The sequence below is a fragment of the Pseudomonas sp. GYB4201 genome, from assembly GCF_056312595.1.
In genome coordinates, this window is the sequence record NZ_JBWGIG010000024.1 from 1 (window position 1) to 102,215 (window position 102,215).

General features: G+C 65.4%; 99 protein-coding genes. 63 read left to right on the forward strand and 36 right to left on the reverse strand.

Annotated features, from left to right (window positions below):
* Positions 1–198 precede the first annotated feature (198 nt).
* From AC0Z2B_RS21180 to AC0Z2B_RS21200, 5 genes are all read left to right on the forward strand, one after another.
* Positions 199–636, forward strand: a complete 438-nt coding sequence (locus AC0Z2B_RS21180; protein WP_416423213.1) for a DoxX family protein — start codon at positions 199–201, stop codon at positions 634–636.
* 150 nt (positions 637–786) lie between these two features.
* A complete protein-coding gene (locus AC0Z2B_RS21185) occupies positions 787–1,590 on the forward strand; it encodes an alpha/beta fold hydrolase (RefSeq protein ID WP_476299210.1) in 804 nt (267 codons plus the stop codon).
* The gene (locus AC0Z2B_RS21190) at positions 1,587–2,441 is read left to right on the forward strand and encodes an alpha/beta hydrolase (RefSeq protein ID WP_476299212.1); all 855 of its coding nucleotides are present in this window, start codon (positions 1,587–1,589) and stop codon (positions 2,439–2,441) included. Before AC0Z2B_RS21185 ends, AC0Z2B_RS21190 begins: the two co-directional genes overlap by 4 nt.
* 103 nt (positions 2,442–2,544) lie before the next feature.
* Complete coding sequence (locus AC0Z2B_RS21195) at positions 2,545–3,336, forward strand: DUF4892 domain-containing protein (protein ID WP_476299214.1); 792 nt, start codon at positions 2,545–2,547, stop codon at positions 3,334–3,336.
* A 15-nt stretch (positions 3,337–3,351) separates the two neighbouring features.
* A complete protein-coding gene (locus tag AC0Z2B_RS21200; RefSeq protein WP_476299216.1) occupies positions 3,352–4,407 on the forward strand; it encodes an AI-2E family transporter in 1,056 nt (351 codons plus the stop codon).
* 35 nt (positions 4,408–4,442) lie between these two features.
* On the opposite strand, the gene xopAW is transcribed toward AC0Z2B_RS21200, so the two are convergent.
* The 3 genes from xopAW to AC0Z2B_RS21215 all read right to left on the reverse strand — a co-directional run bounded on the left by xopAW (position 4,443) and on the right by AC0Z2B_RS21215 (position 7,448).
* Positions 4,443–5,363 carry a XopAW family type III secretion system calcium-binding effector gene (gene xopAW / locus AC0Z2B_RS21205; RefSeq protein ID WP_476299218.1) on the reverse strand — a complete coding sequence of 307 codons (921 nt, stop codon included), beginning with the start codon at positions 5,361–5,363 and terminating at the stop codon, positions 4,443–4,445.
* A gap of 241 nt (positions 5,364–5,604) precedes the next feature.
* The gene (locus AC0Z2B_RS21210) at positions 5,605–6,684 is read right to left on the reverse strand and encodes a sensor histidine kinase (protein ID WP_416423219.1); all 1,080 of its coding nucleotides are present in this window, start codon (positions 6,682–6,684) and stop codon (positions 5,605–5,607) included.
* Positions 6,684–7,448, reverse strand: coding sequence for a response regulator (locus AC0Z2B_RS21215; protein WP_008371971.1), 765 nt, complete (start codon positions 7,446–7,448; stop codon positions 6,684–6,686). Before AC0Z2B_RS21215 ends, AC0Z2B_RS21210 begins: the two co-directional genes overlap by 1 nt.
* Before the next feature lie 345 nt (positions 7,449–7,793).
* Here AC0Z2B_RS21215 and kdpF point away from each other — a divergent pair, with 345 nt between their 5' ends.
* The 6 genes from kdpF (at position 7,794) to AC0Z2B_RS21245 (ending at position 15,797) form a co-directional block, all read left to right on the forward strand.
* Complete coding sequence (kdpF, locus tag AC0Z2B_RS21220; protein ID WP_416423220.1) at positions 7,794–7,883, forward strand: K(+)-transporting ATPase subunit F; 90 nt, start codon at positions 7,794–7,796, stop codon at positions 7,881–7,883.
* An 8-nt stretch (positions 7,884–7,891) separates the two neighbouring features.
* Positions 7,892–9,586 carry a potassium-transporting ATPase subunit KdpA gene (gene kdpA / locus AC0Z2B_RS21225; protein WP_476299220.1) on the forward strand — a complete coding sequence of 565 codons (1,695 nt, stop codon included), beginning with the start codon at positions 7,892–7,894 and terminating at the stop codon, positions 9,584–9,586.
* A 17-nt stretch (positions 9,587–9,603) separates the two neighbouring features.
* Positions 9,604–11,664, forward strand: a complete 2,061-nt coding sequence (kdpB, locus tag AC0Z2B_RS21230) for a potassium-transporting ATPase subunit KdpB (RefSeq protein ID WP_476299309.1) — start codon at positions 9,604–9,606, stop codon at positions 11,662–11,664.
* 10 nt (positions 11,665–11,674) lie between these two features.
* A complete protein-coding gene (gene kdpC / locus AC0Z2B_RS21235) occupies positions 11,675–12,232 on the forward strand; it encodes a potassium-transporting ATPase subunit KdpC (RefSeq protein ID WP_476299222.1) in 558 nt (185 codons plus the stop codon).
* 218 nt (positions 12,233–12,450) lie between these two features.
* Positions 12,451–15,102, forward strand: coding sequence for a DUF4118 domain-containing protein (locus AC0Z2B_RS21240; protein ID WP_476299224.1), 2,652 nt, complete (start codon positions 12,451–12,453; stop codon positions 15,100–15,102).
* Positions 15,103–15,104: 2 nt separating this feature from the next.
* Positions 15,105–15,797 (forward strand): response regulator, encoded by a 693-nt coding sequence (locus AC0Z2B_RS21245; RefSeq protein ID WP_416423224.1) that lies wholly within the window; start codon positions 15,105–15,107, stop codon positions 15,795–15,797.
* A 102-nt stretch (positions 15,798–15,899) separates the two neighbouring features.
* Here AC0Z2B_RS21245 and AC0Z2B_RS21250 read toward each other — a convergent pair whose 3' ends face one another.
* The gene (locus tag AC0Z2B_RS21250) at positions 15,900–17,273 is read right to left on the reverse strand and encodes an MATE family efflux transporter (protein ID WP_476299311.1); all 1,374 of its coding nucleotides are present in this window, start codon (positions 17,271–17,273) and stop codon (positions 15,900–15,902) included.
* Positions 17,274–17,430: 157 nt separating this feature from the next.
* Here AC0Z2B_RS21250 and pdxB point away from each other — a divergent pair, with 157 nt between their 5' ends.
* Positions 17,431–18,576 carry a 4-phosphoerythronate dehydrogenase PdxB gene (pdxB, locus tag AC0Z2B_RS21255; RefSeq protein WP_476299226.1) on the forward strand — a complete coding sequence of 382 codons (1,146 nt, stop codon included), beginning with the start codon at positions 17,431–17,433 and terminating at the stop codon, positions 18,574–18,576.
* A 78-nt stretch (positions 18,577–18,654) separates the two neighbouring features.
* Here pdxB and AC0Z2B_RS21260 read toward each other — a convergent pair whose 3' ends face one another.
* A complete protein-coding gene (locus AC0Z2B_RS21260) occupies positions 18,655–18,840 on the reverse strand; it encodes a PA1571 family protein (RefSeq protein WP_416423226.1) in 186 nt (61 codons plus the stop codon).
* Between the two features lie 258 nt (positions 18,841–19,098).
* On the opposite strand from AC0Z2B_RS21260, the gene AC0Z2B_RS21265 reads away from it, so the two are divergent.
* Positions 19,099–20,877 carry an ABC transporter transmembrane domain-containing protein gene (locus tag AC0Z2B_RS21265; RefSeq protein ID WP_476299228.1) on the forward strand — a complete coding sequence of 593 codons (1,779 nt, stop codon included), beginning with the start codon at positions 19,099–19,101 and terminating at the stop codon, positions 20,875–20,877.
* A gap of 45 nt (positions 20,878–20,922) precedes the next feature.
* Here the strand turns inward: AC0Z2B_RS21265 and ppnP are convergent, their stop codons facing one another.
* Both ppnP and AC0Z2B_RS21275 read right to left on the reverse strand, forming a co-directional pair.
* A complete protein-coding gene (ppnP, locus tag AC0Z2B_RS21270) occupies positions 20,923–21,204 on the reverse strand; it encodes a pyrimidine/purine nucleoside phosphorylase (protein WP_416423228.1) in 282 nt (93 codons plus the stop codon).
* A gap of 78 nt (positions 21,205–21,282) precedes the next feature.
* The gene (locus AC0Z2B_RS21275; RefSeq protein ID WP_416423229.1) at positions 21,283–21,825 is read right to left on the reverse strand and encodes a 3'-5' exonuclease; all 543 of its coding nucleotides are present in this window, start codon (positions 21,823–21,825) and stop codon (positions 21,283–21,285) included.
* 135 nt (positions 21,826–21,960) lie between these two features.
* On the opposite strand from AC0Z2B_RS21275, the gene AC0Z2B_RS21280 reads away from it, so the two are divergent.
* From AC0Z2B_RS21280 to AC0Z2B_RS21290, 3 genes are all read left to right on the forward strand, one after another.
* A complete protein-coding gene (locus tag AC0Z2B_RS21280) occupies positions 21,961–22,584 on the forward strand; it encodes a TetR/AcrR family transcriptional regulator (RefSeq protein ID WP_476299230.1) in 624 nt (207 codons plus the stop codon).
* A gap of 105 nt (positions 22,585–22,689) precedes the next feature.
* On the forward strand, positions 22,690–23,487 hold the full coding sequence (locus AC0Z2B_RS21285; RefSeq protein WP_476299232.1) for a substrate-binding periplasmic protein: 798 nt from the start codon (positions 22,690–22,692) through the stop codon (positions 23,485–23,487).
* Between the two features lie 74 nt (positions 23,488–23,561).
* The gene (locus AC0Z2B_RS21290; RefSeq protein ID WP_476299234.1) at positions 23,562–24,545 is read left to right on the forward strand and encodes a GNAT family N-acetyltransferase; all 984 of its coding nucleotides are present in this window, start codon (positions 23,562–23,564) and stop codon (positions 24,543–24,545) included.
* Between the two features lie 36 nt (positions 24,546–24,581).
* Here the strand turns inward: AC0Z2B_RS21290 and AC0Z2B_RS21295 are convergent, their stop codons facing one another.
* Together AC0Z2B_RS21295 and AC0Z2B_RS21300 are read right to left on the reverse strand one after the other, a co-directional pair.
* Complete coding sequence (locus tag AC0Z2B_RS21295; RefSeq protein ID WP_416423233.1) at positions 24,582–25,118, reverse strand: RNA polymerase factor sigma-70; 537 nt, start codon at positions 25,116–25,118, stop codon at positions 24,582–24,584.
* Between the two features lie 101 nt (positions 25,119–25,219).
* The gene (locus tag AC0Z2B_RS21300) at positions 25,220–26,053 is read right to left on the reverse strand and encodes a TlpA family protein disulfide reductase (protein ID WP_476299236.1); all 834 of its coding nucleotides are present in this window, start codon (positions 26,051–26,053) and stop codon (positions 25,220–25,222) included.
* Positions 26,054–26,203: 150 nt separating this feature from the next.
* Between AC0Z2B_RS21300 and AC0Z2B_RS21305 the strand changes: the two genes are divergently transcribed.
* From AC0Z2B_RS21305 to AC0Z2B_RS21325, 5 genes are all read left to right on the forward strand, one after another.
* Entirely contained in the window at positions 26,204–26,866 is a 663-nt protein-coding gene (locus AC0Z2B_RS21305; protein WP_416423235.1) for a response regulator, read from the forward strand.
* Positions 26,863–28,182, forward strand: a complete 1,320-nt coding sequence (locus AC0Z2B_RS21310) for an ATP-binding protein (protein WP_476299238.1) — start codon at positions 26,863–26,865, stop codon at positions 28,180–28,182. The genes AC0Z2B_RS21305 and AC0Z2B_RS21310 overlap by 4 nt, the downstream gene beginning before the upstream one ends.
* Positions 28,183–28,252: 70 nt before the next feature.
* Positions 28,253–28,783 carry a GNAT family N-acetyltransferase gene (locus tag AC0Z2B_RS21315; RefSeq protein WP_476299240.1) on the forward strand — a complete coding sequence of 177 codons (531 nt, stop codon included), beginning with the start codon at positions 28,253–28,255 and terminating at the stop codon, positions 28,781–28,783.
* A 73-nt stretch (positions 28,784–28,856) separates the two neighbouring features.
* Positions 28,857–29,357, forward strand: a complete 501-nt coding sequence (locus AC0Z2B_RS21320) for a sigma-70 family RNA polymerase sigma factor (RefSeq protein ID WP_476299242.1) — start codon at positions 28,857–28,859, stop codon at positions 29,355–29,357.
* A 170-nt stretch (positions 29,358–29,527) separates the two neighbouring features.
* The gene (locus tag AC0Z2B_RS21325) at positions 29,528–30,001 is read left to right on the forward strand and encodes a histidine kinase (RefSeq protein WP_416423238.1); all 474 of its coding nucleotides are present in this window, start codon (positions 29,528–29,530) and stop codon (positions 29,999–30,001) included.
* Here AC0Z2B_RS21325 and AC0Z2B_RS21330 read toward each other — a convergent pair.
* Entirely contained in the window at positions 29,998–30,543 is a 546-nt protein-coding gene (locus AC0Z2B_RS21330) for a PaaI family thioesterase (RefSeq protein WP_476299244.1), read from the reverse strand. The genes AC0Z2B_RS21325 and AC0Z2B_RS21330 overlap by 4 nt on opposite strands.
* 222 nt (positions 30,544–30,765) lie before the next feature.
* Here AC0Z2B_RS21330 and AC0Z2B_RS21335 point away from each other — a divergent pair, with 222 nt between their 5' ends.
* Complete coding sequence (locus tag AC0Z2B_RS21335) at positions 30,766–32,079, forward strand: MFS transporter (RefSeq protein ID WP_416423240.1); 1,314 nt, start codon at positions 30,766–30,768, stop codon at positions 32,077–32,079.
* Between the two features lie 15 nt (positions 32,080–32,094).
* On the opposite strand, the gene AC0Z2B_RS21340 is transcribed toward AC0Z2B_RS21335, so the two are convergent.
* Together AC0Z2B_RS21340 and AC0Z2B_RS21345 are read right to left on the reverse strand one after the other, a co-directional pair.
* Positions 32,095–32,379 (reverse strand): HigA family addiction module antitoxin, encoded by a 285-nt coding sequence (locus AC0Z2B_RS21340; protein ID WP_416423241.1) that lies wholly within the window; start codon positions 32,377–32,379, stop codon positions 32,095–32,097.
* A gap of 17 nt (positions 32,380–32,396) precedes the next feature.
* Positions 32,397–32,675, reverse strand: a complete 279-nt coding sequence (locus tag AC0Z2B_RS21345; RefSeq protein ID WP_476299246.1) for a type II toxin-antitoxin system RelE/ParE family toxin — start codon at positions 32,673–32,675, stop codon at positions 32,397–32,399.
* 189 nt (positions 32,676–32,864) lie between these two features.
* Here AC0Z2B_RS21345 and AC0Z2B_RS21350 point away from each other — a divergent pair, with 189 nt between their 5' ends.
* The 5 genes from AC0Z2B_RS21350 to AC0Z2B_RS21370 all read left to right on the forward strand — a co-directional run bounded on the left by AC0Z2B_RS21350 (position 32,865) and on the right by AC0Z2B_RS21370 (position 37,977).
* Positions 32,865–33,863: a 2-dehydro-3-deoxygalactonokinase gene (locus AC0Z2B_RS21350; protein WP_476299248.1), complete on the forward strand. Its 999-nt coding sequence runs from the start codon at positions 32,865–32,867 to the stop codon at positions 33,861–33,863.
* 1 nt (position 33,864) lies between these two features.
* Positions 33,865–34,485 carry a 2-dehydro-3-deoxy-6-phosphogalactonate aldolase gene (locus AC0Z2B_RS21355; protein WP_476299250.1) on the forward strand — a complete coding sequence of 207 codons (621 nt, stop codon included), beginning with the start codon at positions 33,865–33,867 and terminating at the stop codon, positions 34,483–34,485.
* A 40-nt stretch (positions 34,486–34,525) separates the two neighbouring features.
* A complete protein-coding gene (gene dgoD, locus AC0Z2B_RS21360; protein ID WP_416423245.1) occupies positions 34,526–35,674 on the forward strand; it encodes a galactonate dehydratase in 1,149 nt (382 codons plus the stop codon).
* A 127-nt stretch (positions 35,675–35,801) separates the two neighbouring features.
* Positions 35,802–37,112: an MFS transporter gene (locus AC0Z2B_RS21365; protein WP_476299252.1), complete on the forward strand. Its 1,311-nt coding sequence runs from the start codon at positions 35,802–35,804 to the stop codon at positions 37,110–37,112.
* Positions 37,113–37,176: 64 nt separating this feature from the next.
* Positions 37,177–37,977, forward strand: coding sequence for an IclR family transcriptional regulator (locus AC0Z2B_RS21370; protein WP_476299254.1), 801 nt, complete (start codon positions 37,177–37,179; stop codon positions 37,975–37,977).
* Positions 37,978–37,998: 21 nt separating this feature from the next.
* Here the strand turns inward: AC0Z2B_RS21370 and AC0Z2B_RS21375 are convergent, their stop codons facing one another.
* From AC0Z2B_RS21375 to AC0Z2B_RS21385, 3 genes are all read right to left on the reverse strand, one after another.
* Entirely contained in the window at positions 37,999–38,727 is a 729-nt protein-coding gene (locus AC0Z2B_RS21375) for a hypothetical protein (protein ID WP_476299256.1), read from the reverse strand.
* A 52-nt stretch (positions 38,728–38,779) separates the two neighbouring features.
* Positions 38,780–38,977, reverse strand: coding sequence for a hypothetical protein (locus AC0Z2B_RS21380; protein WP_476299257.1), 198 nt, complete (start codon positions 38,975–38,977; stop codon positions 38,780–38,782).
* 302 nt (positions 38,978–39,279) lie between these two features.
* On the reverse strand, positions 39,280–39,717 hold the full coding sequence (locus AC0Z2B_RS21385; RefSeq protein ID WP_416423250.1) for an Lrp/AsnC family transcriptional regulator: 438 nt from the start codon (positions 39,715–39,717) through the stop codon (positions 39,280–39,282).
* Positions 39,718–39,849: 132 nt separating this feature from the next.
* Between AC0Z2B_RS21385 and AC0Z2B_RS21390 the strand changes: the two genes are divergently transcribed.
* The gene (locus AC0Z2B_RS21390) at positions 39,850–40,740 is read left to right on the forward strand and encodes a DMT family transporter (protein WP_476299259.1); all 891 of its coding nucleotides are present in this window, start codon (positions 39,850–39,852) and stop codon (positions 40,738–40,740) included.
* 7 nt (positions 40,741–40,747) lie between these two features.
* Here the strand turns inward: AC0Z2B_RS21390 and AC0Z2B_RS21395 are convergent, their stop codons facing one another.
* From AC0Z2B_RS21395 to argC, 5 genes are all read right to left on the reverse strand, one after another.
* Positions 40,748–41,938 (reverse strand): Wadjet anti-phage system protein JetD domain-containing protein, encoded by a 1,191-nt coding sequence (locus AC0Z2B_RS21395; protein ID WP_476299261.1) that lies wholly within the window; start codon positions 41,936–41,938, stop codon positions 40,748–40,750.
* On the reverse strand, positions 41,935–45,315 hold the full coding sequence (locus AC0Z2B_RS21400) for an ATP-binding protein (RefSeq protein WP_476299263.1): 3,381 nt from the start codon (positions 45,313–45,315) through the stop codon (positions 41,935–41,937). The genes AC0Z2B_RS21395 and AC0Z2B_RS21400 overlap by 4 nt, the downstream gene beginning before the upstream one ends.
* Positions 45,308–46,051: a DUF4194 domain-containing protein gene (locus AC0Z2B_RS21405; RefSeq protein WP_476299265.1), complete on the reverse strand. Its 744-nt coding sequence runs from the start codon at positions 46,049–46,051 to the stop codon at positions 45,308–45,310. The genes AC0Z2B_RS21400 and AC0Z2B_RS21405 overlap by 8 nt, the downstream gene beginning before the upstream one ends.
* Positions 46,048–47,502 carry a DUF3375 domain-containing protein gene (locus AC0Z2B_RS21410; protein WP_476299267.1) on the reverse strand — a complete coding sequence of 485 codons (1,455 nt, stop codon included), beginning with the start codon at positions 47,500–47,502 and terminating at the stop codon, positions 46,048–46,050. The genes AC0Z2B_RS21405 and AC0Z2B_RS21410 overlap by 4 nt, the downstream gene beginning before the upstream one ends.
* 228 nt (positions 47,503–47,730) lie before the next feature.
* The gene (gene argC / locus AC0Z2B_RS21415; RefSeq protein ID WP_476299269.1) at positions 47,731–48,651 is read right to left on the reverse strand and encodes an N-acetyl-gamma-glutamyl-phosphate reductase; all 921 of its coding nucleotides are present in this window, start codon (positions 48,649–48,651) and stop codon (positions 47,731–47,733) included.
* A 109-nt stretch (positions 48,652–48,760) separates the two neighbouring features.
* Between argC and AC0Z2B_RS21420 the strand changes: the two genes are divergently transcribed.
* Positions 48,761–49,645, forward strand: coding sequence for a LysR family transcriptional regulator (locus AC0Z2B_RS21420; protein ID WP_476299271.1), 885 nt, complete (start codon positions 48,761–48,763; stop codon positions 49,643–49,645).
* Positions 49,646–49,657: 12 nt separating this feature from the next.
* On the opposite strand, the gene AC0Z2B_RS21425 is transcribed toward AC0Z2B_RS21420, so the two are convergent.
* Both AC0Z2B_RS21425 and AC0Z2B_RS21430 read right to left on the reverse strand, forming a co-directional pair.
* Complete coding sequence (locus tag AC0Z2B_RS21425; protein ID WP_416423258.1) at positions 49,658–49,882, reverse strand: hypothetical protein; 225 nt, start codon at positions 49,880–49,882, stop codon at positions 49,658–49,660.
* A 267-nt stretch (positions 49,883–50,149) separates the two neighbouring features.
* Positions 50,150–51,814 (reverse strand): electron transfer flavoprotein-ubiquinone oxidoreductase, encoded by a 1,665-nt coding sequence (locus AC0Z2B_RS21430; protein WP_476299273.1) that lies wholly within the window; start codon positions 51,812–51,814, stop codon positions 50,150–50,152.
* 526 nt (positions 51,815–52,340) lie between these two features.
* Between AC0Z2B_RS21430 and AC0Z2B_RS21435 the strand changes: the two genes are divergently transcribed.
* The 9 genes from AC0Z2B_RS21435 to AC0Z2B_RS21475 all read left to right on the forward strand — a co-directional run bounded on the left by AC0Z2B_RS21435 (position 52,341) and on the right by AC0Z2B_RS21475 (position 59,381).
* Positions 52,341–53,090, forward strand: a complete 750-nt coding sequence (locus AC0Z2B_RS21435; protein ID WP_416423260.1) for an electron transfer flavoprotein subunit beta/FixA family protein — start codon at positions 52,341–52,343, stop codon at positions 53,088–53,090.
* Positions 53,091–54,020 (forward strand): electron transfer flavoprotein subunit alpha/FixB family protein, encoded by a 930-nt coding sequence (locus tag AC0Z2B_RS21440; protein ID WP_416423261.1) that lies wholly within the window; start codon positions 53,091–53,093, stop codon positions 54,018–54,020.
* Between the two features lie 76 nt (positions 54,021–54,096).
* Complete coding sequence (locus tag AC0Z2B_RS21445; protein ID WP_476299275.1) at positions 54,097–54,930, forward strand: substrate-binding periplasmic protein; 834 nt, start codon at positions 54,097–54,099, stop codon at positions 54,928–54,930.
* A 9-nt stretch (positions 54,931–54,939) separates the two neighbouring features.
* Complete coding sequence (locus AC0Z2B_RS21450; protein ID WP_416423263.1) at positions 54,940–55,293, forward strand: DUF4398 domain-containing protein; 354 nt, start codon at positions 54,940–54,942, stop codon at positions 55,291–55,293.
* A complete protein-coding gene (locus AC0Z2B_RS21455) occupies positions 55,290–56,108 on the forward strand; it encodes an OmpA family protein (RefSeq protein WP_476299277.1) in 819 nt (272 codons plus the stop codon). Before AC0Z2B_RS21450 ends, AC0Z2B_RS21455 begins: the two co-directional genes overlap by 4 nt.
* 199 nt (positions 56,109–56,307) lie before the next feature.
* On the forward strand, positions 56,308–57,753 hold the full coding sequence (locus AC0Z2B_RS21460; RefSeq protein ID WP_473005928.1) for an aminotransferase class I/II-fold pyridoxal phosphate-dependent enzyme: 1,446 nt from the start codon (positions 56,308–56,310) through the stop codon (positions 57,751–57,753).
* A 141-nt stretch (positions 57,754–57,894) separates the two neighbouring features.
* Positions 57,895–58,347, forward strand: coding sequence for a translation initiation factor 2 (locus AC0Z2B_RS21465; protein ID WP_476299279.1), 453 nt, complete (start codon positions 57,895–57,897; stop codon positions 58,345–58,347).
* 123 nt (positions 58,348–58,470) lie between these two features.
* Positions 58,471–58,728 (forward strand): YkgJ family cysteine cluster protein, encoded by a 258-nt coding sequence (locus tag AC0Z2B_RS21470; protein WP_416423267.1) that lies wholly within the window; start codon positions 58,471–58,473, stop codon positions 58,726–58,728.
* Positions 58,729–58,775: 47 nt separating this feature from the next.
* Positions 58,776–59,381, forward strand: coding sequence for an START domain-containing protein (locus AC0Z2B_RS21475; protein ID WP_476299281.1), 606 nt, complete (start codon positions 58,776–58,778; stop codon positions 59,379–59,381).
* A 775-nt stretch (positions 59,382–60,156) separates the two neighbouring features.
* Here the strand turns inward: AC0Z2B_RS21475 and gltA are convergent.
* Positions 60,157–61,446, reverse strand: a complete 1,290-nt coding sequence (gltA, locus tag AC0Z2B_RS21480) for a citrate synthase (protein WP_416423270.1) — start codon at positions 61,444–61,446, stop codon at positions 60,157–60,159.
* A gap of 363 nt (positions 61,447–61,809) precedes the next feature.
* Here gltA and sdhC point away from each other — a divergent pair, with 363 nt between their 5' ends.
* The 11 genes from sdhC to AC0Z2B_RS21535 all read left to right on the forward strand — a co-directional run bounded on the left by sdhC (position 61,810) and on the right by AC0Z2B_RS21535 (position 75,811).
* Positions 61,810–62,184, forward strand: a complete 375-nt coding sequence (gene sdhC, locus AC0Z2B_RS21485; RefSeq protein WP_008372071.1) for a succinate dehydrogenase, cytochrome b556 subunit — start codon at positions 61,810–61,812, stop codon at positions 62,182–62,184.
* The gene (gene sdhD / locus AC0Z2B_RS21490) at positions 62,178–62,546 is read left to right on the forward strand and encodes a succinate dehydrogenase, hydrophobic membrane anchor protein (RefSeq protein WP_416423271.1); all 369 of its coding nucleotides are present in this window, start codon (positions 62,178–62,180) and stop codon (positions 62,544–62,546) included. The genes sdhC and sdhD overlap by 7 nt, the downstream gene beginning before the upstream one ends.
* Positions 62,547–62,549: 3 nt before the next feature.
* Positions 62,550–64,322 carry a succinate dehydrogenase flavoprotein subunit gene (sdhA, locus tag AC0Z2B_RS21495; RefSeq protein WP_416423272.1) on the forward strand — a complete coding sequence of 591 codons (1,773 nt, stop codon included), beginning with the start codon at positions 62,550–62,552 and terminating at the stop codon, positions 64,320–64,322.
* 11 nt (positions 64,323–64,333) lie between these two features.
* Complete coding sequence (locus AC0Z2B_RS21500) at positions 64,334–65,038, forward strand: succinate dehydrogenase iron-sulfur subunit (protein WP_416423273.1); 705 nt, start codon at positions 64,334–64,336, stop codon at positions 65,036–65,038.
* 255 nt (positions 65,039–65,293) lie between these two features.
* Positions 65,294–68,125 (forward strand): 2-oxoglutarate dehydrogenase E1 component, encoded by a 2,832-nt coding sequence (locus AC0Z2B_RS21505; protein ID WP_473005930.1) that lies wholly within the window; start codon positions 65,294–65,296, stop codon positions 68,123–68,125.
* A 42-nt stretch (positions 68,126–68,167) separates the two neighbouring features.
* Complete coding sequence (gene odhB / locus AC0Z2B_RS21510) at positions 68,168–69,391, forward strand: 2-oxoglutarate dehydrogenase complex dihydrolipoyllysine-residue succinyltransferase (RefSeq protein WP_473005932.1); 1,224 nt, start codon at positions 68,168–68,170, stop codon at positions 69,389–69,391.
* A 102-nt stretch (positions 69,392–69,493) separates the two neighbouring features.
* Complete coding sequence (lpdA, locus tag AC0Z2B_RS21515; protein WP_416423276.1) at positions 69,494–70,930, forward strand: dihydrolipoyl dehydrogenase; 1,437 nt, start codon at positions 69,494–69,496, stop codon at positions 70,928–70,930.
* A gap of 202 nt (positions 70,931–71,132) precedes the next feature.
* Complete coding sequence (gene sucC, locus AC0Z2B_RS21520; RefSeq protein WP_416427566.1) at positions 71,133–72,299, forward strand: ADP-forming succinate--CoA ligase subunit beta; 1,167 nt, start codon at positions 71,133–71,135, stop codon at positions 72,297–72,299.
* Complete coding sequence (sucD, locus tag AC0Z2B_RS21525) at positions 72,299–73,186, forward strand: succinate--CoA ligase subunit alpha (protein ID WP_158155878.1); 888 nt, start codon at positions 72,299–72,301, stop codon at positions 73,184–73,186. The genes sucC and sucD overlap by 1 nt, the downstream gene beginning before the upstream one ends.
* A gap of 322 nt (positions 73,187–73,508) precedes the next feature.
* Positions 73,509–74,822, forward strand: a complete 1,314-nt coding sequence (brnQ, locus tag AC0Z2B_RS21530) for a branched-chain amino acid transport system II carrier protein (RefSeq protein ID WP_476299285.1) — start codon at positions 73,509–73,511, stop codon at positions 74,820–74,822.
* Between the two features lie 575 nt (positions 74,823–75,397).
* A complete protein-coding gene (locus AC0Z2B_RS21535) occupies positions 75,398–75,811 on the forward strand; it encodes an MAPEG family protein (RefSeq protein WP_476299287.1) in 414 nt (137 codons plus the stop codon).
* A gap of 67 nt (positions 75,812–75,878) precedes the next feature.
* Here the strand turns inward: AC0Z2B_RS21535 and AC0Z2B_RS21540 are convergent, their stop codons facing one another.
* Positions 75,879–76,172 carry a hypothetical protein gene (locus AC0Z2B_RS21540; protein ID WP_008372097.1) on the reverse strand — a complete coding sequence of 98 codons (294 nt, stop codon included), beginning with the start codon at positions 76,170–76,172 and terminating at the stop codon, positions 75,879–75,881.
* Between the two features lie 155 nt (positions 76,173–76,327).
* Here AC0Z2B_RS21540 and AC0Z2B_RS21545 point away from each other — a divergent pair, with 155 nt between their 5' ends.
* The 4 genes from AC0Z2B_RS21545 to AC0Z2B_RS21560 all read left to right on the forward strand — a co-directional run bounded on the left by AC0Z2B_RS21545 (position 76,328) and on the right by AC0Z2B_RS21560 (position 80,053).
* Entirely contained in the window at positions 76,328–76,801 is a 474-nt protein-coding gene (locus AC0Z2B_RS21545) for a PaaI family thioesterase (protein WP_476299289.1), read from the forward strand.
* Complete coding sequence (locus AC0Z2B_RS21550) at positions 76,798–77,253, forward strand: hotdog domain-containing protein (RefSeq protein WP_473005938.1); 456 nt, start codon at positions 76,798–76,800, stop codon at positions 77,251–77,253. Before AC0Z2B_RS21545 ends, AC0Z2B_RS21550 begins: the two co-directional genes overlap by 4 nt.
* 90 nt (positions 77,254–77,343) lie before the next feature.
* Positions 77,344–79,248: a molecular chaperone HtpG gene (gene htpG / locus AC0Z2B_RS21555; protein WP_416423281.1), complete on the forward strand. Its 1,905-nt coding sequence runs from the start codon at positions 77,344–77,346 to the stop codon at positions 79,246–79,248.
* Between the two features lie 73 nt (positions 79,249–79,321).
* The gene (locus AC0Z2B_RS21560; RefSeq protein WP_416423282.1) at positions 79,322–80,053 is read left to right on the forward strand and encodes a dienelactone hydrolase family protein; all 732 of its coding nucleotides are present in this window, start codon (positions 79,322–79,324) and stop codon (positions 80,051–80,053) included.
* A 51-nt stretch (positions 80,054–80,104) separates the two neighbouring features.
* Here AC0Z2B_RS21560 and AC0Z2B_RS21565 read toward each other — a convergent pair whose 3' ends face one another.
* From AC0Z2B_RS21565 to AC0Z2B_RS21585, 5 genes are all read right to left on the reverse strand, one after another.
* Entirely contained in the window at positions 80,105–80,968 is an 864-nt protein-coding gene (locus tag AC0Z2B_RS21565; protein WP_476299291.1) for a pirin family protein, read from the reverse strand.
* 11 nt (positions 80,969–80,979) lie between these two features.
* Positions 80,980–81,396: an OsmC family protein gene (locus AC0Z2B_RS21570; protein WP_473005940.1), complete on the reverse strand. Its 417-nt coding sequence runs from the start codon at positions 81,394–81,396 to the stop codon at positions 80,980–80,982.
* 193 nt (positions 81,397–81,589) lie between these two features.
* A complete protein-coding gene (gene fabB / locus AC0Z2B_RS21575; RefSeq protein ID WP_416423285.1) occupies positions 81,590–82,810 on the reverse strand; it encodes a beta-ketoacyl-ACP synthase I in 1,221 nt (406 codons plus the stop codon).
* An 11-nt stretch (positions 82,811–82,821) separates the two neighbouring features.
* On the reverse strand, positions 82,822–83,337 hold the full coding sequence (gene fabA, locus AC0Z2B_RS21580) for a 3-hydroxyacyl-[acyl-carrier-protein] dehydratase FabA (protein WP_416423286.1): 516 nt from the start codon (positions 83,335–83,337) through the stop codon (positions 82,822–82,824).
* Between the two features lie 248 nt (positions 83,338–83,585).
* Positions 83,586–85,484, reverse strand: a complete 1,899-nt coding sequence (locus AC0Z2B_RS21585; protein ID WP_476299293.1) for a response regulator — start codon at positions 85,482–85,484, stop codon at positions 83,586–83,588.
* Between the two features lie 206 nt (positions 85,485–85,690).
* Between AC0Z2B_RS21585 and AC0Z2B_RS21590 the strand changes: the two genes are divergently transcribed.
* The 5 genes from AC0Z2B_RS21590 to AC0Z2B_RS21610 all read left to right on the forward strand — a co-directional run bounded on the left by AC0Z2B_RS21590 (position 85,691) and on the right by AC0Z2B_RS21610 (position 88,632).
* Entirely contained in the window at positions 85,691–86,716 is a 1,026-nt protein-coding gene (locus tag AC0Z2B_RS21590; RefSeq protein WP_416423288.1) for an NAD(P)H-dependent glycerol-3-phosphate dehydrogenase, read from the forward strand.
* Between the two features lie 18 nt (positions 86,717–86,734).
* Positions 86,735–87,082, forward strand: coding sequence for a DUF4389 domain-containing protein (locus tag AC0Z2B_RS21595; protein ID WP_416423289.1), 348 nt, complete (start codon positions 86,735–86,737; stop codon positions 87,080–87,082).
* Positions 87,079–87,534 carry a phosphohistidine phosphatase SixA gene (gene sixA / locus AC0Z2B_RS21600; RefSeq protein WP_476299295.1) on the forward strand — a complete coding sequence of 152 codons (456 nt, stop codon included), beginning with the start codon at positions 87,079–87,081 and terminating at the stop codon, positions 87,532–87,534. The genes AC0Z2B_RS21595 and sixA overlap by 4 nt, the downstream gene beginning before the upstream one ends.
* A gap of 153 nt (positions 87,535–87,687) precedes the next feature.
* Entirely contained in the window at positions 87,688–88,131 is a 444-nt protein-coding gene (locus AC0Z2B_RS21605) for a hotdog fold thioesterase (protein WP_416423291.1), read from the forward strand.
* Positions 88,132–88,323: 192 nt separating this feature from the next.
* Positions 88,324–88,632: a hypothetical protein gene (locus tag AC0Z2B_RS21610; RefSeq protein ID WP_476299297.1), complete on the forward strand. Its 309-nt coding sequence runs from the start codon at positions 88,324–88,326 to the stop codon at positions 88,630–88,632.
* A gap of 46 nt (positions 88,633–88,678) precedes the next feature.
* On the opposite strand, the gene greB is transcribed toward AC0Z2B_RS21610, so the two are convergent.
* Positions 88,679–89,176, reverse strand: coding sequence for a transcription elongation factor GreB (greB, locus tag AC0Z2B_RS21615; RefSeq protein ID WP_416423294.1), 498 nt, complete (start codon positions 89,174–89,176; stop codon positions 88,679–88,681).
* A 134-nt stretch (positions 89,177–89,310) separates the two neighbouring features.
* Between greB and AC0Z2B_RS21620 the strand changes: the two genes are divergently transcribed.
* Entirely contained in the window at positions 89,311–91,062 is a 1,752-nt protein-coding gene (locus AC0Z2B_RS21620) for an FAD-dependent oxidoreductase (protein WP_476299299.1), read from the forward strand.
* 282 nt (positions 91,063–91,344) lie between these two features.
* Positions 91,345–91,890, forward strand: a complete 546-nt coding sequence (locus tag AC0Z2B_RS21625) for a transposase (protein ID WP_476299313.1) — start codon at positions 91,345–91,347, stop codon at positions 91,888–91,890.
* A gap of 222 nt (positions 91,891–92,112) precedes the next feature.
* Here the strand turns inward: AC0Z2B_RS21625 and AC0Z2B_RS21630 are convergent, their stop codons facing one another.
* The 6 genes from AC0Z2B_RS21630 to AC0Z2B_RS21655 form a co-directional block, all read right to left on the reverse strand.
* Complete coding sequence (locus AC0Z2B_RS21630; protein ID WP_476299301.1) at positions 92,113–92,925, reverse strand: sugar phosphate isomerase/epimerase family protein; 813 nt, start codon at positions 92,923–92,925, stop codon at positions 92,113–92,115.
* Between the two features lie 55 nt (positions 92,926–92,980).
* The gene (locus tag AC0Z2B_RS21635; RefSeq protein ID WP_476299302.1) at positions 92,981–94,324 is read right to left on the reverse strand and encodes an MFS transporter; all 1,344 of its coding nucleotides are present in this window, start codon (positions 94,322–94,324) and stop codon (positions 92,981–92,983) included.
* Positions 94,325–94,427: 103 nt separating this feature from the next.
* On the reverse strand, positions 94,428–95,222 hold the full coding sequence (locus tag AC0Z2B_RS21640; protein WP_416423299.1) for an IclR family transcriptional regulator: 795 nt from the start codon (positions 95,220–95,222) through the stop codon (positions 94,428–94,430).
* A gap of 63 nt (positions 95,223–95,285) precedes the next feature.
* Complete coding sequence (locus tag AC0Z2B_RS21645; protein WP_476299304.1) at positions 95,286–96,329, reverse strand: Gfo/Idh/MocA family protein; 1,044 nt, start codon at positions 96,327–96,329, stop codon at positions 95,286–95,288.
* Positions 96,330–96,417: 88 nt separating this feature from the next.
* Positions 96,418–98,922: an ABC transporter permease gene (locus AC0Z2B_RS21650; protein ID WP_476299306.1), complete on the reverse strand. Its 2,505-nt coding sequence runs from the start codon at positions 98,920–98,922 to the stop codon at positions 96,418–96,420.
* Positions 98,923–98,926: 4 nt separating this feature from the next.
* A complete protein-coding gene (locus AC0Z2B_RS21655) occupies positions 98,927–99,610 on the reverse strand; it encodes an ATP-binding cassette domain-containing protein (protein ID WP_473005954.1) in 684 nt (227 codons plus the stop codon).
* Positions 99,611–99,620: 10 nt separating this feature from the next.
* On the opposite strand from AC0Z2B_RS21655, the gene AC0Z2B_RS21660 reads away from it, so the two are divergent.
* From AC0Z2B_RS21660 to AC0Z2B_RS21670, 3 genes are all read left to right on the forward strand, one after another.
* A complete protein-coding gene (locus tag AC0Z2B_RS21660) occupies positions 99,621–100,226 on the forward strand; it encodes an arylesterase (protein ID WP_416423303.1) in 606 nt (201 codons plus the stop codon).
* Positions 100,227–100,283: 57 nt separating this feature from the next.
* Positions 100,284–100,571 carry a hypothetical protein gene (locus AC0Z2B_RS21665; RefSeq protein WP_416423304.1) on the forward strand — a complete coding sequence of 96 codons (288 nt, stop codon included), beginning with the start codon at positions 100,284–100,286 and terminating at the stop codon, positions 100,569–100,571.
* Between the two features lie 99 nt (positions 100,572–100,670).
* The gene (locus AC0Z2B_RS21670; protein ID WP_416423305.1) at positions 100,671–101,681 is read left to right on the forward strand and encodes a L,D-transpeptidase family protein; all 1,011 of its coding nucleotides are present in this window, start codon (positions 100,671–100,673) and stop codon (positions 101,679–101,681) included.
* Positions 101,682–102,215 lie beyond the last annotated feature (534 nt).

A 102,215-nucleotide genomic window follows, 5' to 3' on the forward strand; every position in this document is an offset into this window, starting at 1 on the left:
AGGCTGCGCTGGCCCTTACCCACGCTGGAGATCTTCAGTGAGGTAGAGGGCCAGCGCAGCCTGCGGCAGCGGCTACGCGATTTTAATAGCATCGAATTATTCGATTTGTATAGGCGATTATTTGCGATTTTCTTATTCGATAGATCGATTAATATGGTCCCCATCAACTCCTACACCACTTTCGCAAGGGAATACGCCATGAACGCTTCGATCAAACGCCTCTTCACCACCAACGCCGGCCTGGGCTTCACCGTGCTGCGCATCCTGGTCGGGATCATCTTCGTCGCCCACGGAGGCCAGAAACTCTTCGGCCTGTTCGGCGGCTACGGCCTGGAAGGCACTGGCCAGTGGATGGAAAGCATCGGCATCCACCCTGGCTACTGGATGGCCCTGCTGGCCGGTAGCGGCGAGTTCTTCGGCGGCCTGGCCCTGGTCCTCGGCCTGCTGGTGCGCCCGGCGTCGCTGGTGCTGATCGTGACCCTGGTAGTGGCCATCCTCAGCGTGCACATCCACAACGGTCTGTTCATGGCCAACAACGGCTACGAATTCGCCCTGGCCCTGCTGGCCGGCACCATCGCCACCCTGGTGGAAGGCGCAGGCAAACTGTCCTTCGACCGCCTGATCAGCCGCGCCTGATGCCGGTAGCCGCTGCCGCAAGGCAGCGGCTACACGCCATACCCGTCAATCAATGGCCTGAATACCCTCGTTATTGACCATTCCCCGCATTGCCCCCGCCGCCCAGCTTGCGGACAATCCTCCCCAGGATTCGCCCACGAGCCACCCCCCATGCCGCAGACCATCTTCTTCGCCCACGCCAACGGTTTTCCTTCGGGTACCTACGGCAAGCTGTTCGCCCATCTGGCCCCCGACTTCAGCGTCGCGCACCTGCCGCAGCATGCCCATGACCCGCGCTTCCCGGTCACCGACAACTGGCCGGCGCTGATCGCCGAGCTGGTGCACCACCTGCGCCAGCAGCCGGGGCCGGTGTGGGGCGTGGGGCATTCGTTCGGTGGCCTCCTGCACCTGTATGCCGCGCTGCAATACCCTGAGCTGTACCGCGGCGTGGTAATGCTCGACTCGCCGGCCTTGACCCTGGCCGACCAGTGGGTGATTCGCGCGGCCAAGCGCTTCGGCTTCATCGACCGCCTGACCCCGGCCGGGCGCACCCTGGGCCGCCGCGAGACGTTTGCGGACCTTGAGGCGGCGCGGGCGTATTTTTCCCGCAAGTCGCTGTTCCGTGATTTCGACCCCGAGTGCTTCGAGGCGTACCTGCAGCATGGCTTGCGCGCCGACGCCGACGGCCTGCGCCTGCGTTTCGACCCTGCCACCGAAATCGACATCTACCGCAGCGTGCCCCACGTGCGCCCGGCGAGCACCCGGCGCCTGCGCGTGCCGCTGGCGCTGGTCCACGGCGCCGACAGCCGCGTGGTGCTCAACCACCACGCGCGCATGGTGCGCGGGCTGGCCCAGGGCGAAACCCACCGGGTGGCCGGCGGGCACATGTTCCCGTTGGAGCACCCGCTGGCGACCGCCGACCTGCTCAAGGGCATTGTCGGCCGCTGGCAGCAAGGTCAGGCGGCGTGCGCATGAGCAGTGGCGTGGAGGAAATTCGCCTGAGCCTGCCGCACATCGAATTGGCGGCGCACGTCTTTGGCCCGGCCGACGGCCGCCCGGTGATCGCCCTGCACGGCTGGCTGGACAACGCCAACAGCTTCGCGCGCCTGGCGCCCCGGCTCGAAGGCCTGCGCATACTGGCCCTGGACATGGCCGGGCACGGCCTGTCCCAGCACCGCCCGGCCGGCGCCGGCTATTCGCTGTACGACTACGCCCACGACGTGCTGCAGGTGGCCGAACAGCTGGGCTGGCAGCGTTTTTCGCTGCTGGGCCATTCCCTGGGGGCGATTGTCTCGGTGGTGCTGGCCGGGGCGCTGCCCGAACGCGTGGAGCGGCTGGCGTTGATCGATGCGGTGCTGCCCCCGGGCTCGCCGGGGCCTGGCACCGCCGAGCGCTTCGGCCAGGCCTTGCTCGAGCAGGTGGCCCTGCCGGGCAAGCGCAAGTCGGTGTACCCGGACTTCGACCGCGGCGTGGAAGTGCGCATGAAAGGCATGGTGGCGGTGAGCCGCGAGGCCGCCGAGCTGCTGGCCCAGCGCGGCCTGATGCCGGTGCCCGGCGGCTACAGCTGGCGCAGCGACAGCCGCCTGACCCTGCCCACGCCGCTGCGCATGAGCGAAGAGCAGGGCTGGTCGTTCGTGCAGCGCATCGCCTGCCCGGCGCACCTGGTGGTGGCCGAGGAGGGCATGCTGGCCAAGCACGCGGGGCTGCTGGCGCGGCTACCCTTCAGTCACGAGCGCCTGCCCGGCGGCCATCACCTGCACCTGAACGACGAGGCCGGCGCTGCTCTTGTAGCAAGCTGTTTCAATCGCTTCTTCGCCATGCCTTGACTTGCGGTGGCCAAGTGCCGAGGCTTGGCGTGCTTAATGGGAAGCCGAGCATCGACAGGGAGACCTCCATGAACCACCGCCATACCGCCGCGGCAGCCCCGCGATGAGGGCATGCCTGTTCGCCTTCACCCTTGCCGCTGCCGTGAGTGCCACCGCCGCGGACCTGGCCAACGTGCCGCCGCCCGCCGACGCCCAGGTGGTGGACCAGAAGCCCGCCGCCGAGGCCGAGCGCACCTACCCGCTGGGTTCGGTGCGCAAGATCAGCAACCAGCTGCGCATGGACGCCCAGGTCAGCGCCCGTGGCCAGGTCAGCTCGGTGACCTACGAACTGGCCAGCGGCGCACTGGCCACCGACGCCCTCAACGCCGCGCGCCAGGGCCTGCAGGACCAGGGCAGCCAGGTGCTGTTCTGGTGCGAGGCGCGCGACTGCGGTGAGTCCAGCCTGTGGGCCAACGAGATCTTCGCCAACGCCAAGCTGGTGGGCGCCGACGAGCAGCAAAGCGTGATCCTGCTGCGCCACGCCGACTCCGGCCAGGACACCCTGGTAGCGCTCTACGCCATCAACCGCGGCGGCCGTCGTGCCTACCTGCACGTGGAGCAGTTCGTTGCCGCCAGCCCGCTGGGCACGCTGCTGCCGACCCCGGCCACGCTGCTGCGCGAACTGCGCGGCACCGGCCGCCTGGACTACCCTGACCTGGGCGTGACGCCGCCCCCGCCGGCCTGGGTGGCGCTGCTGGCGCGCAGCCTTAACCAGGACAGCACCTTGCGCGTGACCCTGGCCGGGCCCGCCGCCGAACCCTGGCGCCAGGCGCTGGTGGCCCAGGGCGTGCGCGCCGCGCGCCTGGAACTGGGCGACCCGGCGAAAAGCGGCCTGCACATCGACCTGATTCGCTGAGGAGTAGCGCCTGCCATGACGCTCAACAACGACCGCCTGCTGGTGCAGATCATCCTGCTGGTGCTGCTGGGCGCCTGCCTGTGGGTGATGGCGCCGTTCATCTCGGCGCTGCTGTGGGGCGCCATCCTCGCCTACGCCAGCTGGCCGCTGATGCGCCTGCTGACGCGCTGGTTGGGTGGCCGCGAGACCCTGGCGGCCAGCATCCTCACCCTGGGCTGGATTCTGCTGGTGATACTGCCGCTGGTGTGGCTGGGCTTCAACCTGGCCGACCACATCCGCGACGCCATCACCTTCGTGCGTGACGTGCAGGTGGACGGCCTGCCGGCGGCGCCGGACTGGCTGCAGGCCCTGCCGCTGGTGGGCCCGCGCCTGGCCACCTGGTGGGACACCCTCGACCAGCAGGGCGCCGCGCTGATGCTCAGCGTCAAGCCGTACCTGGGCCAGGTGGGCAACTGGCTGCTGGCGCGCAGCGCGCAGATCGGCGGCGGCATCCTGGAGCTGACCCTGAGCCTGGTGTTCGTGTTCTTCTTCTATCGTGACGGGCCGCGGCTGGCGGCGTTCGTGCTGCGCCTGCTGGAACGCCTGGTGGGCGAGCGCGCCGAATATTACCTGGAACTGGTGGCCGGCACCGTGCAGCGGGTGGTCAACGGCGTGATCGGCACGGCGGCGGCGCAGGCGGTGCTGGCGCTGATCGGCTTCCTGATCGCGGGTATTCCCGGGGCGCTGGTGCTGGGCATCGTGACGTTCCTGCTCAGCCTGATCCCCATGGGGCCGCCGCTGGCATGGATACCGGCGACGGCCTGGCTGGCGTGGAAGGGCGAGTACGGCATGGCGGTGTTTCTGGGGGTGTGGGGCACGTTCATCATCAGTGGCGTGGACAACGTACTCAAGCCCTACCTGATCAGCCGCGGCGGCGACCTGCCGCTGGTGATCGTGTTGCTGGGGGTGTTTGGCGGCCTGCTGGCGTTCGGTTTCATCGGCCTGTTCATCGGCCCGACGCTGCTCGCCATCGGCTACAGCCTGCTGCTGGACTGGACCCGCAGCGGCCACGGCGCCGCGCACAAGCCCTGAGACGGGCAGCCCGAAGGCTGCCCGCGGCGTAAAGGTCAGGCGGCTGTGGTCAGCTGACTGCCCACGGTTTGTTGCGCGTCGGTGGCGTACTGCTTGGTCAGGGCGGCGATCATCTTGTTCAGCGCCGCCGCGGTATCGCTGCTGGCGGTGTCCGAACTGCTGCTGCCACTGCTGCTCTGGTCACCCGAGGATTGCAGGGCGGCGGCCAGTTCCGAGGCGCTGACGGTGCCGTCCTTGTTGGTGTCCAGGTCGCTGAACACTTCGCTGGCCAGGCTGCTGGACGACGAGGTGGAGCTGCTGGACGAACTGCTGGACGACGAACTGGTGGCGCTCAAGGCGCTGCTCAGTTCGGTCTCGGTGATGCTGCCATCGTCGTTGCTGTCCAGCGCGCTGAACAGGTCATCGCTGGAGACGCTGGCCGGTGGCGGCGGAGGTGGGGGCTGCATGGCCGCGGCCAGTTCGTCCTTGCTCACGGTGCCATCGCCGTTGCTGTCCAGCGCCGAGAACAGCTGGCTGCTGTCGTCGGTGGTGTCGCCGGCGGCGGTCAGGGCCGAGCTCAGCTCGTCGCTGCTGATGGAACCGCTGCCGTCGCTGTCGATGGCGCTCATCAGGTCGTCGACCGCGTCAGTGTTCGGCGCGCTGTCCTGGGTGGGCGGTGCCGGTGGCTGCAGGGCCGCCATCTCGTCCAGGGTCAGGCCATCGTCCGAGTCGCTGTCCAGGCTGCTGAAATTCTTGCTCAGCGTGACCAGGATACCGCCGTCGTTGCTGGTGCCACTGCTCGAACTGTTGGAAATCGCCGTGTTCAGCTCGTCGCTGCTGACCTCGCCGTTGCCGTCGGTGTCGAGGCTGGCGAACAGCTCTTCCTGGAACTTCTTCAGTTGCGCGCTGGCGCTGGTGCTGCTGGTACTTGTGTAGTTGGAATAGCTACTGCTGCTTACGCCGCTTATGGATGACATTGGGTGTGCTCCCCTGTTGTATGCCGGTTACAAACCGCCGGCGTGTAAAGAATCTATCGGGGGAATGTCGAGAGTGTGTGGGGTTTGTAAGGGGCGGGACATGGGGGTGGGGGTTTATAGCGAAAGCGTAGATTGGCCACCTGGCATAATCGCCAACCCCCGTAGCAGCGGCCCCAAGGCCGCGTCACAAGCACCACATATCGTATTGGGCCGGACGCAGCCTGCGGCAGCTGCTACGGAGTTAGCGGGGGAGGCGAATGACGGCTGTGAGGCCGCCGCCGGGTGTTTCTTCCAGGCTCAACTGGCCGCCCAGGCGCTGGCACGCCTCGCGGGCGATGGTCATGCCCAAACCGACGCCGCCGGAGTTGCGGTTGCGCGAGCCTTCCAGGCGGAAGAACGGCTCGAACACCGCTTCGCGCTTGTCGGCGCTGATGCCGGGGCCGTGGTCAATGACGCGGATGGTCACGGCGTCGCGGGTGTCGTCGATGTCCACCAGGGTGGCGCCGCCGTAGCGCAGGGCGTTGTCCATCAGGTTGCTGATGCACGAGCGCAGGGCCATGGGCTGCACCTGCAGCGGCGCACAGGTGCCCCGTGCCTGCACGGCGGCGCCATGGTCCTGGGCGTTCTCCACCAGCGACTCCACCAGCGCCTGCAGGTCATACCATTGCAGCGCCTCGCTGGTGCGCTGCTCGTGCAGGTAGGTCAGGGTGGCGTCGAGCATGCCGATCATGTCGTCCAGGTCCTGGCGCATCTGGCCCTGCAGCTTCTCGTTGTCGATCTGCTCCAGGCGCAGCTTGAGCCGCGACAGCGGCGTGCGCAGGTCATGGGACACGGCGCCGAGCATGCGCGCCCGTTGCTGCACCTGCTCGCGGATGCGTTGCTGCATGCGGTTGAAGGTGTGCGCCACCTGGCGAGCTTCCAGCGGGCCGGTCTCTTCCAGGGGCGGGGCGTCGAGGTTTTCACTCAGCCGCTCGGCCGCTTCGCTGAAGCGGCGGATGGGTCGCGACAGGGCCTTGGCGCCGAACCAGGCGGCCACCACCAGGGTGATCAGCTGGAACAGCAGCGGCACGACAGGCCCGCCGAACAGCGGCGGTGGTGGCCGGTGCTCTTCCTCGCGCAGCTCCTTGGCGCCGAAATCGGCCAGCGCTTCGGGCGAAGGATTGGGGCCCAGCTCCGCGCGCAACTCACGCAGGTGCTCGCGGTGGGGCGGTGGCGGGAAGCCGTACTGCTGGAACCAGAGGAAGGCCAGCAGGTGGGCGAAGATGATGGCAATCAGTGACACGCCGAACAGGCGGGCGAACAGCGTATCAGGGCTGCGCATCAACCAATGTCTCTCGCATCGAAGAGGTAGCCTTCACCGCGCACGGTCTTGATCAGCTGGGGTGCCTTGGGGTCGTCGCCCAGCTTCTGGCGCAGGCGCGATACCAGCAGGTCGATGCTGCGGTCGAACGCTTCGATGGAGCGGCCGCGGGCGGCGTCCAGCAGTTGTTCGCGGCTGAGCACGCGGCGTGGACGCTCCAGGAACACCCACAGCAGGCGGAATTCGGCGTTGGACAGCGGCACCACCAGGCCATCGGAGGAGATCAGCTGGCGCAGCACGCTGTTCAGGCGCCAGTTGTCGAAGCGCACGTTGGCACGCTGCTCGGTGCGGTCGTCGCGCACGCGGCGCAGGATGGTCTGGATGCGGGCTACCAGTTCACGTGGCTCGAACGGCTTGGCCATGTAGTCGTCGGCGCCCAGTTCCAGGCCGATGATGCGGTCGGTCGGCTCGCAGCGGGCGGTCAGCATCAGGATCGGGATGTCGGATTCGGCGCGCAGCCAGCGGCACAGCGACAGGCCGTCTTCGCCCGGCAGCATCAGGTCCAGCACCACCACGTCGAAGTTTTCTTCCAGCAGCGCCTGGCGCATGCCTTCCCCGTCGCTGACGCCCAGGGCCAGGATGCCGAAGCGGGCCAGGTAGTCGATCAGCAGTTCGCGAATCGGCACGTCGTCATCCACGATCAGGGCACGGGTGTTCCAGCGTTTGTCATCGTCGCCGACGAGGTTCTTGCTGGCATCGCTGAGAGGGAGCGGGGTGTTCTGCATGCTTGCGTTCATCTGCCTGGTATTGCTGCCAGCCGCGACGACGGGGCCGCGTCAGTTACCCGGAGGGTAAGCGTTCGCCCGGCGGGCTGGTAGTCATGTTCGGATTGGGAGCGGCCAGCGAGGGTCACTCGCAGGCGTGTCGCTGGAATGTCCTGTATGTATCAAGCTCGATACATTTGGCTGCATTTTTCCCGTTTCGTTCCGGCAATCGCTCTACATCGGCATTCTTTACGAAAACTTTATGCCGGTCTTTCCCCTTCAGTCTCGTTCCTTTACGGCCTGGTTTCCGACAATACCGACCAATGGCCCTGCAAGGGGCTGGCGATTCCAACGAGGAGAAAGGCCATGAACGTGCTGGATGGGGTGGCACTGCTGCTGGCAGCAGGGCTGTTTGTGTATCTGACGGTGGCGCTGTTGCGCGCCGACCGGCACTAGGAGCGACCATGCACAGCTATGACTATGGGCTGCTCCTGGCCTTCCTGGCCCTGGTGCTGGTCCCGGCGCCCTTCCTGGGCCGCTTTTACTACAACGTCATGGAAGGCCGGCGCACCTGGCTCACGCCTATCCTTGGCCCGGTGGAGCGCGGCTGCTACCGCCTGGCCGGGGTGGACCCGGCGCAAGAGCAAAGCTGGCAGCGCTACACCCTGGCCATGCTGGCCTTCAACCTGGCCGGGTTCGTGCTGTTGATGGGCGTGCTGCTGTTCCAGCAGTACCTGCCCGCCAACCCGCAGCACCTGCCTGGCATGGAATGGTCGCTGGCCTTCAACACTGCGGTCAGTTTCGTCACCAACACCAACTGGCAATCCTACAGCGGCGAGGCGTCCCTGAGCTACTTCAGCCAGATGGTCGGCCTCACCGTGCAGAACTTCGTCAGCGCCGCCACGGGCCTGGCGGTGCTGGTGGCGCTGTGCCGCGGCATTGGCCGGCGCTCGGCGAAAACCCTCGGCAACTTCTGGGCCGACATGACCCGCGCCACCCTCTATGGCCTGCTGCCGCTGTGCCTGGTGCTGGCGCTGATCCTGGTGTGGCAGGGCGTGCCGCAGACCTTCATGCACTACGTCAGCGCCGTGACCGTGCAGGGCGCCGACCAGGTCATCCCCCTGGGCCCGGCGGCCAGCCAGATCGCCATCAAGCAGCTGGGCACCAACGGCGGCGGCTTCTTCGGCGTCAACTCGGCCCACCCGTTCGAGAACCCCACGGCCCTGAGCAACCTGCTGGAGGTGGTGTCGATCATCCTGATTCCGGTGGCGCTGGTGTTTACCTTCGGCCACTACGTGAAGGACATGCGTCAGAGCCGGGCGATCATCGCCTGCATGTTCGCGTTGTTCCTGATCGGTGGCGGCGTGGCGCTGTACGGCGAGTACCAGCCCAACCCGACGCTGCAAAGTGCCCAGGTGGAACAGGCGCCGCCGCTGGAGGGCAAGGAAGCGCGCTTCGGCACCACGGCCTCGGCGCTGTGGGCGGTGACCACCACCGCGGCGTCCAACGGTTCGGTCAACGCCATGCATGACAGCCTCAACCCGCTCACCGGCATGGTGGCGCTGGTGAACATGATGGTCGGCGAGGTGATCTTCGGCGGCGTCGGTGCCGGGCTCTACGGCATGCTGCTGAACGTGCTGACGGCGGTGTTCCTGGCCGGGCTGATGATTGGCCGCACGCCCGAATACCTGGGCAAGAAGATCCAGGCCACGGAGGTGAAGCTGCTGGTGGTGACCCTGCTGGTGATGCCCGTCGGCGTGCTGGTGCTGGGCGCCATCGCCGCCAGCCTGGCAGGCCCGGCGTCGGCGGTGAGCAACCCCGGCCCCCACGGCTTCAGCCAGTTGCTGTACGCCTACACCTCGGCCAGCGCCAACAACGGCTCGGCGTTCGGCGGCTTCAGCGCCAACACCGTGTTCCACAACCTGATGCTGGGCCTGGGCATGCTGATCGGGCGCTTCGGCTACATCCTGCCGATCATGGCCCTGGCCGGCAGCCTGGCGCTGAAGAAGACCGCGCCGCTGGGCAACAACAGCTTCCCCACCCACGGCCCGCTGTTCGTCACCCTGCTGACGGTGACCATCCTGCTGGTGGGTGGCCTGACCTTCCTGCCGACCCTGGCACTGGGGCCGATCGCTGAACAACTGAGCCTGGGCTTCTAAGGAACATGACCATGAATATGCCGATCCGTGTTGCCAAGCCGGCCGCCGCCGATGCCGCCGGCGCCGCGCAGAAAACCGCGTTCGCCGCCCTGTGGCGGCCGGCGCTGGTGCAGGCCTTCGTCAAGCTCGACCCACGCCAGCTGCAGCGGGCGCCGGTGATGCTGGTGGTGGAACTCACGGCCATCCTCACCACGGTGCTGTGCGTGCTGCCCGAGGCCGGGGTGAATACTGGGGTGGCGGTGCAGATCGCCCTGTGGCTGTGGTTCACCGTGTTGTTTGCCAACTTCGCCGAAGCCCTGGCCGAGGGCCGTGGCAAGGCCCGCGCCGACAGCCTCAAGGCCGGTAGCCAGGGCCTCACCGCGCGCCGCCGGGACGGCGCCGGGCAGTTCCAGAACGTGGCCGCCGCCAGCCTGCGCAAGGGTGACGTGGTGCGCGTGGAGGCCGGGGAGATAATCCCCGGCGACGGCGAGGTCATCGAAGGTATCGCCGCGGTCAACGAGGCGGCCATTACCGGCGAGTCGGCGCCGGTGATCCGTGAGTCCGGTGGCGACCGCTCGGCCGTCACCGGCAACACCCGCCTGGTGTCGGACTGGCTGCTGGTGAAGATCACCGCCAACCCCGGCGAGTCGACCCTGGACCGCATGATCGCCCTGGTGGAAGGCGCCAAACGGCAGAAGACCCCCAACGAGATTGCCCTCGACATCCTGCTGATCGGCCTGACGCTGATCTTCCTGCTGGTGGTGGTGACCCTGCAGCCGTTCGCCCACTTCGCCAACGGCAGCCTCCCGCTGGTGTTCCTGGTGGCGCTGCTGGTGACCCTGATTCCCACCACCATCGGTGGCCTGCTGTCAGCCATCGGCATCGCCGGCATGGACCGCCTGGTGCGCCTGAACGTGATCGCCAAGTCCGGTCGCGCCGTGGAAGCGGCGGGGGACGTGCACGTGCTGCTGCTGGACAAGACCGGCACCATCACCTTCGGCAACCGCCGCTGCACCGCGCTGTACGCCGCCCCCGGCGTGACCGCCAAGGAACTGGCCGAAGGCGCGTTGCTGGCCTCGCTGGCCGACGACACCGCCGAGGGCAAGTCCATCGTCGAGTTCCTGCGCCAGTTGCACAGCCTGCCGGAGCCGGCCGCCACCGAGCTGGTGGCGGTGCCCTTCAGCGCCGAGACGCGCCTGAGCGGCGTCGACCACGCCGGGCGCATCTACCGCAAGGGCGCGGTGGACTCGCTGCTGGCCTTCGTCGGCATGGCGCGGCTGGAAATGCCCGCCGCCCTGGCCCGGGAAGTGGACAAGATCGCCCAGAGCGGCGGCACCCCGCTGCTGGTGTGCCGCGACAAGCGCCTGCTGGGCGCCATTCACCTCAAGGACGTGGTCAAGCCGGGTATCCGCGAGCGCTTCGACGAACTGCGCAAGCTGGGCATCCGCACCGTGATGGTCACCGGCGACAACCCGCTGACCGCCGCCGCGATCGCTGCCGAGGCGGGTGTTGACGATGTGCTGGCCGAAGCCACCCCGGAGAAAAAGCTGGCACGCATCCGCCAGGAACAGGACGACGGTCGCCTGGTGGCCATGTGCGGCGACGGCGCCAACGACGCCCCGGCCCTGGCCCAGGCGGACGTGGGCATGGCCATGAACGACGGCACCCAGGCGGCGCGCGAGGCGGCCAACATGGTCGACCTCGACAGCGACCCCACCAAGTTGCTGGACGTGGTGCAGATCGGCAAGGAGCTGCTGGTGACACGGGGCGCCCTGACCACGTTCTCCATCGCCAACGACGTGGCCAAGTACTTCGCCATCCTGCCGGCGCTGTTCGCCGCCATCTACCCGCAGCTGGGGGTGTTGAACGTGATGCACCTGGCCAGCCCGCAGAGCGCGATCCTGTCGGCCATCGTCTTCAACGCGCTGATCATCGTGGTGTTGATCCCGCTGGCCCTGCGCGGCGTGCGGGTGCAGGCCGCGAGCGCCGCGCACCTGCTGCGGCGCAATCTGTTGATCTACGGCCTGGGCGGGATCGTGGTGCCGTTCGTGGGCATCAAGCTGATCGACCTGCTGCTGACCGCCGTCCACCTGGTATGAGGAATTGATGATGTCGACTTATTTGCGTCCGGCCTTGAGCCTGCTTGTGTTGATGACCCTGATCACCGGCGTGGCCTACCCGCTGGCCGTGACGGCGGTGGCCCAGGTGGCCTTCCCGGAACAGGCCAATGGCAGCCTGGTGCACGACGAGGCGGGCAAGGTGCGCGGCTCCAGCCTGATCGCCCAGGGGTTCAGCGGCGATGCCTGGTTCCACCCGCGGCCGTCGGCCGGGGATTTCGCCACCGTGTCCAGCAGCGCCAGCAACCTGGCGCCCAGCAACCCGGCCCTGGCCAGCCGCATCAAGGACGATGCCGCCAAGCTGTACGTGGACGGGCAGGGGCCGGTGCCGCTGGCGCTGCTGACCACTTCGGGCAGCGGCCTGGACCCGCACCTGCCGCCGGCCGCCGCCAGCTACCAGGTGGCCCGCGTGGCCCAGGCACGGCAGCTGCCCCCTGCCACGGTGCAGCAGCTTGTGGCCGAGCACACCGAGCGCTCGCTGTTCGGGCCGCCGGTGGTGAATGTGCTGGCTTTGAACCTGGCGCTGGATCGGCTACCTTCATCGCGTTGATTGCTACCGTGGCGCCTCAATCGCGGCCAAGGCCGGCTCCTACGCCGTCCGCGTAGGAGCCGGCCTTGGGCGCGGTAAAGACGCGGCGGTGCAGTACCGTTACCCAGTTCCGGTCCTGCCCCTCCCCCCCCCCCGCCGCCCCCCCCCCGGGCGTGGTAGGAGCCGGCCTTGGCCGCGATACAGACGCTGCGGTCCTGAACCTTACCCGAGTACCTGTCATGAGTGATGCCCTGCGCGCCGACGCGTTGCTGGCCCAATTGCCCCGCGATGGCCGCGGCCGCCTCAAGGTGTTCCTCGGCGCCGCCCCCGGCGTGGGCAAGACCTACGCCATGCTGCAGGCCGCCCACGGCCAGCTGCGCCAGGGCCTGCGGGTGGTGGCCGGGGTGGTGGAGACCCATGGCCGGGCCGAGACCGAGGCGCTGCTGGGCGGCCTGGCCCAGTTGCCGCTGGTGCGCTCCCAGTACCGCGGCGTGACCCTGGAAGAGATGGACCTCGACGGCCTGCTGCAGGCCGCGCCGCAGCTGGTGCTGGTGGACGAACTGGCCCACAGCAACGCCCCCGGCAGCCGCCACGCCAAGCGCTGGCAGGACATTCAGGAACTGCTGGCCGCGGGCATCCACGTCTACACCACGGTCAACGTCCAGCACCTGGAAAGCCTCAACGACCAGGTGCTGGACATCACCGGCGTGCAGGTGCGCGAGACCCTGCCCGACTGGGTGCTGCAGGAGGCCGACGAGCTGGTGCTGATCGACCTGCCGCCGCGCGAACTGCTGGAGCGCCTGCGCGACGGCAAGGTGTACGTGCCCGAACAGGCGCGGGCGGCAATCGAGGCTTTTTTCACCCAGACCAACCTCACCGCGTTGCGCGAGCTGGCCATGCAGACCGCCGCCGCCCAGGTCGACGCCGACCTGGCCCAGGGCTACCGGCGCATGGGCCAGGCCGCCCCGGCGTTGCGCGGGCGGCTGCTGGTGGGCATCGACGGCGATGCCCAGGCCGAGCGCCTGGTGCGCCACGCCAGCCGCGTGGCCCAGCGCCGGCACCTGCCCTGGAGCGTGGTGCACGTGGACACCGGCAAGGCCCGCGATGAAACCAGCCGCCAGCACCTGCAGCACGCCCAGCAGCTGACCGAGCGCCTGGGCGGCGAAGTGGTGGTGCTGCGCGCCGGCGAGGTGGCCAGGACGCTGATCCAGCACGCCGCCGAGCGCCGCGCCAGCCTGGTGCTGGTGGGCCAGTCGCGGCCGCTGTGGTACCGCCGCTGGCTGGGTGGCGGCCTGGGCCCGCGTTTGTTGCGCGACACCCATGGCCTGGAGATCAACGTGCTCGACCGCGACGCGGCGCGCCCCGTGCCCCGTGGCCACGAGGCCGGGCAGTGGGTGTGGTTCGACTACTTGCTGGCGCTGTTCGCCACCATCGCCGCCAGCGGCCTGGCCTCGGCGGTGGCCAGCGTGCTGGCGCTGCCGAACATCTCCCTGGTGTTCCTCGCCGCCGTGCTGCTGGTGGCGGTGCGCAGCAGCCTGGGGCCGGCGCTGGTGTGCGCGGCGCTGTCGTTCCTGGCGTATGACTTTCTGTTCATTCCGCCGACCTTCTCGCTGACCATCTACCGCGAAGAGGACGTGTTGACCCTGCTGTTCTTCCTGCTGATGGCGGCGCTCACCGGCAACCTCGCCGCGCGCCAGCGCCGCCAGTTGCAGGCCCTGCGCGACACCCAGGAAGAGACCGGCGAGCTGCTCGACCTGTCGCGCAAGCTCACCGCCGCCACCGACCGCCAGGCCGTGCTCAGCGCCGCCGCCCAGCACCTGCAGGGTTGGCGCGAGCTGCAGGTGTGGGTGGCCGAGCGCGACGGCCACCAGGGCTGGAAAGACCCCGGCGGCCACCCCATTCCCCTCAGTGACACCGAGCGCGCCGCCGCCGACTGGGCGTGGCAGCATGACCAGCCCGCTGGCCTGGGCACCGGCACCTTGCCCTCGGGACGCTGGTGGTGGACGCCGGTGTCGCTGCAGGACGGCCCGCTGGTGCTGCTGGGCGTGCGCGACCGCGAGGGCCGCGCCTTGAGCGCCCAGCGCCGGCGCCTGCTCGGTGCCCTCAGCCAGCCGCTGGCCCAGGGCCTGGCCCGCGCGCAACTGGCCCAGGACCTGGAGGCAGCGCGCCTGCACGGTGAAACCGAACAGCTGCGCAGCGCGCTGCTGGCCTCGGTGTCCCACGACCTGCGCACGCCGCTGACGGCCATGCGCGGCAGCATCGACAGCCTGCTGGCCTTGGGCGAGGCCATTCCCCGTGCCGACCGCCAGGAGCTGCTGGAAGGCACCCGCGACGAGGCCGAGCGCCTCGACCGCTACATCCAGAACCTGCTCGACATGACCCGCCTGGGCCACGGCGCGCTGAAGCTGGCGCGCGACTGGGTGGCGCCGGCGGACATTGTCGGCAGCGCCCTGAACCGCCTGCGCGCGGTGCTGGCACCGCTTGTGGTGGACGTCGAGGTGCCGGCGCAGCTGCCGTTGCTGTACGTGCACGCGGCGCTGATCGAGCAGGCGCTGATCAACGTGCTGGAAAACGCTGCGCGCTTCTCGCCACCCCACGGCCGCTTGCTGATACGCGCCGCCGTCAGCGGCGAGGAGCTGAGCTTCGCGGTCAGCGACCAGGGCCCGGGCATTCCCGAAGAGGAGCGGGCGAAAATCTTCGACATGTTCTACACCGCCGCCCGGGGTGACCGCGGTGGCCAGGGCACCGGCCTGGGCCTGGCGATCTGCCAGGGCATGATCGGCGCCCACGGCGGGCGCATCCTGGTGACTGACGGCCTGGATGGCCACGGCACCTGCATCACTCTATGCTTGCCGGTGCAACCGCAACCCGGCCTGGAAAGTGAAGCCTGAACATGAGTCAAACCGCGACCCTGCTGGTGATCGACGACGAACCGCAGATCCGCAAGTTCCTGCGCATCAGCCTGGCCTCCCAGGGCTACAAGGTGCTGGAAGCCGGCACCGGTGCCGAGGGCCTGAGCCAGGCCGCGCTGGGCCGCCCCGACCTGGTGGTGCTGGACCTGGGCCTGCCGGACATGGACGGCCAGCAGGTGCTGCGTGAGCTGCGCGAATGGAGCGCGGTGCCGGTGCTGGTGCTGTCGGTGCGCGCCAGCGAGATCCAGAAAGTGGAAGCCCTGGACAACGGCGCCAACGACTACGTGACCAAGCCGTTCGGCATCCAGGAGTTTTTGGCGCGCATCCGCGCCTTGCTGCGCCAGGTGCCCAGCGGCGATGCGCCGCCGGCGCCTGTGAGCATCGGCGGGCTGTTGATTGACCTGGGCCTGCGCCGGGTGACCCTGGATGGCGCCGAGGTGGCGTTGACCCGCAAGGAATACGCGGTGGTGGCGCAGCTGGCGCGCTACCCGGGGCGGGTGATTACCCAACAGCAGCTGCTCAAGGACATCTGGGGCCCGACCCATGCCGACGACAGCCATTACCTGCGCATTGTGGTGGGGCATATTCGCCAGAAGCTCGATGACGATCCGACGGCGCCGCGTTACATCATTACGGAGCCGGGGGTGGGGTACCGGCTTCTGGCCAATCCCTGACGCGGCCTGCGGCCGCTGCTACGCGAGGTTTCGTCGTGGCATTCATCGATTCCCGGCGCGTCATCGATTCCCGTAGCAGCGGCCGCAGGCCGCGTCCGCGGTTCAGGCGCTGCGAATACGCTTGCGCGCACTGCGCATCAGGCGCACCAGCAGCATTGCCGCCGCACAGGTCAGGCCCACGATCAGCCCCTGCCACAAACCGCTCGGCCCCGCCGGCGCGCCCAGCCAGTCGGTCAGCCCCAGCAGGTAACCCACCGGCAAGCCAATGCCCCAGTAGGCGAACAGCGTCAGCAGCATGGTCACCCGCGTGTCCTGGTAGCCGCGCAAGGCACCAGCGGCCGTGACCTGGATGGCGTCGGAGAACTGGAACAGCGCCGCGTACACAATCAGCATGGCGGCAATGTGCAGCACCGCCGGGTCAGCCGTGTAGATCCGGGCGATGTGCTCGCGGCCCAGGTACATCAGCGTCGCCGAGAAGCACGCATAGGCCAGTGCCGAGGCCATGCCGATGCCGGCGGCGAAACGCGCCTCGCGGGGCAGGCCGCGGCCCAGGGCCTGGCCGACGCGGATGGTCACGGCCATGCCCAGCGAAAACGGGATCATGAACACCATGGAGCTGATGCTCAGGGCGATCTGGTGCCCGGCCACCACGGTGGAACCGAGGCTGCCGATCAGCAGGGCGATGACGGCGAAGATGCTCGACTCGGCGAACACCGCGATGCCGATCGGTAGGCCGATGCCCAGCAGGCGCTGGATCACCGGCCACTGCGGCCACTGGAACTGGCCGAAGACGTTGGCCGCGCGGTAGGCCGGCGCCCAGCGCACCCAGCCGGCCATGCCCAGCAGCATCATCCACATCACGCTGGCGGTGGCCCAGCCACAGCCCACGCCGCCCATGGCCGGCACGCCCAGGTGGCCGTAGATGAACACGTAGTTGAGCGGGATGTTCAGCGCCAGGCCGCACAGGCCCAGGACCATGCTCGGCCGGGTGCGGCCCATGCCGTCGCTGCAGCAGCGCAGCACGTGGTACAGCGCCACCGACGGCAGGCCGGTGCCAATGCCGCGCAAATAGCCCATGCACGGCGCGATCAGCTCCGGGTCCACCTTCATCAGGTGCAGCACCGGCTCGGCGTTGAACAGCAGCAGGCTGGCCCCCAGGCCGGCGGCCAGGGCCAGCCACAGCGCCTGGCGCACCAGCGGGCCGATCTCGGCCGGGGTGCCGGCGCCGTGGCGCTGGGCGACCTTGGGCGTGGTGGCCAGCAGGATGCCGGTCATCAGCAGGAACACCGGCACCCAGATCGAGTTGCCCAGGGCCACGGCCGCCAGGTCGCGGGGGCCGACGCGGCCGGCCATCACCGCATCGACGAAGCCCATGGCGGTGTGCGCCAGCTGCGCGATCATGATCGGCCCCGCCAGGGCCAGCAGCGTGCGCAGTTCCAGGCGCACCCGGGCAGGGCGGGTGAGGGGGGTGGGCATGTCGGTTGCAGCTGCAGTCACGGGGCGTAGTCCACTGGTGGGCGCGGAAAACCGCCCATTCTACGCCCTGACGCGGCGGTCAGGAAACACTTGCCACGTGCTTCGTGACGGCGCGCCCCGCTGCGCCTAAACTGCCGCCCATACTGGGGAGCTTGCCATGCTGATTGTCGCTGACGAAAACATTCCACTGCTTGAAGACTTCTTTGCCGGTTTCGGCGAAATCCGCCGGGTGCACGGCCGCAGCGTCGACGCCGAGGCGGTGCGTGACGCCGACGTGCTGCTGGTGCGGTCCATCACCAAGGTCAACCGCGCCCTGCTGGAAGGCAGCAACGTGCGCTTTGTCGGCACCTGCACCATCGGCACCGACCACCTGGACCTGGACTACTTCGCCGAGGCCGGCATCCGCTGGTCCAGCGCGCCGGGCTGCAACGCCCGTGGCGTGGTGGACTACGTGCTGGGCGCACTGGTGACCCTGGCCGAGCTGGAAGGCGTGGAACTGCCCACGCGCACCTACGGCGTGGTCGGCGCCGGCCAGGTCGGCTCGCGGTTGATTCGCGTGCTGCGCGGGCTGGGCTGGGAGGTCAAGGTCTGCGACCCGGTGCGCCAGGCGGCCGAGGGCGGCGACTACGTGAGCCTGGACGAGATCCTCGAACAGTGCGACGTGATCAGCCTGCACACGCCGCTGAACAAGGGCGGCAGCCACCCCACCTGGCACCTGCTGGACGCCGGGCGCCTGGCGCGGCTGAAGCCGGGCGCCTGGCTGATCAACGCTGCCCGCGGGCCCATCGTCGACAACCTGGCGCTCAAGGACCTGCTGATCGAGCGGGACGACGTGCAGGCGGTGCTGGACGTGTGGGAGCACGAACCCAGCGTGGACGGTGAACTGGCCGACCTGTGCGTGCTGGCCACGCCGCACATCGCCGGCTACAGCCTGGACGGCCGCCAGCGCGGCACTGCGCAGATCTACCAGGCGTACTGCGCGTTCCGGGGCGAACCGGCCAGCGTGCAACTGGCTGACCTGCTGCCGCCGCCCTGGCTGGCGGAAGTGGCCCTCAACGGCCTGGCCGACCCGGCGCAGGCCATGGCCATGCTGTGCCGCGCGGTGTATGACCCGCGCCGGGACGACGCCGATTTCCGCCGCAGCCTGACCGACAACGATGCCCAGCAGCGCAGCGCCTTCGACGCCCTGCGCAAGGGCTACCCCACCTCGCGCCGGGAAATCGAAGGGCTGCGGGTGCGCCTGGACGGCTACTCGCCGGACCTGCGTAAACTGGCCACCGCGCTGGGTTGCGACCTGGTGTAGCAGCGGCCGCCAGGCCGCGTCACAGGCGCAAAAAAGAAAACCCGGCGCAGGGCCGGGTTCACGGGGTGGCGCGGGTCGTCAGTCTTGTTTGGCAGGGGCAGGTTTGACCAGACGTTTTTCCAGTTCCTGGCACGCGTCCTGGATCATGTCTTCGGTGATAGGGATCTCGCGTCCCTTGGCATCGATAATGGAGCCGCCGGCCGGCTGGTGCGGCTGGATTCGGCGTACTTCCACGGTTTGGTTACTGCTGCTGTGCAAGCCCATGGCCCGTCTCCTCATCAGGTTTAGTGCTCAGAGTAGGGTCGCCAGATGACTGCCTGATTACATCCCTGTGCAGCCTGGCGACGCTTTCAGTCCACCAGAAAGCGCTGCAAACCGCCAGCCTGTGCTTAGACCAAAAGCGTCTAGGTACAGGCCCGGCAGGTCCTAATAAGCTGACCTGGCCTGATAAGCGGAGTTCCCCCGGGCGCAAACTGCCCGCCAGGGTGTAGGCTTGGCGAACCTTCCTTGCCAGGCCTGCCCATGATTTCGCTGCTCTCCGCCCGCCAGCGTCGCGCCCTGCGCCTGGCCCTGCATTTTCTCGCCCCTTACCGCTGGCGCGCGCTGGCTGCCCTGGTGGCCCTGGTGGTCACCGCTGGCATCACCCTGTCCATGGGCCAGGGCATACGCCTGCTGGTGGACCAGGGCTTCCTGACCCAGTCGCCGGTGCTGCTCAACCGCTCCATCGCGGTGTTCATGCTGCTGGTGGTGGCGCTGGCGGTGGGCACGTTCGTGCGCTTCTATTTGGTGTCGTGGATTGGCGAGCGCTGCGTGGCCGACATCCGCCAGCAGGTGTTCGACCACTTGGTGTACCTGCACCCCGGCTTCTATGAAAACAACCGCAGCTCCGAGATCCAGTCGCGGCTGACCGCCGACACCACCTTGCTGCAATCGGTGATCGGTTCGTCGCTGTCGCTGTTCCTGCGCAACGGCCTGATGGTGATTGGCGGCATCGTGCTGCTGTTCGTCACCAACCCCAAGCTCACCAGCATCGTGGTCATCGCCCTGCCGCTGGTGCTGGCGCCGATCCTGGTGTTCGGCCGGCGCGTGCGCGGGCTGTCGCGGCAGAGCCAGGACCGCATCGCCGACGTCGGCAGCTACGTGGCCGAAACCCTCAACCAGATCAAGACCGTGCAGGCCTACAACCACCAGGCCGAAGACCAGCGGCGGTTCGGCGTGACCGTGGAGCAGGCCTTCGAGACCGCGCGCAAGCGCATCGTGCAGCGAGCCTGGCTGATTACCCTGGTGATCATCCTGGTGCTGGGCGCGGTGGGGGTGATGTTGTGGGTGGGCGGCATGGACGTGATCGCCGGGCGCATTTCCGGCGGTGAGCTGGCCGCGTTCGTGTTCTACAGCCTGATCGTCGGCAGTGCCTTTGGCACCCTGAGCGAGGTGATGGGCGAGCTGCAACGGGCCGCCGGCGCCGCCGAGCGCATCGGCGAGCTGCTGCAGGCCAGCAGCGAGATCCGCGCACCGGCCAGCGGCCTGCAGCGCCTGCCCGAGCGCGTCAGTGGCCGCCTGGCCCTGGAGCAGCTGCTGTTCGCCTACCCGTCGCGGCCGCTGCAGCCGGCCATCAACGGCCTGGACCTGGTGATCCACGCCGGTGAGACCCTGGCCCTGGTGGGGCCTTCCGGGGCGGGCAAATCCACGCTGTTCGACCTGCTGCTGCGCTTCTACGACCCGCAGCAGGGGCGCATCCTCATTGACGGCGTGGACCTGCGCCAGCTCGACCCCCAGGACCTGCGCCGGCATTTCGCCCTGGTGTCGCAGACCCCGGCGCTGTTCTTCGGTACCGTGGAAGACAACCTGCGCTACGGCCAGGCCGACGCCCCGTTCGAGCAGGTGCAACAGGCCGCCCGCATCGCCCACGCCCACGACTTCATCGAAGCCTTGCCCCAGGGCTACCAGACCCACCTGGGCGAGGCCGGGCTAGGGCTGTCCGGCGGCCAGCGGCAGCGCCTGGCCATTGCCCGCGCGTTGCTGGTGGACGCACCGATCCTGCTGCTGGACGAAGCCACCAGTGCCCTGGATGCCCAGAGTGAACACTTGATTCAGGAAGCCTTGCCGACCCTGATGCAGGGCCGTACCACGCTGGTCATCGCCCACCGCCTGGCGACAGTGCAGCACGCCGACCGCATCGCGGTGATCGATCAGGGCAGGGTGGTGGCGGTGGGGACGCACCGGCAGTTGATTGCCGGCAATGCGCTGTACGCGCGGCTGGCGGCGTTGCAGTTCAATACCGCAGACGCGGCGCATACATGACCCCGTGGCCGCTGCCTGACGGCAGCGGCCACGGGGTTGTGGGGCTTAGCGGTATTCGCAGAGATAAGCGGTTTCCACTTCCACTTTCAGCTGGAACTTGCTGTTGGCCGGCACGTTGAAGCGGCTGCCGCCTTCGAAGGTTTCCCACTCCAGGCTGTCAGGCAGCTTGACGATCAGCTTGCCGGTGACCACGTGCATGATTTCTTTCTGTGCGGTGCCGAATTCGTATTCGCCCGGGGCCATGACGCCGATGGTGGCAGGGCCTTCCTTCATTTCGAAAGCAATCGACTTCACGGTGCCGTCGAAGTATTCGTTGACTTTAAACATGGGCGAATCCTCAGGATAGGGTCAAAAGGGTCGCCAGTATGCCCAACGCCGTAAGGCGGTGCACGCGCTTTTAACCGTCTAGTTAGGCAGTGACAGTGGCAGCAGCCGCGCCGTGTTGCGTGCATCTTCCAGGGCCCGGTGCTGCTGGCCGCTGAAGCTCAGGCCAGCCAGTTGCAGGGCACCGTTGAGCCCCAGCGGGCGCTGCAGTTTGCGCGCCTTGGCAAAGCGCTGCTTGAGGTTGGTGTGCGGCAGCTCGGCCAGCAGGCTCTGCAACTGGTGCTGCTGCCAGCTGAGCAGCAGCTGCTGGCGGTCATAGTCGCCCCAGCTGACCCAGCCCTGCAGGTTGGCCTGGTGGTGGCCCAGCCAGCGCTCGAACTGCGGCCACACTTCGGTCAGCGGCGCGGCAGCGTCGATATTGGCCTGGGTGATGCGCGTCAGCTCGCGGCAGAAGGGCGTGAGGCACGGCCGCCGTTGCGGGCGCACGAAGCGTTGGAAGTGGTCCACCTCGCGGCCGTCGCGGGTCACCAGGCTGGCACCGATCTCGATGATTTCCATTTCCGCGACCGGCCAACCCCCCTCATCCGTGGTGGCTTCCAGGTCAATCACCAGCCAATGCGGCATACCAGGCTCCAGTGCGCTGTGCTCATTCTGGCTAGAGCGTAGCCAAGTACAAAGAGTTCCGATATCCCCCCAAGCGCTTGCTAGGGAGGGGGCCACGGCATACATTGCTCGACGGACGGTAGTGGAGGCAGGGTCGTGGATGAACTGAAGGCACGTGAAGTCATGCAGCAGCTGGTGGCCGGCGGTCAACTGACCGACCCCGACAGCCCGCGCGGCGTGCTGCTGCAGACGGCCGCCCACCTGTTTCGCAGCCAGGGCTTCGACCGCACCACGGTGCGTGACCTGGCCAGCGCCGTGGGTATCCAGTCAGGCAGCATCTTCCATCACTTCAAGAGCAAGGACGAGATTCTGCGCGCGGTGATGGAGCAGACCATCCTCTACAACACCGCGCTGATGCAGGCCGAACTGGCCGACGTGACCGACGTGCGCGAGCGCCTGCTGGCGCTGATCCGCTGCGAGCTGCAGTCGATCATGGGCGGCACCGGTGAGGCCATGGCGGTGGCCGTGTATGAATGGCGCTCGTTGTCGGCCCAGGGCCAGGCCCAGGTGCTGGCGGTGCGCGAGCGCTACGAGCAGTTGTGGCTGCAGGTGCTGGGCGAGGCCCGGGACGCGGGCCTGCTGGGCGGCGACCTGGCCATTACCCGGCGGTTCCTGACCGGCGCGCTGTCGTGGACCAGCACCTGGTTCAAGCCCCAGGGCAGTATGAGCCTGGAGCAATTGGCGGACCAGGCACTGAAGTTGCTGTTGAAAGAAGATTGACGCCATGTTTGCAGTTGTCGAACGGCCCGCAAACGCCTAATTTATGGGGATCCAATGCCCTTTGCCCCGAGGTACGACACGTTGACTGGGATTCGCCGGCGCTGCATGGCGCGGTTACTCATGGGGGCGGGCATGAGCCTGGTGGCGCTGTCGAGCCTGGCAGCCCAGGAAGTGCGGGTGGGCGCGGCGCATTTCCCGCCCTACACGGTGCGCCCCGAAACCGGCGCCGACACCGGCCTGCTGCCGCAGTTGGTGGAGGACCTCAATGCCTCCCAGAGCCAGTTCCACTTCGTGCTGGTGCCCACCTCGATCCCGCGCCGCTACCGCGACTTCCAGGACGGGCGCATCGACATGGCGATCTTCGAAAACCCCGAGTGGGGCTGGCAGCAGATCGAGCACACCAGCGTCGACATGGGCCTGGAAGACGCCGAGATTTTCGTGGCCAAGCGCGGTGAGCACCGCGACCAGACCTATTTCGCCGACCTGTCCGGCAAGCGCCTGGCGCTGTTCAGCGGCTACCACTACGCCTTCGCCGACTTCAACGCCGACCCCGCGTTCCTGGCCAAGACCTACAACGCCACGCTGACCTATTCCCACGACAGCAACCTGATGATGATCCTGCGCGACCGCGCCGACATCGCCCTGGTGACACGCTCCTACCTTTATGACTACCTGGCGCGCAACCCCGGGGTGGCCAAGGAATTGCTGATCTCCGACCGCATCGACCAGCTGTATCACCATTACGCGCTGCTGCGCCCTCAGGCGCCCATCAGCGGTGAACAGTTCCACCAGTTGCTGCAGGTCCTGCGCACCAACGGCGAGATGTTCAAGGTGTTCGACCCTTACAAGATTGCGGTGCGGCCGTTGCCCGAGCAACCGGTGGTAGCCCATGCGGTGCCGTAGCCAGCGGCCGGGGTAAATTTCTGCACGGCGCTCACGTCATTCAGGGATCTTTCCTCCTTTCGTGAGCTGCCCCTATGCCGCAAATCCCGCCCTTGCCCCACTGGTGCGACCTGGTCGCCGACGAGACCGATGACCGCCTGGTGCTGAGCCTGGCGGGTGAGCACCTGATCGAATTGCAGGTGCAACGCGCGCCACAATTGACCGTCAGCCCCGTGGGCGCCGCCGACTTCCGGGGAGTGTGGGCCGCCAGCTACTGGCTGCTGAGCGCCAACCCACAGGTGCGTCGCTTGCACTGGCGCCTGGCGGACGCGCCGGCCCAGGCGCTGGCCAGCGGCTTGCTGGTGGCTGCAGCCGGCGAATACCTGTGCGAGCGCGAGCTGTTCTGGCAGTTGCCGCAGCCGTGGCTGGTGCACCCCAGCGCACCTTATCCCCAGCAGTTGCAGATCACCGACGGCAAGCGCCACCCGAGCCGCGCGCCCAAGCCTGCGGGTGAGCTGTACCGGCGTTTCGACCCACGGGTGCAGGCCTGGGTGTCGTTGCGCGCGTTGGACGTGGAGCAGGATCTGGAGCGTTTCCACCGCTGGCAGAACAACCCGCGGGTGGCGAATTTCTGGCAAGAGCAGGGCGACCTTGCCCAGCACCGCGCCTACCTGGACAAGCTGGCGGCCGACCCGCACACCCTGACCCTGATCGGTTGTTTCGACGACCAGCCGTTCGCCTATTTCGAGGCCTACTGGGCGCGAGAAGATCGCATCGCACCGTTCCTCGATGCCACCGATTACGACCGTGGTATCCACATGCTGGTGGGCGAGGAAAACCATCGCGGCCCGCACAAGGTGGCCAGCTGGCTGTCGGCGCTGACCCATTACCTGTTCCTGGACGACCCGCGCACCCAGCGCGTGGTCGCCGAGCCGCGTGCCGACAACGGCAAGATGATCGGCTACCTGCAGGGGCAGGGCTTCTACCGCGAGAAGGAATTCGACTTCCCGCACAAGCGCGCGGCGTTGATGGTCACCACCCGCGAAGGCTTCTTCGCCCGCAACGACCTGCCCCTTTGAACCACCCGTAGCAGCTGCCGAAGGCGGCGTCCCATTTCAGGCCGCCTCGCGCTCGCCCGAGGCCTTGCGGCAGTGCACCAGCGCGTCGCGGATCATGAAGTTGACCAGGGTCGGCGACACCCCCAGCTCGCGGGCGATGTCCTTCTGCGGCACGCCGTGCAGGCGGTAGGCCTCGAAGGCGTAGCGGGTGCGCTGGGGCAGTTGGCCCAGCGCCCGTTCCACCACTTCCAGGGTGGCCTGGTGCTGGTGGGTGGCCTCGGGCGTGGCGCCGGCCACTACCACATTGAGGCCTTCGTCCTCGTGGGTGCAGTAGCGCTGCTCCAGCGCCTGCTTGCGGTAGTGGTCGATGGCCAGGTTGCGCACGATCTGGAACAGGTAGCTCAGTTGCGCCTTGAACGACGAGGTGATGGACGGCGCTGATTGCAGGCGGAAGAAGGCGTCCTGCACCACGTCTTCGGCCCGTGAGCGACACCCGGTGATGCGCGCGGCGATCTTCACCAGCAGGGTGCGGTTGTCGACGAAGGCTTGCAGCAGGGGTGTGTCACACGTGCTTGTGGGCTGTTGTTCCATCATGGAATTCACCTGGGTGCCAGTGGGTTATCGCAGGGGCTGGCGCCTGCGAGACGGGCATCAAGCTATCCGTAATGATAATCGTTGTCAAATGAGAATAAGATCTAAATGCCCTGTTTCGAGGCATAAGCCGCGCCCTCGAACACTTTCAGGGCATCGGCCAGGCTCGCCGCCGACAGCTCGCCCAGGTGGCTGCCCAGCAGTTCGCCGCGGGCGCTGTAGAACAGCGTGGTGGGCAGCGCCGCCGAGCCCAGCTGGCGGCCCCACTGGCTGCCCGGGTCGTAGAGGATGTGCTGGCGGTCGAAGCCGGCGGCGGCAATGAAGTTGCTGACCACCCCGGGTGTCTCGCCCTGGTTGATGAACACGAAGCGCAGGTCCGGTCGCTGCGCCTGGGCCTGCAGCAGCACCGGCACCTCGCGGCGGCAGGGCGGGCACCAGCTGGCCCACAGGTTGACCACCAGGGGGCGCGGGTCGCTGCCCGGCAGTGTCACTGGCCGGCCCAGGCTGTCATGCAGGGCAGCGGTGGGCATGGCCATGGTTTGCTGGTGCTGGCGCAGCAGCAGGCCGCCACCGGCCCAGGCCAGCAGGCCCACGGCCAGGGCAGCGGCCAGTGGCACGCGCACGGCAGGCTGGCGCCAGCCGCGCCACGCGGCGCCGGCGACCAGCGCCAGCAGGCCTGCCCACCACAGGAAGCCGCCGTCGCGCAGGTCGATCACCTGCCAGGGCTGGTCGCGATACTGGCCGGCGTACAAGGCGACGAAGGCCAGCCGTGCCACCAGCAGCGCCACAACGAACACCCCGAAAATGCTGGATTCCGGGTTGGCCGCGCCGCGCCGGCGGGCCACCCACCAGCCGGCCAGCAGCGCCAGTGCCAGGGCGGCCAACAGCAGCAGATGGTTGACGGCCAGGGCAAAGGGGCCGACGCCGAGACTCAACATGGGGACTTCCTGTGTGGGTGGCAGATGCAACCAGTCTGGCCGCCGGCCGTTAAGGGGCGATTAACGGCGCGCCGCCGCCTGGCGAACCCGGCATAATCGCCGGTTAATGAACGCCGGCGATACTGCCGGTTTTGCGCATGGGTACCTTTGATGCACGTATTGCTTTGCGAAGACGACGAGCTGATTGCCTGTGGCATCGTCGCCGGCCTGCAGGCCCAGGGCCTGACCGTGGACCGCGTGGGTACCGCCAGCGCGGCGCGCGCCCTGTTGCAGGCGGCGCATTTCGACGTGATGGTGCTCGACCTGGGCCTGCCCGACGAGGACGGCCTGGCCATGCTGGCTGCCTTGCGCCAACAAGGCGAGTTGCTGCCAGTGCTGGTGCTGACCGCGCGCGACACCGTCACCGACCGCGTGGCGGGCCTGGAGGCCGGTGCCGATGATTACCTGCTCAAGCCCTTCGACCTGCGCGAACTGTGCGCGCGCCTGCACACCCTGACGCGGCGGGTGGCCGGCCGCGCGGTGAATGCCATCGAACACGGCCCGCTGCGCTATGACCCCAGCAGCCGCCAGGCCTGGCTGGCCGGCCAGCCGGTGGACCTGTCGCGCCGCGAGCAGGCCCTGCTGCAGGCGTTGCTGCACAGCCGCGGCCGGGTGCTGTCCAGCGAGCAGCTCAAGGACAGCGTCTACGGCTTTGGCGATGAAGTGGAAAGCAACGCCCTCAACGTGCACATCCACCACCTGCGGCGCAAGCTGGGCAACGACATCGTCCAGACCGTGCGCGGGCTGGGCTACCGCCTGGGTCAGCCAGCATGAGCCTGCGCCTGCGCTTGAGCCTGATTCTGGGGCTGGCCTTCCTGCTGGTCTGGTGCCTGGCGGCGGCCTGGATGTTCCGCGACTTGCGCCACCAGATGATGTTCTCCCTCGACCAGCGCCTGGTGGCTTCGGCGCGCATGGTCGCCGGGCTGGTGGACCAGCTGCCGCCGCTGGCCAGCCAGGGCGAGGCACGACGCTTCAGCGCCGACCAGCTGAGCATTCCCGACGGCATGGCCTGCCAGGTCAGCTCGCTGCGCGGCGAGATCCTGGCGCGCAGCCACGGCGCCAGTGACCAGCTGGACGACCAGAGCAGCGGTTTCCATGACCAGCTGATCGACGGCGGCCGGTGGCGCAGCTTCACCCTGATGCACGACGGCGTGCGCATCACCACCGCCGACCGCCACGAAGAACGCGAGTCGCTCAACTATTCGATCCTGCTGGCCGCCTCGGTGCCGGTGCTGGTGGCGCTGCTGGGCAGCCTGGCGGTGCTGTGGCTGTGCGTGGGGGTGGGCCTGGCGCCGCTCAACCGCATCCGCGACGCCCTGGCGCGGCGCAGCGCCGACTCGGTGGAGCCTTTGCAGGTGCAGGCCTTGCCCCGTGAGCTGCAGCCGTTGCTGGACAGCCAGAACCAGCTGTTCCAGCGCATCGGCCAGACCCTGGAGCGCGAGCGGCGCCTGACCGGCGACGCTGCCCATGAACTGCGCAGCCCGCTGACCGCCATCAAGACCCACCTGCAAGTGGCGCGCATGACCGATGGCGGTGCCCGCGAAACCGCCCTGGCCCACGCCGAGGCGGGTGCAGACCGCCTGCACCGTACCCTTGAGCAGTTGTTGCTGCTGGCGCGGGTAGAAGGCAGCCTGTCGTTCGACGACGGCTGCGCCTGCACGGCGGGGCAGGTGGCACAGACGGCGGTGCAGGATGCCAGCGCCGGCGACCGCCAGCGCATCGTGCTTGAGCTGCCGGCGGCCGTGGCCGAGGCGCGCCTGCAGGTGCCGTCGGCGCTGGCGGTGGCCGCGGTGCGCAACCTGCTCGACAACGCCCTGCGCCACAGCCCGGCCACTGCCCAGGTGCAGCTGAGCGTAAGCGTGATAGCAGGGCAGGCGAGCTTCCTGGTGCGCGATCATGGCCCGGGCATCGCCGCCGCCGACCTGCCCAACCTCACCCAGCGTTTCTGGCGCAGCCGCCACAGCGTCGGCTGCGGCCTGGGCCTGGCGATCGTGCATGCCATCGTGCAGCGCTGCGGCGGCGGCCTGGGCTTCGACAGCCGTGACGACGGCCTGCGGGTGCGGCTGGCGCTGCCGCTACATGCATTGTAACGGCGCCGCGGTCGCCAGGGGCGGGCAGTGCGGGTAGGGTAGCGGCTTGCCTCAGGAGAGGAGCACGAGCATGGACCCGCTCACCGAATCACCCATTGCCATCCAGCCGCCCGGCCCCGGCGATGCCGGCATCATCAGCCGTATCCTGGAGCGCTCGATCCGCACCGGCGGCGCCCTGGATCACCGCAACAACCCCTGCCTGGTGGAGGCCTGGTTGCGCCACAAAGGCTGCGAAGACGTTGATCGCTGGCTGCTGGACGACGCGTTGTACCTGCGCCTGGGCTGGCTGCACGGCAAGCCGGCCGGGGTGGCGCTGGCCTTGACCAGCGGCGAGATCTGCCTGTGCTACGTGCAGCCCGAGTGCTTCCGGCAAGGCGTGGGCCGGGCGCTGATGCTGGCCATGGAGGAATTTCTGCGCCGCCAGGGCCACCGCCGCGCCATGCTCTATAGCACCGGCGCCGCCAGCGGCTTTCACCAGCGCCTGGGTTACCGACAGACGGGCCGGCCGCTGCGTTTGAGCGGGCTGTTGCTGGTGCCCATGGACAAGGCGCTGGAGGATTTCACCGTGGGCCGTGGCAATGGGCTGGTAAAACGTGGCTGAGAATTATTATAATTTGCGACATCGCAATATGCCACTATCCGATTCTTCACCGTAACCAGGGAAGTCACTGCTGATGACGCGGCCCGGTGCTGTACTGGAAACCTACTACCGGGAGCTGGTCGGCTTTCTCAGCGCGCGCCTGGGCAACCGCCAGGTCGCCGAGGACGTGGCCCACGACGCCTATGTAAGGGTGCTGGAGCGCAGTGGCGACACCGAGATCGCCCACCCGCGCGCGTTCCTGTACCGCACCGCACTGAACCTGGTGATCGACGGCCACCGCCGCAGCGTGCTGCGCCAGGCCGAGCCGCTGGAAGTGCTGGACAGCGATGAGCGCTACCAGGACCCGGCGTTGCAGCAGGCGGTGGACCAGGGCCAGCGCCTGGAACTGATGCGCCGCGCGCTGGACGAACTGCCGGCTGCCTGCCGCGACTGCTTCCTGCTGCGCAAGCTCGAAGGCCTGTCGCACCCCGAGATCGCCACGCGCCTGAACCTGTCCCGCGCCCTGGTGGAAAAGCACATCGTCAACGCCATGAAACATTGTCGGGTGCGCATGCGCGAGTGGGAAAGCCTGTAGCCAGCGCCTCGGCCCGCCGATCATCGGTTTGGCCCCGAATTTGCTGCGCCGCCCTTGATTTCGCCGCCCATCGGGAAGAATATCGAGCCAGACTTCCGAGGGATGCCGCTTGATGTGTGGCGGCTCACGGGTCAAGGATGCCCTTGGCGCTACGGCGCAGGTCACCGACCATGATCAACAAAGCGTTGCGAATCCTGATTGCCGACGAGCATCCCAGCCAACTGATGCACGTCGAGCGCATGCTCAACACCATGGGCTATTACCGCATTGCCCCGGTGCGTTCCTTCGAGGCCCTGCTGGCGCTGGTACAGAGCGCCGTGGAACCCTTCGACCTGCTGATTGCCAATACCGAGATGGCCGAGCGTGCCGGCGTCGACCTGCCGCGCCTGTGCAAGGGCAGCAAGCAGGTGCACCATGCATTGCTGTATGAGAGCGAAAGTGTGCCTGTGCCGACCATCGCCGCCCAGCAGCGCGAGTCGGTCAACGTGTGCCTGTCACGCCTGCCCGACAGCGATGCGCTGAAGACCCTGATGGACATCGTCGACATGGGCACCGAACTGGTCGAGCAGCCTGTCGCGGTCGTCAGCCAGCGCCGCCGCAAGCGCCCGGCCCACAAGGAGCCAGCGCTGGCGCGGCACTCCTAGCGGTGCGCCGGGCTGCCCAGGATCATGCAGGTGGTGCTGGCGGTGGCGTAGAGCCTGCCCTCGGCATCGTAGATGCGCCCTTCGGCCAGCGCCGTGGACCGCCCCACGTGAATGGCTTTGCCTTCCGCCCGCACCGGCCCGGTGCTGGCGCTCAATGCCCGTACGTAGCTGATGCGCAGGTCCAGCGTGGTATAGCCCTGGCCCTGCTGCAGGCGCGTGTGGATGGCGCAGCCCATGCACGAGTCCAGCAAAGTGGCGGCGTAGCCCCCGTGCACGCTGCCCAGCGGGTTGTAGTGACGTTCATCGGGCGTGCCCTGGAAGATGAACAACCCCGGCCCCCATTCAATCGGCACGAAGTCCATCAGCGTGCCGATGGGCGGTGAGGGCAGTTCGCCGTTGCCAATGCCATCGAAAAATTCTTTGGGCGAAAGCGCACTCACCTGGGCAAAGGTCAGTGTGCCCGGCCCCGCCAGGCGGGCGCGCATGGCCTGTTCCTGGGCGTGCCACAAGGCAATGAGGTCTTGGGTGTCGACGGGCTGCATGGCGGCTTCCTGAAGAGTGAGCGGTAACCCGATAATATTATAATCATAATATAAATCAACCCCGTAGCAGCTGCCGAAGGCTGCGTCCCTGCCACCCTGGTATATCAGGCAAATCGCGGACGCGGCCTGCGGCCGCTGCTACGCTGCGCCCCAGTTTGCTATCCTCTGCGCCTTTGGCAGGCGCCAGCATAGGCGTCGCCGTCCCCAATACGTGGATACCACATGACTGCCAACCCCACCCCCGGCCCGCTGCTGCTGTCGCGCGCCGACCACAAGACCCTGGGCCTGGCGGCCCTGGGCGGCGCCCTGGAAATCTACGATTTCATCATTTTCGTGTTCTTCGCGCTCACCCTCAGCCAGCTGTTCTTTCCGCCGCAGATGCCCGAATGGCTGCGCCTGCTGCAAAGCTTCGGCATTTTTGTCACCGGTTACCTGGCCCGGCCGCTGGGCGGCATTCTCATGGCCCACTTCGCCGACCACCTGGGGCGCAAGAAGGTCTTCAGCCTGAGCATCCTGATGATGGCGCTGCCGTGCCTGCTGATCGGGGTGATGCCCACCTACGCTCACATCGGCTACGCCGCGCCGCTGATCCTGCTGGCCCTGCGCATCCTGCAGGGCGCGGCGGTGGGGGGCGAGGTGCCCAGCGCCTGGGTGTTCGTCGCCGAACATGCGCCGCTGCATCGCCGCGGCTACGCCCTGGGCTTTTTGCAGGCCGGCCTGACCTTCGGCTACCTGATTGGCGCGCTGACCGCCACGGCCCTGGCGCAGTTGTTCACGCCCCAGGAGATCCTTGATTACGCCTGGCGCCTGCCGTTCCTGCTGGGCGGCGTGTTCGGTGTCATCGGCGTGTGGCTGCGCCGCTGGCTGAGCGAGACCCCGGTGTTCCTGGCCCTGCGCGAGCGTCGCGAAGGCCTGGTGGAACTGCCGCTCAAGACCGTGCTGCGCGATTACCGCCACGCGCTGCTGCCGGCGGTGATCCTTACCTGCGTGCTGACCTCCGCTGTCGTCGTGCTGGTGGTCATCACCCCCACGGTGATGCAGCAGCGCTTCGGCCTCACGGCCAGCCATACCTTCGCCCTGAGCAGCCTGGGCATCGTCTTCCTCAACATCGGCTGCGTGCTGGCCGGCCTGCTGGTGGACCGCATCGGCGCCTGGCGTGCGCTGCTGGTGTACAGCCTGCTGATGCCCCTGGGCATTGCCGCCCTGTACGCCAACCTGATTGGCGGCTGGGGCCTGCCGGGGCTGGGCTATGCCCTGGCCGGGCTGGCCTGCGGGGTGGTGGGCGTGGTGCCGTCGGTGATGGTCGGCCTGTTCCCGGCGAATATTCGCGTGTCAGGCATCTCCTTTACCTACAACATCGCCTACGCCCTGTGGGCCAGCGTCACGCCCCTGGCGCTGATCGCCGCCATGCCCTGGAGCCCGTGGGTGTGCGTGGGCTTCAGCGCGGTGATGGGCCTGGTGGGGCTGCTGACCGCGCTGGTGTTTGCCGGGCGGGGGGTGTTGCAGGAGGGGGACCGGGCTCGAGTCTGCAGTTAAGCTCGCAGGTGTTGATCAGGCGACGGCCAGGCGGGTGATCACCGGCAGCTTTTTGCGCTGTGCTTGCCACAGGTCGTACGCGGCCTGCTCGGCCAGATACATGCGCGCGCTGCCCAGCCCCGCCATTTCCAGACGCAACGCCAGGTCAGCCGACAGTGCCGCGCGGCCGTTGAGCACCGTGGACAACTGCCCACGGGAATAGCCCAGGTGATGCGCCAGGGCGGTGACCGTCATGCCGATCGCCGGCAATACATCCTCGCGCAGCGCTTCACCAGGGTGGGGTGGGTTGAACATGGGCATTATTGCCGTCCCTCCAGTCAGTGGTAGTCGAGGTAGTCGACCAGTTCGATATCGGTGCCGTCGAAGCGATAGATCACGCGCCAGTTGCCCGATACCGTTACCGCCCAGAATCCCAGACGGTCGCCCTTCAAGGCGTGCAGGCGGTTACCCGGCCGGTTCATGTCTTCGGGTGCCGCGGCTCTATCCAGGGCCGAGAGCAGCCGACGCAGTCGGGCAACGTGGTCGGGCCTTACGCCTTTGGTCGTCCCTGTCATGTACAAGGCCTTCAGGCCTTTGTGTCGAATGCTCTTGATCATGACGCGACTGTAAGGCCATAGCTTACACCCACTCAAGGCAAACTGTAAGGCAAGACATTACAGCACGCTTATCAGTTTATCCCTAAATATGGGATACGAAATTATATATTGAGATTTGTCCGCGACACGGTCTATATTCTCCCCATCAGCTCTACGCCCTCACTGTCAAAAAACAACTCAGGTGAAGCGATGCAGGCGCATTTGATCGCGCTCGATTGGGGGACTACCTCCCTTCGGGCTTATAAACTCGGCCGTGATGGCCAGGTGCTGGAGCAGCGTTCGCTGGCCTCGGGCATCATGCAATTGCCTACCACCGCCCGGACTATCGCCGGGCAGCACTGTGACAATGGTTTTGAGCTGGCCTTCGATGACGCCTGCGGCGACTGGCTGCAGGCGCAACCGCAGCTGCCGGTGATTGCCTGTGGCATGGTCGGCAGCGCCCAGGGTTGGCGCGAGGCGGCCTACTGCCCGACGCCGGCGCGGGTCGCCGACCTGGGCGCCAGCCTGCAGAGGGTGCAAACCCTGCGCGGCACGGTGCTGCACATCGTGCCGGGGGTCATCCAGCATTCGCGGCTGCCGAACGTGATGCGCGGCGAGGAAACCCAGGTGCTGGGCCTGTTGCAGGACCTGCCCAGCCACACCCGCCAGGACGCCCTGCTGATCGGCCTGCCCGGCAGCCACAGCAAGTGGGTGAGCGTGGTGGACGGCTGCATCCAGCGGTTCGACACCTTCATGACCGGCGAGCTGTACGCCGCCGTCTGTGCCCACACCATCCTCGGCCGCACCCAGCAGCCCACCGGCCAGTTCGACGAAGCCGCCTTCGTGCGTGGCGTGCAGGTGGCGTTGTCGGCCGATGCCGACATCGGCCTGCTGTCGACCCTGTTCAGCGCTCGCACCCTGGGGCTCACGGGCCAGCTGAGCGGTGCCCAGCAACCTGACTACCTGTCCGGCCTGATGATCGGCCACGAGCTACGCGCCCTGGCCGAGGTGTCGCGCGCCCGGCAGCCCGAGGCCGCGCTGCCGGAGGTGGTGCTGATCGGCAGCGCACCGCTGTGCCAGCGCTATCGCATTGCCCTGCACCTGTGCGGCTTTGCCCAGGCCAGGCTGGCCGAGCAGGCCACCGAACGCGGATTATGGAGCCTGGCCGTGGCGGCCGGGCTGCTCGCCCCACAGCCAGAAGAGGTTTGACATGCTCAAGCAAGCGCTCGCCGCCAACGGCCTGATCGCCATCCTGCGCGGCCTTCGCCCCGACGAAGCCCAGGCCATCGGCCAGGTGCTGTACGCCGAAGGTTTTCGCATCATCGAGGTGCCGCTCAATTCCCCCAGCCCCTACGACAGCATTCGCATCCTGCGTGACAGCCTGCCGGCCGATTGCCTGATCGGCGCCGGCACGGTGCTGACCGCCGAGCAGGTGCAGCAGGTCAAGGCCGCCGGCGGCCAGCTGATCGTGATGCCCCACTGCGACGCCAAGGTGCTGCGCGCGGCCAAGGCGGCCGGGCTGTACCTGTCGCCCGGCGTGGTCACGCCCACCGAGGCCTTCGCGGCGCTGGAGGAGGGCGCGGACGCGCTGAAACTGTTCCCTGCCGAAGCGCTCAACCCTGGCGTGGTCAAGGCGCTGCTGGCGGTGCTGCCCAAGGGCACCGCGCTGATTCCGGTGGGCGGCATCAGCCCGGACAACATGGCCCCGTTCGTCGAGGCCGGGGTCCAGGGTTTCGGCCTGGGTTCGGGGCTGTTCAAGCCGGGCATGAGCGCCGCCGACGTCGGCGCCCGGGCAAAGGCCTACGTGGCCGCCTGGAAGCGCCTGCACTGATTCGTTGCGACTAAAAAAACATCGACAAGAGAGACAAGCGATGAAAATCACCAAATTGACCACCTTTATCGTGCCGCCGCGCTGGTGCTTCCTGAAAGTCGAGACCGACGAGGGCGTCACCGGCTGGGGCGAGCCCGTGGTGGAAGGCCGCGCCCACACCGTGGCCGCTGCCGTCGAGGAATTGTCCGACTACCTGATCGGCAAGGACCCACGCAACATCGAGGACATCTGGACCGTGCTCTACCGCGGCGGCTTCTACCGCGGCGGCGCCATCCACATGAGCGCGCTGGCCGGTATCGACCAGGCGCTGTGGGACATCAAGGGCAAGGCCCTGGGCGTGTCGGTCAGCGACCTGCTGGGCGGCCAGGTGCGCGACCGCATTCGCGTGTATTCGTGGATCGGCGGCGACCGCCCGGCCGACACCGCCAAGGCCGCCCGCGAGGCCGTGGACCGTGGCTTCACCGCGGTGAAAATGAACGGCACCGAAGAGCTGCAATTCATCGACACCTTCGACAAGGTCGACCTGTGCCTGGCCAACGTCGCCGCCGTGCGTGACGCCGTGGGCCCCAACGTCGGCATCGGCGTGGACTTCCACGGCCGCGTGCACAAGCCCATGGCCAAGGTGCTGATGAAGGAGCTGGACCCGTACAAGCTGATGTTCATCGAGGAGCCGGTGCTCAGCGAGAACTACGAGGCACTCAAGGAGCTGGCGCCGCTGACCAGCACGCCGATCGCCCTGGGCGAGCGGCTGTTCTCGCGCTGGGACTTCAAGCGCGTGCTCAGCGAGGGCTACGTCGACATCATCCAGCCCGATGCCTCCCACGCCGGCGGTATCACCGAGACGCGCAAGATCGCCAACATGGCCGAGGCCTACGACGTGGCCCTGGCGCTGCACTGCCCGCTGGGCCCGATCGCCCTGGCGGCGTGCCTGCAGCTGGACGCGGCCTGCTACAACGCGTTCATCCAGGAGCAGAGCCTGGGCATCCACTACAACGAAAGCAACGACCTGCTGGACTACGTCAAGCGCCCCGAGGTGTTCGATTACGACAACGGCTTCGTGAAGATCCCCAACGGCCCGGGCCTGGGCATCGAGATCAACGAAGAGTACGTCAAGGAGCGCGCCGCCGTGGGCCACCGCTGGCGCAACCCGATCTGGCGCCACGCCGACGGCAGCTTCGCCGAGTGGTAACCCGCCACCACCCGTAGCAGCGGCCGCAGGCCGCGTCACGGCTTCCCTCGATAGCGGCGGCTGTGACGCAGCCTGCGGCAGCTGCTACGGGGTTTCATACAAAAAATAAGAACGAGGCATGTTGCCCATGCACACCCAGACTCTTCCTGCGCAGGCGGCCCTGGCTACGCCCAGCCGCAAGCGCTTCTTCATCATGGTGCTGCTGTTCATCACGGTGGTGATCAACTACCTGGACCGCAGCAACCTGTCCATCGCCGCCCCGGCGCTGACCAGCGACCTGGGCATCGACCCGGTGCACGTGGGCCTGGTGTTCTCCGCCTTCGGCTGGACCTACGCAGCCATGCAGATCCCCGGCGGCTGGCTGGTGGACCGGGTGCCGCCGCGCATTCTCTACAGCGTTGCCCTGGCGCTGTGGTCGGTGGCCACGGTCATGCTCGGTTTCGCCGGCAGCTTCATCGCCCTGTTCGTGCTGCGCATGGCGGTGGGTGCGCTGGAAGCACCGGCCTATCCCATCAACAGCCGCGTGGTCACCACCTGGTTCCCGGAACGCGAGCGCGCCACCGCCATCGGTTTCTACACCTCGGGGCAATTCGTCGGCCTGGCGTTCCTGACGCCGGTGCTGGCCTGGCTGCAGCACGCCTTCGGCTGGCACATGGTGTTCGTCGCCACCGGCGTGCTGGGCATTGCCTGGGCCCTGGTGTGGTACGCGGTGTATCGCGAACCGCGTGACTTCAAGGGCGCCAACGACGCCGAAATCGAGCTGATCAGCGAAGGTGGCGGCCTGGTAGACATGCAGTCTTCGGCGCGCGCAGCCAAGCCTGGTTTCAGCTGGGCAGACCTGGGCATCGTGCTCAGCAAACGCAAACTGTGGGGCATCTACCTGGGCCAGTACTGCCTCAACTCGACCCTGTGGTTCTTCCTGACCTGGTTCCCCACCTACCTGGTGAAATACCGTGGCATGGACTTCATCAAGTCCGGCATGCTTGCTTCGCTGCCGTTTCTGGCGGCGTTCGTCGGCGTGCTGTGCTCGGGGTTCTTCTCCGACTGGCTGATTCGCCGGGGCGCCAGCATCGGCCTGGCGCGCAAGCTGCCGATCATCGGCGGGCTGCTGATCAGCACCTGCATCATCGGCGCCAACTACGCCGAGTCCACGGCGGTGGTGATCGCCTGCCTGGCGGTGGCGTTCTTCGGCAACGGCCTGGCGTCGATCACCTGGTCGCTGGTCTCCACCCTGGCCCCGGCGCGCCTGCTGGGCCTGACCGGCGGGGTGTTCAACTTCATCGGCAACCTGTCGGCGATTACCACGCCCATCGCCATCGGCTTCCTGGCCAGCGGCGATTCGTTCGCGCCGGCCATCACCTACATCGCGGTGATGGCGTTGCTGGGCGCGCTGTCGTACATCGTGCTGGTCGGCAAGGTCGAACGCATCCAGCTGTGACTGGCACAGGCGGGGGCGGGCGCACATAATGCGCCTGCTCACGTACTCACTACAGGATTTGCCCATGCAGGACGACGTCACCCCGCAGGCCAAGGAGGCCGCCCCCGCCGGCACGCAAACCCTGATGCGCGGCCTGGCCGTGATTCAGGCAGTGGCCGACGGCGCCCGCGACCTCAAGGAAATCGCCCGGCACGTCGGCACCACCCGCAGCACCACCCACCGCCTGGCCAGCGCCCTTGTGGACGAACGCTACCTGCGCGTGCTGCCCCAGGTGGGCTACCTGCTGGGCCCCAAGCTGATCGAACTGGGCTTCCAGGCCCGCGAAGAAGTGCCCCTGGTGATGCTCGCCGCCCCGTACCTGGACGAGCTGTCGCGCCTGACCGGCGACACCATCCACCTGGCGGTGCGCGACGGCGACGACGTGCTCTACCTGCACAAGACCCCCGGCCGCAACGGCCCGGAAATGCGCTCGCGGGTCGGCCACCGCATGCCGCTGGCGCGCACCGGCATCGGCAAGGCGCTGCTGCTGGACGCCTCGCCCGCCGAGTGGCACCACCTGTACGAAATCAGCCTGCCCGCCGCCGGCCACAACGCCCTGTGGCCCAACCACCCCGAGCAGACCTGGGAACAGGTGCACGCGCGCATGCAGGCCTACGCCCGAGGCGGCTACGCCTTCGACCTGGAAGACAACGAGCCCTCCATCCGCTGCGTGGCAGCGCCCATTCGCGATGCGAGCAAACGCATCGTGGCAGCGATCAGCGTGGCCAGCACGGTGCCGTACATGTCGCTGGAGAAGATGGAAGGGTTGGTGGCGGTGGTGCAGAAGGCGGCGGCGGGGATATCGGCTGAGGTGGGGGGCGGTTAAGTCGTTGGAGACAGGACAGCGTCAGGCTTGCTGCTTTCGTCTCAAGCTTCTGCGATTGGCGTTTTCGGTGCGACGCCCACTGCGTTTCGAGCCGCTTTCCCAGTGCACAGCGCTCCATCGGCTCGCCGTTGCTATGTTCTCTTCCCTCAAGATGACTCTGATTCCATCTTGAGCGGGATAGGCGGTTGAAAGCGTCACGTGCAGAGCGTCTTTATCCCGATAGCCGCTGAGCACCGGGGTGAAACTGAAGGTGCTATGTGGCGATTCATTTTCGCTAGTCTCGCCAATCGCATCGACATGACCGACATAGACCTTGCGGTCCACCATGGTAATGATAAGCGCCTGGTGAGGTTCCGAGATGGAGTTGAACAGCAACTCGCCCAGCGGGGTATCCAGTAGCAACCGTGCACGGTAGTACGCCGATGCCGTTGCGAACCCGCTATATCGGCCTTTCAGGTAACCCGCGAGCGTACCCAAGGTAATCCATGGCGCTGGAATCAGGAGGGATAAGCAGGTGAGTTGCAGGAGGAACCGGTAAAGCGGAATGTCGGAATGGCTGACGTTGAACGCTTTCAGCAAGCTCAGGATGACCGTGGAGAATGCACTCCATCCTTTGGGGTAGAAGTTCGACGCCAGTCCACATGACACCAACGCCAGCAGTATGCAGGTCAGGCCCAGTTTGGCGACCAGAAGATAGAGCAATTGACCGTCATAGCGATGAAGTCGAGTGAAGTAGTAGGGATGGTTCATACATACGAGATACCCGCTGACCAGGATCGGCAGTATCAATAGCAATCCCATTTCAGTTGCGGTTTTTGATAATGCGGTCGGCCATCGCCTGGGCTTGCTGATAGCTTGCCGACGCGTAAATTTCCTCCACATTGACCTTGAGCATGCTGCGACCTACCAGGCGTAGGCTATGGGAGCCGCCTTCTGCTCTCATATAGGTGTCTTTCTCATCGAGTATCCCGAAAAATTTCAGTAGCGTTGTTATCGGCATTGGTAGTCCCTCCTGGACATGGAGTTTCCCATCCTGGGTTCTGCTTGGCGAAGCGTTTGTGCCTTTGCATGGTGTCTATTTGTTTCGGGGGCGTTTGGCGCTACTTCGACCCCTAGCTGGCGAAAAAATCCTACATTTATCCAGGTGCAGATGATGGTAATCTCGCGCCGGCCTGCGCTTTATGGGGGGCCGTACAGTGCGGGTCCGTTGGGTTCCGTTTTGACTGAAGGGTCCGACTTCGAACACCTTGCGGCTCGCCACCCATGCTTTTCGAAAAGTCTGGATCGAGGTCGACGCCTGCCTTACCCCATCGGCGGCAATCGCCGCTTCACCGGGCTCTTCTTGATGATCGCGGTATTGGTTTCGGCGTAGGCGTTCAGGCCATCCAATACCGTGTCCAGTTCCTCGATGCTGCGCACATGCAGCCGGGCGATGAAGCAGTCGTCGCCGGTGACTTTGTCGCATTCGGTGAATTGCGCGATCTGCTGGATCTGCCGTTCCACTACCTGCAGTTGCCCCGGCAGCGGGCGGATGCGGACGATGGCTTGCAGCTGGTAGCCGAAGGCCTTGGGGTCGACCTCGACGGTGTAGCCCTTGAGCACGCCGCGTTCTTCCAGCTTGCGCAGGCGCTCGGCAACGCTGGGGGCGGACAGGCCGGTGAGCTGCGCCAGGGCCTTGAGCGAGCGGCGCGAGTCTTCCATCAGGGCGGCGATAAGGCGCTGGTCGATGTCATCAGTCATGTTTCGCTCCTTAGGCAAACGCTGCCGAATGCCTTGATAGTAAAGCTGTATCGCCCATTCCACCTTGCTTTTTTCATGGAATCCGCGCGCGGGCGCCGAGCATAATATTGCCCATTGCAAAGGAGAATGTAGATGGACAATTCACTGCGGCGCGGCACCCTGGAAATGGTTGCGGCCATGTTGATTTCCGGCACCATTGGCTGGCTGGTGATGCTTTCGGGGCAGCCGGTGCTGGACGTGGTGTTCTGGCGCTGCGTGTTCGGCGCGCTGACGCTGCTGGTGGTGTGCGCGGCCATGGGCTTTTTGCGGCCCGGTTTGCTGACCCGCACCACGTTGCTGCTGGCGGTGCTCAGCGGTGTGGCCATTGTCGGCAACTGGCTGCTGCTGTTCGGCTCGTATTCGCGGGCGTCCATTGCCATCGGCACGGCGGTGTACAACGTGCAGCCGTTCATGCTGGTCGGGCTTGGGGCGCTGTTCCTCGGCGAGAAGATCACCGCGCAGAAGCTGTTCTGGCTGACGGTGTCCTTCGCCGGCATGCTGGCCATCGTCAGCGCCCATGGCGGGCAGGGCGGTGGCGATTACCTGATGGGCATCGTCATGGCGCTGGGGGCGGCGGCGCTGTATGCCATCGCGGCGCTGATCATCAAGCGCCTGAAGGGCGTGCCGCCGCATTTGATCGCACTGGTGCAGGTCAGCACCGGCGCGGTGCTGCTGGCGCCGCTGGCGGATCTGTCGGCGTTTCCCCATGAACTGCACGGTTGGGGCGCCCTGCTGACGCTGGGCATGGTGCACACCGGCCTGATGTACGTACTGCTGTATGGCGCTATCCAGAAACTGCCGACGGCGTTGACCGGGGCCTTGAGTTTCATCTACCCGATCGTGGCCATTTTCGTCGATTGGTTTGCGTTCGGGCACCGCCTGGATGTCCTGCAATGGGTGGGTGTGGCGGCCATTCTGCTGGCCGCCGCCGGGATGCAGCAGGGCTGGGGCCTGCGCCGTGCCCGGCAGGCCAGCGCGCACTGAGCGCACATCAGTCCCCAGTCGATGCTGCCCACTGCTTCAGGGCGCGGTGTACCCAATCCTGTGACAGGCGCTCCTGCTCCAGCCTGCCAATGCCCAGTTGGCCGTTGCGCAGGCTGTCGAACGTTGCACGCTCGGCGGCGCACAGGCCGGTAGTGGGCATTTGTGCCGGGGCGGGTTCCGCGCAGCCGCGCTGGCGATGGCGCGCGAGCGTTTCGCTGTCCATCAACAGCGCCTGCACGTGAGGTTGATGGCGCCGGGCATCGGCCAGCAGCTTGAAGCCCCAGGTGTCCAGGTCGCCCCAATAGCCGATGCGTTTGCCCTCCAGCCAGGGCGCCCGCAGCCACGCGGTATTGGCGCCACCGCCACAGACCGCAATGGTGTCTGGCAGCTCGGGCAGTTCGTACCCTGCCTGGAGGTTTTCCACAACGAGGATGTTGCTGGCAGGCAGCGGGTATTCAAGCAACTGCTCCAAGGGCAACTTCAACAGGCCCAGCCCCGCCAGCCTCACCCTGGCCGTTGCGCACAAGGGTTTTACCGTGAGCCAGTTCGAGGGGGTGGGACGGCACCCTAGCCATGCTTCCAGGCCGCCCTGCGCAGACACCAGCTGCCCGTGGCGTTGATCCAGCAAGGCAACGATCAGCGCCTGGTTGAGCTCCACGAACTTGGTGTCGATGCCCACCAGGGGGATGGCGCGCAGGTAACGCCCCTGGCCAAGCCCGGGCTGCAGCTGGGGAATGACCGCTGCCAGCAACCGCACGTCTTCGACCGTCAGCCGCTCCAGGGCAACCAGCTGCCTGATCAGCGCAGGGTAAAGGCTTTCATCCAGCGCCAGCAGTGGTTCAAGGCGCACCTCCCAAGCCTTGCTGCGAGCGATGGCGTCATCGCCAAGCACCGTGATCAGTTGTTGCACCGAGCCGATGCGCACCACCACGGGGACTTCACATTCGCCCAACTGGCGGAAGCTGCGGTTCACCCAGGTGACAAGATCCGGCCAGGGCCAACTGCGCCAGGCGTTGATGTAGGCATGAAACTGCCTGATGTCCGCCAGGGCGAGGGAGCCGGAAGGTGGGTTGAGTCTGCACACGATCGGGAATTTGCGCTTGCCTTCCAGGCGCTCGCGCAGCCTGGTGGGATGCTGCCACTCCACCCGGGATAAATGTTCGATGACCTGCTCGGGCATCTTTCCCCACGTCGTCATTCAGTCAACTCCGGCTCGATGCCCAGCGCCGCGGCGTCGGCTTGTGCCTTTGCCGCACGGTGCTGGGCCTGTTGCTGGTCAATTTCTTCCCAGGTCATCTCGCACAGCCGGCTTTCATGGCTGAGCGGGTCGCGCTCGGCAATCAACAGCGAACGCGCCGACTCGCGGGCAAGGTTGAGGTTTTTATAGGGTGTGATCAGGTTGACGTGGATCTGCAGCGCCTTGAACACCTTCAACACCCTGCGGCTCACGGCCTCGGCCGTATTGGAAAAGGCCTCGTCGAGGAACACCGTGCAATAGATAGGCTGGTGGCAGCCGTCTGGCGTCAGCACGTAGGCCAGGCTGGCCGCCACGATGGTGCCGGCGAACGATTCCTTCTCACCCCCGGACTTGCCGCTGGACGAATCCAGGACATCGCGAATCGACCCATCGGCCTTGTCGATTTCTTCGGCAAAGAACGACAGCTGGTAGCGCGAGTCGAGCAGGCGCAGGCTCTCCATGGTGCCCGACGTGGCCGGTTGGGTGGCTTTCTGCAACGTGGTGATCAGCTCCTGCAGTTGCTGGAAGCGGGCGTCGTGGTCATCGCTGCCAGCGCGTGCCAGCACGCTGGTGAGTTGCTGGTTGAACGCCTTCACATGGTCGAAAAGCTCGCTTCTGCTGCCCAGGCGCAGGTGGCTGCCTTGCCTGAATTCGGTACGCTGGAGCACGTTGTTGATCGTGTCGATGCGGTCGCGAATGTCCTCGCGTTCAGCGTCGATGGCTTGGCGTATCTGCGCCAGCGACTGCGTGGCGTTGCGGTTGAGGCGTTCGCGGAAGCGCTCCACCAGCTCGGGCAGGCCTTCGTTTTCCAGGTGGCCGAGGTAGTCCAGGTACTCGCCCAGGCCCTCGGTGCCGCTGACCCAGTCGTTGGCGATAAGTGGCCATTGGCTCTTGAACGTGGCGACGATGCTGCTCGCGTCATTTGACGCGGTCAGTTCCCGGGCTGCGGTTTTTTCCCTGGCCTTGTCGAGGGCGATGCGCTGCTCTCGCTCAAGGCGGGCGGCATCGTCCAGGGAAGCCATGGGCAATGAGCCGATACGTTGCGTGAGAATGTCGCGGACGTCATCCGTGATGCCTGCCTGGACAATGCCCGACAGGTTCAGCAACTGGCGCCTCGCTGCGTCGCGTTGGGTGGTGGCGCTGCCGATGCTCGTGCCGGTAGACGCTCTGTCAGCGCGAAGGGCCTCGCGCGCGTCAACGGACGTTTGCCACTGCGCCTTGGCCAACCCCAGCTCGTTGCGTGGGTCTTCCAGGGCCTGCAGGTCGGCGGCCAGCGTCTCCATGCGCTGCTGGACCGACAGCACGTCAACGGACGCCCATGGGGTGGTGGCAATCGTTTCCCACCGAGCATTGGTTTCAGCCAAGGCGTCCATGGCAGCACGCGCGCCGGCCACCTGTTGGTTCAACGCTTGCAGCTGCGCCTGCAGGGCTGCTTCATCCGCTTCCAGCGCCTGCAGCCGCGCGTGGTTGTTGAAGCCCAGGCACCAGTTTCGAGGATTGTCGATGGCTTGCTGGTCTTTCTTCTCGAACCTGCCCTTGTCCAGGTGGACCAGGCCCTTGATAGTCATGGAAAAAGGGGTATCGTCCAGCTGTTGCGTGCTGTCCACGCAGTGCAGGTCGAAACGTGCCAGGTGGTGTTTCAGCCAGTCCCGGTAGGCGTGGGCGCTCCATTCCAGCTTGCGCAGGTAGCCGTCGGGCTTGAACTGCGCAGCTGCCCCGGCCTGGCCCACGACCTGAACGCGAACATGCAGGCCGGTGTGCCGGCTGTTGAGCCAACGGGTTACCAGGCGAAAATGCTCGCCGTCCACCAGCAGGGTAGTGCGCAGGCCGCCCAGCGCCCGCTCGATGGCGCCGCGCCAGGGCGCATGTTCTTCACGCACGTCCAGCAGTTCGCCGACAAAGGGCAGGTGGGTGGCCGCCAGCTGCAGGCTGGCCGCCAGTTCGTCGCGGAGCTTCTGGTACGCAGGGTCAATGTTGGAGTTGGGCCGTGCCTTGAGTTCGGCGATGTGCGTGGCCAGCAACTTGGCCTGGTCGCGCGCGGTAGCCATTTGGCTGGCGGCGTCGGCAAAACTGTCCTGGCTGGCTTCGCGCTGGGCCGGATAGTCGCTGACGAAGGCCTGCGCCCTGGCCTGATGCTGCTGGAAGCTGTCCGCGCCCAGGGCGTCGGCCTGGCCCAGCGCGCGCAAGGTTTCCTGGTAGTGCACGGCGTTGCGCTGGGTGTCGCCGAAGCGCTGGCGGGCTTGCTGCACGTCGCGCTTGAGCCCCTCCAGTCGCTCGCCGCCTTGGGACTGGTAGGCGTGATAGAGGATCTGCACGCGCTCGTCGGCGTCCGCCAGTTGGCTGTCCAATTCGCTTTGCTGCGCCGACAACCGGGCGAGTTGCGCCTCCAGGTCAGCCAGGCGAATGCTCCACAGGCGATGGCATTGCTCTGCGAAATAGACAGGCAGCGCCACTGACTCGCGGGTGAGGGCGACCAATTGCAATCTTGCCTCGGCCAGGGCGTCGCTGACCTGCGGCAGCCGCGCCAGGGCGTCGCGCTGCCTGCGGGCCTCGCTCAGCTCATTGTGGATGCCTACCAGGTCGTCAAATTCGCGCACCGCCAGCCCGGCATGCTCCTTGACGCTGCTGGGCTCCAGCACCAGGTCGCGGATCAGCCCGGTCAGGTCATCGATTTTCTTCAGCCCCAAGGCCCGTGAAAGCAGGGCCGGGGCGTTGCGGTTTTCCATGCGCAGCAGGCGGGTGAAGGCTTCCTGGTACTCGGTAAACGTGGCGAACCACTCAAGCCCCGGCGCCTCGCCCAGATGTTGCTTGAGTGCCCGAACATCGCCCTCGCCAAATTGATGCAGTATTTCTTCCAGCGTGACAGGGCGTTTGCCGATGATGAACAGGCGTTTCAGGCTGTCCGCCGCATTGCTTGCCTGGGTGGTCCAGAACAGCGTGGCCAGCACTATCTCGGAGCCGTCGTCGCCCTTGTAGCAGGCCCGCAGCGCACTGGCGGTGGCGCCGGGGCGCTTGAGCAGCGAGGCGGTGTCATTGCCGTCATGCACCTTGCCGTAGTTGCCGCGAATGTACGACATCAGCGTGCGGTCGGTGCGGTCGCCCTGGGCGGCAGCGATGTTGAACGAAGCTTTGCTGGGCGGCAGCAGCAATGCCATCAGGCCGTCGATCAGGGTCGATTTCCCGGCGCCGTTGTCGCCGGTGATCAGGGTGCCGTCAGGGTTGATCAGCGCGGTGTGCAGGCCGTGGAACGAGCCCCAGTTATAGACCGAAAGCTCGGCCAGGCGGATCTGCCCAGTGCCAAACAAATCACCAGGCTGCACGGCATCATGCTCATTCATCGTTATTCTCCTCGGCAGGTGCTGCGGCATCGGGGCCCGCCAGGCGCTGGTATTCGGCCAGCAGGCGGTCCAGGAAGTCGGCATTCACCACGTAGCGAATAACCGGGGTCACTTCGAAACGGTCGTTGTCACCGCGTACCGTGCTGATCAGGCGTTTTTCGAGCAGGAACTTGGTCGCTCCGCTCAACGAGCGGCGCTCGCCGCGGGTGCTTTGAGTCAAGGGCAGGAACGGTGTCATCAGGGCCTCGATCTGCTCGGTGGCGATGATGATGCGTTGCTCGCCGGCGGTTTCGCGCTCCTGGTAGTACTTGCGCAGCACCAGCAACAGCAAGGTGTCGTAGAGGGTCAGGGTGCGTTTGTTGACCATCGAATACTGTTCGTCGGAGTCCGTGTCGTCGAGGTCGTCGTCCGGCTGCAGGAGGATGGCGATGCCCGCGCGGCGGTCGAGGATCAGGTGCAGGAACATCCGCGCCAGGTGCTGGGTGATGGCTGTTTCATACAGGCACAGTGCGTCGTAGGCCAGGCGCTTCTGGCTGGCCATGACCACGCCCTGGCGCAACAGCAGGACCATTGCCCGGCGGGCTTCCACTGGCATCTCGCTATCGGCCTGGCCCTGCGCCTGCTGCGTTGCAGCGGGCTCATCCGCGGCTTCAAGGGGCGATTCATCTTGTGCTTCGGCGGGGCGAAAGCGGTCGAACAGCGACGAGCCCTGCAGGTTTTTTTCTTCCTGGCTCATAAGCCCAGGTCCTCCGGCTTGTCGGGAAAGTTGTCGGCGGCCATCAACAAGTAAGGCACCCGTACGTTGATGCGCTGGCCTGTCCGATCGGTGACGCCGACGCTTTCGCAGCTATCGAGCTCCACGGCCTTGGTGGCCTTGGCGATTCGCACGTAGGCCACCAGCTCCTCCAGGCCGCTGGTGACCGGGCGGTGCGCGGCCACCTGGGCCACTGACAGGGGGCCGTGCCGGGCCAGCAGGGCCCGTAGCGCTTCTGCCAGTTCCAGCACCTTCACGCTGTCGAGATGGTCGAGCATGCCTTGGCTCGCTGCGGTGGCGTTGCGGGTGACGGCCACGTCGCGGGTGTCGACGCGCTCCTCCGGCAAGCGCAGGTGGAGGCTGGAAGGGGAGTGCACCTTGAAACTACCCGTGGGAATAGGCAAGGCGATGGGCTGGCGGAAGTTGAGGCCCAGTTCCTTGAACCCCACCGCCAGGCGTTCAAGTTGCCGCAAGGTGCGTTCCACCGCGCGGCGTTCCTGTTGTGCGCCGCTTTCAACGAAGGCCCGCAGGCTTTCCTCGGTGCGGCGTCGTACCAGGAATATTCGTTCGCTTTCCTTGCTCAGCTCCCGTACCAGATGGCCGAGGTAACGGACTTCGTCGCGTTCCAGGTGGTGCGCGGCCGGCCGCGCCAGGATCGAGCGGATCTGTTCGCGAAATTCGACGATGCGGTTCTGGTCGCACAACAGCCGATAGAAGCCATCGAAGGCCCGGCCCGCATCGGTCTGCAGCAGCTGGTCTTCATGCTTGAGCAAGGCTTCCACCACCTCGCCGCGGCCTGACTCGGATTCGATCATGCGCACGCGCAGGGTCTGGTCGAGTTGGCGGATCTCGTCTTCGAGACGACGGAAATCGCCGGTGAGCACGGCGGCCAGGTGATACAGGCCACGGATGCGTTCGCGTTGCTCGGCGTCGTTGAGTTGGGTCAGCTCGCCGCGGCGCAGCTGCTCTATCTGCAGGTCCAGCTCGTCGCGGCGGGCTTGCAGCAGGGTGATGCGTTCCTTGGGGTCCGGGCTCAGCGCGGTGGCCAGGTCACGCACCGCGTCCTGGACGATCCGCAGGTGTGAGGCGGTGGCGCTGCTGTCACGGTGTTCGAGGCTTTGCGCGAAGCGCATGGCCAGCTCGAAAGCGTCGGTGCGGGTCAGCTGGTCATCGTGTTCGCGCAGCCAGCCGGCGTGAATCCAGTTGCGCAGGTGGATGCCGGCATTGTCCTGCAGGCCGTACAGTTCCTGCCACAGGGGCAGCTCTGTTTCCAGCGCCACCCGTGCCTTGCCGAACGGCACTTCGCGGTCTTCGTGGAACAGGTCATTGATGAACGCCAGGATGATGGGGGCATGATCCGCGTGCAGCAATCGCCAGGCGGCGTGTTCGGAAAAAAGTCGTCGATACCGGGCTTGCTGCTCATGCACGGACATGGTCGTTCCCTATCGTGATTGCCAGGGCAAAAAGTGCGCTGCAACCGCAACTATGGACCAGCCTTTAGCGCGACGTTGTAGGAGAACGATTAAGTGGTATGGAGAAATTTCCGAGAAGCGTTACCAAACTCGAGCGCGCCGCCCCTGTAGCAGCGGCCGCAAGGCCGCGTCTTGCACGCCGTGGTGTGCCTGGTGCTACCAGGAGCAAGACGCCGCCTGCGGCAGCTGCTACGGGGTTTGGTTGATCATCAGGTTGAGGTTTTGCACGGCCGCGCCGGCGGCGCCCTTGCCGAGGTTGTCGAAGACTGCCGCCAGCAGCACGTGCTGGCCGTGTTCGAAGACCATCAGGCGCAGGTCGTCGGTGCCGTTGAGCACCTGCGGGTCGAGCAGGGCGAGGGCCTTGCTGTCGGCCAGGGGCATGACGCTGACGTGGCGTTGGCCGGCGTAGTGGTCGGCCAGGCACTGGTGCAGCTGCTGGGCAGAGGCCTTGAGCAGGTGCAGCTGCAGTGGGATGGTCAGCACGATGCCCTGGCGGAACGCGCCGTACGCCGGCACGAACACCGGGCGGTGCAGCAGGCCGCTGTGCTGGGCGATCTCCGGCACGTGCTTGTGGGTCAGGCCCAGGCCGTAGACCTGGAACGGCGGCGCCTGGGTGGCGTTCTCGCCTTCGTACTCATCCACCCCGGCCCGGCCCTTGCCCGAGTAGCCCGAGACCGCGTTGATGCTGATCGGGTAGTCCGCCGGCAGCAGGCCGGCCTGCAGCAGCGGGCGCAGCAGGCCGATGGCGCCGGTGGGATAGCAACCCGGGTTGCTGACGCGGGTAGCGGTGCTGATGGCCTGGGCCTGGGCGCTACCCATTTCCGCGAAGCCGTAGGTCCAGCCGGCCTGGGTGCGGTGCGCGGAGCTGGCGTCGATCACCCGCACCGACGGGTTGTGGATGCTGGCCACGGCTTCGCGAGCGGCGTCGTCGGGCAGGCACAGAATGGCCAGGTCGCAGGCGTTGATGGCTTCGGCGCGGTGGTGCGGGTCCTTGCGAAAGCGCGGGTCCAGGCGCAGCAGTTGCAGGTCGGTGCGGTGCCGCAGCCGCTGGTGAATCTGCAGGCCGGTGGTGCCCTGGTCGCCGTCGATGAAAATCAGTGGGGTGCTCATGTTTCGCTGCTCGCAAGAAGTGACTGCCGCTATCTTCGATTCATCGGTAGCATAGGGAAAGTTGAATTTGGCAACGGCCACGTTCAGTTTTACTGAAGGCTAACAAAGCATGCGTGAAATCAGCCTGGACCGCCTGCGTACCCTGGTGGTGATCGCCGATCTGGGGTCGTTCGCGGAAGCGGCGCGGGCGCTGAACCTGGCGCCGCCCACGGTCAGCCTGCACATTGCCGACCTGGAGGCGCGGGTGGGCGGGGCTCTGTTGTCACGGGCGCGCGGGCGGGTGCTGCCCACGGCCATCGGCGAGACGCTGGTGGAGCGTGCCCGGCGGCTGTTGCTGGATGCGCAGCAGGCGCTGGAGGATGTGCAGCGCCAGGTGCAGGGGCTGGCGGGCCGGGTGCGCCTGGGCGCGTCCACCGGGGCGATTGCGCAGTTGCTGCCCCAGGCCCTGGAAACCTTGGGCCAGCGCCACCCCGGCATCGACGTGCAGGTGGCAGTGCTGACGTCCCAGGAAACCCTGCGGCAGCTGACCGCCGGTACGTTGGACATCGGCTTGATTGCCTTGCCGCAGTTGCCGGTCAAGGGCGTGCAGATCCAGCCCTGGCGCCGCGACCCGGTGATGGCGTTCCTGCCGGCGGCCTGGCAGGTGCCCGACGTCGTCACGCCAGCCTGGCTGGCCGCGCAGCCGCTGATCCTCAACGACAGCACCACGCGGCTGTCGCGGCTCACCGCCGAATGGTTCGCCAGTGACGGCCAGCAACCCACGCCGCGTATCCAGCTCAACTACAACGATGCGATCAAGAGCCTGGTGGCGGCGGGCTACGGCGCCACGCTGCTGCCCCACGAGGCGTCCACGCCGCTGCCGGACGCGCGCATGCTGATGCGGCCGTTGCAGCCCGAATTGTCCCGGCAGCTGGGCATCGTTCATCGTGCCGGTGAAGTCGAAAGGGCGACCCGGCATGTGCTGGAAGTGTTGTGGGCGTTGCAGGTGGAGTAGCGGTGTGGCGGGTCAGGCGACCTTGGCGATGTTGCGGGCCACGCCGCGCAAGTCGGTTACCGAGGCGGCCAGGCCGCTGAGGTGGCGCTCGATGTAATCGATGTCGGCGGAGTTGTCGGCGTAGGTGGAGTGGCGCAGGAACAGTGCGTGGCCTTGCAGCATGCGCGACAGCGCTTCCAGGTGGGCGGCGGTGTGTTCCAGGTCGTCCTGGATGGTGCCCAGGCGTTCGATGTGCATGGTAATGACTCCGATACTGAAGGCCGTGATTCACTCACTGCCCTGATGCCTTTTCTATCGGCAGGGGCGGGGTGAACTCCAGTAAATTCGGGTATCGGAAGCATTTCGGCGGTGTATGGCGCCTGACACGAATAGTGTCACAGAGCCATATGTTGGTCGTTCCCTTCTTGGGTTTGCGTCGCCTGAATCGCGACCAAGGTCGGCTCCTACGCTGTACGTGGTAGGAGCCGACCTTGGTCGCGATGCAGGCGACGAAGATCCAACGGGTTACATGTTCGGGTAGGTGGGGCCGCCGCCGCCTTCCGGGGTCACCCAAGTGATGTTCTGCGAAGGGTCCTTGATGTCGCAGGTCTTGCAGTGCACGCAGTTCTGGGCGTTGATCTGGAAGCGCTTCTCGCCGTCTTCCTGGGTGATGACTTCGTACACACCCGCCGGGCAGTAGCGCTGGGCCGGTTCGTCGTAGAGCGGCAGGTTGGTGCTGATCGGGATGCTCGGGTCCTTCAGCTTCAGGTGGCAGGGTTGTTCCTCTTCATGGTTGGTGCTGGAGAGGAACACCGAGCTCAGCTTGTCGAAGCTCAGCTTGCCGTCGGGCTTGGGATAGTCGATTTTCTTCGAGTCCTTCGCCAGCTTCATGCACGCGTAGTCGGGCTTGGTGTCGTGCAGGGTGAAGGGGATCTTGCCGCCGAAGATGTTCTGGTCGATGTAGTTGAACGCACCGCCCAGCACCGCGCCCCACTTGTGGATGGCGGGGCCGAAGTTGCGGCTGGCGAACAGCTCTTCATGCAGCCAGCTGGCCTTGAAACCGTCGACGTAGCCGGTCAGCAGGTCGCCGCCCTCGGCGCCGGCCAGCAGCTTCTCGGCCACCGCGTCGGCGGCCAGCATGCCGGACTTCATGGCCGTGTGGCTGCCCTTGATCTTGGCGAAGTTCAGGGTGCCCAGGTCGCAGCCGATCAGCGCGCCGCCGTTGAAGACCATCTTGGGCAGCGAGTTCAGGCCGCCCTTGCAGATGGCACGGGCGCCGTAGCTGATGCGCTTGCCGCCTTCCAGGTACTGGCTGATGACAGGGTGGTGCTTGAGGCGCTGGAACTCGTCGAACGGCGACAGGTACGGGTTGCCGTAGGACAGGTCGACGATCAGGCCTACAACGACCTGGTTGTTTTCCAGGTGGTAGAGGAACGAGCCACCGGTGTTCTCGGTGCCCATGATGTCCATCGGCCAGCCGGCGGTGTGCACCACCAGGCCCTGCTCGTGCTTGGCCGGGTCGACTTCCCAGATTTCCTTCAGGCCGATGCCGTAGTGCTGGGCGTCGGCGTCGCTGTCCAGGTTGAAGCGCTTGATCAGTTGCTTGCCGATGTGCCCGCGGCAGCCCTCGGCGAACAGCGTGTACTTGCCACGCAGTTCCATGCCGGGGGTGTACATGCCGTCTTTCGGGTGGCCTTCGCGGTCCACGCCCATGTCGCCGGTGAGGATGCCGCGTACGGTGCCGTTTTCGTCGATCAGCGCTTCCTGGGCGGCGAAGCCTGGGTACACTTCCACGCCCAGGTTCTCGGCCTGCTGGGCCAGCCAGCGGCACAGGTTGCCCAGGGAGATGATGTAGTTGCCTTCGTTGTGCATGGTCTTGGGCACGAACGCGCCGGGCACCTTGCTGGCGCTCTCGGCGTTTTTCAGCACGTAGATGTCATCGCGCTTGACCGGGGTGTTAAGCGGCGCGCCCAGCTCTTTCCAGTCCGGGAACAGCTCGTTCAGCGCGCGGGGTTCGAACACTGCGCCGGAGAGAATGTGGGCGCCTACCTCGGAGCCTTTTTCCACCACGCAGACGCTGATTTCCTGGCCCGCTGCAGCAGCTTTCTGCTTCAGGCGGCAGGCGGCGGACAGGCCAGCGGGGCCGGCCCCGACGATGACCACGTCGAATTCCATGTATTCGCGTTCCACAGGTTCTCTCCTACTCAAGGCTCACAGTTTTTTCTAATGGCGTTGCGCTTTCTGGCGTGGGGTGCGGTGTAGCACACCCGTGGACGCACTACAGGGCAATCTCTTTGGCCGCGCATTATATCTACACCACCGGCAGGGTCCAATACAAACGTTTGTTTGAATTTGTCCCAGGCCAGTAAATTCGCTGGGGGCGGGGGCATGACCGACGGGTTCCGGTTGTTGACCGGTCCGGGCGTAGCGGTCAAGATACGGGCGGTTTTGCATTTGCCGCAGGTTGTCCTGAGGCTGCAAGAGCATCTCTAAAAGCCAGGCCAGAGCCGCGCAGGCACGCCTTGCCCCTGTTGTAGTGGAGTTTACACGTCGCCACCGCCCGTGACTGCCCGGTTTTGCCGCTAAGTCATTGAATTCAGGGAGCAATGCTAAATTAAGCGGGCTCGCCGTCGTTTTTAAAGGTGCCCTTGTGCCCACTGAGCATCGCCTGGCCTGCCGGGCGACATTCTTTTCACCGGAGAGTAACGAGGAATCCATGAAGGTTCTTGTAGCTGTCAAACGAGTGGTCGACTACAACGTCAAGGTCCGTGTCAAAGCGGACAACTCCGGCGTCGATCTCGCCAACGTCAAGATGTCCATGAACCCCTTCTGCGAAATCGCCGTGGAAGAGGCCGTGCGTCTGAAAGAGAAGGGCGTCGCGTCTGAAATCGTCGTCGTCACCATTGGCCCGGCCACTGCGCAGGAACAACTGCGTACCGCCCTGGCCCTGGGCGCTGACCGCGCCATCCTGGTGGAAGCCGCCGAAGAACTGAACTCCCTGGCCGTGGCCAAGCTGCTCAAGGCCGTTGTCGACAAGGAACAGCCACAGCTGGTGATCCTGGGCAAACAGGCCATCGACAGCGACAACAACCAGACCGGCCAGATGCTGGCGGCGCTGACCGGCTTCGGCCAGGGCACCTTCGCCTCCAAGGTGGACGTGGCTGGCGACAAGGTCAACGTCACCCGTGAAATCGACGGCGGCCTGCAGACCGTTGCGCTGAACCTGCCCGCCATCGTCACCACCGACCTGCGTCTGAACGAGCCTCGTTACGCTTCGCTGCCTAACATCATGAAGGCCAAGAAGAAGCCGCTGGAAACCGTGACCCCGGACGCCCTGGGTGTTTCCGTGGCTTCCACCAACAAGACCATCAAGGTTGAAGCCCCGGCTGCCCGCAGCGCTGGCATCAAGGTCAAGTCGGTTGCAGAACTGGTCGAGAAACTGAAAAACGAAGCGAAGGTAATCTAAATGACTATCCTGGTTATCGCTGAACACGAGAATGGTGCCGTAGCCCCGGCTACCCTGAACACCGTCGCAGCTGCCGCGAAAATCGGTGGTGACGTGCATGTGCTGGTGGCCGGCCAAGGCGTTGGCGCCGTGGCTGAAGCTGCCGCCAAGATCGCCGGCGTGGCAAAAGTGCTGGTGGCCGACAACGCCGCCTACGCGCACTTCCTCCCTGAAAACGTTGCGCCGCTGGTGGTCGAGTTGGCCAAGGCCTACAGCCACGTGCTGGCCCCGGCCACCTCGAACGGCAAGAACGTGCTGCCGCGCGTCGCTGCCCAGCTGGACGTCGACCAGATCTCCGAGATCATCTCGGTTGAGTCGGCTGACACCTTCAAGCGTCCGATCTACGCCGGCAACGCCATTGCCACCGTGCAATCGAACGCTGCCATCAAGGTCATCACCGTGCGCGCCACCGGCTTCGACGCCGTTGCCGCCGAAGGTGGCTCGGCTGCCATCGAAGCCGTGGGCGCTGCCCATGACGCTGGCAAATCGGCGTTCGTCGGCGAAGAGCTGGCCAAGTCCGACCGCCCTGAGCTGACCGCTGCCAAGATCGTCGTTTCCGGCGGCCGCGGCATGCAGAACGGCGACAACTTCAAGCACCTGTACGCCCTGGCCGACAAGCTGGGCGCCGCCGTCGGTGCCTCGCGCGCCGCCGTGGACGCAGGCTTCGTGCCCAACGACATGCAGGTCGGCCAGACCGGCAAGATCGTTGCGCCACAGCTGTACATCGCCGTCGGTATTTCCGGCGCGATCCAGCACCTGGCGGGCATGAAGGACTCCAAGGTGATCGTTGCGATCAACAAGGACGAAGAGGCGCCGATCTTCCAGGTGGCCGACTACGGCCTGGTGGCTGACCTGTTCGAAGCGGTGCCCGAGTTGGAAAAGCTGGTCTGATCCAGCTGCTTCACTTATAAAAGAGCCCGGTCCGATGACCGGGCTTTTTTATGTGTGGAAGTTGGAAGGATTAACGATGAAGCGAGCCTTGAGAATGGGCGCCTGGGCAATCGCCATGTTGCTGCCCACCCTGGCCAGCGCCGCCGGCACCTGCGAGCGCCTGGTGGCCACCGGCAGCCCGGATGCGCAGCCCTTTTCGTGGCGCGACCCGGATGACCCCACCCACCTGATCGGCGCCAACGTCGACCAGCTCAAGCGCATTGGCGAGGAGCTGGGCATCAAGATCGACGTGCTGTACAGCGGCCGCCGCTCCCAGGCCCTGGAAGAGGTGCGCAGCGGGCGCATGGACCTGCTGGTGGACGCCCCGATGGCCTTCGACCAGCTGGAAACCCTGGACTACATCCACCCGCGCATGGCGCTCAACGACTACCTGGTGTGGACCCGCAAGGGCTCGGCCATGGTCTACCACACCGTGGGCGACCTGCACGGCCATGCTGGCGCGGTGTCGGCGCGGGCGCGCCTGGGCGCCTCGTTCAAGCGCTTCGCCGACGAGAACCTGAGCCTCACTGCCGCCGAGTCGCTGACCGCCGCCTTCCAGCAACTGATGCTGGGCAAGGTCGAGTACGTGGTAGCGGGGCGCTACGCCGGCCAGGCCGTGTCCCAGACCCTGGGGCTGGGCAATGACGTGGTGGCCCACGAGACGCCGCTGGACCGCCCGGGGCTGTACCTGGCGCTGTCGCACAATTCGGCCTGCAATGACCCCTGGCTGCGCGGACAGCTGGCGAAAAAGATGACAGAATTGCCCGCGTCCGGCCAAGCCGAGGCGGTGCTGCAGCGTAATGTCGAACGGTGGAAGGCGAGCTTGCAGCAACCGCGCGTGCCGCAACCGGCCAGTGCCCCAAACCAGTAGGGAATCCGTGTGAGAATTCAAGCTTTGACCGCCGTCGTGGCGGTGCTGGCCCTGGCCGGTTGTGCCAGCGACCCGGCCCCCGTCGAGCAACTGCGCCTGACCGAGCAGGCCGTGGACCAGGCGCGTGCCGTGGGTGCCACCGATGAGGTGGATGAGATGAAACTGGCCAGCGACAAGCTCGCCAGCGCCCTGGCCGCCAACGGCAGCCAATCGTACCGCCAGGCCCGCCTGCTGGCCGAGCAGGCCGAGCTGGACGCGCGCCTGGCCGAGGCCCGGGTGCTCACCGAGAAGAGCCAGGAGCAACTGACCCAGGTCAACACCCGTATCGTGCGCCTGCACAAGCAGCTGGGGGAAGTGCAATGAGCCTGTCTACACGCGTGGGCGGTGGCCTGATTGCCCTGGGCTGCCTGGGCCTGTTCGGTTGTGCCAGCCATGCCGGTGCGCCAGCAGTGACCTTGCAGCAGGCCAGCGCCAGCTTCCAGACGGTCAAGGATGATGCCGACGTGCTGCGCGCCGCGCCGCGCGACGTGATCCGCGCCGGCGAGTCGCTGTCGCGTGCCGAGCGCCTGGCCAGCTACTGGGGCAGTGGCGACGACGTGGCGCAGTATGCCTACCTCAGCCAGCGCTACAGCGAGATCGCCCGCGAGCACACCCAACTGGTGCTGAACAAGGAAAAACTCGCCAAGCAGGACCTGGAGCGCCAGCGCCTGCAGCTGGCCCTGCGTGAGTCCAAGCTCAACAGCGTGCAGCAGCAGGGCAAGGCGCTTGAAGAGCAGTTTGTCAGCATGGCCACCACCGAGACCGACCGCGGCCTGGTGCTGACCCTGGGCGACGTGCTGTTCGACAGCGGCGAAGCGGATCTCAAGCCGTCGGCCAACCGCATGATTCTCAAGCTGGTGCAGTTCCTGCAACTCAACCCCAAGCGCGTGGTGCGCATCGAGGGCTACACCGATAACACCGGCGACAGCGACTTCAACCTGGGGCTGTCCAAGGACCGCGCGCAGACCGTGGCCGACACCTTGGTGGACCTGGGTATCGACGACAAGCGCATCCAGGTGCAGGGCTATGGCGACCAGTACCCCGTGGAAGCCAACGCGTCGGAGCGGGGCAGGGCGATGAACCGCCGTGTCGAGATCGTCTTCTCCGACGAGAAAGGCGTGCTCGGCGCCGCCCGCTGAACCACCCGTAGCAGCGGCCACAGGCCGCGTCCGGCCGCGCCGCGCCAGGTGAGGCGTGCGCGGTGAGGCTGGACGCGGCCTGTGGCCGCTGCTACGGGGGTGGCATAATCCCCTCGCAATCGTGGAACTGTCCCCGTACACTTTTCAACTGTTCCGGTACTAAAATCAAAAAACCGCCTGATCAGTCGAGAAGCCCCGCATGACCAGTCTTCTGCTCTACCAGCGCATCGCTCAGCAACTGGCCGAGGATATACGCCGTGGCGTCTACCAGCCGGGGGAGCGGGTGCCGTCGGTGCGCAAGATGAGTTCGCAGCTCAACGTGAGCCATGCCACGGTGCTACAGGCCTACGCCAACCTTGAGGATCAGGGGCTGATCCGCGCCCGGCCGCAGTCGGGCTACTACGTGCACCAGACTCCGGCGCTGACCGCGCCGACCCCGGACATCGCCCGCGTGGAGCGGCCGGGCCTGGTGACCCGCGCCAGCATCATCCAGCAGGTGCTGGTGGAGTCGCGCCGCGAAGGGGTGTTTCCGCTGGGGGCTGCCGTGCCCCACGTGGACTATTTGCCGGTACGCGCCCTGCACCAGCAGATCGCCAAGGTCACGCGTTTCCATAGCCCGCGGGCGTTCAGTTACATGTTCAGCCCCGGTTTCGAGCCGCTGCGTCGGCAGGTGGCGATTCGTATGCGCGACGCCGGCGTGGTGGTCGACCCTTCCGAGGTGGTGATTACCCATGGCTGCGTGGACGCGCTGCAGATGTCCCTGCGCGTGCTGACCCGGCCCGGCGACCTGATCGCCGCCGAATCGCCTACCTATTACGGCCTGTTGCAACTGGCTGACCTGCTGGGCCTGAAGGTCATCGAGATTCCCAGCGACCCCTCCACGGGTATCAGCCTGGAAGCCTTGCAACTGGCGGCCAACCAATGGTCGATCAAGGCCCTGGTGCTGACCCCGCGCCTGAGCAACCCGCTGGGCGGCACCATGCCCGAAGAGCGCATGAAGCAGCTGTTGCGCCTGGCCTCGGACTTCGATATCCAGATCGTCGAGGATGATATCTACGGCGAGCTGATGTTCGAACAGGGCAAGACCAAGGCGCTCAAGGCCTACGACCGCCTGGGCCACGTGATCTACTGTTCCAGCTTCTCCAAGACCTTGTCGCCCGGCGTGCGCATCGGCTGGATGATCGCCGGTAAGTACCAGGCGGAAATCCAGCGGCTGCAGACCTTCACCACCCATTCGGCGTGCAGCGTGACGCAGATGGGCATCGCCAGCTACCTGGAAAATGGCGGCTACGACCGCCATCTGCGCTACATCCGCCATGAATACCGCAAGAACCTCAGCGCTTACCAGTTGGCCGTGCAGCAGTACTTCCCCGATGGCACGCAGATCACCCGGCCGTTGGGTGGCTTCATCCTCTGGGTGAGCCTGCCGGGGCGGGTCAATACCCAGGAATTGCACGTGCGGGCGCTGGAGCAGGGTATCAGCATCGCCCCCGGCCTGATCTTCAGCAACACCGAGCAATTCAACCACTGCATCCGCCTCAACTGCGGCATGCCGTGGAACAAGGAGGCGGAGCGGGCGCTGATGACCTTGGGCCTGCTGGCAGGGCAACTGTGCCAGGAAGTGGCGAGCGGCCAGTTTTACTAAGGATTTACGTTCTGTTACCGCTCGGGGGCTTGCCAGCGAGCCCTCTAGCGGGGAGCATATAGCCTTGTGCTGCCATTTCTGCCTGTGTCTATGAATGCCTTGCGTTGTATCGGACTGCTTGTGCTGTGCCTGGGATCCGGCATGGCGTGTGCGCAATCGTTACCCTCCACCGAACCTTTTCTGCTGCTGGCCCAGGCGGACGGCGCCCACGCGGCCGTGAAGAAGGCGCCGGTGAAGAAGGCTGCGCCCGTGGTCAAGAAGCCTGCGGCCAAGCCCAAGCCGGTGAAGAAGCCGGTCGCCAGCAAGACCAAGGCACGCAAGGACGCCGACGCCGTGGCGGCGGATCTGCCCAAGGCGAAGCTGGACCTGTCCTTGCCCAAGGCCATGGTCAACACGCTGGAGCCTGCGAAGAAAACCGAGGCCCAGGCCCCAGCCAGGGACCAGTCGCTGCTGCCGTCCTATTTCGACGAAAAGAAAACCGAGGACTTCCAGCTCAACGGCCGCTTGCTCAGCAACGAACTGCAACTGCAGCGTCGCAACGAAAACACCCGCGAAGTGGAAGGCGCGGCGTTGGATTTCCAATTCAAGCAGTAATCGGACGGGCGGTTGGCAGCATCGCCCTGTCGAAAATCCTTCCGGGCCAATTTCAAACGCCTGTTTAAGCGGTTACTATCCCCCTACACCCGATTCATTGCCTGACGTGAGGTTCGTGTCGTCATGATGTGCCGTGAAGGCTGTGGCGCCTGCTGCATAGCCCCTTCCATCTCCTCTCCCATTCCGGGTATGCCCAACGGCAAGCCTGCCGGCGAGCGCTGCGTGCAGCTCGATGCGCGCAACCTGTGCCAGCTGTTCGGCCGCCCGGAGCGCCCCGCCGTGTGTGGCGGGTTCCAGGCGGACCCGGAAGTGTGCGGCGAGACGGACGCCCAGGCGATACAGTTGCTGGGGTGGTGGGAGCAGATGACATCTGTAGCCTGACGGGCGGTGAGGGCGGTGTACCTTCTGGACTATAAGGAAAAATAATTATGGGTTCGCTGCATCGTTTGGCTGTTGTATGTGGATTGACGGCGCTGGTCGCCACCGCGGTGCATGCCGAGGACTGGCAGACGGCCAAGGACGAAGACGGTATCAAGGTGTCGCTGGCCGTGGTGCCGGGCTCCGATTACAAGGCCTACCGTGGCGTGACCACCATCAAGGCGTCGATCGCCAAGATTCGCGCCTTGCAGGAAGACGTGGCCGGCGCGTGCACCTGGACCCACGAGTGCAAGCTGCAGAAGCTGCTCAAGCACGAGGGTGACAAGGCCTGGACCTACACCCAGTTCAACACGCCGTGGCCGGTGACCCCGCGTGACTCGGTGCTGGAGATCACCACGGTGCAGGGCGCCGATGGCAGCCTGACCCGCAACCTGGAAGAGGTGCCGACCTACCTGCCGCCCGAGAAGGGCTTCGTGCGCGTGGCCCAGGTGCAGGGCTTCTGGAAACTGGTGCCCAAGGGTGCGGACAGCACCGAAGTGACCTACCAGGTGCACACCGAGCCAGGCGGTAGCGTGCCGTCGTTTGTGGCGAACAAGTTTGTGGTCGAGGCACCGTTCAATACGCTGAAAGAGTTGCGTACCAGGGCTGAGCAGTAAGGTCGCAGTTGCAGCTGCATCACTGCAAACCGCTCTTGATCTTGATCCCGTGAGGCCTTTGATCTTGATTGTGTGCCCCATAAAGCGCCAGGGCCGACTGGAGGCGTCGAGCAAGCGGTCCGAGGCGGAGCCGAGGAAGACGGAGCCGGAGACGCTTCTATTCCGGGCCGTCGTCCGCTTGATCGGCGCCGGAGGGAGGGGACCCGTAGCGAAGCGTAGGGACCAAGCAGGGGCAAGCCTTTTTTGGTTACTTTTTGGGGCGTTTGCCAAAAAGTGACCCGGCGTAAGGCCGGAAAGGTGATTCTGCATCACCTTCGGTAATGGATATGTCCATGATTGTCGGATCCTGCTTCTGACGATTCTGGATATATCCATTTTCGCGGTGCGACCACCGACCGTTTCGCCCTTACGGCGAGTAACTTTTTGGCAGTCGCCCCAAAAAGTCACCAAAAAGGGCTTGCCCCTGCTTGGGCCCTACGCTTCGCTACGGGTCCCCTCCTTCCGGCGCCGCTCAACGGGCAGACGGCACCCGCTATAGAAGCCTGCGGGTTACCGTCTCTTCGGCCTGCGGCCTCGGCCCTTCGGGCAGCCCGTTGATCGACGCCTCCAGTCGGCCCGGGCGCTTTACGGGGCATACAATCAAGATCAAAAGCCAGATCAACAGCCAGATCACAAGCCAGATCACGAGCCAGGTCGCGGGTCGGATCAGGATCATTGGTGGATGGAAATAAAAAAGGCTGCCCGAGGGCAGCCTTTTTCTGTGCGGCGGGAAAACTTACTTGCGGTCTTCCAGCTTGCTCACGTCGCGCGAATCGTAGCCGGTGTACAGCTGGCGCGGGCGGCCGATCTTGTACGGGCTGGAGAGCATTTCCTTCCAGTGCGAGATCCAGCCCACGGTACGTGCCAGGGCGAAGATCACGGTGAACATGCTGGTTGGAATACCGATCGCCTTGAGGATGATCCCCGAGTAGAAGTCGACGTTCGGGTACAGCGAGCGCTCGATGAAGTAAGGATCGGTAAGGGCGATCTCTTCCAGGCGCATGGCCAGTTCCAGCTGCGGGTCGTTCTTGATGCCCAGCTCTTTCAAGACTTCGTCGCAGGTCTGCTTCATCACGGTGGCGCGCGGGTCGCGGTTCTTGTAGACGCGGTGACCGAAGCCCATGAGCTTGAACGGATCGTTCTTGTCCTTGGCCTTGGCGATGAACTTGTCGATGTTGGACACATCGCCGATTTCATCGAGCATGGTCAGCACGGCTTCGTTCGCACCGCCGTGGGCAGGGCCCCACAGTGCGGCGATGCCGGCGGCGATACAGGCGAACGGGTTGGCACCCGACGAGCCTGCCAGGCGCACGGTGGACGTCGAGGCGTTCTGTTCGTGGTCGGCGTGCAGGATGAAGATGCGGTCCATGGCCTTGGCCAGGATTGGACTGATCGGTTTGATCTCGCACGGGGTGTTGAACATCATGTGCAGGAAGTTTTCCGCGTACGTCAGGTCGTTGCGCGGGTACATCATGGGTTGGCCCATGGAGTACTTGTACACCATCGCTGCCAGGGTCGGCATCTTGGCGACCAGGCGCACGGCGGAGATTTCGCGGTGCTGCGGGTTATTGATGTCCAGCGAGTCATGGTAGAACGCCGACAGGGCGCCAACCACGCCGCACATCACGGCCATCGGGTGGGCGTCGCGGCGGAAGCCGTTGAAGAAGGTCTTCAACTGCTCGTGCACCATGGTGTGGTTCTTCACGGTGCTGACGAACTGGGCCTTCTGCTCTGCCGTCGGCAGTTCGCCGTTGAGCAGCAGGTAGCAGGTTTCCAGGTAGTCGGATTTCTCGGCCAGCTGCTCGATCGGGTAGCCCCGGTGCAGCAGGATGCCGTTGTCACCATCGATGTAGGTGATCTTCGATTCGCACGAGGCGGTCGACATGAAACCTGGGTCGAAAGTGAAGCGGCCCGTGGAAGTCAGGCTTCGCACGTCGATAACATCGGGACCAACGGTGCCGGTTAAAATGGGCAGCTCGACGGGGGCTGCGCCCTCGATGATCAACTGCGCTTTTTTGTCAGCCATGTGGCCTCCTATTAATGCTTGAAATCATCAGACAGACCCCCCACGCAGGGCCCGCACCACTATAGTGAGATAAATCCGAATGTCAATTTGCTTAAAGTCAGGCTGTACAAGGCTTTTAGCGCGTTTTTTCATTGCTGATCCCTGCCATTTACGCCTTTTTTTCATATAGCGCAATCCGCCCTTTCGGGTAGGTCGGCGCGTTGTCATTAGTATCCTAACTGTCTATACTCGGCAGCCGACCGTCAGGGGCTTTTCAGCCCGTTTCCGCTGGCGTCGTCACTCCCTGGGTGGTGGGTACCTGACCAGTACACTTCCCGACAACTTGCCCTGCTTGCTAGGGGCTCTTCAGTGTGAAAAAAAGCCGTGAATAGCCAACGACCTGTAAACCTAGACCTAAGGACCATCAAACTCCCCATAACCGGCGTAACGTCGTTCCTTCATCGCGTATCGGGCATCATCCTGTTCCTGGGTATCGGCTTCATGCTTTATGCATTGGGCAAATCCCTGGGTTCGGAAGAAGGCTTCGCGTCCGTGAAGGACACCTTGACCAGCCCCCTGGCCAAGTTCGTTGCATGGGGTCTTTTGTCCTCCCTGCTGTATCACCTGGTGGCCGGTGTGCGCCATCTGATCATGGATGCCGGTATTGGTGAGACGCTGGAAGGCGGTCGCCGTGGCTCCAAAATCATCATCGCCGTTTCCGTGGTGCTGATCGTTCTGGCAGGAGTTTGGATATGGTAACCAGCGTTACGAATCTTTCGCGTTCGGGCCTCTACGACTGGATGGCACAGCGTGTGTCGGCGGTTGTCCTCGCGGCTTATTTCATTTTCCTGATCGGATACCTCGTTGCGCATCCGGGCATTGGTTTCGACCAATGGCATGCGCTGTTCTCCCACAACGCCATGCGCATCTTCAGCCTGTTGGCGCTGGTGGCCCTCAGTGCTCACGCCTGGGTCGGCATGTGGACCATCGCCACCGACTACCTGACGCCAATGGCGCTGGGCAAGGCGGCGACGGCAGTGCGTTTCCTGTTCCAGGCAGTATGCGGCGTAGCAATGTTCGCGTACTTCGTCTGGGGTGTGCAGATTCTTTGGGGTATCTGATTCATGGCTAGCATCAATTCAATGACTTTCGACGCCATCATCATCGGTGGTGGTGGCGCCGGCATGCGCGCTGCGCTGCAACTGGCACAGGGCGGTCACAAGACTGCCGTGGTCACCAAGGTGTTCCCGACCCGTTCGCACACTGTATCTGCCCAGGGTGGCATCACCTGCGCCATCGCCTCGGCCGACCCGAACGATGACTGGCGCTGGCACATGTACGATACCGTCAAGGGTTCCGACTACATCGGTGACCAGGACGCTATCGAATACATGTGTTCCGTAGGTCCGGAAGCCGTGTTCGAACTGGAACACATGGGCCTGCCGTTCTCCCGTACCGAGCAGGGCCGCATCTACCAGCGTCCGTTCGGTGGCCAGTCCAAGGACTTCGGTAAGGGTGGCCAGGCCGCCCGTACCTGCGCCGCTGCCGACCGTACCGGTCACGCGCTGCTGCACACCCTGTACCAGGCCAACCTGAAGGCCGGTACCGTATTCCTGAACGAATACTACGCCGTTGACCTGGTGAAGAACTCCGACGGCCAGTTCGTCGGCGTGATCGCCATCTGCATCGAAACCGGTGAAACCTCGTACATCCGCGCTGACGCGACCGTACTGGCTACCGGCGGTGCGGGCCGTATCTACTCGTCCACCACCAACGCCCTGATCAACACCGGCGACGGCGTGGGCATGGCCCTGCGTGCCGGCGTGCCGGTGCAGGACATCGAGATGTGGCAGTTCCACCCGACCGGTATCGCCGGCGCCGGTGTACTGGTTACCGAAGGTTGCCGTGGTGAAGGTGGTTACCTGATCAACAAGCACGGCGAGCGTTTCATGGAGCGTTATGCGCCGAACGCGAAGGACCTGGCTGGTCGTGACGTGGTTGCCCGCTCGATGGTTAAAGAAATCATCGCCGGCAACGGTTGCGGTCCTGACGGCGACCACGTGATGCTGAAGCTCGACCACCTGGGCGAGGAAGTGCTGCACAGCCGCCTGCCTGGCATCTGCGAACTGTCGAAGACCTTCGCCCACGTTGACCCGGTCGTCGCGCCAGTTCCTGTGGTTCCAACCTGCCACTACATGATGGGCGGCATCGCCACCAACATTCATGGCCAGGCCATCACCCAGGACGCCGAAGGCAACGACACCATCATCCCTGGCCTGTTCGCAGTGGGTGAAGTGGCGTGCGTATCGGTGCACGGTGCCAACCGCCTGGGCGGCAACTCGCTGCTCGACCTGGTGGTATTCGGCCGCGCCGCTGGCCTGCACCTGGAGCAGGCCCTGAGCGAAGGCGTGGAATACAGCCGCGCCAGCGACACCGACATCGAAGTGGCCCTGGCTCGCCTGAACGGCCTGAACACCCGTACCACCGGCGAAGACGTCGCTACCCTGCGCAAAGAGCTGCAGCAGTGCATGCAGAACTACTTCGGCGTGTTCCGTACCGGCGAATACATGCAGAAGGGCATCGCCCAGCTGGCGACCCTGCGCGAGCGTATCGCCAACGTCAAGATCAACGACAAGAGCCAAGGCTTCAACACCGCTCGAATCGAAGCCCTTGAGCTGCAGAACCTGCTGGAAGTGGCCGAAGCCACCGCGATCGCCGCAGAGCATCGCAAAGAGTCCCGCGGCGCCCACGCCCGTGAAGACTACGAAGACCGCGACGATGAAAACTGGCTGTGCCACACCCTGTACTTCCCGGGTGAGAAGCGCGTTGCCAAGCGTGCTGTCAACTTCTCGCCGAAAACCGTTCCGACTTTCGAACCTAAAGTCCGGACTTACTAAGGGTGGCCGCCATGTTGCAAGTCAGTGTTTACCGCTACAACCCCGACGTGGATACCGCGCCGTCCATGCAGACCTTCCAGGTCGACACCGGCGGCAAGGACCTGATGGTCCTGGACGTGCTGGCGTTGATCAAGGAGCAGGACGAGGGTTTCTCGTACCGTCGCTCCTGCCGTGAGGGCGTTTGCGGCTCCGACGGCATGAACATCAACGGCAAGAACGGCCTGGCGTGCATCACGCCGCTGTCCGCTGTCGTAAAAGGTAACAAGTTGGTCATCCGTCCACTGCCAGGCCTGCCGGTAATCCGTGACCTGGTCGTCGATATGAGCATCTTCTACAAGCAGTACGAGAAGGTGAAGCCTTTCCTGCAGAACGACACGCCGGCCCCGGCCATCGAGCGTCTGCAGTCGCCGGAAGAGCGCGAGAAGCTGGACGGTCTGTACGAGTGCATCCTGTGCGCTTGCTGCTCGACTTCCTGCCCGTCCTTCTGGTGGAACCCGGACAAGTTCCTGGGCCCTGCTGCGCTGCTGCAAGCCTACCGTTTCCTGGCTGACAGCCGCGACACCAAGACCAATGAGCGTCTGGCGTCCCTGGATGACCCGTTCAGCGTGTTCCGCTGCCGGGGCATCATGAACTGCGTGAACGTTTGCCCCAAGGGTCTGAACCCTACCAAGGCGATCGGCCACGTACGTAACATGCTGCTGCAAAGCGGCGTTTGATACTGATACACCTGCTGTAACGTAAAGCGCCAGGGTGCGGGTCTTCTTCAGCCCGTACCCTGGTAACAACCAGAGCGTGGCCCACAAGGCCTTCGCTTTTAATTTTGAAGCAATGAGACCAGCAGGGGCATCCGGGCTGGTACCCGGACTACTTGCGTGATTTCTCGGTGGCTTGTTGTAGTCGCTGCACTCGGACTTATTCAAGCTTGCTGTGGCGTCAACGCCGGTGGAGTCCCCAAACGAGGGTGACCAAGCATGCAAGAAAGCGTGATGCAGCGCATGTGGAGCAGTGCCTACCTTTCCGGTGGTAACGCTGCCTATGTGGAAGAGCTCTACGAACTCTACCTGCACGACCCTAACGCTGTGCCAGAAGAGTGGCGCACCTACTTCCAGAAGCTGCCTGCCGATGGCGGCGCAGCTACCGATGTTTCGCACTCGACAATTCGCGATCATTTCGTGCTGCTGGCCAAAAACCAGCGCCGCGCCCAACCGGTTTCCGCCGGAAGCGTGAGCAGCGAGCACGAGAAGAAGCAAGTTGAAGTGCTGCGATTGATCCAGGCCTACCGCATGCGCGGCCATCAGGCGGCCCAGCTGGACCCGCTGGGGCTGTGGCAGCGACCTGCACCGGCAGACCTGTCAATCAATCATTACGGCATGACCAATGCCGATCTCGATACAACCTTCCGTGCCGGCGACCTGTTCATCGGCAAGGAGGAAGCGAGCCTACGTGAAATTCTCGAAGCGTTGCAGCAGACATATTGTCGCACCATCGGTTCGGAGTTCACTCACATCGTCGATTCCGAGCAACGCCAGTGGTTCCAGCAGCGTCTGGAAAGCGTGCGCGGCCGTCCGGTGTTCTCCGCTGACGTGAAGGGCCACGTGCTCGAGCGCGTGACCGCGGCAGAGGGCCTGGAAAAGTACCTGGGCACCAAGTACCCGGGCACCAAGCGCTTCGGTCTGGAAGGCGGCGAGAGCCTGATTCCGATGCTCGACGAGATGATCCAGCGTTCCGGTTCCTACGGCACCAAGGAAGTGGTCATCGGCATGGCCCACCGTGGCCGCCTGAACGTGCTGGTGAACACCTTCGGCAAGAACCCGCGCGAGCTGTTCGACGAGTTCGAAGGCAAGAAGAAGGTCGAGCTGGGCTCCGGTGACGTGAAGTACCACCAGGGCTTCTCGTCCAACGTGATGACCCCAGGCGGCGAAGTGCACCTGGCCATGGCGTTCAACCCGTCCCACCTGGAGATCGTATCGCCAGTGGTCGAGGGTTCCGTGCGCGCCCGCCAGGACCGCCGCAACGACGCGGTCGGCGACAAGGTGCTGCCGATTTCCATCCACGGTGACGCTGCGTTCGCAGGTCAGGGCGTGGTCATGGAAACCTTCCAGATGTCGCAGACCCGCGGTTTCAAGACCGGCGGCACCGTGCACATCGTGATCAACAACCAGGTCGGCTTCACCATCAGCAACCCGCGCGACTCGCGTTCCACCGAGTACGCCACCGACGTTGCCAAGATGATCCAGGCGCCGATCCTGCACGTGAACGGCGATGATCCGGAAGCGGTGCTGTTCGTCACCCAGCTGGCCGTCGACTACCGCATGCAGTTCAAGCGCGACATCGTCATCGACCTGGTGTGCTACCGCCGTCGCGGCCACAACGAGGCCGACGAGCCAAGCGGCACCCAGCCGCTGATGTACCAGCAGATCGCCAAGCAGCGCACCACTCGCGAACTGTACGCCGAGCGCCTGATCCAGGGCGGCAGCCTCAACGCCGACGCCGTGCAGGCCCAGGTGGACGAGTACCGCAACGCGCTGGACAACGGTCTGCACGTGGTGAAAAGCCTGGTCAAGGAACCGAACAAGGAACTGTTCGTGGACTGGCGCCCGTACCTGGGCCACGCCTGGACTGCGCGCCACGACACCCGCTTCGACCTCAAGACCCTGCAGGAACTGTCCGCCAAGCTGCTGGAAATTCCGGAAGGCTTCGTGGTGCAGCGCCAGGTCGCGAAGATCTACGAAGACCGCCAGAAGATGCAGGCCGGTGGCTTGCCGATCAACTGGGGCTACGCCGAAACCATGGCCTACGCTACCCTGGCCTTCGAAGGCCACCCGGTGCGCATGACCGGCCAGGACATCGGTCGCGGCACGTTCTCGCACCGCCACGCGGTCCTGCACAACCAGAAGGATGCTTCCACCTATATCCCTCTGCAGAACCTGTACGCCGGCCAGCCACGTTTCGACCTGTACGATTCGTTCCTGTCCGAAGAAGCGGTACTGGCGTTCGAATACGGCTACTCCACCACCATGCCTAACGCGCTGGTGATCTGGGAAGCCCAGTTCGGTGACTTCGCCAACGGTGCCCAGGTAGTGATCGACCAGTTCATCACCAGCGGCGAGCACAAGTGGGGCCGCCTGTGCGGTCTGACCATGCTGCTGCCACACGGTTATGAAGGGCAGGGCCCGGAGCACTCCTCCGCGCGTCTGGAGCGTTACCTGCAGCTGTGCGCCGAGCACAACATCCAGGTGTGCGTGCCGACGACCCCTGCACAGATCTACCACCTGCTGCGTCGCCAGGTCATCCGTCCGCTGCGCAAGCCGCTGGTGGTCCTGACGCCGAAGTCGCTGCTGCGTCACAAGTTGGCGGTCTCGACCCTGGAAGACCTGGCCGAAGGCTCCTTCCAGACCGTTATCCCGGAAGTCGACGCCATCGAGCCAGCCAAGGTCAAGCGCCTGGTGCTGTGCAGCGGCAAGGTCTACTACGACCTGCTGGAAAAACGTCGTGCCGAAGGCCGTGATGACATCGCGATCGTGCGTCTGGAGCAACTGTACCCGTTCCCTGAAGACGACCTGATGGAGACGCTCGCCCCGTACACCAACCTCGAAAACGTGGTGTGGTGCCAGGAAGAGCCGATGAACCAGGGCGCCTGGTACAGCAGCCAGCACCACATGCGTCGCAGCTTCAACAACCACAAGAAGGGCCTGGTCCTGGAATACGCCGGTCGCGATGCTTCGGCCGCGCCAGCCTGTGGTTACGCTTCGATGCACGCCGAGCAGCAGGAAAAACTGCTGCAAGACGCATTCACCGTTTGATGCCATCGCGCACAAGAAACCGAATTTAAGGAACCACTGATAATGGCTATCGAGATCAAAGCCCCTACTTTCCCGGAATCGGTTGCCGATGGCACCGTTGCCACCTGGCACAAGCAACCGGGCGAAGCCGTCAAGCGCGACGAGCTGATTGTCGACATCGAGACCGACAAAGTAGTGCTGGAAGTACTCGCCACCGCTGACGGCGTCCTGGGCGCCATCGTCAAGGGCGAGGGCGAAACCGTCCTGTCCGACGAAGTCCTGGGCTCCATCGTTGAAGGCGGCGCCGCTGCCGCCGCTCCAGCTGCCGCGCCTGCCGCTGCCGCTGCTGCACCTGCTGCTGCCGCCGCTGGCGACGAAGACGCCATCGGCGCGCCGGCTGCGCGCAAGCTGGCCGAAGAAAACGGCATTGCCCTGAGCAGCATCAAGGGCACTGGCAAGGACGGCCGCGTGACCAAGGAAGACGTGGTTGCTGCCATCGAAGCCAAGAAGTCCGCACCTGCCGCTGCGCCAGCTGCCAAGCCTGCCGCTGCCGCTGCTGCCGCCCCTGTGCTGGCCGCCGGTGACCGCGTTGAAAAACGCGTGCCGATGACCCGCCTGCGCGCCAAGGTTGCCGAGCGCCTGGTCGAAGCCCAGTCGAACATGGCCATGCTGACCACTTTCAACGAAGTCGACATGACCGAAGTCATGGCCCTGCGTTCGAAGTACAAGGACCTGTTCGAGAAGTCCCACAACGGCGTGCGCCTAGGCTTCATGTCGTTCTTCGTCAAGGCTGCCACCGAAGCGCTGAAGCGCTTCCCTGCGGTCAACGCCTCGATCGACGGCGCCGACATCGTCTACCACGGCTACGCTGACGTCGGCGTCGCCGTGTCCAGCGACCGCGGCCTGGTAGTGCCAGTACTGCGCAACGCCGAGCTGATGAGCCTGGCCGAAATCGAAGGCGGCATCGCCACCTTCGGCAAGAAGGCGCGCGACGGCAAGCTGTCGATGGAAGAAATGACCGGTGGTACCTTCACCATCACCAACGGCGGTACCTTCGGCTCGATGATGTCGACCCCGATCGTCAACCCGCCACAGGCCGCTATCCTGGGCATGCACAACATCATCCAGCGCCCGATGGCCGTGAACGGTCAGGTCGTGATCCGTCCGATGATGTACCTGGCACTGTCCTACGACCACCGCCTGATCGACGGTAAAGAAGCCGTTACCTTCCTGGTGACCATCAAGAACCTGCTCGAAGATCCGGCTCGTCTGCTGCTGGACATCTGACAAAGCAGCCGAAAGCTGTAAGCTACGAGCCTCAAGCCGTCCGCGGCGGGGCTCTGGCCTGCAGCTTGCGGCTTGAAGCTTGAAGCTAATAGGAAGCTATTTATGACTCAGAAATTCGACGTGGTAGTGATTGGTGCGGGCCCTGGCGGCTACGTGGCCGCCATCAAGGCAGCACAGCTCGGTCTTTCGACTGCCTGCATCGAGAAGTACACCGACAAGGAAGGCAAACTGGCCCTGGGCGGTACCTGCCTGAACGTCGGCTGCATTCCTTCCAAGGCGCTGCTGGACAGCTCCTGGAAATTCCACGAAGCCCAGGACGGTTTCGCCATCCACGGTATCAGCCACAGCGGCGTGACCATGGACGTGCCAGCGATGGTCGGCCGCAAGGCCAATATCGTCAAGGGCCTGACTTCCGGCGTTGCCACCCTGTTCAAGGCCAACGGCGTCACTTCGATCCAGGGCCACGGCAAGCTGCTGGCTGGCAAGAAAGTCGAAGTCACCAAGCCTGACGGCACCACCGAAGTCATCGAAGCCGAGAACGTCATCCTGGCCTCCGGTTCGCGTCCGATCGACATCCCGCCGGCCCCGGTCGACAACAAGGTCATCGTCGACTCCACCGGCGCCCTGGAATTCCAGGCCGTGCCAAAACGCCTGGGCGTGATCGGCGCCGGCGTCATCGGCCTGGAGCTGGGTTCGGTATGGTCGCGCCTGGGTGCCCAGGTGACCGTGCTGGAAGCCCTGGACACCTTCCTGATGGCCGCTGACACCGCCGTCTCGAAAGAAGCCTACAAGACCCTGACCAAGCAAGGCCTGGACATCAAGCTGGGCGCACGCGTCACCGGCTCCAAGGTCAACGGCGAAGAAGTCGTGGTCACCTACACCGACGCCAACGGAGAACAGAACATCACCTTCGACAAGCTGATCGTTGCCGTGGGCCGTCGCCCAGTGACCACCGACCTGCTGGCCGCCGACAGCGGCGTGAACATCGACGAGCGCGGCTTCATCTTCGTTGACGATCACTGCACCACCAGCGTGCCTGGCGTCTACGCCATCGGTGACGTGGTACGTGGCATGATGCTGGCCCACAAGGCCTCGGAAGAGGGCATCATGGTCGTCGAGCGCATCAAGGGTCACAAGACCCAGATGAACTACGACCTGATCCCATCGGTTATCTACACCCACCCGGAAATTGCATGGGTCGGTAAAACCGAACAGGCCTTGAAGGCTGAAGGCGTTGAAGTTAACGTGGGCACCTTCCCGTTCGCCGCCAGTGGCCGTGCCATGGCAGCCAACGATACCGGCGGTTTTGTAAAAGTTATCGCTGATGCCAAGACTGACCGCGTGCTGGGTGTCCATGTAATTGGCCCAAGTGCCGCAGAACTGGTTCAGCAGGGCGCGATCGGCATGGAATTCGGCACTAGCGCCGAAGACCTCGGGATGATGGTTTTCTCCCACCCGACCTTGTCCGAAGCACTGCATGAAGCAGCGCTGGCCGTGAATGGCGGTGCCATCCACGTTGCCAACCGTAAAAAGCGTTAAGTGAAACAATAAGAAACCACGACGGGCCGCCCGTCGTGAGTCTTGCGTGCACGACTCACCGCGGAAAGTTCGTCGGACTCACCCCGCAGGCCAACAGGGACCACGCATCCTTGAAAGCCTGCGAGCAGCAGTCACAGGTGGCGCGGCACTCCACAGAGAGCGCAGCGCCGAAGCGCAGTACCTAACGAAGACGGTAATAAGCATGAATCTTCACGAGTATCAGGGTAAGCAGCTGTTCGCTGAATACGGCCTGCCAGTATCCAAGGGTTACGCGGTAGACACCCCGGAAGAAGCTGCAGCAGCTTGCGAAAAAATCGGCGGGACTGAATGGGTCGTCAAGGCTCAGGTCCACGCGGGTGGTCGCGGTAAAGCGGGCGGCGTAAAGCTGGTTCGCAGCAAAGAAGACGCCAAGGCCTTCGCACAGCAGTGGCTGGGCAAGCGCCTGGTGACTTACCAGACTGACGCCAATGGCCAGCCTGTTACCAAGATCCTGGTTGAATCCTGCACCGATATCGCCAAAGAGCTGTATCTGGGCGCAGTAGTCGACCGCTCCAGCCGTCGTATCGTGTTCATGGCTTCCACCGAAGGTGGCGTGGACATCGAGAAGATCGCTCACGACACTCCTGAAAAGATTCTGAAAGCTACCATCGACCCACTGGTCGGCGCACAGCCGTTCCAGGGTCGCGACCTGGCGTTCCAGCTGGGTCTGGAAGGCAAGCAGGTTGCCCAGTTCGCCAAGATCTTCGTTGGCCTGGCCAAGCTGTTCCAGGACCACGACCTGGCCCTGCTGGAAGTCAACCCGCTGGTGATCAAGGCCGACGGCGACCTGCACTGCCTCGATGCCAAGATCAACATCGACGCCAACGCCATGTACCGTCAGCCTAAGCTGAAGACGTTCCATGACCCGTCGCAAGACGACGCCCGTGAAGCCCACGCTGCCAAGTTCGAACTGAACTACGTGGCACTGGAAGGCAACATCGGCTGCATGGTCAACGGTGCCGGCCTGGCCATGGGTACCATGGACATCGTCAACCTGCACGGCGGCAAGCCTGCCAACTTCCTGGACGTGGGCGGCGGCGCTACCAAAGAGCGCGTGACCGAAGCGTTCAAGATCATCCTGTCCGACTCCAACGTCGCCGCAGTACTGGTCAACATCTTCGGCGGCATCGTTCGCTGCGACATGATTGCCGAAGGCATCATCGGCGCCGTGAAAGAAGTCGGCGTGAAAATCCCGGTCGTTGTGCGCCTTGAAGGCAACAACGCTGACCTGGGCGCCAAAGTACTGGCAGAAAGCGGTCTGAACATCATCGCTGCCACCAGCCTGACCGACGCTGCTCAACAAGTCGTTAAAGCTGCGGAGGGCAAGTAATGAGCGTCCTGATCAATAAAGATACCAAAGTCATCTGCCAGGGCTTCACCGGCTCGCAGGGTACTTTCCACTCCGAACAAGCCATCGCCTACGGCACCAAGATGGTTGGCGGCGTGACCCCAGGCAAGGGTGGTACCACCCACCTGAACCTGCCAGTGTTCAACACCGTTGCCGAGGCTGTAAAAGCCACTGGCGCCACCGCCAGCGTGATCTATGTACCGGCTCCGTTCTGCAAGGACTCCATCCTTGAAGCGGCGTTCGGCGGCATCAAGCTGATCATCTGCATCACCGAAGGCATTCCTACCCTGGACATGCTGGATGCCAAGGTCAAGTGCGACGAGCTGGGTGTTACCCTGATCGGCCCGAACTGCCCAGGCGTCATCACTCCGGGCGAGTGCAAGATCGGCATCATGCCAGGTCACATCCACTTGCCAGGCAAGGTAGGCATCGTGTCGCGTTCCGGCACCCTGACCTACGAAGCCGTGAAGCAGACCACCGACGCCGGCTTCGGCCAGTCGACCTGCGTCGGCATCGGCGGTGACCCGATCCCGGGCTCCAACTTCATCGACATCCTGAAGCTGTTCCAGGAAGACCCGAAGACCGAGGCGATCGTGATGATCGGCGAGATCGGCGGTTCGGCTGAAGAAGAAGCGGCTGCCTACATCAAGGCCAACGTGACCAAGCCGGTCGTGTCCTACATCGCTGGTGTGACTGCCCCTCCAGGCAAGCGCATGGGCCACGCAGGCGCAATCATCTCCGGCGGCAAGGGCACTGCAGACGAGAAGTTCGCTGCCCTGCAAGACGCCGGCGTGAAAACCGTGCGTTCGCTGGCTGACATCGGCAAGGCCCTGGCCGAGCTGACTGGCTGGGAAATCAAGAAGGCCTGAGCCTTCGTTGATTAGCTGAGCCAACAAAGGCCACCTTCGGGTGGCCTTTGTCGTTTTCGGGTGCGGAAAGGTGAAACGTTTCGCCTGACGAAATCGGCAAAAAATGTCCCCCGTGCGACATTACCGCGCGTTCATCGGACAGTACGTGCAATAACAGTGCGTTTATCGCCCGAATCCGATACGCTAGCCGCCATCTCTGCGATTTGCCCCCAAAAGGGGTAGCCGCACGCTGTAAGGGCCTTGGCTTATCCAGCCTGGCCGCATTTCCCTGACCCATGGGAGATCCCTCTCTAAATTCCGATTCAGTAGTGTGGATTCCTTAATGAAAGTGTTGAAAGGCCAGGACATCCTGGCACTTGGTTTCATGACGTTCGCGTTGTTCGTTGGTGCTGGCAACATCATCTTCCCACCGATCGTCGGCCTGCAGGCCGGCCCTCACGCGTGGATGGCGGCCTTTGGCTTCCTGATCACCGCCGTGGGCCTGCCCGTGGTGACCGTGGTCGCCCTGGCGAAAGTCGGCGGCGGCATGGACGCGCTCAGCAGCCCCATCGGCAAGGTCGCCGGCGGCCTGCTGGCGGCTGTCGCGTACCTGGCCGTGGGCCCGCTGTTCGCCACCCCGCGTACGGCCACCGTGTCGTTCGAAGTGGGCCTGGCGCCCCTGACCGGCGACAGCCCGACCGCGCTGTTCTGCTACAGCCTGGTGTACTTCATCGTCGTGCTGGCGGTGTCGATGTACCCTGGCAAGCTGCTTGATACCGTGGGCCGCTTCCTGGCACCGCTGAAAATCATCGCCCTGGCCGCGCTCGGCATCGCCGCGTTCATGCTGCCTGCCGGCCCCGTGGGTGACGCGCAACCGGCCTACCAGACGGCGCCGTTCTCCAATGGCTTCATCAATGGCTACCTGACCATGGACACCCTGGGTGCCCTGGTCTTCGGCATCGTCATCGTCAACGCCATCCGCTCGCGCGGCGTCGAATCGCCGAAGCTGATCACCCGCTACGCCATCATCGCCGGCCTGATCGCCGGTGTCGGCCTGGCGCTGGTGTACGTCAGCCTGTTCCGCCTGGGTGAAGGCAGCCACATCATCGCGGCCGACGCCACCAACGGCGCCATGGTCCTGCACGCCTACGTGCAGCACACCTTCGGCTCCCTGGGCAGCGGTTTCCTGGCCGTGCTGATCTCCCTGGCGTGCCTGGTGACTGCCGTGGGCCTGACCTGCGCCTGTGCCGAGTACTTCAGCAAGTGCCTGCCGCTGTCGTACAAGACCCTGGTGGTGCTGCTGGCCGGCTTCTCGCTGCTGGTGTCGAACCTGGGCCTGACCAAGCTGATCGCCTTCTCGATCCCGGTGCTGACCGCCATCTACCCGCCGTGCATCGCGCTGGTGGCGTTGAGCTTCTGCAAGGAGTTCTTCAGCTCGCCGACTCGCGTGTTCGCGCCGGTGATGGGTGTGTCGCTGCTGTTCGGCCTGGTTGATGCCCTCAAGGGCGCCGGTTTCACCGAATGGCTGCCGGCCTCCCTGGCCAACCTGCCGCTGAGCGACCAGGGCCTGGCGTGGCTGGTACCTTCGGTGGTCACCCTGGTGGCTGCCGTGGCCTACGACCGCGTGATGGGCAAGGCCCGCGAAGCGGTTGCCTGACACCCGGTAGCAAACCGTTGCTGGCGGCCACAAGCCGCCAAGGCAATATCGAAATGCCCTGCATCGACGGATGCAGGGCATTTTTTATGCCTGGCCGAAAAACACCCGTAGCAGCAACTGTCTTGAAGCGGCGTCGTCTGCATCGCTCGTAGCAGCGGCCGTAGGCCGCGTCCGAACACACCGCGCATCCCCCGGCATACCGCGCCGTAGCCGGACGCAGCCTGCGGCAGCTGCTACGCGGATTCGGTGTAGCCGCAGCCTGGCGGCAGCGGCTACAGATCGAGCGCAGCACCTGTAGCAGCGGCCGTAGGCCGCGTCCGAACACACCGCGCATCCCCCGGCATACCGCGCCGCAGCCGGACGCAGCCTGCGGCAGCTGCTACGCGGATTCGGTGTAGCCGCTGCCGAAGGCTGCGGCTACAAATTGCGCGCAGCACCTGTAGCAGCGGCCGTAGGCCGCGTCCGAACACACCGCGCATCCCCCGGCATACCGCGCAGCAGCCGGACGCAGCCTGCGGCAGCTGCTACGGGGGCGTGCTATACCCCTTGGGCGAACCCCAACGAGGAACACCCCCATGAGCATCCCGTTCTGGTGCATTTTCATCGCCGCGCTGTTGATCTACATCGCCCGTATCCCCGTGGCCAAGGCCATGAAAGAGCAGGGCGGCTACGACAACCACAACCCCCGCGCCCAGCAGGCGCGCCTCACCGGCCTGGGCGCACGGGCGGTGGCGGCGCACCAGAACAGCTTCGAAGCCTTCATTCTGTTTGCGGTAGGCGTGCTGATGGCGCACACCACCCAGACGCAGGGCTGGTTCGTCGACCTGCTGGCCATCGTATTCATCATTGCGCGGGTTATTTACTTGTACCTGTACCTCAACGACAGGGCGTCGTTGCGCTCGCTGGTATGGATGGTGGGGTTGGTGTGTTCGTTGTTGTTGATGCTGACGCCGGTTTATCGTTATTGGGTGTTATCCACGCTGCAATAAAGTTCAATGTCCGGAAACAAAAAAGCCCGGCAATCGGCCGGGCTTTATTGTATGCGTCAACCGCCAATCAGTTCTTGGCAGGTTCGCTCGGGGTAGTGGCCTGAGGCGCTGGAGTCTGCACGTTGGAAGCACCGTCGGAGTTCTCCTTGGCGCGTTCCTGGTTGGCTTCGTCGTTGGATTTGGCAGCTTCGGCGTTTTCTTTAGCGGCGTCGTTCATTTTATCCTGAGCGTCGTCCATCTTCTGTTGTGCTTGTTCGGCGTGTTGCTGCGCATCCTGGGCTTTGTCCTCGGATTTTTTATCGCAAGCAGCCAGGCCCAGGGAAGCGGCCAGCATCAGGGCATAAGCTAAAGTTTTACGCATGGGGTGTTTCTCCTTATTGAAGATATCTACTTTCCCTTCGAACGCGGCCCGGCAACTTAAGTTCCGTGGCAGTGCACGATATATAAGTGTTGGATCCATATAGACTTTTTGTTCGCGGTGTGCTGTTTCGAAAAACAATAACCAAGGCCTCAGCCATGACCGACTCACCGTTGTTACAGCAAGCCCGCCGGTTCATCAGTGCGTTGCCGCATTGCCAGATCATTGGCCTGAGTGTCAGTGCCATTGATAAGCAGGGCGTCACCTTGGTGCTGCCTTATTCGCCGGCCATTGTCGGCAACCCGCAGACGGGGGTTATCCATGGCGGTGCGGTGACAACCCTGATGGACACCACGTGCGGCATTGCCACCCTGTGCGTGCTGCCGCAGTTCGAGGTGTGCCCGACCCTGGACCTGCGCATCGACTGCATCCACCCCGCCCAGGCGCACAAGGCCATCTACGGCCATGCCCAGTGCTACCGGGTGACGCGCGATGTGATCTTCACCAGGGGCTTTGCCTACCAGGACAACGCCGATGAACCGATCGCCCAGGTGGTGGGCACCTTCATGCGCCTGGGCAAGGGCGTGAAGGGCAGCGCCGCCTTCGCCGGTGCCCTGGGAGGCCAGCCATGATCGATCAAGCCCTGCGCGAACGGCTGCGCGTGGCCCACGCCGACAATGACTACGCGCCGCTGCTGGCGTTGATTCCCTACGCGACGCTGATCGGCATCCAATGCCGGCGCGAGGAGGAGGGCGTGCTGTTCATCCTGCCGGCCAACCGCGGCAATATTGGTAACCCGTTGTTGCCGGCCATTCACGGCGGCGTGATCGCCGGCTTCATGGAGCTGGCCGCGGCACTGCAGCTGATCCTGTTCACCGAGACCGGGCAGGTGCCGAAGATCATCGACTTTTCCATTGATTACCTGCGCGCCGGGCTGTTCCGCGACACCTTCGCGCGCTGCCAGCTGTGGCGCCAGGGCCGGCGCGTCACCAACGTGGCCATCACCGCCTGGCAGGCCGACCCGGCCGAGCCCATCGCCACCGCGCGGGCGCATTTCAAGATTGATGAAAGTCCTGCCCCTTGAAATCACCGGGGCTGCCCCCATCTGATTGTCATCCCGCCGCAAATGCGCTTGAGCCCGCGGCCTGTGCCATCTGATTGGAGTTTGATGACCATGAGTGTGGAAACTCAAAAAGAAACCCTGGGCTTCCAGACCGAGGTGAAGCAGCTGCTGCACCTCATGATCCATTCGCTGTATTCCAACAAGGAAATTTTCCTTCGCGAATTGATCTCCAACGCATCCGACGCTGTCGACAAACTGCGCTTCGAAGCGCTGTCCAAGCCCGACCTGCTGGAAGGCGGCGCCGAGCTGAAAATCCGCGTGAGCTTCGACAAGGCGGCCAACACCGTCACCCTCGAAGACAACGGCATCGGCATGAACCGTGACGACGTGATCACCCACCTGGGTACCATCGCCAAGTCCGGCACCGCCGACTTCATGAAAAACCTCACCGGCGACCAGAAGAAAGATTCGCACCTGATCGGCCAGTTCGGCGTGGGCTTCTACTCCGCGTTCATCGTTGCCGACCAGGTCGACGTGTACAGCCGTCGCGCCGGCACTGCCGCCAGCGAAGGCGTGCACTGGTCGTCCAAGGGTGAGGGCGAGTTCGAGGTCGCGACCATCGACAAGGCCGACCGCGGCACCCGCATCGTGCTGCACCTCAAGCCAGCCGAGTCCGAGTTCGCCGATGGCTGGCGCCTGCGCAACATCATCAAGAAGTACTCCGACCACATCGCCCTGCCGATCGAGCTGCCCAAAGAACAGGCTGCTGCCGAAGGTGAGGAACAGCCTGCCGCCGAATGGGAAACCGTCAACCGCGCCAGCGCCCTGTGGACCCGTCCGCGCACCGAGGTGAAGGACGAGGAATACCAGGAGTTCTACAAGCACATCGCCCACGACCACGAGAACCCGCTGAGCTGGAGCCATAACAAGGTCGAAGGCAAGCTGGAATACAACTCGCTGCTGTACGTGCCGGCCCGCGCGCCGTTCGACCTGTACCAGCGCGAAGCGCCACGCGGCCTGAAGCTGTACGTGCAGCGCGTGTTCGTGATGGACCAGGCCGAGTCGTTCCTGCCGCTGTACCTGCGCTTCATCAAGGGCGTGGTCGATTCCAACGACCTGTCGCTGAACGTGTCGCGGGAAATCCTGCAGAAAGACCCGATCATCGACTCCATGAAGACCGCCCTGACCAAGCGCGTGCTGGACATGCTGGAGAAGCTGGCCAAGAACGAGCCTGAGCAGTACAAGGGCTTCTGGAAGAACTTCGGCCAGGTCATCAAGGAAGGTCCGGCGGAAGACTTCGCCAACAAGGAAAAGATCGCCGGCCTGCTGCGCTTCGCGTCCACCCACGACGACAGCGGCGAGCAGACCGTGTCCCTGGCCGACTACCTGGCGCGCGCTAAGGAAGGTCAGGACAAGATCTACTTCCTCACCGGCGAGAGCTACGCGCAGGTCAAGAACAGCCCGCACCTGGAAGTCTTCCGCAAGAAAGGCATCGAAGTGCTGCTGCTGACCGACCGGATCGACGAGTGGCTGATGAGCTACCTGACCGACTTCGACGGCAAGGGCTTCGTCGACGTGGCCCGTGGCGACCTGGACCTGGGCAAGCTGGATTCGGAAGAAGACAAGAAAGCCCAGGAAGAAGTGGCCAAGGACAAGGAAGGCCTGATCGAGCGCCTGAAAGCCGCCCTGGGTGACAGCGTCAGCGAAGTGCGCGTGTCGCACCGCCTGACCGATTCGCCAGCCATCCTGGCCATCGGTGAGCAGGACCTGGGCCTGCAGATGCGCCAGATCCTGGAAGCCAGCGGCCAGAAGGTGCCGGAGTCGAAGCCGATCTTCGAGTTCAACCCAAGCCACCCGCTGATCGAGAAGCTGGATCACGAGCAGAGCGAAGACCGTTTCGCCGACTTCTCGCACATCCTCTTCGACCAGGCGGCCCTGGCCGCCGGCGACAGCCTCAAGGACCCGGCCGCCTACGTGCGCCGCCTGAACAAGCTGCTGGTCGAACTGTCCGTTTAAACTGTTGCAGCAAAAACCCGCTTCGGCGGGTTTTTGCGTTTAAGTCCCACTCTCTTTGTATCGGGGAAATCTCATGACTGTTACCGTTCAATCCGTTGTCTATCAGATCGATGGCAAGCCATATGAAAGCCGCCTGGTGTATGACGATGCGGTGGTATCCCCGCGTCCGGGCCTGTTGATGGCGCCGAACTGGGTAGGCATCAGCGAAGGCGCCGAGCGCATCGCGCAATCCGTCGCGGCCCAGGGTTATGTGGTACTGCTGGCTGACCTGTACGGCCAGGCCGTGCGCCCGAAAGGCAACGAGGAATGCCTGGCGGCGATGATGCCGCTCAAGACCGACCGCGCCGAACTGCGCAAGCGCATGCAGGTGGCCTTCGAGCAACTGCAGGGCCAGGCCGTCGCTGCCGTGGACAAGGACCAACTGGCCACCTTCGGCTTCTGCTTCGGTGGCTGCTGCTCCCTGGAGCTGGCCCGCACCGGCGCGCCGCTGAAGGCCGCCGTGTCGTTCCACGGTACCCTGGACACGCCGAACCCGGCCGATGGCAAGAACATCCTGGGCAAGGTGCTGGTGCTGCACGGCGCCAGCGACCCGCTGGTACCGAAAGAGCAGCTGCCTGCCTTCGAAGAAGAAATGAACGCCGCGGGCGTGGATTGGCAACTGACCAGCTACGGCGGCGCCTACCACTCGTTCACCGACGTGGAAGCCAACAACCCGGGCGTGCAGATGTACAACAAGGTTGTGGCTGACCGTGCCTTCAAGGCCATGCACAACCTGCTGGAAGAAGTCTTCAAGCCAGCGGTCTGAGTGTAGGGACGCGGCCTGCGGTCATGTAGCAGCGGCCGCAGGCCGCGTCTCTTATCGTCGGGGCAATTCGATCCGTTCGGTTTCGCCCGGCACCGTCGGCCAATCGCCGGCTGCCCACTTCGCCCGTGCCTGGTCGATCAGCGCCACGTCGCTGGCGACGAAGTTCCAGTTCATGCGCCGCGGCCCGTCCAGCGGGGCGCCACCGATCAGCACCAGGTGGCAATCGGTCTGTGCCACCAGCGTCGGCTGCTCGCCGGCTTCCAGCACCAGCAGCGTCAACGGCTGCACCGCCTCGTCCTCCAGTTCTACCTCACCCTCCAACACATACAGCGCCCGCTCCTGATGTTCGTCAGGCACCTGAAGCGTGCTGCCTGCCACCATGTGCACTTCGGCGTACAGCGTAGGAGAAAGCACCGGCACCGGTGCGACCAGGCAGAAACCTTTGCCGGCAATCATCCTGATGCGAACGCCCAGGGCGTCGCTCACGGGCAGTTCGCCCGCTAAGTGATGGCTGTAGTGGCTTTCACCCTGTTCGGCGCTCACAGGCGACGCCAGCCACACCTGCAGGCCATGCAGGCGCGAACCGTGGGCGCGCAGGTCGTCCGGCGTGCGCTCCACGTGGGCGATGGCCTTGCCGGCGGTCATCCAGCTGACCTCGCCGGGCTTCACCCGCTGGTCGCTGCCCAGGCTGTCCTTGTGCAGCAGTTCGCCTTCGAACAGGTAGGTCAGGGTCGACAGGCCGATGTGCGGGTGCTGGCGGATGTTCACGCCAGCGCCGGGGGCGTAGGTGGTGGCGAGCATGTGGTCGAAAAACACGAAGGGGCCCACCGCGCGGCACTGCCGCGAGGGCAGCGGGCGCAGGATGGGCTGGCCTTCGACGTCTTCGGCGGGTGGGCGAATCACCAAGTGCGGCATGACGGGCTCCGTTACTGGCTGAAGGCGCCTTCGGCCAGGGTGGTGGTGATGGCGATCTCGGTGCTGGTCATCAGCTTGTGTACCGGGCAGCGGTCGGCCACGCGGTGCAGTTCGGCGCGCTGCTCGGCGGTGAGCACGCCCTTGAGGGTCAGCACGACGTTGATTGCATAGTGGCCCTTCAGCTCCTGGCTGTCATCGCGCTGCACGTCCACCGACACGCCGGTCAGCGGGATGCCTTTTTTCTGCGCGTAGTACTTCAGCGTCAGCGCCTTGCAGGCGCCCAGGGCGGCGTCGAAATAGTCGTGGGGGGAGGGCGCCGAATCGTCGCCGCCCAGGGCCTTGGGCAGGTCGGTGAACAGGGCGTGGTCGTCGATCTGCAGGCTGTGGCGGAAGCTGTCGGCGGATTCGGTGTTGAGGGTGATGGGCATGGGGCGGTCCTTGGGCATGATCGCCCTACTGTAGACCTTGTTGCCTGGGCATGCTGGTACGTTTGTGCTGCCCGTAGCAGCTGCCGAAGGCTGCGTCATGGGCCCTTTGACGCAGCCTTCGGCAGCTGCTACGCGGGGACATAAAAAAACGGCACCCGAAGGTGCCGTTCTTTTTCAGCAAGGGGGTGAGCCCTTACTTGCCCTGCCAGCGCTTGAGCACCAGCGTGGCGTTGGTGCCACCGAAGCCGAAGCTGTTGCTCATGACGGTGTCGATCTTGGCGTTTTCTTGAGTCTCGCGCAGGATCGGCATGTCGGCAACGGCTGGGTCCAGCTCGTCGATGTTGGCGGAACCGGCAATGAAGTTGCCTTCCATCATCAGCATGCAGTAGATCGCTTCGTGAACGCCGGCGGCGCCCAGGGAGTGACCCGACAGGCTCTTGGTGGAGCTGATGGCCGGAGCCTTGTCGCCGAACACTTCGCGCACACCTTTCATTTCCGCGACGTCGCCGACCGGGGTCGAGGTGCCGTGGGTGTTCAGGTAGTCGATCGGGGTGTCGACGGTGGACAGCGCCTGCTGCATGCAGCGGATCGCGCCTTCGCCGCTCGGGGCCACCATGTCGTAGCCGTCGGAAGTAGCGCCGTAGCCGACGATTTCCGCGTAGATCTTGGCGCCACGGGCCAGGGCGTGTTCCAGCTCCTCGACCACTACCATGCCGCCACCGCCGGCGATGACGAAGCCATCACGGTCGTTGTCGTAGGCGCGCGAAGCCTTTTCCGGGGTGTCGTTGCGCTTGCTGGACAGGGCGCCCATGGCGTCGAACAGGAACGACTGGCTCCAGTGCTCTTCTTCACCGCCACCGGCGAAGACGATGTCCTGCTTGCCCATCTGGATCTGTTCCATGGCGGTACCGATGCAGTGGGCACTGGTGGCGCAGGCAGAAGCGATGGAGTAGTTCAGGCCCTTGATCTTGAATGGCGTGGCCAGGCAAGCGGAGACCGTGCTGCTCATGGTGCGGGTCACGCGGTATGGACCAACGCGCTTCACGCCTTTCTCGCGCAGGATGTCCAGCGCTTCCATCTGGTTGAGGGTCGACGCGCCGCCCGAACCTGCGATCAGGCCGGTACGCGGGTTGGAGACCATCTCTTCGGTCAGGCCCGAATCCTTGATCGCGTCGGCCATGGCCAGGTAGGCGTAGGCAGCGGCGTGACCCACGAAACGGAACACCTTGCGGTCGATCAGTTCTTCGAGGTTGAGGTCGATGGAGCCGGAAACCTGGCTGCGCAGACCCATTTCGGCATATTCCGGGTTGAAGCGGATGCCAGGGCGGTTTGCACGCAGGTTTGCGGTGACGGTGTCTTTGTCATTGCCCAAGCAGGAAACAATGCCCAGACCAGTGATAACGACGCGGCGCATGCGGATAACCCTTAGAAATTTTCGGTGGATGTGAACACGCCGACCCGAAGGCCTTCGGCGGTGTAGATCTCTTTGCCGTCAACGCTGACGGAACCGTCGGCGATGGCCAGGTTCAGCTTGCCCTTGAGGACGCGCTTGATCTGGATGTTGTAGGTGACCTTCTTGGCGGTCGGCAGTACCTGGCCGAAGAACTTCACTTCGCCCGAGCCCAGCGCACGGCCGCGGCCCGGCAGGCCTTGCCAGCCCAGGAAGAAACCGACCAGCTGCCACATGGCGTCGAGGCCCAGGCAGCCCGGCATCACCGGGTCACCTTCGAAGTGGCAGGCGAAGAACCACAGGTCCGGGTTGATATCCAGCTCGGCGACCAATTCACCTTTGCCGTACTTGCCACCTTCGCTGCTGATATGGGTAATGCGATCCACCATCAGCATGTTACCGGCGGGCAGTTGCGCGTTACCTGGGCCGAACATCTCGCCGCGGCTGCAGCTCAGTAGTTCTTCCCGAGTAAAGGCGTGTTGTTTGGTCATGCGAGCTCCTCAATAGTCCCGTGTGGCAGTGGGGCAAATTCTCCCGGCCGTGCCAAAGCGAATGCGCCTTTGGCAGGGCAGCCTACACATAGACTATTGCGTTGTAGTGAAAGTCACAGCGCCAGGGACAAAGAAGTACACCTGTGCACTGAAATTTTTTATCCAGGCGGTTCATTTTGCCTGACATAACGTCTAAGACTGCCGCACTTTAGCATTTAGCGCCAGCCCCGGCTGCCCCGGGGGCGCATTTAAGCTGCCAGCCAGCGCCTCAGTAGCTGCTCCAGATCGGTACGTTTGAAAGGTTTTGCCAGATAGTCGTTCATGCCGGCAGTCAGGCAGGCCTCGCGGTCGCCGAGCAGGGCGTTGGCGGTCAGGGCGATGATGGGCAAGTGCGCATGCTCGGGCAATTGGCGGATGCGCCGGGTGGCTTCGTAGCCATCGACGATGGGCAGGCGGCAGTCCATCAGCACCGCATCGAACGGCTGGTGGGTGACCTCGTGGATGGCCTGGGCGCCGTCGCCGACCACGCTCACCACGAAGCCCAGGCTGCGCAGCATGGCCTCGATCACCGTCTGGTTGACCGGGTTGTCTTCCACCAGCAGCACGCGCTTGCCCAGGTTCTGCGCCTCGTCGCCCAGCCGCGCTTCGCGCAGTGGCGTGGCGGCGCGCTGGCTTAGCGCCAGGGGGATTTCCAGGGTGAACAGCGAGCCGCGGCCTTCCTCGCTTTCGGCCAGCAGGGTGCCACCCATGCGCTCGGCCAGGGTGCGCGCGATGGGCAGGCCCAGGCCGGTGCCGCCGTAGCGGCGCGAGATGCTGCTGTCGGCCTGCTGGAAGGCCACGAACATGCTTTCCAGGCGCTCGGCGCTGATGCCAATGCCGGTGTCGTGCACGGTGCAGGTCAGCCAGATCAGCTGGTGGTCGAGCACCTGCCACTGGGCGTCGATGTGCACGCTGCCGACGTCGGTGAACTTGATGGCATTGCCGATCAGGTTCACCAGGATCTGGCGGATGCGCGTGGGGTCGCCCTCCACCTGCAGCGCGTCGAAGCCCTGGGCCAGGCTCAGGTGCAGCGCCAGGCCGCTTTTCTGCGCGGTGTGCTGGAAGGTGTGGGCGCAGCTGGCCACCAGCTCGCCGAGGTTGAAGGGGATGTGCTCCAGTTCCAGTGCGGCGCGTTCGATGCGCGAGAAGTCGAGAATGTCGTTGATCACCTTCAGCAGGTGTTCGGTGGACTGGGTGGCCAGGGCCGCGTACTCGATCTGCTCGTCGGTCATCACCGTGGTTTCCAGCAGCTGCAGCATGCCCAGCACGCCGTTCATGGGCGTGCGCAGCTCATGGCTCATCATGGCCAGGAAGTCGGACTTGGCGCTGTTGGCGCGCTCGGCCTGTTCGCGGGTGCTGATCAGTTGCTCGATGGCCTGCTGCTGTTCGCGCCCGGCCTGGTCCAGGCCCTTGGCGAGGTTGTTGATGTGCTGGGCCAGGTTGCCCAGCTCGGTGTCATCGACAATGGGCAGCGGCGCCTTGAAGTCGCCTTCCTGGATGGCCTTCACCGCCAGGCCCATCTCGCTGATCGGCCGGGCCAGGCTCAGGGCCAGGCGCCGGGCCAGCAGGAAACTGAACAGCAGGGCCACCAGCGCCAGCACCGCGGCCTTGAGCAGGATCTCCTGCTGGCGCTGGTTGAAGGCGTCGTTGGACATGCCGACGATCACCCGGCCCACGCAGTCGGGCTGGCCCACGCGCAGCAGGTTGCCGTGGTGCAGGTCGCCGGCCAGGGCGGCGCGCTGCAGACGGATGCTGGCCTGGAACACCTGCACCTTGGCGCTGTGCGCCAGCACGCCGTCGGGCTGCTCGACGTACAGCAGCACATGGTCGTTGCTGTCCTGTACCTCCAGGAAGCGCACGTGGGGGATTTCCAGGGTGGCGCGCAGCAGGCTGTCGAGCACCGTGGTGTTGTGGCTGATCACGCCGAACTCGGCGGCCGGCGCCAGCTGGTTGGCGATCAGTTGGCCGGTGCGGGTCATTTCCTCGCGCAGGTCCTGGATGCGCACGAAGGTGAAGAAACCGGTGAGCAGCAGGGTCAGCACCAGGGCGGGGCCCAGGCAGATCACCTGGGTGCGGCTGTGAATGTCCCAGCTGGGACGCCATTTCATCGGGTGCAATCTCGCACGGTGCGGCCTTGGCAAAGTCGAACAGCCGCGCATTTTAACCGCCTTGGGCGACATTTCCAGTCATGTGTACGGCATCGACACGTGCGGCTACGCTTTCGCGCAAGGCTTTGGCCTGCGGGGCTGGCCGCGGCGCGTGCGCTCCGTATAATGCGGGCGTCGCCACTTTTTATGGTTTTGATGGATTGGATATGACTGAACAGCAGCCTGTTGCAGTGCTGGGGGGCGGAAGCTTCGGGACCGCCGTGGCGAACCTGCTGGCCGAGAACGGCCACGCGGTACGCCAGTGGATGCGCGATCCCGAGCAAGCCGAGGCGATCCGCACCCAGCGCGAGAATCCGCGCTACCTCAAGGGCATCAAGATCCACGCCGGCGTCGAGCCGGTCACCGACCTGCTCGCCACCCTGGGTGGCAGCGACCTGATCTTCGTGGCCCTGCCGTCCAGCGCCCTGCGCAGCGTGCTGGCGCCCCATGCGCAGCTGCTGGCCGGGCGCATGCTGGTCAGCCTGACCAAGGGCATCGAGGCCCAGACGTTCAAGCTGATGAGCGAGATCCTCGGCGACATCGCCCCAGACGCGCGCATCGGCGTGCTGTCGGGGCCCAACCTGGCGCGCGAGGTGGCCGAGCACGCCCTGACCGCCACCGTGGTGGCCAGCGAGGACGAGAACCTCTGCGAACAGGTGCAGGCCGCGCTGCACGGGCCCACGTTCCGGGTCTACGCCAGTGCCGACCGCTTCGGCGTGGAGCTGGGCGGGGCGCTGAAGAACGTCTACGCCATCATCGCCGGCATGGCGGTGGCGCTGGGCATGGGCGAGAACACCAAGAGCATGCTGATTACCCGCGCCCTGGCCGAGATGACCCGCTTCGCCGTGAGCCAGGGCGCCAACCCCATGACCTTCCTGGGCCTGGCCGGGGTGGGCGACCTGATCGTCACCTGCTCCTCGCCCAAGAGCCGCAACTACCAGGTGGGCTTCGCCCTGGGCCAGGGCCTGAGCCTGGACGAGGCGGTCAACCGCCTGGGCGAGGTGGCCGAGGGCGTCAACACCCTCAAGGTGCTCAAGGCCAAGGCCCAGGAGCTGAAGGTGTACATGCCGCTGGTAGCCGGGCTGCACGCCATCCTGTTCGAAGGGCGTACCCTGGCCCAGGTGATCGAGCTGTTGATGCGCGCCGAGCCCAAGACCGACGTCGACTTCATTTCCACCAGTGGTTTCAACTGATTTTGCAGGAGCAAGGACATGAGTGATTCGCCTCTCAAGCCCAGCCAGGAATCGATCCTGCTGCGGGTGCTGTGGATGGTGCTGTACGTGCTGGTGTGGCAGGTGGCCCAGTTGCTGCTGGGCGCCGTGGTGCTGATCCAGCTGGTCTACCGGCTGGTGTACGGCTCGCCGAACCTGAGCCTGATGAACTTCGGCGACAGCCTCAGCCAGTTCATGGCGCAGATCGGCCGGTTCGGCAGCTTCCATACCGAACAGAAGCCTTGGCCGTTCGCTGATTGGCCGGCGCCACGCGCACCCGAAGGCGAGGCCCCGCACAGCGTGCCGCCTGCGCCGCACCCGGCCCGCGACGAGGAGCCCAAGCTGTGAAGCTGTGGATCCTGCGCCACGGCGAGGCCCAGGGCCAGGCCGCCCGCGATAGCCTGCGCGAACTCACCGACCACGGCCGCGAAGAAGTGCTGCGCAGCGCTGCGCACCTGCTGGGCCAGCCGCTGGCCGCGGTGTACGCCAGCCCTTACGTGCGTGCCCAGCAGACCGCCGCCATCGTCCATGAGGCGCTGGCGCTGGAGCAGCCCATCGTCACCGTGCCCTGGCTGACCCCCGAAAGCGACCCCCAGGAGGTCATCGGCCAGCTGGACCGCCTGGGCCTGGACAGCGTGCTGCTGGTCAGCCACCAGCCGCTGGTGGGCGCCCTGGTGGGCCTGCTGGAAAACGGCCACCTGCAGCAGCCACGCGGCATGAACACCGCCAGCCTGGCGGTGCTCGAAGGCGACTGGCCGCTGGCCGGGCTGATGAGCGTGCAGGCCGTGCACCACGCCTGAGCCGGCGGCGGAACGGCCAAATGCCAGCCTGCAACGGCGCTGGCGCTTGCACGCCGCGCCGGGGCTGCCAGATAGTGGGGCGGTCGATTGCGGCCGCCTCGCTGTGCCAGCGACGCGCGCCGGTCTTGAATATTCCGGAAAAGGACGAATCCCATGAGCCTATGGCGCACGCAACCCAACCTCGAGCAGTTCAACGAGGCGCAGAAGAACACCATCGGCGAGGTGCTCGACATCCGCTTCGAAGCCGTGGATGACGACTCCCTGACCGCCAGCATGGCGGTCGACCATCGCACCCACCAGCCCTACGGCCTGCTGCACGGCGGTGCCTCGGTGGTGCTGGCGGAAACCCTGGGTTCCATGGCCAGCTACCTGTGCATCGACCCCAGCACCCATTACTGCGTAGGGCTGGAGGTGAACGCCAACCATGTGCGCGGCGTGCGCAGTGGCCGCGTGACCGGCGTGGCGCGGGCGGTGCACATCGGCCGCACCACCCACGTGTGGGACATTCGCCTGAGCGACGAGCGCGGCAAGCTCAACTGCATCTCGCGGCTCACCGTGGCGGTGGTGCCGCTGGGCGAGAACCCGCCGGGGCGTTGATCTACCTTCGTCTCGTTGACACCGGTGCCATCGTTTTACTACGATGGCATTCAAGCGCCGATTTAACACAGCTACTTGCGGGGCGCAGGAATACTTCCATCACGGGAGTTTCCGAAATACCGCTAAAACGCTGGTTCGGTGTCGCCTCCCACCGCAGCCCAGCGGGACCTGCGAGGCTTGGAAGACACCACCATGAGTTGCCCCCGTCCTATCGTCTGCCTGACGCCACTGCCCGCCAGCAGCGCGCCGCGCAACCCCCGAATCCTGCTGGTCGGCCAGCACCAACCGACCCTGCTGCGCTACCTCGATGGTTGGCCACGCCGTGCCGGCAAGGCCAGCGCCTTCCTGATCCAGTTCATCGACTCCAGCCAGTCCCTGGCCAACCTCGCCAACAACCGCTTCGACCTGGCCGTGGTGCAGTCACCGGCCGCCGAGCACGCCGCCGAAGTCATCGGCCACCTGACCCGCGTGGCGCGCCAGGGGCTGGTTACCCTGCGCTGAGACGGTTGGGCGACGCGGCCTGCGGCCGCTGCTACCGCGGTGGCGTTCAGGGGTAATCGATCTCGACGATATACACCAGCTGCTCGCCGGTGGGGGTATGCACCCGCACCTCGGCGTCCAGCGCCTTGCCCAGCAGGGCACGGGCCAGGGGCGAGTCGATGCTGATCAGGTTGAGCTTGAGGTCCAGCTCGTCGGGGCCGACGATGCGGTAGCGCGACGTGTCGCCCTGTTCGTTTTCCACGGTGACCCAGGCGCCGAAGTACACCTTGTTCGGGTCGCTGGGGCGCTCGCTCACCACCTTCAGGTTTTCCAGGCGCTTGGTCAGGAAGCGCACGCGGCTGTCGATCTCGCGCAGCATCTTTTTGCCATAGGTGTATTCGGCGTTCTCGGAGCGGTCGCCCTGGGCCGCCGCCTCGCTCACCGACTGCGTCACCTGGGGCCGGCGCACATGCCACAACTCATGCAATTCCGCCCGCATGCGTGCCTCGCCCTCGGGGGTGATCAGCGCGGTGCCGTGGCTGCGGGGTGGGCGATAGCGACTCATTTAAAGCTCCTTGACTGGCCGGCGGGCAGTCTACCAGCACGGCATGCGGGGCTTGTGCTTGCGGCTTTGCGGTAATTAAATTAATTTGTGGAATGTGATTCCAATAAATCGATTTGCTGCGCGAGGTCATAACAATGAGAAAGCACCTGGTGGACATTGAGGAAGGCGAGAGCTTCGACATCGTCGTGGTGGGGGCGGGTGGCGCCGGCATGTCGGCGGCGTTGTTCGGTGCCATCGAGGGGGCCAAGGTGCTGCTGGTGGAGCGCAGCGAGTACGTGGGCGGCACCACGGCGTTTTCCGCCGGCACCACCTGGGTTCCCAACAGCCACCACGCCGCCTCGGTGGGCGTGCACGACGACAGCCTGGAGAAAGCCAGCGGCTACCTGGACCTGGCGGTGGGCGCGCGTTCCAACCCGGCGTTGCGCCGGGCGTTCCTGGCCAACGGCCCGCGCGCGGTGGCGAAAATCGAAGCTGGTTCGGCGGTGCGCTATCGCGCCCGGCCGTTTCACCCTGACTACATTTCCGACCTCGCCGGCTCTACGTTGAAGGGCCGGGCGCTGGAACCCCTGGCGTTCGACGGGCGCAAATTGGGCGAACGCTTCCGCCTGGTGCGCCCGCCGATCCCCGAGTTCACCGTGCTGGGCGGCATGATGGTGGACCGTGACGACGTGGGCCACCTGCTCAACCTGAGCCGCTCGCTGGCCTCGTTCAAGCACAGCGCCAAGCTGCTGCTACGCCAGGCCATGGACCGCCTCAAGCACCCGCGCGGCACGCGTCTGGTGATGGGCAACGCGCTGGTGGCCAGCCTGTTGTATTCCCTGGACGAGAAGGGCGTGCCGGTGCTCACCGACTGCCAGATGGACCGCATCGTCAAGGGCGCCGATGGCGTCGAGGCCATTGAACTGTCCCAGCGCGGGGTGAAGCGCCGGGTGCAGGTGCGCGGTGGGGTGATTTTGGCCACGGGCGGCTTCAATCGCCACCCGGAGCGGCGCAAGACCCTGCTGCCGGGCATCGACGCCCGCTGGTGCCCGGGCGCGCCGGGGCACACCGGCCAGGCCCATGACGTGGTGCAGGAGGCGGGCGGCCGTTACGGCGAGCCGGGGCTGAGCCATGCCTTCTGGGCACCGGTGTCGATCCGCCAGCGCGCCGATGGCAGCCAGGCGGTGTTCCCGCACTTCATCCTCGACCGCGGCAAGCCGGGCATGCTCACGGTCAACCAGCAGGGGCGGCGTTTCCTCAACGAGTCGACGTCGTACCACCTGTTCGGCATCGGCCTGCAAGACGCCGGGGTGGCGCCGGGTTACCTGATCACCGACGCCGAGGGGCTGCGCAAGTACGGCCTGGGCATGGTGCGGCCCGGTGGCAAGGGCCTGCAGCCGTTCCTGGATGACGGCTACCTGATCCGTGGCGCCAGCCTGGCGGAGCTGGCGCGGCAACTGGACATCGATGGCCAGGGCCTGCAGGACAGCGTCAAGCGCATGAACGAGTACGCGGTGACGGGTGTAGACCTGGACTACCAGCGTGGTACCACGGACTACCAGCGCGCCAATGGCGATGCGAGCAACGCGCCGAACCCGAACCTGGGGCGCATCGGCACCGCGCCGTTCTACGCCGTGCGCCTGTACCCAGGCGACATTGGCGCCGCCACCGGGTTTGCCACCGATGCCCAGGCGTGCGTGCTGGACAGCCATGACCAGGCCATCGGAGGTCTCTACGCGGTGGGCAATGACATGCACTCGGTGATGGGCGGCACGTACCCCGGGCCGGGCATTACCCTGGGGCCGGGGCTGACGTTTGCCTTGCTGGCGGCCGAGCATGCGGCCGCGCGGGCCAAGGGGCAGGCCAGCCAACAGCGCCGCGCTACAGAGCCTGCCGCTGCCCCGTAGCAGCGGCCGCAGGCCGCGTCCTGCCCCGCGCGGTGCCTGGGCCACGGCCTACGGCCGCTTGTGTCTTTCAGAAGGAATAGAATCGAATGAGAGCGGTGAATGGTAGGTTGTTCGGCCGGAATGCTCCCAAGCACGGGTAGCAGCAGAAACGCCATTCACCTCTCCACTCTGGCTTTAAGCCCAAACAGTTGAACGAGCAGACCTCGAAAATCACAAGCGTGGGCTCCGCCAGAGCGCACTTACAAGCTTGCTTCACCGCAAGCCCAATGTTTGCGGGCGTTGGTGCAGCAGCGCGAGCGCTTCGTGCAGCAACGCGATGACGACAGACGCCGCGGCCTACAGGCAGAGCTGTCCGCAGTCATCGATCTTTTGACCGAGCACATCAGGCTCCTGCGCACATTCATCGAGCGGCTGGAGCAAGCCATAGAAGCAACGATGATGGCGCTCGACAGCGACAGGGCGATGCGGCTAACGTCGGTCAAAGGCATCGGTGTGATCACGGCCGCCAGCCTGATGGCGTACATGCCTGAATTGGGCGGCGTGGATCGCCATCAGATCGCCGCGCTAGCGGGCTTGGCGCCCTATAACAGGGACAGCGGGACCGTTAGAGGCAAGCGAGAAATCTACGGAGGGCGCGGCGCGATCAGACGGGTCTTGTACATGGCGTGCTGGATCGTGCTGCGTTATGACGCGCCCTTCAAGGCGCGCTACGATGGGTTGCGAGCGAAGGGCAAGTGCGCCAAAGCGGCGCTCGTGGCTTGCATGAGGGTACTGCTTGTCCGGCTCAATGCCATGCTGCGCGATGGGACGCAATGGCAGGCACAGTAGGCTTGCGCCGTAGCAGCTGCCGCTAGGCTGCGTCCGGTCTCTGCGCGGTCTGACCGCCAATGCGCGGCGCCTGCGGACGCGGCCTACGGCCGCTGCTACGGGGCCCCGTGTACCTCGTCTATCGCGTCGCCTGCATCGCGGCCAAGGCCGGCTCCTACCACAGATGGCGTAGGAGCCGACTTTAGTCGCGATGCAGGCAACGCAGATTCAAGACAGTTGCTGCTACGGGGGCGTGATCAAGGTTGCCTGGGCCGCCTGCAAGGCGGCCTTTGCCCACGCGTGTACGCCCATCTGTGCGACGCGCCGGTCATTGGGGATTTCAACGCTGACCGGCAATTGCGCCGGCAGCTGTTTCCAGATGGCCTTCAAGTCGATACCGCCTTCACCAGGCAGCAGCCGTTCACAGCGCGCGGCGTGGATCAGCGCCTCGGTGGTGCCGGGGCGCTCGGCCGGGCCGTCGCAGATTTGCGCGTAGTGCAGCCATTGAGCGGGGATGCTCGCCAGCTGATCGAGGCGACTGGCGGAGCGGTCGAAGTGCAGGCTGTCCACCAGTATGCCGGCGTTGGCGCGGTCGGCCTGGTTGACGATCTGCAACGCGGTGTCCAGGTCGGGCACCGCGGTCCAGGGCATGAACTCCAGGTCCGCGGTCAGGCCGTAGGGCTGCATGGCGTCGCACAGCCGCGCGTAGTTGGCCACCAGCCGCGCCGGCTCCGGGTCGTCGCCCGCCACCAGCACCGCCTTGGCGCCCAGCCGCGCGCCCACCTCGAAGAATGCCTCGAAAGCGGCCGGGTCGAAGTCGGCGTTCAGGCGGATCAGCTCCAGGTCGAACACGCTGACGCCAGTGTCGGCCATGCGCGCCAGGGTTTCACGCAACAGCGCAGGGTCATCCATCAACGCGTAGGCCGCCGCACCCGGCGCCACTGGCAGCAGGCGCAAGCCGGCGTGGTCGTAGCCGGCGCTGGCGGCGAGGTCGATCATCTGCGGCGGGTTGCAATGCAGGGCGGTCAGTTGGGCAAGGGCAAAGGCAGGGCGCATGGCGTTCTCCTGTAAACGAAGAAAGAAGCGCACCCGTAGGTGCGCAAGGTAGATATCAGGCCGACGCCGCCAGGCTGGGCTGGCGTCGTTGGTGGCGGTATTTGATGGTCAGCGCCACGATGCCCAGGGCAGCGGGCAGGGTGAGGAACAGGAACACCTGGTTGAAGTGCCAGTCCGCCGCCAGCATCAGCGCGCCCACGCCAGCGCCGCTGATGGCGCCGAAACGGCCCATGCCGGTGGCCCAGCTGACGCCGGTGGCGCGGATCTGCGTGGGGTAGAACTGGGTGGCCAAGGCGTAGCTGCCGGTGTTGACGCCGTTGATGAAGTAGCCCAGCAGCACGATCAGCGGGCACAGCACCTGAATGGTCGGCTGCTGCAGGGCGATCAGCACCGCGCTCGCACCGCCGCCCAACAGGGTCAGGCCCACCACCTTGTGGTGGTCGAAGCGGTCCATTTTCATGCCGATGGTGAAGTTGCCCAGCACGCCACCGGCTTGCAGCAGCGAGCCGATCAGCGCCGCCTGGGACAGGCTCAGGCCGGCGTCGCGGCTGATCAGCGGCAGCCAGCTGGACAGCAGGTACATGGTCAGCAGGCCCATGAACAGCGTCACCCAGATCATGCAGGTGCCCAGCCGGTAGCGCGGCGCGAACAGCGCGCCGACCGAACCCTTGTCCTGGACCTTTTCTTCCGAGCTGTAGAACAGCGTGTCAGCGTTGGCCAGGCCTGGCGCCACCTTGGCCACGGCCTGCAGCAAGCGCGGCTTGAGCTCGGGGCGGTGCACCAGGAAGTTGATCGACTCGGGCAGGCAGGCCAGCAACAGCAGGGCGAAGGCGATGGGCAGCACGCCACCGGCGACCATCACCGAGGGCCAGCCGAAGTGTTCGATCAGCGCCTCGCTGCCGATGCCACCCAGGGTGGCGCCGATGGTGAAGCCGCAGTAGATGCCGGTGACCATGTGCGAGCGGCTGCGCTTGGGCCCGTACTCGGCCACCAGGGTGGCGGTGTTGGGCATGGAGGCGCCCAGGCCCAGGCCGGTGAGGAAGCGCAGCAGGGTGAGGCTGGTGATGTCGGTGGCGAACGCCGAGGCCAGGCTCCACACGCCGAAGAAGAACACCGACCCGATGATGACCTTGCGCCGCCCCAGGCGGTCGGCCATGGGCCCGGCAACCATGGCGCCGATGGCCAGGCCCAGCAGGCTGCTCATCATCACCGGGCCCAGGTCGTGGCGGGCGATGCCCCAGTCATCCACCAGCGCCGGGGCGACGAAGCCGATGGCGGTGGTGTCGAAGCCATCGAAGGCCAGCACGATGAAACCCAGCAACACCACCAGCCACTGACGCGCGCCCATGGGGCGGGCGTCGAGGAAGGTGCTGACATCCACGCGAGCGGAATGAGGCATGACGATACTCCCGATTTTTTTATTGTTGGGTGAGGCTCGGGAGTGAAAATAGCAGCAGTGGAATGCAATTCCAAATATTAATTAGATGTCATTTGCCTGCTTGTCACGTCGCGGTCATGGTGGAAAACTTCGGCACGCTGCCCAGCTCGGTCTGCGCCAGGTCCTTGGCCGCGGCCAGCAGTGCTGGCACCAGCGCCTGCATGCGCTCGGCGCTCAGGCGCACGCTGGGGCCGGCGATGCTGATCACGCCTGAAGGCGTGCTCTGGCCGGGGTGGTACAGGGCGGTGGCAATGGCGGCGGCGCCGGCTTCGAAGCTCTCGTTGACGCAGGCGTAGCCGTCGGCGCGGGCCTGGTGCAGGTTGTTCAGCAGGGCCTCGACGGTGGTCGGTGCGTTGGGGCCGTATTCGCCCGGCTTCGGCAGGCCTTGGCGGTACACCAGTTCCAGCGCTTGCTCGTCGCTCAGGCAGCTCAGCCATGCCAGCCCCGAAGCGGTGCAGCCCAGCTTGGCTTCGGCGCCGGCGTCCGGGTCGTAGCGCAGGCCGCTGCGGGTGCCCTGGGCCTTGGCCACCCACACCAGGTGTTCGCCGTCGACGATGCCCAGGCGCACCAGTTCGCCGGATTCACCGGCCAGGCGCTCGAGGATCGGCCGCGCCAGGTCCACCACGCTGGCATGGGCCAGGTGCTTGAGGGCCAGGGAGATGACCTTCAGCGCCAGAATGTAATTGCCGTGCTGCGGGTCCTGGCGCACATAGCCTTGCTCCACCAGGCAGGTGAGCATGCGGTGCGTGGCGCTGGGGGCGATGCCCAGGCCTTCGGAGATCTGTTGCAGGGGCAGGCCGGCAGCCTTGCCGGCCAGCAGTTCCAGCGCGCAGAGGCCGCGCTCCAGTGCGTTGCTCATGAGGTATCCCGGGAATGGCATTGAGGGTTGGAATGCCATTCTGCCTGCTTGCCGGGGTTATCGCTACAGCGTCGCTGGCGCCATGGTTCGGCCTTCAGTGGCGGCCCGTTGCGCGGCCTGCACCAGGGCCAGGGTGCGCGCGGCGTCGGCGGCCGTGACCAGTGGCGCGCAGGCGCGGCGGGCTACCTGTACCAGGTGGCGCAGTTGGTTGTGCATGGCCAGGCTGTTGTCGGCCTGCTCCTGCCGGCACAGCAGCGGCGAGTGCCAGCCCCGGGCGTCGCCGTACTGCCACAGTTTGAGTTGCGGCAGGCTCAGCGAGCCTTCGGTGCCGGCCAGCAGCAGGCAGGGCTGCTCGGGTTGCTGGGCGAACACCGCCGGGTTCTCGCCGGCGTTCTGGTCCCAGCCCCAGGGCGCGGCGGTGGCGTCGGAGCCGGTGAGGGTGCCCAGCGCGCCGTTGGCGAACTGCAGCAGCAGCGCCGCGCTGTCTTCCACCGGCAAGTCGCGGGCCAGGTGGCTGGTAATGGCCTGCACCTCGCTCACTTCGCCACACAGGTAGCGCATCAGGTCGAGGTCGTGGATCAGGTTGATCAGCAGCACGCCGGCGCCGGGCTCGCGGCGCCAGCCGACGTCGAAGTAGGCGTCGTCCTTGCGCGTCTGCCACAGCCCGGTCACCGTGGTCAGCCGCCCCAGCGCGCCGGCTTCGATGATCTGCCGGGCACGGCTGATGATCGGGTTGTGGCGGCGGTGATGGCCGATCAGCAGCGGCACGCCGGTGCGCCGCTCGGCGGCGACCAGCAGCCGCGCCTGCTCCAGGGAACAGGCCACCGGCTTCTCCAGCAGCGTGGCGACGCCGGCGTCCAGGCAGTCGATGGCCGTGGGCACGTGCAGGTCGTTGGGGTTGGCGATGATCACCGCATCGGGCCGGACGCTGTCCAGCAGCGCCTGGTGGTGGGGGTAGCTGGGCACGTCGAAGTCATCGGCCAGCTGGCGGGTGAACGGGTCGGCGACCGCCACCAGTTGGGTCTCGGGCAATTGCTGCAGGTAGTGGGCGTGTTGACGGCCCATGGCGCCGGCGCCGATGAGGGCGACCCGGAGGGGAGTTGGCATGCGTGTGTTCCTGATTGTTGTTTTTGGCTGCAGGATGGTTTCTGGAATCTAGTTCCAAAAAACCATCCATGCAACCTTGCACACGCAATCAGCTGTCGCGCAGCACCGCCAGCGGGCTGGCGTTCAAGGCGCGGCGGGTGCCGAACACGCCGGCGCCGCCGATCAACAGGGCGCCCACCACCGGCAGCACCAGCAGCCAGGGGTGCGGGTGCCACTCCAGGTTGAACGCCAGGCGGTACAGCGCCAGGCTGATCAGCTCGGTGCCCAGGGCGGCCAGCAGGCCGCTGGCAGCGCCGAGCAGGCCGAACTCGATGCGCCGCGCCTTGATCAGCAGCCGGCGTTCGGCGCCTAGGGCGCGAAGCAGGGCGCCTTGACGGATGCGTTCGTCCAGCGTGGCCTGCAGGCCGGAGAACAGCACCGCCATGCCCGCCGCCAGCACGAACAGCAGCACGTACTCCACCGCCAGGGTCACCTGGGCGAGGATGCTGCGCAGCTGCTCCAGCAGCGCTTCCACCTGCAGCAAGGTCACCGCCGGGAATGCCCGCGCCAGCTCCACCACCTGCTGGTCGTGGCCGGGGGCCAGGTAGAAGCTGGTGAGGTAGGTGGTGGGCAGGTCCGTGAGGGTGCCGGGCTGGAAGATCATGTAGAAGTTGGGCTGGAAGCTGTCCCAGTGCACCTCGCGCAGGCTGGTGACCCGGGCCTGGCGCTCGCTGCCGCCGATGTTGAAGGTCAGGGTGTCGCCCAGCTTCAGCTTGAGGCTGTCGGCCAGTTTGGCTTCCACCGAGACGCCGGGGTGCTCGGTGTCCGGCACGGGGCCCCACCACTGGCCGGCGGTGAGGCTGTTGCCGGTGGGCACCTCGGCCGACCAGGTCAGGCTCAGGTCGCGCTCGGTGGCCTGGTCGCCGCGCGAATCGCGGGTCACCAACTGGCGCACCGGCTCGCCGTTAACCGCGGTCAGGCGCCCGGGGATGACCGGGAACAGCGGCGCCGACGTGGCCGAGTAGCTGGCCAGGCGCTGGGCGAAGTTGTCCTTGTCGCTGGGCAGGATGTTCAGGGCGAAGAAGTTGGGCGCGTTTTTCGGCAGCTGGTTCTGCCAGGTGTCCAGCAGTTCGCCGCGCAGCAGGGCGATTAGCGCCATGGACAGCAGGATCAGGCCAAACGCCAGGGACTGCCCGGCAGCGGCCAGTGGGTGGCGCAGCAGCTGGCCAAGGCCCAGGCGCCACGGCAGCGGTGCGCCCGCCAGCAGGCGACGCAGGCTTTGCAGCGCCAGCAGCAGCACGCCGCCCAGCACCAGCGCCGCCAGCAGGCCGCCGGCGAGCAGGGCGAAGGTCAGCAGCAGGTCCAGGCTCAGGCGCCACATGATCAGGCCCAGCGCCAGGATGGCCAGGCCGTACACCAGCCAGGTGCTGGCAGGCACCGGCAGCAGGTCGCGGCGCAACACCCGCAGGGGCGGCACGCGGCCCAGCGCCGCCAGTGGCGGCAGGGCGAAACCGGCCAGCGCCACCAGCCCGGTGCCGATGCCGGCCAGGGCGGGCAGGGCACCGCCGCTGGGGATGGCGCTGGGCAGCAGGCCCTGCAGCAGCTTGAACAGGCCCAGTTGGGCCAACCAGCCCAGCAGCGCGCCGCTGATGCAGGCCAGCAGGCCCAACACGGTGAGTTGAATGCAGAACGACACCAGCACTTCGCGCCGCGACAGGCCCAGGCAGCGCAGCAGCGCGCTGGCGTCGAAGCGGCGGCTGGCGAAGCGGCTGGCCGACAACGCCACCGCCACTCCGGAGAGCAGCACCGCCACCAGGCTGGCCATGTTCAGGTAGCGCTCGGCCTTGCTCAGCGCACTGCCGATCTGCTGGTTGCCGTCGCGGGCATCCTGGATGCGCTGGTTGGGCGCCAGGCCCGCGTGCACGGTCTGCGCGTAGGCGGCCAGGGCGATGGGCTTGCCGCGCCACAGGTCACGGAAGGTCACCCGGCTGCCGGGCTGGATCACCCCGGTGGCGGCCAGGTCAGCCTCGTTGATCATCACCCGGGGGGTCAGGCTGTAGAAGTTGCCGGCGCGATCGGGTTCGTAGGTCAGCACCCGTGCCAGGCGCAGGGTCTTGTTGCCGACGTCGATGCTGTCGCCGATCTTCAGGTTCAGCGCGGCCAGCAGGCGTGACTCCACCCAGGCCTCGCCGGGGCCGGGCCGGCCGCCCGCGCTTTCCTCGCCGTAGGGCTGGGCGGCGCTTTTCAGCTCACCGCGCAGCGGGTAGTTGTCGTCCACCGCCTTGATGCTCGACAACTGGATGCCGTTATCAGTGGCCACCACGCTGGCGAATTCCACCACCCGCGCATGCTCCAGCCCCTGCTCGCGGCCCAGGCGAATCTGCTCGGGACGTGGCGGCGTGGTGCCTTGCAGCACCAGGTCGGCGCCGAGGAACTCGGTGGCGCGCAGCAGCATGGCAGCGTTCAGGCGTGCGCCGAAATAGCCGATGGCGGTGCTGGCGGCCACGGCCACCAGCAGGGCGAAGAACAGCACCCGCAGTTCACCGGCGCGGGCATCGCGCAGCAGTTGGCGAACGGACAGGGTGAGCAGGCGCGTGAGTGGCAATCCAGCCATCGGGTCAAGGCTCCAGGGGGCCGACCAGGCGGCCGGCATCAAGACGGATCAGGCGCCGGCAGCGGTGCGCCAGGCGTTCGTCGTGGGTGACCAGCACCAGGGTGGTGCCGCGTTCCTTGTTCAGTTCGAACAGCAGGTCGCTGATGCGCTCACCGGTGTGGCTGTCGAGGTTGCCGGTGGGTTCGTCGGCGAACAGCACGTCGGGCTCGGCGGCAAACGCACGGGCGATGGCCACGCGTTGTTGCTCACCGCCGGACAACTGCCGCGGCGAATGGCTCAGGCGCTGGCCCAGGCCCACCCGCTCCAGCAGGCCGCGGGCGGTGTCGCGGGCGTCGTGGCGGCCATCGAGTTCCAGCGGCAGCATCACGTTTTCCAGGGCGTTGAGGCTGTCCAGCAACTGGAACGACTGGAACACGAAGCCCACGTGCTCGGCGCGCACCCGCGCGCGCTGGTCTTCGTCCAACTGGCTGAGGTCGCGGCCGGCCAGGGTGACATTGCCGGCGCTGGGCAGGTCGAGGCCGGCCAGCAGGCCCAGCAAGGTCGACTTGCCCGAGCCCGAGGCGCCGACGATGGCCAGGCTGTCGCCCTTGTGCAAATCCAGTGACAGTTCGTGCAGGATGGTCAGGTCGCCTTCCGCGCTGGGAACCACTTTGCTAAGGTTCTGAGCTTTGAGGATGCTGATGCCCATGGAGAATCCGATGCGAATGTTGTGGTTGAGTGCTGGCCTGGCGCTGATGGTGCTGGCGCAGAACGCAGCGGCGGGTACCGTGCTGGTCGTGGGCGATAGTATCAGCGCCGGTTTGGGCCTGGATACCAGCAAAGGGTGGGTGTCCTTGTTGCGACAACGGCTTGAGCACGAGGGTTTCAAGGATGAGGTAGTGAATGCCTCCATCTCTGGCGACACCTCGGCGGGCGGCCAGGCGCGGCTGCCGGCGCTGCTGGCGGCGCACAAGCCACAGGTGGTGATTCTGGAATTGGGCGGCAACGATGGCCTGCAGGGGCACCCGCCGGCGCAATTGCAACAAAACCTGTCAGCAATGATCGATGGCGCCCGCGCCGCCGGTGCCAAGGTGCTGTTGCTGGGCATGCAACTGCCGCCCAACTACGGCGTGCGCTACACCACTGCCTTCGCCCGGGTGTATGGCGACCTGGCCACGCAGAAGCAGGTGGCGCTGGTGCCGTTTTTCCTCGAAGGGGTGGGTGGGGTGCCGGCGCTGATGCAGGCCGATGGCATCCATCCGGCGGTGAACGCCCAGGGCAAGTTGCTGGAAAATGTCTGGCCGCAGCTAAAACCGCTGCTTTGACGCTTTTCTAGCAACCGCGTTTCGGCTAATGTGGCGCCCCCCGATCTGGAGCCCCCAATGCCGCGTCCTGCCTGGTCCCTGTTTGCGTACCAACTTATCGAGCCCGATGAGCAGCTCGATCTGTTCGCGTGCCAGGAAATTCGTGTGCACCTGATCGCCCGCCAGCTCGAGCTGGGGGGCTCGGCCGACCGCACGTTGTGTGGCACCTTGTTGCCGGCCCAGCCGCGCTGGTCCGGGGTGGCCCCGTCGATTTTCCGCGACCGGCGCCTGTGCCCGCTCTGCAAGGCCATCCTGCAGGCGCAGAAGAAGGGCACCCGCCCGGTGTGGCCGGAACTGGCCAACTGATTTTCTGTTCATCCGCTGGCCGCCCACAGGCCTCCCGGTAAGCGGGGCGTCGGTGTACAATCGTCCGATTATCCCTCTCGTTTTGCAAAGGATCCTCGGATGTTGCCGCGCTTTTCCGTCGTCACCCGTTGCCTGGCCCTGACCGCTGCCATCGCCGCCGGTCCCGCTGCGGCACTGGAATTCCCCCTGCCGCCGCCTGGCCAGGACATCGTCGGTCAGGTCCAGGTGATCAAGGCCAAGTACGAAGACACCTTTGCCGACCTGGGTGAAGCCAACGACCTGGGCTACCTGGAAATGATCGCCGCCAACCCTGGCGTCGACGCCTGGCTGCCGGGCGCCGGCACCGAGATCGTGCTGCCCACGCGCTTCATCCTGCCGCCGGGCAAGCGCGAAGGCATCGTGATCAACCTGCCTGAATACCGCATGTACTACTTCCCCAAGGGCGAGAACGTCGTCTACACCTACCCGATCGGCATCGGTCGCGAAGGTTGGGGTTCGCCGATCTCGCAGACCAAGATCACCGGCAAGATCCCCAACCCGACCTGGACCCCGCCCGCGTCGATCAAGGCCGAACACGCCGCCGACGGCGACCCGCTGCCGAACGTGGTGCCGGCCGGCCCCGACAACCCCCTGGGCCCGTTCAAGTTCACCCTGGGCATTCCGGGCTACCTGATCCACGGTTCCAACAAGAAGTTCGGCATCGGCATGCGCACCAGCCATGGTTGCTTCCGCATGTACAACTTCAACGTGCTTGAACTGTCGAAAATGGTGCCGGTGGGTACCCCGGTGCGCATCATCAACGAGCCCTACAAGTTCGGCGTGAGCGAAGGCAAGATCTACATCGAGGCCCACACCCCGCTGGACGCCAAGGGCGACCCGTCGGCGGTGGACAAGCACACTGCGGTCATCAACGCGATGCTCAACCGCCCGGACCTCAACGGCACCAATATGCAGATGAACTGGGATACCGTGCGTGACGTGGTGGCGGCCGAGGACGGCCTGCCGGTGGAAATCGCGGCGCCTGGCGTGGCGGGTTCTGCGAACGACTCGGTCATCTCCAAGGCGCCGGTGACGCCTGCGCCGCAGGTGCCGGTGCAGAAGATGGATTGATTGCCGGCTGGCATCAAGAAGGGGGAGGCCGCTGACGCAGGGTCTCCCTTTTTTGTGACCGGTGCATAGCTTGTCGTGGCGCCGCAGATCGCTTTTGCTTCCGTGAGGCCTTTGATCTTGATTGTGTGCCCCGTAAAGCGCCAGGGCCGACCGGAGGCGTTGGCCGAGCGGTCCACGGCGTAGCCGGGGAAGACGGAACCGGAGGCGCTTCTATTCCGGGCCGTCGGCCGCTTGGGCGACGCCGGAGGGAGGGGACCCGCAGCGAAGCGTAGGGACCAAGCAGGGGCAAGCCTTTTTTGCTTACTTTTTGTGGCGTTTGACAAAAAGTGAGCCGCCGTAAGGGCGGAAAGGTGATTCTGCATCACCCTTGATATTGGATATGTGCATGGCTTTCGAATCTCGCTTCTGAGGGATTCGGACATATCCATTTTCGCGGTGCGACCACCGACCGTTTCGCCCTTACGGCGACTCACTTTTTTTCAGACGCCAAAAAAAGTAAGCAAAAAACGCTTGCCCCTGCTTGGGCCCTCCGCT

Excerpts from the sequence above, each read along its gene's own strand:
- AC0Z2B_RS21180 (WP_416423213.1), top strand. The coding sequence starts at position 199 with ATGAACGCTTCGATCAAACGCCTCTTCACCACCAACGCCGGCCTGGGC.
- AC0Z2B_RS21185 (WP_476299210.1), top strand. The coding sequence starts at position 787 with ATGCCGCAGACCATCTTCTTCGCCCACGCCAACGGTTTTCCTTCGGGT.
- AC0Z2B_RS21190 (WP_476299212.1), top strand. The coding sequence starts at position 1,587 with ATGAGCAGTGGCGTGGAGGAAATTCGCCTGAGCCTGCCGCACATCGAA.
- AC0Z2B_RS21195 (WP_476299214.1), top strand. The coding sequence starts at position 2,545 with ATGAGGGCATGCCTGTTCGCCTTCACCCTTGCCGCTGCCGTGAGTGCC.
- AC0Z2B_RS21200 (WP_476299216.1), top strand. The coding sequence starts at position 3,352 with ATGACGCTCAACAACGACCGCCTGCTGGTGCAGATCATCCTGCTGGTG.
- xopAW (WP_476299218.1), bottom strand. The coding sequence starts at position 5,363 with ATGTCATCCATAAGCGGCGTAAGCAGCAGTAGCTATTCCAACTACACA.
- AC0Z2B_RS21210 (WP_416423219.1), bottom strand. The coding sequence starts at position 6,684 with ATGCGCAGCCCTGATACGCTGTTCGCCCGCCTGTTCGGCGTGTCACTG.
- AC0Z2B_RS21215 (WP_008371971.1), bottom strand. The coding sequence starts at position 7,448 with ATGCAGAACACCCCGCTCCCTCTCAGCGATGCCAGCAAGAACCTCGTC.
- kdpF (WP_416423220.1), top strand. The coding sequence starts at position 7,794 with ATGAACGTGCTGGATGGGGTGGCACTGCTGCTGGCAGCAGGGCTGTTT.
- kdpA (WP_476299220.1), top strand. The coding sequence starts at position 7,892 with ATGCACAGCTATGACTATGGGCTGCTCCTGGCCTTCCTGGCCCTGGTG.
- kdpB (WP_476299309.1), top strand. The coding sequence starts at position 9,604 with ATGCCGATCCGTGTTGCCAAGCCGGCCGCCGCCGATGCCGCCGGCGCC.
- kdpC (WP_476299222.1), top strand. The coding sequence starts at position 11,675 with ATGTCGACTTATTTGCGTCCGGCCTTGAGCCTGCTTGTGTTGATGACC.
- AC0Z2B_RS21240 (WP_476299224.1), top strand. The coding sequence starts at position 12,451 with ATGAGTGATGCCCTGCGCGCCGACGCGTTGCTGGCCCAATTGCCCCGC.
- AC0Z2B_RS21245 (WP_416423224.1), top strand. The coding sequence starts at position 15,105 with ATGAGTCAAACCGCGACCCTGCTGGTGATCGACGACGAACCGCAGATC.
- AC0Z2B_RS21250 (WP_476299311.1), bottom strand. The coding sequence starts at position 17,273 with ATGCCCACCCCCCTCACCCGCCCTGCCCGGGTGCGCCTGGAACTGCGC.
- pdxB (WP_476299226.1), top strand. The coding sequence starts at position 17,431 with ATGCTGATTGTCGCTGACGAAAACATTCCACTGCTTGAAGACTTCTTT.
- AC0Z2B_RS21260 (WP_416423226.1), bottom strand. The coding sequence starts at position 18,840 with ATGGGCTTGCACAGCAGCAGTAACCAAACCGTGGAAGTACGCCGAATC.
- AC0Z2B_RS21265 (WP_476299228.1), top strand. The coding sequence starts at position 19,099 with ATGATTTCGCTGCTCTCCGCCCGCCAGCGTCGCGCCCTGCGCCTGGCC.
- ppnP (WP_416423228.1), bottom strand. The coding sequence starts at position 21,204 with ATGTTTAAAGTCAACGAATACTTCGACGGCACCGTGAAGTCGATTGCT.
- AC0Z2B_RS21275 (WP_416423229.1), bottom strand. The coding sequence starts at position 21,825 with ATGCCGCATTGGCTGGTGATTGACCTGGAAGCCACCACGGATGAGGGG.
- AC0Z2B_RS21285 (WP_476299232.1), top strand. The coding sequence starts at position 22,690 with ATGGCGCGGTTACTCATGGGGGCGGGCATGAGCCTGGTGGCGCTGTCG.
- AC0Z2B_RS21290 (WP_476299234.1), top strand. The coding sequence starts at position 23,562 with ATGCCGCAAATCCCGCCCTTGCCCCACTGGTGCGACCTGGTCGCCGAC.
- AC0Z2B_RS21295 (WP_416423233.1), bottom strand. The coding sequence starts at position 25,118 with ATGATGGAACAACAGCCCACAAGCACGTGTGACACACCCCTGCTGCAA.
- AC0Z2B_RS21300 (WP_476299236.1), bottom strand. The coding sequence starts at position 26,053 with ATGTTGAGTCTCGGCGTCGGCCCCTTTGCCCTGGCCGTCAACCATCTG.
- AC0Z2B_RS21305 (WP_416423235.1), top strand. The coding sequence starts at position 26,204 with ATGCACGTATTGCTTTGCGAAGACGACGAGCTGATTGCCTGTGGCATC.
- AC0Z2B_RS21310 (WP_476299238.1), top strand. The coding sequence starts at position 26,863 with ATGAGCCTGCGCCTGCGCTTGAGCCTGATTCTGGGGCTGGCCTTCCTG.
- AC0Z2B_RS21315 (WP_476299240.1), top strand. The coding sequence starts at position 28,253 with ATGGACCCGCTCACCGAATCACCCATTGCCATCCAGCCGCCCGGCCCC.
- AC0Z2B_RS21320 (WP_476299242.1), top strand. The coding sequence starts at position 28,857 with ATGACGCGGCCCGGTGCTGTACTGGAAACCTACTACCGGGAGCTGGTC.
- AC0Z2B_RS21325 (WP_416423238.1), top strand. The coding sequence starts at position 29,528 with ATGATCAACAAAGCGTTGCGAATCCTGATTGCCGACGAGCATCCCAGC.
- AC0Z2B_RS21330 (WP_476299244.1), bottom strand. The coding sequence starts at position 30,543 with ATGCAGCCCGTCGACACCCAAGACCTCATTGCCTTGTGGCACGCCCAG.
- AC0Z2B_RS21335 (WP_416423240.1), top strand. The coding sequence starts at position 30,766 with ATGACTGCCAACCCCACCCCCGGCCCGCTGCTGCTGTCGCGCGCCGAC.
- AC0Z2B_RS21340 (WP_416423241.1), bottom strand. The coding sequence starts at position 32,379 with ATGCCCATGTTCAACCCACCCCACCCTGGTGAAGCGCTGCGCGAGGAT.
- AC0Z2B_RS21345 (WP_476299246.1), bottom strand. The coding sequence starts at position 32,675 with ATGATCAAGAGCATTCGACACAAAGGCCTGAAGGCCTTGTACATGACA.
- AC0Z2B_RS21350 (WP_476299248.1), top strand. The coding sequence starts at position 32,865 with ATGCAGGCGCATTTGATCGCGCTCGATTGGGGGACTACCTCCCTTCGG.
- AC0Z2B_RS21355 (WP_476299250.1), top strand. The coding sequence starts at position 33,865 with ATGCTCAAGCAAGCGCTCGCCGCCAACGGCCTGATCGCCATCCTGCGC.
- dgoD (WP_416423245.1), top strand. The coding sequence starts at position 34,526 with ATGAAAATCACCAAATTGACCACCTTTATCGTGCCGCCGCGCTGGTGC.
- AC0Z2B_RS21365 (WP_476299252.1), top strand. The coding sequence starts at position 35,802 with ATGCACACCCAGACTCTTCCTGCGCAGGCGGCCCTGGCTACGCCCAGC.
- AC0Z2B_RS21370 (WP_476299254.1), top strand. The coding sequence starts at position 37,177 with ATGCAGGACGACGTCACCCCGCAGGCCAAGGAGGCCGCCCCCGCCGGC.
- AC0Z2B_RS21375 (WP_476299256.1), bottom strand. The coding sequence starts at position 38,727 with ATGAACCATCCCTACTACTTCACTCGACTTCATCGCTATGACGGTCAA.
- AC0Z2B_RS21380 (WP_476299257.1), bottom strand. The coding sequence starts at position 38,977 with ATGCCGATAACAACGCTACTGAAATTTTTCGGGATACTCGATGAGAAA.
- AC0Z2B_RS21385 (WP_416423250.1), bottom strand. The coding sequence starts at position 39,717 with ATGACTGATGACATCGACCAGCGCCTTATCGCCGCCCTGATGGAAGAC.
- AC0Z2B_RS21390 (WP_476299259.1), top strand. The coding sequence starts at position 39,850 with ATGGACAATTCACTGCGGCGCGGCACCCTGGAAATGGTTGCGGCCATG.
- AC0Z2B_RS21395 (WP_476299261.1), bottom strand. The coding sequence starts at position 41,938 with ATGACGACGTGGGGAAAGATGCCCGAGCAGGTCATCGAACATTTATCC.
- AC0Z2B_RS21400 (WP_476299263.1), bottom strand. The coding sequence starts at position 45,315 with ATGAATGAGCATGATGCCGTGCAGCCTGGTGATTTGTTTGGCACTGGG.
- AC0Z2B_RS21405 (WP_476299265.1), bottom strand. The coding sequence starts at position 46,051 with ATGAGCCAGGAAGAAAAAAACCTGCAGGGCTCGTCGCTGTTCGACCGC.
- AC0Z2B_RS21410 (WP_476299267.1), bottom strand. The coding sequence starts at position 47,502 with ATGTCCGTGCATGAGCAGCAAGCCCGGTATCGACGACTTTTTTCCGAA.
- argC (WP_476299269.1), bottom strand. The coding sequence starts at position 48,651 with ATGAGCACCCCACTGATTTTCATCGACGGCGACCAGGGCACCACCGGC.
- AC0Z2B_RS21420 (WP_476299271.1), top strand. The coding sequence starts at position 48,761 with ATGCGTGAAATCAGCCTGGACCGCCTGCGTACCCTGGTGGTGATCGCC.
- AC0Z2B_RS21425 (WP_416423258.1), bottom strand. The coding sequence starts at position 49,882 with ATGCACATCGAACGCCTGGGCACCATCCAGGACGACCTGGAACACACC.
- AC0Z2B_RS21435 (WP_416423260.1), top strand. The coding sequence starts at position 52,341 with ATGAAGGTTCTTGTAGCTGTCAAACGAGTGGTCGACTACAACGTCAAG.
- AC0Z2B_RS21440 (WP_416423261.1), top strand. The coding sequence starts at position 53,091 with ATGACTATCCTGGTTATCGCTGAACACGAGAATGGTGCCGTAGCCCCG.
- AC0Z2B_RS21445 (WP_476299275.1), top strand. The coding sequence starts at position 54,097 with ATGAAGCGAGCCTTGAGAATGGGCGCCTGGGCAATCGCCATGTTGCTG.
- AC0Z2B_RS21455 (WP_476299277.1), top strand. The coding sequence starts at position 55,290 with ATGAGCCTGTCTACACGCGTGGGCGGTGGCCTGATTGCCCTGGGCTGC.
- AC0Z2B_RS21460 (WP_473005928.1), top strand. The coding sequence starts at position 56,308 with ATGACCAGTCTTCTGCTCTACCAGCGCATCGCTCAGCAACTGGCCGAG.
- AC0Z2B_RS21465 (WP_476299279.1), top strand. The coding sequence starts at position 57,895 with ATGGCGTGTGCGCAATCGTTACCCTCCACCGAACCTTTTCTGCTGCTG.
- AC0Z2B_RS21470 (WP_416423267.1), top strand. The coding sequence starts at position 58,471 with ATGATGTGCCGTGAAGGCTGTGGCGCCTGCTGCATAGCCCCTTCCATC.
- AC0Z2B_RS21475 (WP_476299281.1), top strand. The coding sequence starts at position 58,776 with ATGGGTTCGCTGCATCGTTTGGCTGTTGTATGTGGATTGACGGCGCTG.
- gltA (WP_416423270.1), bottom strand. The coding sequence starts at position 61,446 with ATGGCTGACAAAAAAGCGCAGTTGATCATCGAGGGCGCAGCCCCCGTC.
- sdhD (WP_416423271.1), top strand. The coding sequence starts at position 62,178 with ATGGTAACCAGCGTTACGAATCTTTCGCGTTCGGGCCTCTACGACTGG.
- sdhA (WP_416423272.1), top strand. The coding sequence starts at position 62,550 with ATGGCTAGCATCAATTCAATGACTTTCGACGCCATCATCATCGGTGGT.
- AC0Z2B_RS21500 (WP_416423273.1), top strand. The coding sequence starts at position 64,334 with ATGTTGCAAGTCAGTGTTTACCGCTACAACCCCGACGTGGATACCGCG.
- AC0Z2B_RS21505 (WP_473005930.1), top strand. The coding sequence starts at position 65,294 with ATGCAAGAAAGCGTGATGCAGCGCATGTGGAGCAGTGCCTACCTTTCC.
- odhB (WP_473005932.1), top strand. The coding sequence starts at position 68,168 with ATGGCTATCGAGATCAAAGCCCCTACTTTCCCGGAATCGGTTGCCGAT.
- lpdA (WP_416423276.1), top strand. The coding sequence starts at position 69,494 with ATGACTCAGAAATTCGACGTGGTAGTGATTGGTGCGGGCCCTGGCGGC.
- sucC (WP_416427566.1), top strand. The coding sequence starts at position 71,133 with ATGAATCTTCACGAGTATCAGGGTAAGCAGCTGTTCGCTGAATACGGC.
- sucD (WP_158155878.1), top strand. The coding sequence starts at position 72,299 with ATGAGCGTCCTGATCAATAAAGATACCAAAGTCATCTGCCAGGGCTTC.
- brnQ (WP_476299285.1), top strand. The coding sequence starts at position 73,509 with ATGAAAGTGTTGAAAGGCCAGGACATCCTGGCACTTGGTTTCATGACG.
- AC0Z2B_RS21535 (WP_476299287.1), top strand. The coding sequence starts at position 75,398 with ATGAGCATCCCGTTCTGGTGCATTTTCATCGCCGCGCTGTTGATCTAC.
- AC0Z2B_RS21540 (WP_008372097.1), bottom strand. The coding sequence starts at position 76,172 with ATGCGTAAAACTTTAGCTTATGCCCTGATGCTGGCCGCTTCCCTGGGC.
- AC0Z2B_RS21545 (WP_476299289.1), top strand. The coding sequence starts at position 76,328 with ATGACCGACTCACCGTTGTTACAGCAAGCCCGCCGGTTCATCAGTGCG.
- AC0Z2B_RS21550 (WP_473005938.1), top strand. The coding sequence starts at position 76,798 with ATGATCGATCAAGCCCTGCGCGAACGGCTGCGCGTGGCCCACGCCGAC.
- htpG (WP_416423281.1), top strand. The coding sequence starts at position 77,344 with ATGAGTGTGGAAACTCAAAAAGAAACCCTGGGCTTCCAGACCGAGGTG.
- AC0Z2B_RS21560 (WP_416423282.1), top strand. The coding sequence starts at position 79,322 with ATGACTGTTACCGTTCAATCCGTTGTCTATCAGATCGATGGCAAGCCA.
- AC0Z2B_RS21565 (WP_476299291.1), bottom strand. The coding sequence starts at position 80,968 with ATGCCGCACTTGGTGATTCGCCCACCCGCCGAAGACGTCGAAGGCCAG.
- AC0Z2B_RS21570 (WP_473005940.1), bottom strand. The coding sequence starts at position 81,396 with ATGCCCATCACCCTCAACACCGAATCCGCCGACAGCTTCCGCCACAGC.
- fabB (WP_416423285.1), bottom strand. The coding sequence starts at position 82,810 with ATGCGCCGCGTCGTTATCACTGGTCTGGGCATTGTTTCCTGCTTGGGC.
- fabA (WP_416423286.1), bottom strand. The coding sequence starts at position 83,337 with ATGACCAAACAACACGCCTTTACTCGGGAAGAACTACTGAGCTGCAGC.
- AC0Z2B_RS21585 (WP_476299293.1), bottom strand. The coding sequence starts at position 85,484 with ATGAAATGGCGTCCCAGCTGGGACATTCACAGCCGCACCCAGGTGATC.
- AC0Z2B_RS21590 (WP_416423288.1), top strand. The coding sequence starts at position 85,691 with ATGACTGAACAGCAGCCTGTTGCAGTGCTGGGGGGCGGAAGCTTCGGG.
- AC0Z2B_RS21595 (WP_416423289.1), top strand. The coding sequence starts at position 86,735 with ATGAGTGATTCGCCTCTCAAGCCCAGCCAGGAATCGATCCTGCTGCGG.
- AC0Z2B_RS21605 (WP_416423291.1), top strand. The coding sequence starts at position 87,688 with ATGAGCCTATGGCGCACGCAACCCAACCTCGAGCAGTTCAACGAGGCG.
- AC0Z2B_RS21610 (WP_476299297.1), top strand. The coding sequence starts at position 88,324 with ATGAGTTGCCCCCGTCCTATCGTCTGCCTGACGCCACTGCCCGCCAGC.
- greB (WP_416423294.1), bottom strand. The coding sequence starts at position 89,176 with ATGAGTCGCTATCGCCCACCCCGCAGCCACGGCACCGCGCTGATCACC.
- AC0Z2B_RS21620 (WP_476299299.1), top strand. The coding sequence starts at position 89,311 with ATGAGAAAGCACCTGGTGGACATTGAGGAAGGCGAGAGCTTCGACATC.
- AC0Z2B_RS21630 (WP_476299301.1), bottom strand. The coding sequence starts at position 92,925 with ATGCGCCCTGCCTTTGCCCTTGCCCAACTGACCGCCCTGCATTGCAAC.
- AC0Z2B_RS21635 (WP_476299302.1), bottom strand. The coding sequence starts at position 94,324 with ATGCCTCATTCCGCTCGCGTGGATGTCAGCACCTTCCTCGACGCCCGC.
- AC0Z2B_RS21640 (WP_416423299.1), bottom strand. The coding sequence starts at position 95,222 with ATGAGCAACGCACTGGAGCGCGGCCTCTGCGCGCTGGAACTGCTGGCC.
- AC0Z2B_RS21645 (WP_476299304.1), bottom strand. The coding sequence starts at position 96,329 with ATGCCAACTCCCCTCCGGGTCGCCCTCATCGGCGCCGGCGCCATGGGC.
- AC0Z2B_RS21650 (WP_476299306.1), bottom strand. The coding sequence starts at position 98,922 with ATGGCTGGATTGCCACTCACGCGCCTGCTCACCCTGTCCGTTCGCCAA.
- AC0Z2B_RS21655 (WP_473005954.1), bottom strand. The coding sequence starts at position 99,610 with ATGGGCATCAGCATCCTCAAAGCTCAGAACCTTAGCAAAGTGGTTCCC.
- AC0Z2B_RS21660 (WP_416423303.1), top strand. The coding sequence starts at position 99,621 with ATGCGAATGTTGTGGTTGAGTGCTGGCCTGGCGCTGATGGTGCTGGCG.
- AC0Z2B_RS21665 (WP_416423304.1), top strand. The coding sequence starts at position 100,284 with ATGCCGCGTCCTGCCTGGTCCCTGTTTGCGTACCAACTTATCGAGCCC.
- AC0Z2B_RS21670 (WP_416423305.1), top strand. The coding sequence starts at position 100,671 with ATGTTGCCGCGCTTTTCCGTCGTCACCCGTTGCCTGGCCCTGACCGCT.